At 70.5% G+C, this 110,183-nt stretch carries 104 protein-coding genes, 2 tRNA genes and 1 pseudogene (2 of these 107 running past the window's edge); 52 read left to right on the forward strand and 55 right to left on the reverse strand.

All coding sequences use genetic code 11. The annotated features are described in order from the left end of the window. From lpdA to M6I34_RS02605, 4 genes and pseudogenes are all read right to left on the reverse strand, one after another. Positions 1–843, reverse strand: the 5' portion of a protein-coding gene (lpdA, locus tag M6I34_RS02590) for a dihydrolipoyl dehydrogenase (protein WP_272484154.1). Its footprint begins 1,002 nt before the window's first position; the window shows 843 of its 1,845 coding nt (coding positions 1–843); the start codon lies at positions 841–843; its stop codon lies off the left edge, out of view. A gap of 24 nt (positions 844–867) precedes the next feature. After that, positions 868–2,268: pseudogene (gene aceF / locus M6I34_RS02595) on the reverse strand (dihydrolipoyllysine-residue acetyltransferase); the annotation flags it as partial. A gap of 24 nt (positions 2,269–2,292) precedes the next feature. Then, positions 2,293–5,004, reverse strand: coding sequence for a pyruvate dehydrogenase (acetyl-transferring), homodimeric type (gene aceE / locus M6I34_RS02600; protein ID WP_272484155.1), 2,712 nt, complete (start codon positions 5,002–5,004; stop codon positions 2,293–2,295). 110 nt (positions 5,005–5,114) lie between these two features. Continuing rightward, entirely contained in the window at positions 5,115–6,218 is a 1,104-nt protein-coding gene (locus M6I34_RS02605) for a helix-turn-helix transcriptional regulator (RefSeq protein ID WP_272484156.1), read from the reverse strand. A gap of 69 nt (positions 6,219–6,287) precedes the next feature. Between M6I34_RS02605 and M6I34_RS02610 the strand changes: the two genes are divergently transcribed. From M6I34_RS02610 to M6I34_RS02630, 5 genes are all read left to right on the forward strand, one after another. After that, entirely contained in the window at positions 6,288–6,989 is a 702-nt protein-coding gene (locus tag M6I34_RS02610; protein WP_272484157.1) for an ABC transporter permease, read from the forward strand. 5 nt (positions 6,990–6,994) lie between these two features. Further along, on the forward strand, positions 6,995–7,741 hold the full coding sequence (locus tag M6I34_RS02615; RefSeq protein WP_272484158.1) for an ABC transporter ATP-binding protein: 747 nt from the start codon (positions 6,995–6,997) through the stop codon (positions 7,739–7,741). Then, positions 7,711–8,595 (forward strand): ABC transporter substrate-binding protein, encoded by an 885-nt coding sequence (locus M6I34_RS02620; protein WP_272484159.1) that lies wholly within the window; start codon positions 7,711–7,713, stop codon positions 8,593–8,595. Before M6I34_RS02615 ends, M6I34_RS02620 begins: the two co-directional genes overlap by 31 nt. A 101-nt stretch (positions 8,596–8,696) precedes the next feature. Continuing rightward, positions 8,697–8,773 (forward strand) — tRNA-Arg (locus M6I34_RS02625). Between the two features lie 486 nt (positions 8,774–9,259). Further along, complete coding sequence (locus tag M6I34_RS02630) at positions 9,260–9,751, forward strand: hypothetical protein (RefSeq protein WP_272484160.1); 492 nt, start codon at positions 9,260–9,262, stop codon at positions 9,749–9,751. A 61-nt stretch (positions 9,752–9,812) separates the two neighbouring features. Here M6I34_RS02630 and M6I34_RS02635 read toward each other — a convergent pair whose 3' ends face one another. Beyond that, on the reverse strand, positions 9,813–11,156 hold the full coding sequence (locus M6I34_RS02635) for a GIY-YIG nuclease family protein (RefSeq protein WP_272484161.1): 1,344 nt from the start codon (positions 11,154–11,156) through the stop codon (positions 9,813–9,815). Between the two features lie 472 nt (positions 11,157–11,628). Next, positions 11,629–11,979 carry an HNH endonuclease gene (locus M6I34_RS18245; protein ID WP_418953427.1) on the reverse strand — a complete coding sequence of 117 codons (351 nt, stop codon included), beginning with the start codon at positions 11,977–11,979 and terminating at the stop codon, positions 11,629–11,631. A gap of 608 nt (positions 11,980–12,587) precedes the next feature. On the opposite strand from M6I34_RS18245, the gene M6I34_RS02640 reads away from it, so the two are divergent. The 4 genes from M6I34_RS02640 (at position 12,588) to M6I34_RS02655 (ending at position 16,147) form a co-directional block, all read left to right on the forward strand. Further along, a complete protein-coding gene (locus M6I34_RS02640) occupies positions 12,588–13,025 on the forward strand; it encodes a hypothetical protein (RefSeq protein ID WP_272484162.1) in 438 nt (145 codons plus the stop codon). A gap of 198 nt (positions 13,026–13,223) precedes the next feature. Beyond that, complete coding sequence (locus tag M6I34_RS02645; protein ID WP_272484163.1) at positions 13,224–14,930, forward strand: flavin-containing monooxygenase; 1,707 nt, start codon at positions 13,224–13,226, stop codon at positions 14,928–14,930. Beyond that, positions 14,927–15,238, forward strand: coding sequence for a putative quinol monooxygenase (locus M6I34_RS02650; RefSeq protein ID WP_272484164.1), 312 nt, complete (start codon positions 14,927–14,929; stop codon positions 15,236–15,238). Before M6I34_RS02645 ends, M6I34_RS02650 begins: the two co-directional genes overlap by 4 nt. Before the next feature lie 3 nt (positions 15,239–15,241). Then, positions 15,242–16,147, forward strand: coding sequence for a nitroreductase family protein (locus tag M6I34_RS02655; RefSeq protein WP_272484165.1), 906 nt, complete (start codon positions 15,242–15,244; stop codon positions 16,145–16,147). 9 nt (positions 16,148–16,156) lie between these two features. Here the strand turns inward: M6I34_RS02655 and M6I34_RS02660 are convergent, their stop codons facing one another. Genes M6I34_RS02660 through M6I34_RS02670 form a run of 3 tightly spaced genes read right to left on the reverse strand, consistent with a single transcriptional unit; the run spans position 16,157 to position 19,410 of the window. Then, the gene (locus M6I34_RS02660) at positions 16,157–17,029 is read right to left on the reverse strand and encodes a UbiA family prenyltransferase (RefSeq protein WP_272484166.1); all 873 of its coding nucleotides are present in this window, start codon (positions 17,027–17,029) and stop codon (positions 16,157–16,159) included. Between the two features lie 3 nt (positions 17,030–17,032). Further along, complete coding sequence (gene eboE / locus M6I34_RS02665) at positions 17,033–18,214, reverse strand: metabolite traffic protein EboE (protein WP_272484167.1); 1,182 nt, start codon at positions 18,212–18,214, stop codon at positions 17,033–17,035. Beyond that, positions 18,214–19,410 carry a 3-dehydroquinate synthase gene (locus M6I34_RS02670; protein ID WP_272484168.1) on the reverse strand — a complete coding sequence of 399 codons (1,197 nt, stop codon included), beginning with the start codon at positions 19,408–19,410 and terminating at the stop codon, positions 18,214–18,216. Before M6I34_RS02670 ends, eboE begins: the two co-directional genes overlap by 1 nt. A gap of 128 nt (positions 19,411–19,538) precedes the next feature. Between M6I34_RS02670 and M6I34_RS02675 the strand changes: the two genes are divergently transcribed. Next, positions 19,539–19,901 (forward strand): transmembrane 220 family protein, encoded by a 363-nt coding sequence (locus M6I34_RS02675; protein WP_272484169.1) that lies wholly within the window; start codon positions 19,539–19,541, stop codon positions 19,899–19,901. A gap of 37 nt (positions 19,902–19,938) precedes the next feature. On the opposite strand, the gene M6I34_RS02680 is transcribed toward M6I34_RS02675, so the two are convergent. The 4 genes from M6I34_RS02680 to M6I34_RS02695 form a co-directional block, all read right to left on the reverse strand. Continuing rightward, complete coding sequence (locus M6I34_RS02680) at positions 19,939–20,301, reverse strand: c-type cytochrome (protein ID WP_272484170.1); 363 nt, start codon at positions 20,299–20,301, stop codon at positions 19,939–19,941. A gap of 152 nt (positions 20,302–20,453) precedes the next feature. Further along, positions 20,454–21,755 (reverse strand): PQQ-dependent sugar dehydrogenase, encoded by a 1,302-nt coding sequence (locus M6I34_RS02685; protein WP_272484171.1) that lies wholly within the window; start codon positions 21,753–21,755, stop codon positions 20,454–20,456. Positions 21,756–22,035: 280 nt separating this feature from the next. Continuing rightward, the gene (locus M6I34_RS02690; protein WP_272484172.1) at positions 22,036–22,962 is read right to left on the reverse strand and encodes a TatD family hydrolase; all 927 of its coding nucleotides are present in this window, start codon (positions 22,960–22,962) and stop codon (positions 22,036–22,038) included. Between the two features lie 60 nt (positions 22,963–23,022). Further along, positions 23,023–23,883, reverse strand: a complete 861-nt coding sequence (locus tag M6I34_RS02695) for an EboA domain-containing protein (RefSeq protein WP_272484173.1) — start codon at positions 23,881–23,883, stop codon at positions 23,023–23,025. Positions 23,884–24,051: 168 nt separating this feature from the next. Here M6I34_RS02695 and M6I34_RS02700 point away from each other — a divergent pair, with 168 nt between their 5' ends. Continuing rightward, entirely contained in the window at positions 24,052–25,437 is a 1,386-nt protein-coding gene (locus M6I34_RS02700; protein ID WP_272484174.1) for an alkaline phosphatase family protein, read from the forward strand. Between the two features lie 41 nt (positions 25,438–25,478). Here the strand turns inward: M6I34_RS02700 and M6I34_RS02705 are convergent, their stop codons facing one another. Both M6I34_RS02705 and M6I34_RS02710 read right to left on the reverse strand, forming a co-directional pair. Next, positions 25,479–25,682 carry a 4Fe-4S dicluster domain-containing protein gene (locus tag M6I34_RS02705; RefSeq protein ID WP_272484175.1) on the reverse strand — a complete coding sequence of 68 codons (204 nt, stop codon included), beginning with the start codon at positions 25,680–25,682 and terminating at the stop codon, positions 25,479–25,481. A 98-nt stretch (positions 25,683–25,780) separates the two neighbouring features. Further along, a complete protein-coding gene (locus M6I34_RS02710; RefSeq protein ID WP_272484176.1) occupies positions 25,781–26,725 on the reverse strand; it encodes a DMT family transporter in 945 nt (314 codons plus the stop codon). Between the two features lie 218 nt (positions 26,726–26,943). Between M6I34_RS02710 and M6I34_RS02715 the strand changes: the two genes are divergently transcribed. From M6I34_RS02715 to M6I34_RS02745, 7 genes are all read left to right on the forward strand, one after another. After that, positions 26,944–28,113, forward strand: coding sequence for an efflux RND transporter periplasmic adaptor subunit (locus M6I34_RS02715; protein WP_272484177.1), 1,170 nt, complete (start codon positions 26,944–26,946; stop codon positions 28,111–28,113). A 4-nt stretch (positions 28,114–28,117) separates the two neighbouring features. After that, positions 28,118–31,210 (forward strand): efflux RND transporter permease subunit, encoded by a 3,093-nt coding sequence (locus M6I34_RS02720; protein WP_272484178.1) that lies wholly within the window; start codon positions 28,118–28,120, stop codon positions 31,208–31,210. Further along, the gene (locus M6I34_RS02725; RefSeq protein WP_272484179.1) at positions 31,207–31,524 is read left to right on the forward strand and encodes a DUF3240 family protein; all 318 of its coding nucleotides are present in this window, start codon (positions 31,207–31,209) and stop codon (positions 31,522–31,524) included. The genes M6I34_RS02720 and M6I34_RS02725 overlap by 4 nt, the downstream gene beginning before the upstream one ends. Beyond that, a complete protein-coding gene (locus tag M6I34_RS02730) occupies positions 31,521–32,771 on the forward strand; it encodes a TolC family protein (protein WP_272484180.1) in 1,251 nt (416 codons plus the stop codon). Before M6I34_RS02725 ends, M6I34_RS02730 begins: the two co-directional genes overlap by 4 nt. A 127-nt stretch (positions 32,772–32,898) precedes the next feature. Continuing rightward, on the forward strand, positions 32,899–33,207 hold the full coding sequence (locus M6I34_RS02735; RefSeq protein WP_272484181.1) for a hypothetical protein: 309 nt from the start codon (positions 32,899–32,901) through the stop codon (positions 33,205–33,207). Between the two features lie 14 nt (positions 33,208–33,221). After that, complete coding sequence (locus M6I34_RS02740; RefSeq protein ID WP_272484182.1) at positions 33,222–34,772, forward strand: acetolactate synthase large subunit; 1,551 nt, start codon at positions 33,222–33,224, stop codon at positions 34,770–34,772. Positions 34,773–34,797: 25 nt separating this feature from the next. Beyond that, on the forward strand, positions 34,798–36,105 hold the full coding sequence (locus M6I34_RS02745; RefSeq protein WP_272484183.1) for an MFS transporter: 1,308 nt from the start codon (positions 34,798–34,800) through the stop codon (positions 36,103–36,105). A gap of 15 nt (positions 36,106–36,120) precedes the next feature. Here M6I34_RS02745 and M6I34_RS02750 read toward each other — a convergent pair whose 3' ends face one another. After that, a complete protein-coding gene (locus M6I34_RS02750; RefSeq protein WP_272484184.1) occupies positions 36,121–36,627 on the reverse strand; it encodes a hypothetical protein in 507 nt (168 codons plus the stop codon). 194 nt (positions 36,628–36,821) lie between these two features. On the opposite strand from M6I34_RS02750, the gene M6I34_RS02755 reads away from it, so the two are divergent. The 3 genes from M6I34_RS02755 to M6I34_RS02765 all read left to right on the forward strand — a co-directional run bounded on the left by M6I34_RS02755 (position 36,822) and on the right by M6I34_RS02765 (position 39,067). Continuing rightward, the gene (locus M6I34_RS02755; RefSeq protein WP_272484185.1) at positions 36,822–37,598 is read left to right on the forward strand and encodes an SDR family NAD(P)-dependent oxidoreductase; all 777 of its coding nucleotides are present in this window, start codon (positions 36,822–36,824) and stop codon (positions 37,596–37,598) included. A gap of 71 nt (positions 37,599–37,669) precedes the next feature. After that, on the forward strand, positions 37,670–38,107 hold the full coding sequence (locus M6I34_RS02760) for a hypothetical protein (RefSeq protein WP_272484186.1): 438 nt from the start codon (positions 37,670–37,672) through the stop codon (positions 38,105–38,107). 63 nt (positions 38,108–38,170) lie between these two features. Continuing rightward, positions 38,171–39,067 carry an NAD(P)-dependent oxidoreductase gene (locus M6I34_RS02765; protein ID WP_272484187.1) on the forward strand — a complete coding sequence of 299 codons (897 nt, stop codon included), beginning with the start codon at positions 38,171–38,173 and terminating at the stop codon, positions 39,065–39,067. On the opposite strand, the gene M6I34_RS02770 is transcribed toward M6I34_RS02765, so the two are convergent. Genes M6I34_RS02770 through M6I34_RS02785 form a run of 4 tightly spaced genes read right to left on the reverse strand, consistent with a single transcriptional unit; the run spans position 39,054 to position 42,747 of the window. Beyond that, positions 39,054–39,893 (reverse strand): TauD/TfdA dioxygenase family protein, encoded by an 840-nt coding sequence (locus tag M6I34_RS02770; protein ID WP_272484188.1) that lies wholly within the window; start codon positions 39,891–39,893, stop codon positions 39,054–39,056. The genes M6I34_RS02765 and M6I34_RS02770 overlap by 14 nt on opposite strands. After that, positions 39,890–41,209, reverse strand: coding sequence for a TRAP transporter large permease (locus tag M6I34_RS02775; protein ID WP_272484189.1), 1,320 nt, complete (start codon positions 41,207–41,209; stop codon positions 39,890–39,892). The genes M6I34_RS02770 and M6I34_RS02775 overlap by 4 nt, the downstream gene beginning before the upstream one ends. Further along, positions 41,206–41,730 carry a TRAP transporter small permease gene (locus tag M6I34_RS02780; RefSeq protein ID WP_272484190.1) on the reverse strand — a complete coding sequence of 175 codons (525 nt, stop codon included), beginning with the start codon at positions 41,728–41,730 and terminating at the stop codon, positions 41,206–41,208. The genes M6I34_RS02775 and M6I34_RS02780 overlap by 4 nt, the downstream gene beginning before the upstream one ends. Before the next feature lie 12 nt (positions 41,731–41,742). Next, the gene (locus M6I34_RS02785) at positions 41,743–42,747 is read right to left on the reverse strand and encodes a TRAP transporter substrate-binding protein (RefSeq protein ID WP_272484191.1); all 1,005 of its coding nucleotides are present in this window, start codon (positions 42,745–42,747) and stop codon (positions 41,743–41,745) included. 161 nt (positions 42,748–42,908) lie between these two features. Between M6I34_RS02785 and M6I34_RS02790 the strand changes: the two genes are divergently transcribed. Further along, positions 42,909–43,295, forward strand: coding sequence for a cupin domain-containing protein (locus M6I34_RS02790; protein WP_272484192.1), 387 nt, complete (start codon positions 42,909–42,911; stop codon positions 43,293–43,295). Here M6I34_RS02790 and M6I34_RS02795 read toward each other — a convergent pair. Then, positions 43,258–44,748 carry an SLC13 family permease gene (locus M6I34_RS02795; RefSeq protein WP_272484193.1) on the reverse strand — a complete coding sequence of 497 codons (1,491 nt, stop codon included), beginning with the start codon at positions 44,746–44,748 and terminating at the stop codon, positions 43,258–43,260. The two genes, M6I34_RS02790 and M6I34_RS02795, sit on opposite strands and share 38 nt — an antisense overlap. 19 nt (positions 44,749–44,767) lie before the next feature. Between M6I34_RS02795 and M6I34_RS02800 the strand changes: the two genes are divergently transcribed. After that, complete coding sequence (locus tag M6I34_RS02800) at positions 44,768–47,368, forward strand: cation-translocating P-type ATPase (RefSeq protein WP_272484194.1); 2,601 nt, start codon at positions 44,768–44,770, stop codon at positions 47,366–47,368. On the opposite strand, the gene M6I34_RS02805 is transcribed toward M6I34_RS02800, so the two are convergent. From M6I34_RS02805 to M6I34_RS02815, 3 genes are all read right to left on the reverse strand, one after another. Next, entirely contained in the window at positions 47,334–48,287 is a 954-nt protein-coding gene (locus M6I34_RS02805; protein WP_272484195.1) for an acyltransferase, read from the reverse strand. The genes M6I34_RS02800 and M6I34_RS02805 overlap by 35 nt on opposite strands. A gap of 193 nt (positions 48,288–48,480) precedes the next feature. Beyond that, positions 48,481–50,097, reverse strand: coding sequence for a GMC family oxidoreductase (locus tag M6I34_RS02810; RefSeq protein WP_272484196.1), 1,617 nt, complete (start codon positions 50,095–50,097; stop codon positions 48,481–48,483). Positions 50,098–50,109: 12 nt separating this feature from the next. Then, complete coding sequence (locus tag M6I34_RS02815; protein ID WP_272484197.1) at positions 50,110–51,558, reverse strand: aldehyde dehydrogenase family protein; 1,449 nt, start codon at positions 51,556–51,558, stop codon at positions 50,110–50,112. A 243-nt stretch (positions 51,559–51,801) separates the two neighbouring features. Between M6I34_RS02815 and M6I34_RS02820 the strand changes: the two genes are divergently transcribed. The 15 genes from M6I34_RS02820 (at position 51,802) to M6I34_RS02890 (ending at position 66,047) form a co-directional block, all read left to right on the forward strand. Then, on the forward strand, positions 51,802–52,818 hold the full coding sequence (locus M6I34_RS02820; protein WP_272484198.1) for an aldo/keto reductase: 1,017 nt from the start codon (positions 51,802–51,804) through the stop codon (positions 52,816–52,818). 25 nt (positions 52,819–52,843) lie between these two features. Next, positions 52,844–53,542 (forward strand): DUF6064 family protein, encoded by a 699-nt coding sequence (locus M6I34_RS02825; protein WP_272484199.1) that lies wholly within the window; start codon positions 52,844–52,846, stop codon positions 53,540–53,542. 45 nt (positions 53,543–53,587) lie between these two features. Beyond that, positions 53,588–54,478: an SDR family NAD(P)-dependent oxidoreductase gene (locus M6I34_RS02830; RefSeq protein WP_272484200.1), complete on the forward strand. Its 891-nt coding sequence runs from the start codon at positions 53,588–53,590 to the stop codon at positions 54,476–54,478. After that, positions 54,475–56,049 (forward strand): galactarate dehydratase, encoded by a 1,575-nt coding sequence (gene garD / locus M6I34_RS02835; protein ID WP_272484201.1) that lies wholly within the window; start codon positions 54,475–54,477, stop codon positions 56,047–56,049. Before M6I34_RS02830 ends, garD begins: the two co-directional genes overlap by 4 nt. A 166-nt stretch (positions 56,050–56,215) precedes the next feature. Next, positions 56,216–57,640 carry a F0F1 ATP synthase subunit beta gene (atpD, locus tag M6I34_RS02840; RefSeq protein WP_272484202.1) on the forward strand — a complete coding sequence of 475 codons (1,425 nt, stop codon included), beginning with the start codon at positions 56,216–56,218 and terminating at the stop codon, positions 57,638–57,640. Beyond that, positions 57,637–58,032, forward strand: a complete 396-nt coding sequence (locus tag M6I34_RS02845) for a F0F1 ATP synthase subunit delta/epsilon (protein WP_272484203.1) — start codon at positions 57,637–57,639, stop codon at positions 58,030–58,032. The genes atpD and M6I34_RS02845 overlap by 4 nt, the downstream gene beginning before the upstream one ends. Next, a complete protein-coding gene (locus M6I34_RS02850; protein WP_272484204.1) occupies positions 58,029–58,367 on the forward strand; it encodes an AtpZ/AtpI family protein in 339 nt (112 codons plus the stop codon). The genes M6I34_RS02845 and M6I34_RS02850 overlap by 4 nt, the downstream gene beginning before the upstream one ends. Further along, complete coding sequence (locus tag M6I34_RS02855; RefSeq protein ID WP_272484205.1) at positions 58,367–59,053, forward strand: F0F1 ATP synthase subunit A; 687 nt, start codon at positions 58,367–58,369, stop codon at positions 59,051–59,053. Before M6I34_RS02850 ends, M6I34_RS02855 begins: the two co-directional genes overlap by 1 nt. Beyond that, a complete protein-coding gene (locus M6I34_RS02860; protein ID WP_272484206.1) occupies positions 59,050–59,316 on the forward strand; it encodes an ATP synthase subunit c family protein in 267 nt (88 codons plus the stop codon). The genes M6I34_RS02855 and M6I34_RS02860 overlap by 4 nt, the downstream gene beginning before the upstream one ends. A gap of 12 nt (positions 59,317–59,328) precedes the next feature. Beyond that, positions 59,329–60,072, forward strand: a complete 744-nt coding sequence (locus M6I34_RS02865) for a F0F1 ATP synthase subunit delta (protein WP_272484207.1) — start codon at positions 59,329–59,331, stop codon at positions 60,070–60,072. After that, positions 60,062–61,585 (forward strand): F0F1 ATP synthase subunit alpha, encoded by a 1,524-nt coding sequence (locus tag M6I34_RS02870; protein ID WP_272484208.1) that lies wholly within the window; start codon positions 60,062–60,064, stop codon positions 61,583–61,585. The genes M6I34_RS02865 and M6I34_RS02870 overlap by 11 nt, the downstream gene beginning before the upstream one ends. Further along, complete coding sequence (locus M6I34_RS02875; protein ID WP_272484209.1) at positions 61,569–62,453, forward strand: F0F1 ATP synthase subunit gamma; 885 nt, start codon at positions 61,569–61,571, stop codon at positions 62,451–62,453. The genes M6I34_RS02870 and M6I34_RS02875 overlap by 17 nt, the downstream gene beginning before the upstream one ends. Then, positions 62,450–63,397 carry an LOG family protein gene (locus tag M6I34_RS02880; RefSeq protein ID WP_272484210.1) on the forward strand — a complete coding sequence of 316 codons (948 nt, stop codon included), beginning with the start codon at positions 62,450–62,452 and terminating at the stop codon, positions 63,395–63,397. The genes M6I34_RS02875 and M6I34_RS02880 overlap by 4 nt, the downstream gene beginning before the upstream one ends. 70 nt (positions 63,398–63,467) lie before the next feature. Then, the gene (locus tag M6I34_RS02885) at positions 63,468–64,853 is read left to right on the forward strand and encodes an MBL fold metallo-hydrolase RNA specificity domain-containing protein (RefSeq protein ID WP_272484211.1); all 1,386 of its coding nucleotides are present in this window, start codon (positions 63,468–63,470) and stop codon (positions 64,851–64,853) included. Positions 64,854–64,874: 21 nt separating this feature from the next. Beyond that, the gene (locus M6I34_RS02890; protein ID WP_418953430.1) at positions 64,875–66,047 is read left to right on the forward strand and encodes an alpha/beta fold hydrolase; all 1,173 of its coding nucleotides are present in this window, start codon (positions 64,875–64,877) and stop codon (positions 66,045–66,047) included. Positions 66,048–66,062: 15 nt separating this feature from the next. Here M6I34_RS02890 and M6I34_RS02895 read toward each other — a convergent pair whose 3' ends face one another. The 5 genes from M6I34_RS02895 to M6I34_RS02915 form a co-directional block, all read right to left on the reverse strand. Further along, complete coding sequence (locus tag M6I34_RS02895; protein WP_272484213.1) at positions 66,063–66,542, reverse strand: aminoacyl-tRNA deacylase; 480 nt, start codon at positions 66,540–66,542, stop codon at positions 66,063–66,065. Between the two features lie 242 nt (positions 66,543–66,784). After that, positions 66,785–67,570: a hypothetical protein gene (locus M6I34_RS02900; protein ID WP_272484214.1), complete on the reverse strand. Its 786-nt coding sequence runs from the start codon at positions 67,568–67,570 to the stop codon at positions 66,785–66,787. Then, a complete protein-coding gene (locus M6I34_RS02905) occupies positions 67,567–68,568 on the reverse strand; it encodes an MlaD family protein (RefSeq protein WP_272484215.1) in 1,002 nt (333 codons plus the stop codon). Before M6I34_RS02905 ends, M6I34_RS02900 begins: the two co-directional genes overlap by 4 nt. A gap of 6 nt (positions 68,569–68,574) precedes the next feature. Continuing rightward, on the reverse strand, positions 68,575–69,270 hold the full coding sequence (locus M6I34_RS02910) for an MlaE family ABC transporter permease (protein WP_272484216.1): 696 nt from the start codon (positions 69,268–69,270) through the stop codon (positions 68,575–68,577). 168 nt (positions 69,271–69,438) lie between these two features. Further along, entirely contained in the window at positions 69,439–70,338 is a 900-nt protein-coding gene (locus M6I34_RS02915) for a LysR family transcriptional regulator (RefSeq protein ID WP_272484217.1), read from the reverse strand. A 226-nt stretch (positions 70,339–70,564) separates the two neighbouring features. Here M6I34_RS02915 and M6I34_RS02920 point away from each other — a divergent pair, with 226 nt between their 5' ends. From M6I34_RS02920 to M6I34_RS02935, 4 genes are all read left to right on the forward strand, one after another. After that, positions 70,565–71,164, forward strand: a complete 600-nt coding sequence (locus M6I34_RS02920) for an FMN-dependent NADH-azoreductase (protein WP_272484218.1) — start codon at positions 70,565–70,567, stop codon at positions 71,162–71,164. A gap of 25 nt (positions 71,165–71,189) precedes the next feature. After that, entirely contained in the window at positions 71,190–72,074 is an 885-nt protein-coding gene (locus tag M6I34_RS02925) for a pirin family protein (protein WP_272484219.1), read from the forward strand. Positions 72,075–72,171: 97 nt separating this feature from the next. After that, complete coding sequence (locus M6I34_RS02930) at positions 72,172–73,104, forward strand: haloalkane dehalogenase (RefSeq protein ID WP_272484220.1); 933 nt, start codon at positions 72,172–72,174, stop codon at positions 73,102–73,104. A gap of 88 nt (positions 73,105–73,192) precedes the next feature. Beyond that, a complete protein-coding gene (locus M6I34_RS02935; protein WP_272484221.1) occupies positions 73,193–74,170 on the forward strand; it encodes an NAD(P)H-dependent flavin oxidoreductase in 978 nt (325 codons plus the stop codon). On the opposite strand, the gene M6I34_RS02940 is transcribed toward M6I34_RS02935, so the two are convergent. From M6I34_RS02940 to M6I34_RS02955, 4 genes are all read right to left on the reverse strand, one after another. Beyond that, on the reverse strand, positions 74,112–74,885 hold the full coding sequence (locus M6I34_RS02940; protein ID WP_272484222.1) for a hypothetical protein: 774 nt from the start codon (positions 74,883–74,885) through the stop codon (positions 74,112–74,114). The two genes, M6I34_RS02935 and M6I34_RS02940, sit on opposite strands and share 59 nt — an antisense overlap. Before the next feature lie 191 nt (positions 74,886–75,076). Next, positions 75,077–75,775, reverse strand: a complete 699-nt coding sequence (locus tag M6I34_RS02945) for a hypothetical protein (protein ID WP_272484223.1) — start codon at positions 75,773–75,775, stop codon at positions 75,077–75,079. Between the two features lie 424 nt (positions 75,776–76,199). Continuing rightward, positions 76,200–76,293 (reverse strand) — tRNA-Ser (locus tag M6I34_RS02950). Between the two features lie 93 nt (positions 76,294–76,386). After that, positions 76,387–77,310 carry a LysR family transcriptional regulator gene (locus M6I34_RS02955; protein WP_272484224.1) on the reverse strand — a complete coding sequence of 308 codons (924 nt, stop codon included), beginning with the start codon at positions 77,308–77,310 and terminating at the stop codon, positions 76,387–76,389. A 124-nt stretch (positions 77,311–77,434) separates the two neighbouring features. Here M6I34_RS02955 and M6I34_RS02960 point away from each other — a divergent pair, with 124 nt between their 5' ends. Together M6I34_RS02960 and M6I34_RS02965 are read left to right on the forward strand one after the other, a co-directional pair. Continuing rightward, a complete protein-coding gene (locus M6I34_RS02960) occupies positions 77,435–78,130 on the forward strand; it encodes a glutathione S-transferase family protein (protein ID WP_272484225.1) in 696 nt (231 codons plus the stop codon). Next, on the forward strand, positions 78,127–78,783 hold the full coding sequence (locus M6I34_RS02965) for a glutathione binding-like protein (RefSeq protein WP_272484226.1): 657 nt from the start codon (positions 78,127–78,129) through the stop codon (positions 78,781–78,783). Before M6I34_RS02960 ends, M6I34_RS02965 begins: the two co-directional genes overlap by 4 nt. Positions 78,784–78,835: 52 nt before the next feature. Here M6I34_RS02965 and M6I34_RS02970 read toward each other — a convergent pair whose 3' ends face one another. The 7 genes from M6I34_RS02970 to cysS form a co-directional block, all read right to left on the reverse strand. Then, entirely contained in the window at positions 78,836–80,107 is a 1,272-nt protein-coding gene (locus tag M6I34_RS02970) for an aspartate kinase (protein WP_272484227.1), read from the reverse strand. A gap of 127 nt (positions 80,108–80,234) precedes the next feature. Beyond that, the gene (locus M6I34_RS02975; RefSeq protein WP_272484228.1) at positions 80,235–81,002 is read right to left on the reverse strand and encodes an SIMPL domain-containing protein; all 768 of its coding nucleotides are present in this window, start codon (positions 81,000–81,002) and stop codon (positions 80,235–80,237) included. A gap of 79 nt (positions 81,003–81,081) precedes the next feature. Beyond that, the gene (tilS, locus tag M6I34_RS02980; protein ID WP_272484229.1) at positions 81,082–82,536 is read right to left on the reverse strand and encodes a tRNA lysidine(34) synthetase TilS; all 1,455 of its coding nucleotides are present in this window, start codon (positions 82,534–82,536) and stop codon (positions 81,082–81,084) included. Further along, positions 82,505–83,473 (reverse strand): acetyl-CoA carboxylase carboxyltransferase subunit alpha, encoded by a 969-nt coding sequence (locus M6I34_RS02985; RefSeq protein ID WP_272484230.1) that lies wholly within the window; start codon positions 83,471–83,473, stop codon positions 82,505–82,507. Before M6I34_RS02985 ends, tilS begins: the two co-directional genes overlap by 32 nt. Next, positions 83,473–84,090, reverse strand: coding sequence for a DNA-3-methyladenine glycosylase family protein (locus tag M6I34_RS02990; RefSeq protein ID WP_272484231.1), 618 nt, complete (start codon positions 84,088–84,090; stop codon positions 83,473–83,475). Before M6I34_RS02990 ends, M6I34_RS02985 begins: the two co-directional genes overlap by 1 nt. Positions 84,091–84,123: 33 nt before the next feature. Continuing rightward, positions 84,124–85,146: a DUF6352 family protein gene (locus M6I34_RS02995; protein WP_272484232.1), complete on the reverse strand. Its 1,023-nt coding sequence runs from the start codon at positions 85,144–85,146 to the stop codon at positions 84,124–84,126. 4 nt (positions 85,147–85,150) lie between these two features. Then, the gene (gene cysS, locus M6I34_RS03000) at positions 85,151–86,590 is read right to left on the reverse strand and encodes a cysteine--tRNA ligase (protein WP_272484233.1); all 1,440 of its coding nucleotides are present in this window, start codon (positions 86,588–86,590) and stop codon (positions 85,151–85,153) included. Positions 86,591–86,945: 355 nt separating this feature from the next. Between cysS and M6I34_RS03005 the strand changes: the two genes are divergently transcribed. The 3 genes from M6I34_RS03005 to M6I34_RS03015 all read left to right on the forward strand — a co-directional run bounded on the left by M6I34_RS03005 (position 86,946) and on the right by M6I34_RS03015 (position 89,033). Next, entirely contained in the window at positions 86,946–87,452 is a 507-nt protein-coding gene (locus tag M6I34_RS03005; protein WP_272484234.1) for a tetratricopeptide repeat protein, read from the forward strand. Positions 87,453–87,565: 113 nt separating this feature from the next. Next, positions 87,566–88,156, forward strand: coding sequence for a peptidylprolyl isomerase (locus M6I34_RS03010; RefSeq protein WP_272484235.1), 591 nt, complete (start codon positions 87,566–87,568; stop codon positions 88,154–88,156). Between the two features lie 133 nt (positions 88,157–88,289). Beyond that, the gene (locus tag M6I34_RS03015) at positions 88,290–89,033 is read left to right on the forward strand and encodes a UDP-2,3-diacylglucosamine diphosphatase (protein WP_272486585.1); all 744 of its coding nucleotides are present in this window, start codon (positions 88,290–88,292) and stop codon (positions 89,031–89,033) included. A 28-nt stretch (positions 89,034–89,061) separates the two neighbouring features. Here M6I34_RS03015 and cysE read toward each other — a convergent pair whose 3' ends face one another. The 3 genes from cysE to M6I34_RS03030 are packed head-to-tail and all read right to left on the reverse strand — an operon-like array spanning position 89,062 to position 92,013. Beyond that, complete coding sequence (gene cysE, locus M6I34_RS03020) at positions 89,062–89,805, reverse strand: serine O-acetyltransferase (protein ID WP_272484236.1); 744 nt, start codon at positions 89,803–89,805, stop codon at positions 89,062–89,064. 35 nt (positions 89,806–89,840) lie between these two features. Continuing rightward, positions 89,841–91,031 (reverse strand): 2-methylaconitate cis-trans isomerase PrpF family protein, encoded by a 1,191-nt coding sequence (locus M6I34_RS03025; protein ID WP_272484237.1) that lies wholly within the window; start codon positions 91,029–91,031, stop codon positions 89,841–89,843. A 10-nt stretch (positions 91,032–91,041) separates the two neighbouring features. Then, positions 91,042–92,013 carry an RNA methyltransferase gene (locus M6I34_RS03030; RefSeq protein ID WP_272484238.1) on the reverse strand — a complete coding sequence of 324 codons (972 nt, stop codon included), beginning with the start codon at positions 92,011–92,013 and terminating at the stop codon, positions 91,042–91,044. Here M6I34_RS03030 and M6I34_RS03035 point away from each other — a divergent pair. After that, complete coding sequence (locus M6I34_RS03035; protein ID WP_272484239.1) at positions 92,012–92,848, forward strand: inositol monophosphatase family protein; 837 nt, start codon at positions 92,012–92,014, stop codon at positions 92,846–92,848. The genes M6I34_RS03030 and M6I34_RS03035 overlap by 2 nt on opposite strands. Positions 92,849–92,917: 69 nt before the next feature. Here the strand turns inward: M6I34_RS03035 and M6I34_RS03040 are convergent, their stop codons facing one another. From M6I34_RS03040 to M6I34_RS03065, 6 genes are all read right to left on the reverse strand, one after another. Next, positions 92,918–93,904: an MBL fold metallo-hydrolase gene (locus tag M6I34_RS03040; protein WP_272484240.1), complete on the reverse strand. Its 987-nt coding sequence runs from the start codon at positions 93,902–93,904 to the stop codon at positions 92,918–92,920. Further along, positions 93,898–94,791 (reverse strand): NUDIX hydrolase, encoded by an 894-nt coding sequence (locus tag M6I34_RS03045; protein ID WP_272484241.1) that lies wholly within the window; start codon positions 94,789–94,791, stop codon positions 93,898–93,900. The genes M6I34_RS03040 and M6I34_RS03045 overlap by 7 nt, the downstream gene beginning before the upstream one ends. Positions 94,792–94,831: 40 nt before the next feature. Beyond that, positions 94,832–95,350, reverse strand: coding sequence for a hypothetical protein (locus M6I34_RS03050; protein ID WP_272484242.1), 519 nt, complete (start codon positions 95,348–95,350; stop codon positions 94,832–94,834). 8 nt (positions 95,351–95,358) lie between these two features. Continuing rightward, complete coding sequence (locus M6I34_RS03055; protein ID WP_272484243.1) at positions 95,359–96,819, reverse strand: putative nucleotidyltransferase substrate binding domain-containing protein; 1,461 nt, start codon at positions 96,817–96,819, stop codon at positions 95,359–95,361. 123 nt (positions 96,820–96,942) lie between these two features. After that, positions 96,943–98,718 carry a sodium:solute symporter family protein gene (locus M6I34_RS03060; RefSeq protein WP_272484244.1) on the reverse strand — a complete coding sequence of 592 codons (1,776 nt, stop codon included), beginning with the start codon at positions 98,716–98,718 and terminating at the stop codon, positions 96,943–96,945. Positions 98,719–98,728: 10 nt separating this feature from the next. Beyond that, the gene (locus M6I34_RS03065) at positions 98,729–98,992 is read right to left on the reverse strand and encodes a DUF4212 domain-containing protein (protein WP_272484245.1); all 264 of its coding nucleotides are present in this window, start codon (positions 98,990–98,992) and stop codon (positions 98,729–98,731) included. A gap of 259 nt (positions 98,993–99,251) precedes the next feature. On the opposite strand from M6I34_RS03065, the gene M6I34_RS03070 reads away from it, so the two are divergent. Then, positions 99,252–100,787, forward strand: a complete 1,536-nt coding sequence (locus tag M6I34_RS03070) for a 3'-5' exonuclease (protein ID WP_272484246.1) — start codon at positions 99,252–99,254, stop codon at positions 100,785–100,787. A 49-nt stretch (positions 100,788–100,836) separates the two neighbouring features. On the opposite strand, the gene M6I34_RS03075 is transcribed toward M6I34_RS03070, so the two are convergent. Together M6I34_RS03075 and yghU are read right to left on the reverse strand one after the other, a co-directional pair. After that, positions 100,837–101,469: a glutathione S-transferase family protein gene (locus M6I34_RS03075; protein WP_272484247.1), complete on the reverse strand. Its 633-nt coding sequence runs from the start codon at positions 101,467–101,469 to the stop codon at positions 100,837–100,839. Then, positions 101,466–102,344, reverse strand: a complete 879-nt coding sequence (yghU, locus tag M6I34_RS03080) for a glutathione-dependent disulfide-bond oxidoreductase (protein WP_272484248.1) — start codon at positions 102,342–102,344, stop codon at positions 101,466–101,468. The genes M6I34_RS03075 and yghU overlap by 4 nt, the downstream gene beginning before the upstream one ends. A gap of 241 nt (positions 102,345–102,585) precedes the next feature. Between yghU and M6I34_RS03085 the strand changes: the two genes are divergently transcribed. From M6I34_RS03085 to M6I34_RS03095, 3 genes are all read left to right on the forward strand, one after another. Beyond that, entirely contained in the window at positions 102,586–102,981 is a 396-nt protein-coding gene (locus M6I34_RS03085; RefSeq protein ID WP_272484249.1) for a Flp family type IVb pilin, read from the forward strand. 130 nt (positions 102,982–103,111) lie between these two features. Further along, a complete protein-coding gene (gene mutS / locus M6I34_RS03090) occupies positions 103,112–105,826 on the forward strand; it encodes a DNA mismatch repair protein MutS (RefSeq protein WP_418953431.1) in 2,715 nt (904 codons plus the stop codon). After that, entirely contained in the window at positions 105,823–106,866 is a 1,044-nt protein-coding gene (locus M6I34_RS03095) for a hypothetical protein (protein WP_272484250.1), read from the forward strand. The genes mutS and M6I34_RS03095 overlap by 4 nt, the downstream gene beginning before the upstream one ends. On the opposite strand, the gene M6I34_RS03100 is transcribed toward M6I34_RS03095, so the two are convergent. The 4 genes in view from M6I34_RS03100 to M6I34_RS03115 are tightly spaced (each overlapping or abutting the next) and all read right to left on the reverse strand, a layout consistent with a single transcriptional unit that may run on beyond the window. After that, positions 106,820–107,761, reverse strand: coding sequence for a COX15/CtaA family protein (locus M6I34_RS03100; RefSeq protein ID WP_272484251.1), 942 nt, complete (start codon positions 107,759–107,761; stop codon positions 106,820–106,822). The genes M6I34_RS03095 and M6I34_RS03100 overlap by 47 nt on opposite strands. After that, complete coding sequence (locus M6I34_RS03105; RefSeq protein WP_272484252.1) at positions 107,758–109,161, reverse strand: cbb3-type cytochrome c oxidase subunit I; 1,404 nt, start codon at positions 109,159–109,161, stop codon at positions 107,758–107,760. The genes M6I34_RS03100 and M6I34_RS03105 overlap by 4 nt, the downstream gene beginning before the upstream one ends. Further along, positions 109,158–109,685 (reverse strand): hypothetical protein, encoded by a 528-nt coding sequence (locus tag M6I34_RS03110; RefSeq protein ID WP_272484253.1) that lies wholly within the window; start codon positions 109,683–109,685, stop codon positions 109,158–109,160. Before M6I34_RS03110 ends, M6I34_RS03105 begins: the two co-directional genes overlap by 4 nt. Continuing rightward, positions 109,678–110,183: the 3' portion of a hydrogenase iron-sulfur subunit gene (locus M6I34_RS03115; RefSeq protein ID WP_272484254.1), read on the reverse strand. It continues 1,042 nt past the right edge of the window; 506 of the gene's 1,548 nt are visible here — the last part of the coding sequence; the start codon falls outside the window, past its right edge; the stop codon is at positions 109,678–109,680. The genes M6I34_RS03110 and M6I34_RS03115 overlap by 8 nt, the downstream gene beginning before the upstream one ends.

The following is a 110,183-nucleotide window of genomic DNA, read 5'->3' on the forward strand; positions in this document are numbered from 1 at the left end:
CGCCTGCTCGAAGCGCAGCACTTCGGTCTTGCCGGTCTTGTCCTGCCCGCTGCCTTCGGTGAGCTCGATTTCCAGATGGTTCGGGTCGACGAAGTGGCCGTAGCCGCGGATCACCCGGACCTTGCGGCCCTTGGCCATGCCGGCCAGGCCGCCGGTCAGCTTGCCGACCACCTTCTCCTTGTGACCGCGCAGCGCGTCGAGGTCGATCTTCGGCTCGCCGAAGGTCACGCCGTAGCGCTCGAAGTGCCGGGCCTCGTCGATCACGGCCGCCACGTGCAGCAGCGCCTTGGACGGGATGCAGCCCACGTTCAGGCAGACGCCGCCCAGATTCGGGTAGCGCTCGACGAGCACGACGTCCATGCCGAGGTCGGCCGCCCGGAAGGCCGCCGAGTAGCCGCCCGGGCCGCCGCCGAGCACCACCAGCTGGCACTGATGGTCGGCAGGCGGCAGGTTTGCCGCCCTAGCAGCGGCGGGAGCCGGCGCGGCAGCTTGCGCGGCGGCGGCCGGCGCCGCCTGCGCAGCGGGGGCCTGGGCCGGCGCCGCCGCAGGGGCGGCTGCCGACGCGCCGGCCGGTGCCGTCGCCTGCGCGGCCGGCTGCCCTGCCCCGGCCGGCTCGAGCTCGAGCAGCACCGAGCCCTCGGACACCTTGTCGCCGACCTTGACCCGCATCGCCTTCACGACGCCTGCGACCGACGACGGAATCTCCATCGAGGCCTTGTCGGATTCCACCGTGATCAGCGACTGCTCGACCGCGATCGTGTCGCCGGGGCCGACCAGCACCTCGATGACCTCGACGTCCTTGAAATCGCCGATGTCCGGAACCTTCACTTCGATCGTGCTCATCGTTCTATCGCCTCGTTCGGGACATCAGAGCATCACGCGGCGAAAGTCCGCGAGCAGCTGGGCCAGGTAGACGTTGAAGCGCGCCGCGGCGGCGCCGTCGACGACCCGGTGGTCCCAGGACAGCGACAGCGGCAGGATCAGCCGCGGCTGGAAGGCCTTGCCGTCCCAGACCGGCTTGGTGAACGAGCGGCACACGCCGAGGATCGCGACCTCGGGCGCATTGATGATCGGTGTGAAGTAGGTGCCGCCGATGCCGCCCAGGCTGGAGATCGAGAAGGTGCCGCCCTGCATGTCGGCCGGCGACAGCTTGCCCTCGCGCGCCTTCGCGGCGAGCTCGGCCGTTTCCTTCGCGATCTGGAAGATCCCCTTCTTGTCGGCGTCGCGGATCACCGGGACCATCAGCCCGTTGGGCGTGTCCGCGGCGAAGCCGATGTGCCAGTAGTTCTTCAGGACGATGTTCTCGCCGTCCAGCGACGAATTGAATTCGGGGAACTTCTGCAGCGCCGACACGCAGGCCTTGATCAGGAAGGCGAGCATCGTGACCTTGACGCCGGCCTTGCCCTGCTCCTGGTTCAGCTGGACGCGGAAGGCCTCCAGGTCGGTGATGTCCGCCTCGTCGTGGTTGGTGACGTGCGGGATCATCACCCAGTTGCGGTGCAGGTTCGCCGCCGAGATCCTGCGGATGCGGGCGACGGGTTTCGTCTCGACCGGCCCGAACTTCGCGAAATCGACCTTGGGCCACGGAATCAGCCCGAGCGCCGCGCCCGCCTCGCCGGCCGGGGCGCCGGCCGCCGGGGCGGCGCCCTCGGCGCGGGCGATCGCGCCCTTGACCCAGGCGCGAACGTCGTCGTGGGTGATGCGCTGCTTGGGGCCGCTTCCCGTGACCCGGGACAGGTCGACGCCGAGCTCGCGCGCGAAGCGGCGCACCGACGGCGACGCGTGCGGCTTCACCACGTGCGCGCCCTCCCCTTCGGCGAGGGCCGCGGTAGGCGACGGCGCGCGGCTGGGCGCCGGGACCGCGGTCTCGACGACGGCGGCCGCCGGTCGCGGCGCCGCGGGCGCGGCCTGCGCTGGGGCGGACGCCGTTGCCTCCTGGGGCGCCGGCGCGGGCGCCTCCGCCTCGGGCCGTGCCGGAGCCGGCGCGGGCGTCTCGGCCTCGGGGCGTGCCGGGGCCGCGGCCTCGCCGGCAGCCTCGAGCAGCGCGAGCAGGCTGCCTTCGGACACCTTGTCGCCGACCTTGACCTTCAGCTGCTTCAGCAGGCCGGCCGCGGTGGACGGAATCTCCATCGAGGCCTTGTCGGACTCCACGGTGATCAGCGACTGCTCGACCGCGATCGTGTCGCCCTCCGCCACCAGGACCTCGATGACTTCGACCTCCTTGAAGTCGCCGATGTCCGGAACCTTCACTTCGATCATGCTCATCTTCTTCTCTCTCGGTGAACGGTCCGGTCAGGCGTGGTGCGGGTTGCTCTTCTCGGGATCGACGCCGTACTTGCGGATCGCGTCGGCGACCTTCTTCGCCGGGATCGCGCCCTCGTCGGCCAGCGACTTCAGCGCGGCGATCGTCACGAAACGACGGTCCACCTCGAAGTGCTCGCGCAGCCGGTAGCGGAAATCGGAGCGGCCGAAGCCGTCGGTGCCCAGCACCTTGTAGCTGCGCCCCTTCGGGATGAAGGGCCGGACCTGGTCGGCGAACAGCTTCATGTAGTCGGTCGAGGCCACGACCGGGCCGCTGGTCTTGTCGAGCAGCGCGGTCAGGTACGGAACCTTCGCCTTGCTGGTCGGGTGCAGCAGGTTCCAGCGCTCGCAGTCCATGCCGTCGCGGCGCAGCTCGGTGAAGCTGGTGATGCTCCAGACGTCGCCGGCGATGCCCCAGTCCTTCTCGAGCATCTCGGCGGCGGCCATCACCTCGCGCAGGATCGTGCCCGAGCCCAGCAGCTGCACCCGGTGCTCGGCCTTCTTCGGACCCGCCTTCAGCAGGTAGCCGCCGCGAACGATCCCGTCCTCGTCACCGGGCTTCAGCCCCGGGTGCGGATAGTTCTCGTTCATCAGCGTGAGGTAGTAGAAGACGTTTTCCTGGTCCTCGACCATGCGCTTCAGGCCGTGCTGGATGATCACCGCGACCTCGTGCGCGAAGGTCGGGTCGTAGGACACGCAGTTCGGGATCGTCGACGACATGATGTGGCTGTGGCCGTCCTCGTGCTGCAGGCCCTCGCCGTTTAGCGTGGTCCGGCCGGCGGTGCCGCCGAGCAGGAAGCCGCGCGCCTGCATGTCGCCGGCCGCCCAGGCCAGGTCGCCCACGCGCTGGAAGCCGAACATCGAGTAGTAGATGTAGAACGGCACCATGATGCGGTCGTTCGTCGAGTACGACGTCGCGGCCGCGATCCACGAGCTGAAGGCGCCCGCCTCGTTGATCCCCTCCTCGAGGATCTGGCCGGCGGCGTCCTCGCGGTAGTACATGACCTGGTCCTTGTCGACCGGCGTGTACTTCTGTCCTTCGGGCGAGTAGATGCCGAGCTGGCGGAACATCCCCTCCATGCCGAAGGTGCGGGCCTCGTCGGGCACGATCGGCACCACGCGCGGGCCGAGGGTCTTGTCGCGCACCAGCGCGGTCAGCACCCGCACGAAGGCCTGGGTCGTGGAGATCTCGCGGCCCTCGGCGGTCGGCTCCAGCACCGCCTTGAAGGCGTCGAGCCCCGGCACCGGCAGCTTCTCGCTGGACTTCGGGCGCCGTTGCGGCAGCGAGCCTCCCAGCGCGGCCCGGCGCTCGAGCATGTACTTCATCTCGGGCGATTCGGGGTCCGGCTTGTAGAACGGGACTTCCGCGAGCTTGTCGTCGGGAATCGGGATGTTGAAGCGGTCGCGGAACTCGCGGATCGAGTCGGCGTCGAGCTTCTTGAGTTGGTGGGTCGGGTTCTTCGCCTCGCCGGCGCGCCCCATGCCGTAGCCCTTGACCGTCTTTACGAGCAGCACGGTCGGCTGGCCCTTGTGATGCGTGGCCGCGTGGAAGGCGGCGTACACCTTGTGCGGGTCGTGGCCGCCGCGGTTCAGGCGCCAGATGTCGTCGTCGGTCATCCGCGAGACCATCTCGAGCAGCTTCGGGTGCTTTCCGAAGAAGTGCTTGCGAACGAAGGCGCCGTCGTTGGCCTTGTAGGCCTGGTACTCCCCGTCGACGGTTTCTTCCATCACCCGCTGCAGGATGCCTTCCTTGTCGCGGGCGAGCAGCGGGTCCCAGTACGAGCCCCAGATCAGCTTGATCACGTTCCAGCCCGAGCCGCGGAAGTCGCCCTCGAGCTCCTGCATGATCTTGCCGTTGCCGCGCACCGGGCCGTCGAGCCGCTGCAGGTTGCAGTTGATCACGAAGACCAGGTTGTCGAGCTTCTCGCGCGCCGCGAGGCTGATCGCGCCGAGCGACTCGGGCTCGTCCATCTCGCCGTCGCCGCAGAACACCCAGACCTTGCGCTTGCTGGTGTCGGCGATGCCGCGGGCGTGCAGGTACTTCAGGAAGCGCGCCTGGTAGATCGCCATCAGCGGGCCCAGGCCCATCGACACGGTCGGGAACTGCCAGAACTCCGGCATCAGCTTCGGATGCGGATACGAGGACAGGCCCTTGCCCTGCACCTCCTGGCGGAAATGGTCGAGCTGCTCCTCGGTGAGACGGCCCTCGAGGAAGGCGCGACCGTAGATGCCCGGCGCCGAGTGGCCCTGGAAGTAGACCAGGTCGCCGCCGTGCCCTTCGTGCGGCGCGTTCCAGAAGTGGTTCATGCCGGTGCCGATCATCGTGGCCAGCGACGCGAAGGACGCGATGTGGCCGCCGAGGTCGCCGCCGTCGGGCGGGTTGTGCTTGTTGGCGCGCACCACCATCGCCATCGCGTTCCAGCGAATGAACGAGCGGATCCGCTCCTCGTACTCCGCGTTGCCGGGCGAGCGCGCCTCGAGCTGCGGCGGAATCGTGTTGACGTAGGCGGTGTTGGCGGAGAAAGGAATGTAGGCGCCGGAACGACGAGCCTTTTCGATCATCCGCTCGAGCAGGAAGTGCGCCCGCTCGGGCCCCTCGCGGTCGATGACCGCTTCGAGCGCATCCAGCCATTCGCTGGTCTCGAGGGCGTCGATGTCGACGGGGTCGTTCGCTGCGGGCAGCTGGCTGGGAACCGCTGACATGGCTTCTCCTCTTTCTTCCGATCGGCTGGATGTTCCGGCCGATTCTAGAAAGCGGCCCCGCAAAAGACAAGAAAAATTTTCAGAATCCGAATTCTCATTTCATATTATGGTTATTCGGTCCTGACTCTTGCTCTTGCCGCCGAAGATGCGGGTCGCGCGGCAGCGGCCTCGGCGTTCGCGCCGGCCACCTCGTATCCCTCGCTGGCCCCCGCGAGGCTGCGCATCGCGGCGATCAGTTCGCGCACCCGCGCATCCCGCCTCAGCCCGGAGTCCCCGGCCAGCCAGTAGGTCTCCACGCCGATCGGCACGAACCCCAGGCCGAAGCGCAGCGCGGCCGCCTTCAGCCCGAAACCGGCGTCCGCGTCGCCCGCAGCGACCGTGGCGGCCACTGCAAGATGCGACGCCTCCTCGATCTCGTAACCCGCGATGCTGCCGGGGTCTACGCCCTGCTCCTGCAGCAGCCGGTCGAGCCAGCTGCGGGTCGCGGCGCCGCGCTGCCGGTTAACGAAGCGCAGGCCCGGGCGCGCAAGGTCGGTCACGTCGCGGATCCGCTTCGGATTGCCGGCGGCCACGATCAGCCCCTGCTCCCGTCGCGCCAGGGCCGCCAGGAAGCTCCTGACCCCGCTGGCCAGCACCGGCGCCGCCGGGCGCTGGCCGGCCGGCACGTGGAACCCGGCGAGCTCGGCTTCGCCGCGTCCGAGCGCCTCGAGCGCGTCGGCCGAGCCTACGAAGCGAACCGCCACGCCGGTGGCGAGCCGCTCCGCCAGGCAGCGCTGCAGCAGCAGGTCATGGCTCGCCGCAAGCCGCAGCGCTTGGGGCGCCGCGTTCGCCGAGATCGCCGCCAGCCCGGCAGACAGCTTGCCCATCGGGCCGCGCAGGCTGCGCTCGGCCTCCTTCTCGAAGGCGCCGACCGCGGCAACCAGCGCCCGGCCGGCGTCGGTGACGCGGCTGCCGTGCCCCTTCACCCGCTCGACCAGGCGCAGCCCGGTCCGGCGCTCGGCCGCCACGATCCTGCCCCAGGCGGTCCGGTAGGAGACGTCCAGCTCGCTGGCGGCCGCTGCCATCCTGGGCGAGACGTCAAGAGCCGCGAGCAGCCGTGACAGCGCGACCAGGTCGGGCGACTCCGCGCCCTCTCCCGCCGGCAGCGCAAGCTCGATCCTGGGAGACAGCGCCGCGCCCTCCGCGCCGCCGATGCTTCGCTTGCGTCGAACCATGGTCTTTCCCGAATATGCAAATCTTTGCCGAATGGTAGGCTAATTTCAGCCGTTTCATATACTCGCGCGATGATTCCCGATGCACTGCGCGAGGCGCTGGCCCTGCTGCGCCACTTCGAAGGCGACGTGGCCGCCATCGCGCTGCTCTCGCTCAAGGTGAGCCTGAGCGCCGTCACGCTGGGCGCCCTGATCGGGCTCCCGCTCGGGGCCCTGGTCGCGATCGCCCGCTTCCCCGGCAAGCCTGCGGTCGCCGTCGCGATGAACACCTTCATGGGCCTGCCCTCGGTCATCGTGGGCGTCATCGTCTACCTGCTGCTGTCGCGAAGCGGCCCGCTCGGGCCGCTCGGGCTGCTGTTCACCCCGTCGGCGATGGTGATCGCGCAGACCTGCCTGACGCTGCCCCTGATCGCGGCCCTGACCCGGCAGATGATCGACGATGCCTGGCGGGAGCACGGCGAGGCGCTGCGCTCGCTGCGCCTGCCGCTTCGCAACCGGATCGGCGTGCTGCTGTGGCACACCCGGTTTTCGCTGGTCGCGATCCTGCTGGCCGGCCTGGGCAGGGCGATCTCCGAGGTCGGCGCGGTGATGATCGTCGGCGGCAACATCGATCGCATCACCCGAACGATGACCACCGCGATCGCGCTGGAGACCAGCAAGGGCGATCTCGCGCTGGCGCTGGCGCTCGGCATGCTGCTTATGTCGATCGTGCTCGGCCTGAACCTCGTCGCGAGCGCGACCCGCGGCTTCGCGATGCGCCGCTTCGGGTCCTGAGCGCGATGGCTTCGCCGCTCCTCGAGCTCGACGGCATCTGCTTCCGGCCCGGCGGCCGGACCGTGCTCGACGGCATCGGCCTCGCATGGAGCGACGCCTCGATCTGCGCGCTGATCGGCCCCAACGGCGCAGGAAAGACGGTCACGCTGCGAATCGCCCACGGCCTGTTGCGCCCGGATGCCGGGCGGGTTCGCTTCGAGGGCCGCGAGCCGCCGGCCGACGACACCGCCTTCGAGGGCCAGGCACTGGTCTTCCAGCATCCGTCACTCTTCCGGGGCAGCGTGCTGGACAACCTGCTGCTCGCCCGCCACGCGTGCGGCTTGCCGAAGAGTCTGCTGCGCGAGCGTGCCCTGGCCATGCTCGAGCGGGTCGGCCTGTCGGCGCTTGCCGATGCGCCGGCGCTCAAGCTGTCCGGCGGCGAAAGGCAGCGCGTGGCGATCGCCCGCGCCTGGCTCACCGGTCCCAGGCTGCTGCTGCTCGACGAGCCGACCGCCGCACTGGACCCGGCCGCCCGGGAGTCGATCGAAGCGCTGATCCGCGAGATCGCCGCGAGCGGCTGCCGGGTTCTGATGACCTCGCACAACCTGGGCCAGGTGGCGAGGCTCGCCGACGAGGTGCTGTTCCTGAGCGCCGGTCGCCTGCTGGAGCGCGGCCGCGCCCAGGACTTCTTCCGAGCCCCGCGAACCCGCGAGGCGCAACGATTCCTTCAAGGAGAACTGCCATGGCAACCCGCGGCGATTCCCGCAAGCTGAGCCTGTCCGACGCGCGCCGGAGGCTCACCGCCCTCTCCGTGGGCGCCGCAGCGGCCCTCGTCGCCCTGCTTCCGCTCGGCGCCGCCAGCGCCCAGGCGGCAGAGTCGATCACCGTCTCGTCGACCACCTCGACCGAGCAGTCGGGCCTGTTCAGGCACATCCTGCCGATCTTCGAGAAGAAGACGGGCATCTCAGTCAAGGTCGTGGCCGTGGGCACCGGCCAGGCGCTGGACATCGGCCGGCGCGGCGACGCCGACGTCGTATTCGTGCACGACCGAGTGGCCGAGGAGAAGTTCGTGGCCGAAGGCTTCGGAGTGAGGCGCCAGCCCGTCATGTACAACGACTTCGTGCTGGTCGGACCGAAGTCGGACCCGGCCAGGGTCGGCGGCAGCAAGGACGTGGTCGGCGCGCTGAAGAAGATCGCCGGGGCCAGGGCGCCCTTCGTGTCGCGCGGCGACCGCAGCGGCACGCATGCCGCAGAGCTTCGGTTCTGGAAGATGGCCGAGGTGGATCCCAAGACCGGGTCGGGGAGCTGGTACCGCGAGACCGGTTCCGGCATGGGGCCGGCGCTGAACAGCGCCGCCGGCATGAACGCCTATATCCTGGCCGACCGCGGCACCTGGCTGTCGTTCAAGAACCGCGCCGAGCTGGTGATCTCGGTCGAAGGGGACAAGCGCCTGTTCAACCAGTACGGCGTGATGCTGGTCAACCCGGCCAGGCATCCGCACGTCAAGCAGAAGGCGGGCCAGGCCTTCATCGACTGGCTGCTTTCCCCCGAAGGACAGGCAGCCATCGGTTCGTACAAGATCGACGGCGAGCAGCTCTTCTTCCCGAATGCCGGCAGCGACGCCTGAGGAGGCAGGGGGCGGACAGCTCGCGTGGCGTGGCCCCCCGGCTGGGGTTCCCGCCACGGGGCGAGACAAGCCGAAAAAACCTGCTATACTTTCAAGTCTGCGCGGCTGTAGCTCAGTTGGATAGAGTACTTGGCTACGAACCAAGGGGTCGTGGGTTCGAATCCTGCCAGCCGCGCCACTCTTTTCAAGGGCTTAGAGAAATCTAGGCCCTTTTTCTTTTCTGGCCGGGATAGCGCGGGGATAGCAGTCGGGACTGCCCGCTATCCGGGATAGTCCGGGATCGCGGCTCAGCCAGTCGGCCTAGACTGTTGCGCCGATACCGCCGCCGCCGATCCTGCATCCTGCCGGCATGAGTACCCGCACTTTCTCCGGCACCGCTAGACCGTGCCGCTATTGCACGCACCTGCTCGAGCTAGGCGGCCACGACGGCTAGATCAGGCGCCACGCCTCGCCGGCAACAGGTTGCGCCTTTTGGCAGCGCGAGCCCGGTGCGGATGACGATCTCGAGCATGATCATCTGAATGACGAATGCGCCGCGTCTCTTCTCCACTACCTGGGACACCAAAGTGAGTGTCTCGGCAATCCTGGCAGTTGACAATTCAAGGAAACAATGGCCTAACCATCGCAGGCAATTTCGCATTGAATAGGCTCAGGAGCCCGTCAGATGGCACTGATTCCCCCGGGGATGGACTTTGTTTCGGAATTGCAGAATCTCCGCCGCGTATACGTTACGGCGACGCCGAGGCAACGGCTACGCATCATCCGTCAACGTCTCGAAGATCACCACTTCGGCCCGAACCGACTCGTCACGTCTGTGTCGGCAGTCGAGGCGCTTGCGCGCACCTTAACGCTGCGCCGAGGGCGGCCGAGCAAGGCGGACATTGAGGCTCGCTATAAACAGGTTCGGAGGACTAATCCTGATGTCTTGGTTGAGCAGTACCTCGCTGCGCATGGCATCGCAGATCCCGCGCGATTTTTCGACGAGGACAATTGGCAGCTTTTCTTGTGGGCAGTGAAGTACCGCAACCTCGTTGTGCACGAGTGCACTTATCTGGGTTTGGACAAGTTTCCAGCCCTCATCGAAGCATGCGAAGCGGTTCTCGAAAGACTTGTGGAGTTTGCCAAAGTACCGGACAGAAACGATGGTTACTGGTAGGGCATCTACCGTCGCCAATTTCAACATTCCGCTGATATGGCGTTAGATACAGAATCCGCAGTCAAAAACGTTTGTGGCGTTGACTCAGCAGATGGTTGATCGACTCTTCAATGCACCTTCCCATGTTCACCACTCTGTTTCGCAGTGACTCGGGCTTGACTCCGAACTCCCGGGCGCAGGCAGCAAATGACGCGAAGTCTTTGCCGAATGCCCGGACCTTCACACCCTGGTAGCGCGAGGTGCCGGGTGCGGGGGCAATGCCTAGCGCCTGCTCGACGCTCCAGCCGTTAGCAACCACTCGGCTATGCACAAGCCCATAGTCCAGACCGTAGTTCGCGGCGGCTGCTTTGAGAGATGGAAACCCCCTCCCGGCAACCTGAACTCGCCTTCGAGCGTGCCTTTCTCTCGGTTCGATCTCGGCAGCCTGCTCCGGCGTCCAACCGAGCCGTCGCAAGCGCAAGCCAAAGACGTTCGTATCAATTCCAAAATACGCGGCGGCGGCGGCCAGAGAACTGAAATGCCGTCCGCCAACGGAGATCGACTTCGATGTGCCGATTGAGCCGCCGGGGCTAGTGTTGTAGCCGTTTCTAAGGGTGTCTCGGCAGGCGATCTCGGCGATCTCTTGGCGCTGCAACTCGCCAAAGTCGCGCGCGTCATTACGAATCAACTCGATGCTGAACGCATCCGCGCCATATCGACGCATTGCGTTGTAGAGCTTTCCCTTTACGCCCATGCTCGCGTTCTTGCGATGGCCCCGCAGGCGAAGCGCGAGTGGCGTCACGGTGATGCCAACGTACTCGCGACCGTTGACTGAGTTCCTGATGACGTAGAGCTTGTACTCCCCCGCCTCGCCGCCGGGCATCTCCTTTCCATCGACGACATCCACCTTCTTCCAGTGACGAGTGCGAGCGCCCCCAACCTGGTTACGAAACCTCGGGGGAGGTTCTTGTCGCTCTACTGCCTGCTCTGGCGTCCAACCTGAGCGAATCCGCTTATAGACGAGCGCACGTCGAAGGCCGTATCGCTCCGCAAGTGACTTGATGTTAGGGAAGCGTTCCCCGGCGCAGCTGACGGCGCCCGTATTCTTTGGAGAGCGAGGACGCTTCGCGATCCCCACCGCTTCATCTGGCGACCAGCCCTTCCGTAAGCGAGCGTGAATCGTTCCGGCCTTCAGCCCGAAACGCGCAGCCGCTTCGGAAACGCTTCGAAAGACTCCTTCGGATGTGCGGACTTCAATTCCGTCATGGTGCGAGGCGGGGGCCAGTTCGAGCCCGAACGCTTGTTCAGCGCTCCAACCGTCGCGCAATCGTCTGGCGGCGGTTTGCGGCGATACGCCAAAGCGCTCGCACGCAGCGGATATCGACGAATAGGTTTCACCGGCAACTGTGATCGCGATGGGTCTCATGGGAGCCAAAAGCTTCGTCCAGCCCACACGCCGAGATTACCTTTCACAAGTCTTGGATGAAAGTGCAGGCCGCGCGTGCTGGAAGCGACGCAACGTCAAACACGCCGCCGGCTGTGCAGGTTGCTTTCCGAAACCGGGTGACTCGGCACTTAGACCCGGCCCGACGGCCGAATCCGCCGGGGATCAACCCGCCGAAGCGGATTAGAACGAACCGCTAATGATGCCGGCCGGGCGGGTGACGCACAGGGCGCCGCGCCGCTCGGCCAGGATGGCGGCCATGTTCTTCACAGAGTAGTCCGATACAACTCGTCAAGGCAAAGGAGCGGGGGGTTTTGACTGTAGACGCGACCGGGGTATGGAGTCGGGCATCATCGGATTCCAACTCTGGCAACTCGTGATGGCAAAAGCCGCACATAGTCTGATCCCTGCCACGGCCAGCGTTTCAGAGTACGCACTCTGGACCCAAGTGGTACTACTCTAGAGTTCGGAAAACGAACAGTCCTGTCAGCCAGCGGCCTCTCTGCATACGCTTACGGACATATTTCTTATAGCTCTCAGGGCAACGCGGATTTTTCGCCTTGTGCCGGGTGCGGTTGCAGAAAAGGCATGCGGCCACGATGTTCGTCCTGTTCGCCGGCCCACCCTCCGACTTGGGCCTCAGGTGTTCAGCCGTGCAGCGCAGAAGATTGGCTTGCGCTTTGGACAGGCCGAAACTTGCTGACAATGTGGTCGCATCGCGCTCCCACATCGGGCACTCGCAGTAGTAGCAGCGGAGCGATTGGCGGCGAGCAGCTTGCTGCCGAAGAGACTGAAGATTCGTCATGACAGAAGACTCCAAGTATTGAAACTGAAGTCCCGCGTGTCATTGCGATCAGCGTCGGGCACTGAGAGATTGCCATCCCAGCGACCAGGCGAAAGTCCGCGCTGGCTCTGCTCTTCCCGAGCAGTAGCGAGAAGTCTAGTCAGACACTAAAGCCGATGTAAAGCCTGAAATGAACGCCAGAGAGGAGTTCTGTGGAATAAGCCTCACCGCCGGACACTTGGCCAAAGTCATGCCGCGGAGGCGGCCGCGTCCGAGTGCGCCTCCGGCCAGATAGGATGTGACAGGAATGTGCCCTGAACTGGCCGATCTGGAATTCGGCAGGCACCGCAAGTTACTGATTTAAAAACCTAAATACTGCGTGCCGCGCCTACGAACCAAGGGGTCGTGGGTTCGAATCCTGCCAGCCGCGCCACTACATCGAAGGGCCTGGAGAGCGATTTCCAGGCCCTTTTTTCTTACCTGCGGTCGTGCAGCTTGTCGCATAGTGCTTCGCCCCGCTCTTGCAGCGTGGCGAGCACCCGAACCTATACTTCTCCTTCTCGGGCGCATCTTGCAGCGCCTTCGCCGGCGCATGCGGCGGCGATCACGACTCCGGGAGGATCGGACCGATGCCCAAGTTCAGGATGCTGGCGCTCTCGCTCTATCTCGTAGGCTGCGCGGCACCGCAGTCCCAGCCTCAGCCGGCGTCCGTTGCGCAGCCGGCCGCGACGCAGAAGCAGGATTCCAGGTCGCTCGTGGCGGCGAGCCCGGTGTGCGGCTCGCCGACCCAGTGCAAGATCATGTGGATCCGGGCGCACGAGGCGCTGGAGCAACTCACGGGAATGCCGGTCAGGACCGTCACCGATGTCGCGCTGAAGACGGAGCCGCCGGCCGGCCCGGGCCTGCTGCAGGGCACGGTCACCAAGAACCCGCTGCCGAACGGTCGGTTCGAACTCCGGGCGAGCTTCGAGTGTTACCGGGGCGACCCCCGGTGCGGTGCGTTGCGCGAACAGGCGACGAACGCCTTCAACAGCATGGTTTCGTCGGCCGCGGCCGACGTCCGGTGAGCCGCCCTGGGCCCCCGGCGAGAGCATCGACGAGCTCGCCGCCCCGCGCCCGCGCGTGGCAACCAGGGATCGGGTCGCGGTGTTCCGGTTACGGCCGCCGCGCGCGGTCGGTCCCGAGCGCAGAGCGCCGAACGGGTCGCGCTGCGGCGCCCGGCCGACTATGATCGATCGGTCTGCAATCGATTCCCCGGGCCCGAGATGAGCGACCGCACCGATACCCAGTCGACAGTCCCCGCCCCCGCGCCGCGACACCTTGACGCGGTGATCGTCGGCGCGGGCTTCTCCGGCATGTACCAGTTGCTGCGCCTGCGCGACCACCTGAAGATGGACGCAGTCGTGCTCGAGGCAGGCGACGGCGTCGGCGGCACCTGGTACTGGAACCGCTATCCGGGCGCGCGCTGCGACTCGGAGAGCCACTCCTACTCCTACTACTTCGACGACGACCTGGTGCGCGACTGGGAGTGGTCGGAGCGCTATCCGGGTCAGGCCGAGATCCTGCGTTACCTGAACCACGTGGCGGACCGCTACCGCCTGCGCCCCGACATCCGCCTGAACACCCGGGTCACGGCCGCCCACTACGACCAGGCGGCCAACCTCTGGCTGGTCGAGACCGACACCGGCGAGCGCTACAGCGCCCGTTTCCTGATCGCGGCGGTCGGCTGCCTGTCCGCGGCGAACATCCCCGACATTCCCGGTCTGTCCAGCTTTGCCGGCCGCTGGTACCACACCGGCGAATGGCCGCACGAGGGGGTGGACTTCACCGGCAAGCGCGTGGGCCAGATCGGCACCGGTTCCACCGGCATCCAGTGCGCGCCGGTCATCGCGGCCTCGGCCGCGCACCTGACCGTCTTCCAGCGCACTGCGAACTACAGCATCCCGGCGCGCAACGAGCCGCTCACCGAGGAATTCAAGCAGTACGTGCGCGAGCACGTCGACGAGATCAGGCAGGTGATGCAGGCCACGACGAACGGCCATCCGTTCATGGTCGCAGACCGCGCGGCGCGCGAGACCTCGCCCGAGGAGCGCCAGGCGATCTACGAGGCGGCCTGGGAGAAAGGCGGACTGCGCTTTCGCGCGACCTTCAAGGACCTGCTCGTGGACCAGGCGGCCAACGACACCGCTGCCGAGTTCATCAAGGCGAAGATCCGCCAGGTGGTCAAGGACCCGGTCAAGGCCGCGATCCTGTCGGACATCGACCATCCGTTCGCCGCCAAGCGCCCGCCTATCGACACCGACTACTTCGAGACCTTCAATCGCGACAACGTGTCGCTGGTCGATCTGCGGGCCACGCCGATCGTCGAGATCGTCCCGGAAGGCATCCGGACCACCGACGCAACCTACCCGCTGGACATCATCGTGTTCGCGACCGGCTTCGACGCGATGACCGGCGCGCTGCTGAAGATCGCGATCGAAGGCCGCGACGGTCTCACGCTGCAGCAGGCCTGGAAGGCCGGGCCGCGCAACTACCTGGGCCTGCAGGTGCCGGGCTTCCCGAACTTCTTCACCGTGACCGGCCCCGGCAGCCCGTCGGTGCTGTGCAACCTGCCGGTAGCGATCGAGCAGCACGTCGACTGGATCACCGACTGCATCGCCCGGATGCGCGAGCGGGGCCTCTCCCGGGTCGAGGCGACCGACGAGGCGGCCGAGCAATGGCAGCGGAAGGTGCAGGCGGCGGCCGACGCCACGCTGCTCGCCAACGTCAGCCATTCCTGGTACCTCGGCGCCAACGTGCCGGGCAAGCCCCGGATCTTCATGCCCTACGCCGGCGGCATGGCTCGCTACCGCGGTATCTGCGACGAGGTGGCTGCGCAGGACTACCCGGGCTTCGTGTTCGACGGCCGGCCGTTCCGGGCGGCGCCTGCGCGCGAGAGAAGCCCTTCACTTCCCGACTGGAGCACATCTTGATCCACGTTCTCGCCATCATCACCGCCAAGCCCGGCCAGCGCGACGCGGTGCTCGAAGCCTTCCGCGCCAATCGCCCGAACGTGCTCGCCGAAGACGGCTGCATCGAGTACGACGCTGCCGTCGACGCCACGCCGCCGCTCGGCTTCCAGGCCAGCTTCGGGCCCGACAGCTTCGTGGTCATCGAGAAGTGGCGCGACCTCGACGCGCTGGGCGCCCACGCGCGCGCCCCGCACATGGCGGCCTATGCGGCGAAGACGAAGGACATGGTCGCGAGCCGCGCGATCCACGTGCTCACGCCGGCGGCCTGACCGATGGACCGCGCAGAGAACTCCGCCGCGCTGCGGGCCGCGACGGTCGGCCAGCGCCGCGCCGCCGATGCGCCGCGGACCGCGGATGCTCCGAACACTTTTGCTGACGCGCTGTCGGCGCGCTACGGCCATCCGGTCGAGCCGGGCAGCCTGCCGATCGGTCCGGTCGTCGAGGCGATGCTGCAGCATCGATCGGTGCGCGCCTACCTCGACCGCCCGCTTCCGGCTGGCACCCTCGAGCTGCTGGTGGCGGCGGCGCAGTCCGCGGCAAGCTCGTCGAACCTGCAGGCCTGGAGCGTGGTCGCGGTCGAGGACCCGGATCGCAAGGCGCGGCTGTCGCGGCTCGCGAACGACCAGGCGCACATCCGCGATTGCCCGCTGTTCCTGGTCTGGATCGCCGACCTCTCGCGCCTCGATCGCAACGCGCAGGCGCTCGGCGAAACCGCCGCTGCCAACCGCTATCTCGAGATGTTCCTGGTCGCGGCGATCGACGCCGCGCTGGCCGCGCAGAACGCGGCGCTGGCTGCCGAGTCGATGGGCCTGGGCACCGTCTACATCGGCGCGATGCGCAACCGCCCCGAGGAGGTCGCGGCCGAGCTCGGCCTGCCGCCCGACGCGGTGGCGGTGTTCGGCTTGTGCGTCGGCTACGCCGACCCGGCGAAGCTCTCGGGCGTAAAGCCGCGGCTGCCGCAGTCGGTGGTGCTGCACCGCGAGCGCTACCGCACCGAGGGCGAGCGCGAGGCGGTCGCCGGCTACGATGCCGCGATGCGCGCGTTCCAGGCCGCCCAGAAAATGAGCGATCTGGACTGGTCCCGGAGGTCGGCCGCGCGGGTCGCGGGGCCGCAGAGCCTGTCCGGTCGCGACCGGCTTCGCGAGGCGCTGTCGGCGCTCGGCTTCGGCCTGGCCTGAACCCTTCGCTCAGGTTCCCGAGATGTAGCGCTGCAGGAACAGCGTGACGCCGAAGCCCGCCAGCGCCAGGACCGCCAGCGCCGGCGCGCCCGCGGCGGCGATCAGCATCGCATCGAGCAGCGAGATGCCCGCGATCAGGCTGATCACCGCGCGCGGAATGTCGCCCGGCCGGCGGCGGCGCAGGAACCAGAGCGCGACCAGCATCCACGCCACCAGCGCGAGCAGGAAAGGCGCGACCGCCGGAGACTGCGCCGAGACCCAGGCGCCGTAGGCGACCGGGGCAGCGAGGAAGAGCAGCGGCCACAGGTTGCGCACCTCGCCGAGGTTCTCCTGCTTGGCCACGTAGGTGAGGCCGATCAGGTAGCAGAGCAGCAGCGCGGCGCCCAGCCAGAGCGCGCCGGGCAGAGACAGCGCGACGCAGAAGCCCGCGCCCACGTAGACCAGCACCCGGCACAGCCCCATCAGCAGCGGGCTGAGCGGGTTGCCCTTGTGCCAGGCGTCGTACAGGGTGATCGCCGCCGCGAGACCGAGGCCGGCGAGCACCGGGGCCGCGCCGGTCGCAGGCTCGAAACCGTTGCCCGCCCAGGCAAGCAGCAGCAAGCCGACGAGCATCTGGCCGTAACCCGCCACGAACACCGCAGCGCGCGAAACTTCGCCCGAGGGGATCGGCCGCTCGGGCCTGTGGCGCGCGTCGTACTCGGCGTCGAAGGCGTCGTTCAGGAACATTCCGCCCACGTAGAACAGGGAGAACGCGAGCAGCATCACGAGCATGCGCGGGCCGAAGCTCGCGGCACCCGCCAGCACCGCGCCGGCCAGTGTGTTGGTCCAGACGGTGGGCAGGTTCGACACCCTGCCCAGGGCGAGCACTGTCTTCAGTTTCATCGTTCAGCCGATCCGCTCTTTCACCCAGTCGAGCTCGCGCGCGATCGCGGTCGCCAGCGGCACGTTCCGGTAGGCCTCGGGCAGGACGTCCCAGGTGTAGGTCTCGACCTCGAGGTGCTGGCTGACCTGCTCTCGCGCGTGAAGCGCGAGCAGCTCGGCAAGGAAGGCCTGTGTCGTGCCGAAGCCGACCATCTCGGGCAGGAACACCGGCACGTGGAAGTGCACCCGCCACTCGGCGCCGTAGCCGGACTCCCGCACGGCAAGCGCCTCGGGCAGGTCCGCGAAGCGCCGAAGCGCGCCGTCGCGGCGCTCGACGACCTGGTGGAGGTAGGTCGGCTCGTCGAACTCCGCGAGCCGCGCGGCGCTCGCCTCGTCGAGGCAGGCAACGCGCAAGGCAGAGCTCAGCTGCGCCTTGGCGATCCGGATGCCGCTCGCGCGCAGCGCGGCGATGCTGGCCGCCGCGTCCTCGAACTCGACCGCGGCATGGCAGACGTCGTAGCACACGCCGACGTGACGGCGCATCGCCTCCGCCGCCCGCGCCGGCGTCAGGCCGGCGATCGCGGCCAGCCGCGCGATTGCCTGGGGGGCGTACAGCCGTTTCTCGAAGAACTCGACGGTCTCGGCGATCGTCTCGAGGAAGCAGAAAGGCTCGGGCTCCAGCGCAAGGCAGATCGACTTGCCGGTTTCGCGCTCGAGCGCCACCAGGTGGGCGACGTGCGCGATCAGGTTGTCCACGATCCGATCCAGCCGGCCCGCCGCCCAGGGCTTGAAGGTGCACGGAACCGTGCTCAGGCTGCCCGTCATGCCTTCGGGCAGCAGCTGCGCAAGCAGCGAGGCAAGCCGGTTCGTGTATTCGAGCCGGAGCGGATCGCTCCAGTCGGGGCGATAGGCGCCCTCCTTCACGGTCGCGCCATGGAAGGTGCCGTACGGGAAGCCGTTGACCGTGAACACGTAGAAGCCGCCGTCGTCGAGCAGGCCCTTCAGGGCCTCGAGACGGGCAGGATCCGCGAGCGCCTCGGTGGCCTGCGCGCCGAGGCGCAGGCCGACCCCCATCGGCGCGTCGCCCGCCACCTGCCTGCGCACCTCGGGCAAATGGGTCGCCAGGCCGGCCATCACCTGGTCGATCGACTCTCCGGCGTGGATGTTCGTGCAGTAGGTCAGGTGCGCATCGCCGGCGATCCGCATCAGGCCTCCAGGCGCTTCTGCAGCCAGTGGAGCGCTTCCTTCATGCGCTCGGTGTCGATCTCGTGGACCTCGACGCCGGTGCCGATGTCGCCGAGCAGCGTGATCGTCAGCTCGCCGCCGAGGTGCTCCTGGAACTCTCGCAGCCCCGCCAGGATGGTCAGCTCGCCGTCGGGCTCGGTGCGCAGCATGCCGGGGTGCCAGAGGTCGAAGCCGAGGAACTCCAGCAGCGCGCAGATGCGGTCCTCCTGGCCCGGCTCGAGCAGGCCGCTCAGCACCGAGTAGCGGGCGTCGAGCGCCATGCCGATCGCGACCGCCTCGCCGTGGCGGACGTGGTGCCGGGTGATGCTCTCGAGCTTGTGCGCCGACCAGTGGCCGTAGTCGAGCGGCCGGGCGCTGCCGGTCTCGAAGGGGTCGCCGCCGTGGGCGATCTGCCGCATGTGCAACTCGGCGCAGCGCCGGATCATCGTGGCCATCGCGCCGCGCTCGAAGGTGGCGAGGTTCTCGGAGTTCTGCTCGAGCCACCTGAAGAAGCTCGCGTCACGGATCAGCGCGACCTTCACCGCCTCGGCCATGCCGGCGATCTTGTCGCGGTCCGGCAGGCTCAGCGCGAAATCGATGTCGTTGAGCACGGCGAAGGGCGGCGCGAAGCTGCCGACGAAGTTCTTAACGCCGTGGAGGTTCACGCCGTTCTTGACGCCCACCCCCGAATCGTTCTGCGCCAGCACCGTGGTGGGGATGCGGATGTGCCTCACGCCCCGGTGCGTGGTGGCGGCCACCAGGCCGACCGCGTCGAGCACCGCGCCGCCACCGATCGCCACCACGTAGGAGTGGCGGTCGATGTGAAAGTCGAACAGCGACTGCTGGATCGACTCGATGAAGTGCAGGTCGGCCTTGATCTTCTCGCCGCCGGGCACCAGCACCGGTTTGCAGACGAGTTCGAGGTTCGCCGCGTGATGGTCCGCGTAGGCTTGGACCTGGTCGACGAGCTCGGGGCGCGAGGCCGCCAGGCCGTCGTCGACGAACACGATCAGGCGGTGCCGCCGCGCCGGCTCGAGCCTCGCCACCGCGTCGCGCAGGGCCGGGTTTTCCGGGGCGAAAAGGTTCTCGGTGAACACCACCGGGAACTCGAACGGCACGGCGAACCGCTGCCACACGGTCTGTTGCCCGACCTCGGAACTCGTAAGCGGGATGGTCATCTCGGCCGCCCTTTCATTCCGGCCGCGAAGCGACCGGTCTCTGTCGACATTGTGTACCAACGGTCATGGATAGAAAATGTCTGGACGGCCGGCTCGATCGGCCGATTCAACCGGAGACATCTTTCGCCATGCGCTACCTGAATATCCTGCTGGGACTCCTGATGCTCGCCTTCGTCGCGGTCCAGTACAACGACCCCGACGGGCCCTTGTGGATGGCGATCTACGCGGTGCCGATGATCTGGGCCTTCCTCGCCGCCTTCCGGCTGCCGCTGTTGCGCACGCCCCTCGGCAGCCGCCTGCTGCAACTAAGCCTGCTGGCCGGCATCGCCGCGACCCTGTACTACTGGCCGCAGATGCCGGGCTTCTGGCACAAGGAAGTCTGGTGGAACGAGGAAACCGCGCGCGAGGGCATGGGCGTGATGCTCTTGCTGCTCACCTTGCTGGTCGCCTGGCTCACCTCGCGTCGCCGCTCGTCCGCGCCGGCAGCCTGATCGCCAGGTGGCGCGGCGCAAGCCGCGCCTGGCGAGGTCAGGGCGAGAACTCGTGGCTCTTGATGTAGGCTGCGACGGCCATCCGCTGCTGCTGCGAGAAGACGTCCTTCCAGGCCGGCATCTTCCGGAAACCGTAGGTCGTGCGGTCGTAGATGAAGTCGGCATCCATCCGGCCGGGGACCAGCTTGGGCGCCTTGCCGGGATAGGCACTGGCGCCATGGCAGTGACGGCACTGCTGCTGCCACACCTGCTTGCCCATCTCTATGTTGGCCGGATCCTCCAGGAAGGCCTTGGTGAATTCCGGCGGCTTCTCCTCGCCCGGCTTGTCGCTGGCATGGATGCCGGTCGACAGGCAGAGCATGGCTGCCGCGATTGCCGCGCTGACCTTGCCTTTCGTCATCGTTCGCTCTTTCATGAACCTCGTGAACCCCTTCTGAGTCGGCGCCCCGGCCCCCCGGGGGCTGCGCCGACCAGATCGAATGCTCCAGAAACCAGAAAGGGCGCCACGGGCGACTGCCCGTGGCGCCCTTGCCCTTGCCGCTCAGGCGACGATCACTGCGCCGGAACGATCTTGTAGATCGTGTCCAGCGAGCCGTTCGGACCCGTGGTGACCGAGGTCAGCGCGTAGACCTCGCCATTGGCGTCCTGCGCGAAGGCCAGGATGTAGGGCAGCTTGCCCGACATGCCCACGACTTCGGCGACTTCCATCGTCCACTTGCCGTCCGCGCCCTTCGAGCCGATGAAGATCTGGCCGTCCATCTCGGCGAAGGACTTGCTCCAGTCGCCGAAGATGTACTTGCCCTTCCAGGCAGCGTGCGATCCCTGGTAGACGTAGCCGCCGGTGACCGAGATGCCCATGCAGCCGTCGGGCTTGGCGGTGCAGTTCTTGTACTCCAGGATCGGCAGGGTCAGGCCGTTCTTGTCGCAGCTGGCCGGATGGTTGTCGGGCTTCGTGTAGTCGAAGCAGTGCGTGGCCTCCATGCGGCGCCAGCCCATGTTCTGCCCCTTGCCCACGATGCTGACTTCCTCGTAGCTGTTCTGCTGCACGTCGCCGCAGAAGAGCGCACCGCTACCGGTGTCGAAGGAGCAGCGCCACGGGTTGCGCAGGCCGTAGGCCCAGATCTCCGGCAGCGAGTTGCGGTCCTTGACGAACGGGTTGTCGTCGGGAATGCCGTAGGGCTTGTCGCCGGTGCGCTTGTCCACGTCGATCCGCAGGATCTTGCCCAGCATCGTGGTCCGGTCCTGGCCGTTGCCGTCGGTCACGTTGTGGCCGATGCCCCAGTCGTTCGCGTAGCCGCCGTCACCGGTGGAGATGTAGAGCATCCCGTCGGGACCGAAGCCGATCCAGTGGCCGTTGTGGTTGAACTGCGGCCAGGGGATCGAGGTGATCCGGCGCGCGGTGCTCGGATCGGCCATGTTCGGGTCGCTCTTGGAAACCGTGTACTCCTCGACCACGTTGCTGTGGTCGTACCAGAGCATCTGGCCGAGATCCTGCTGGAAGTCCAGGTGCGCGCTGTACGCCACGTAGAACTTGCCGTTCTCCTTGAACTTCGGGTGGAAGGCGATGCCGAGCAGGCCCCGCTCGTCGAAGTCGTGGTGCTGCTTGACGATCTTGCTGCGCACGTCCAGGAACGGCACCGGAAGCATCTTGCCGTTCTCGACCACCCGCACCCGGCCGAACTGCTCGATGACGAACATCCGGTTGTCACCCGGGGGCTGGACCATGGCCAGCGGCGTGTTGACTTTCGTGACGACCGGCTCGAGCTTGATCTTCGGGCCTGCCATCGCGGCGCCGCTGCCGAACGCGATGCCCAGCGCAGCGACCAGCGCGGCTCCCAGTTTGATGGGACTCATTGCTCCTCCTGATTATTGATTCGCCGGAAAGGATCCGGCGTTCGTGTTCCGGCGCAACGACGAGCCCGATCAGAGAAAGGGATCTTCCGCACCGGCCGGGCCTGCGCTGACCACCCCCCCGTCAGGCAGAACCCGTGAATTCAGTATAGATCAGTTGACTTCGCTCAAACAACGCAAATCGGAGGTTTGCAGAACGCGATCGCGCGGCCCGTCGAGCGTGTCAGCGAGCGCGCCTGGACGCCAGGCGTCGCCGCCCCGCGACAAGGCGCGCCCTGCCCGTTCACTTGATGATCAGGTCGTCCATCGAGCGGCGGTTCGCGAGCTTCTCGACACGCGGCTCGCGGCCGCCGCGCAGGATCGAGTTGCCCTCGTAGAGCGCGCGCTGGTCGATGTCGACCGGGTTCAGCCAGTCGGCTTCCTTCATCTGCCCGCTCTGGCCGTAGGCGTCGAGCGCGTTCTGGTAGCAGGCCAGCCGGACCTGTTCTTCCGGGATCCCGCGCTGCAGCGCCAGGCGGGCGGTCTTGGCGACTCCGAGCGGCTCCGAGATCCCCCAGTCGCAGGCCGAGTCGACGATGATCTGCCGGGCGCCGTACTGGCGCAGGATCTCGACCATCCGCTCGTTGCCCATCTTGGTGCTCGGGTAGATCGAGAAGGCGGCCCAGAAGCCGCGATCGAGGCACTCGCGAACGGTTTCCTCGTTGTTGTGGTCGATCACCACCTTGGCCGGGTCGAGGCCGTGCTCGATGCACACGTCCATCGAGCGCGAAGTGCCGCGCTTCTTGTCCCGGTGCGGCGTGTGGATCATGACCGGAAGGTCGAGCTCCTTCGCCAGGTCGAGCTGCAGCCGGAAGTACTTGTCCTCGAGCGCGGTCTGCTCGTCGTAGCCGATCTCGCCGATCGCAACCACCCCTTCCTTCAGCGCGAAGCGCGGGATCAGCTCCATCACGCCCTCGGCCAGCGCCTCGTTGTTGGCCTCCTTGGAATTCAGGCCGATCGTGCAGTAGTGGCGGATGCCGAACTGCCCGGCACGGAAGCGCTCGAAGCCCACCAGCGTGGACAGGTAGTCGAGGTAGGACCCGACGTTGGTGCGCGGCTGGCCCAGCCAGAAGGCCGGCTCGATGACCGCGACGACGCCGGCCGCGGCCATGGCCTCGTAGTCGTCGGTGGTGCGCGACACCATGTGCGCGTGGGGATCGATGAACATCATCTGTCGTCTCCTGGATCTTTCAGTCTCTTGATCTTTCTTTCTCGAAAGGGGCCACGGGCCTCAGGCGCAGCGCGCGGACAGGGCTTCCCAGTTCAGCTCGCCGCGGGCGATCGCGTCGCGCAGCTCGGGAACCCGGTCGAGCACCGCCGCCGCGGCGGGATCCGGGCTGGCAGCCAGCCCGAGCGCCGCGGCCTGCCTGAAGCAGTCGCCGTCGTCGAGCGCCCTGGCCAGGTCGTCGATCATCGACCCCCTGGCAAAGGGGCCTACGCAACGCCAGATCTCCCACGGGACCGGCCGGCCGGCAGCCCGCCGCTCGTGGGAGAAGTCGATCATGATCCGGGCCAGCTCGTCGTTGGCGCGCTCGTCGAGGCCGACGATCGGCGACAGCCTGCTGCCCACGAAGAGCGCCTTCAGCACCATGTGGGTCCAGCGATGCGCATCGAAGTGCTGCCGCGCGTAGGGATTGCCGTGGGCGATCGCCTCGAACACCGCCTGCACGTTGCCCCGCAGCCCCTCGCCCACCTGGCGCTCGAGCGCGTCCGAGTTCGGGTACACGGGCAGGCCGCGATAGAGCGCGATCGACTCGGCCACGTCGGCGGTCTGGCACAGGTCGCGGAAGCGCTCGGCGAAGCCTTCGGCGGGCAGCGAGGCCAGCAGCAGCACGCGCGCCGCGTCGGCGACGCTCCAGCCTGCGAGGGACCAGCCGGGCACCTGCCCGGCCAGCCGGGCGAGCGCCTCGGCGTCGGGCGCGAGGGGGGCCTTGCCGAGACGGCGCGGGGCCATGCCGAGGGCCACGTGCAGCGACTTGTCGGAGGGCGAGGCGGTCATTGCCGCGAGCTGCTCGTCGAGCCAGCGTTTCTGCGCCTCGTCGAGGCGCGCGCGAAGGCAGTCGCGCAGGATGCTCCGGACCGGCTCGTTCATCTGTCTCCCCACTCTCGGATCGGTTCCGGCCGCCCGGAAACCGGTTGCCGAGGGCCGTTTTCGCGGGATATTGCCAACGGTCGGACGCCCTAGCAAATGGTATTACACTCGCCCGGTTCGCAATCCGCCCGCCCGGCTCCCGGGCATGCTCCCGAGCGTCCCGATCCGATGAAACCGTGCCTGGTCATTCTCGCCGTCGGCCTGTCGCCGGCCCTGGTCGGCGAGCACACTCCGAACCTCAAGCGCCTGGCCGCACGCGGCGGACAGCGGCCGCTGGACACGGTGGTGCCCGCGGTCACGTGCACCGTGCAGTCGACGCTGGTCACCGGGCTGATGCCCTCGGGCCATGGAGCGGTGGCGAACGGCTGGTATTTCCGCGACCTCAGCGAGATCTGGCTGTGGCGGCAGTCGAACCGGCTGGTCGCCGGCGAGAAGGTCTGGGAGGCGGGCAAGCGGCGCGACCCGTCCTTCACCTGCGCGAAGATGTTCTGGTGGTACAACATGTACTCCAGCGCCGACTGGAGCGCGACGCCGCGGCCGATGTACCCGGCCGACGGCCGCAAGATCCCGGATCACTACGCGCAACCCTACGAACTGCACGACGAGCTCGACGCGAAGCTCGGCCAGTTCCCGCTGTTCAAGTTCTGGGGGCCGATGACCGACATCTCGTCGACCGCCTGGATCGCCGACGCGACGCTGCACGTGATGCAGACGCGCAGCCCGACGCTGACGCTCACCTACCTGCCGCACCTCGACTACAACCTGCAGCGCCTCGGGCCGGACCTCGCCCATCCGCGCGTGCAGGCCGACCTGCGCGAACTCGATGCGGAGTGCGGCAAGCTGATCGACTTCGCGGACGCCACCGGCCGCGACGTGATCGTGGTGTCGGAATACGGCATCACGCCGGTGTCCGACGCGATCCACATCAACCGGGCGCTGCGCGAGGCGGGCCTGATCCGGGTGCGCCCCGAGGAGTTCGGCCGCGAGATCCTCGATCCGGGCGCCAGCGTTGCCTTCGCGCTGGCCGATCACCAGATCGCGCACGTCTACGTGAACGACCCTTCGCGGATCGACGAGGTGCGCGCGATCGTCGAGCGCCTCGACGGCGTCGAGGCGGTCCTCGACGAGGCCGGCAAGCGCGCCGCCGGGCTCGACCACGAGCGCTCGGGAGAGCTGGTCGCGATCTCGCGGGCGGACCGCTGGTTCAGCTACTACTACTGGCTCGACGACCGGCTGGCGCCCGACTTCGCGCGCACCGTGGACATCCACCGCAAGCCCGGCTACGACCCGGTCGAGCTGTTCGTCGATCCGGAACTGCGCTTTCCGATGGTCGCCACCGCCTGGCGGCTCGCCAAGCGCAAGCTCGGCATGCGCGCGCTGATGGACGTGATTTCGCTGAAGGACGTCGGGCTGGTCAAGGGCTCGCACGGCCGCATCACCGACGATCCGGCGCACGGGCCCGTCGTGATCAGCTCGCGGGGCGAGCTGCTGCCTGCCGGCAACGTGGCGGCCACCGACTTCAAGCGGCTGGTGCTCGAGCACGTGTTCGGCTGAGCCGAGCCTCGGGGCCGAACCGCGGTTCGACGAGCCCCGCCTCAGTCCGCGCGCTGAAGCGAGATCGCCCCCTCGGGGCAGGCCTTCACGCACAAGCCGCAGGCCTGGCAGGCGTCGGGCCTGGCCACCCGGGCCTGCCTGCCGCCGTGAGCCCAGGCCTTCAGGCGCCCCCTCAGCGATAGCGCCGCCCGGTCCTCGGGCGAGATCGGGGCGATGTCGAAGACGTCGCAGGGACACACGCTCACGCAGGCCGCCTTGGCTTCGCAGCGGTTGCGATCGATGCGCGGGACGAACTTCCCGGGTGGGCCCGCACAGGCGGCATTCGACATCGGCTTCTCCGGGTTCAGGCGGTGCCGCCCAGGCGCGGCCTCGCGGGGATTGCCGCCGGGCGGCGCAGCAGGTAAACGCCGGCCAGCAGCAGGACGGCGATCCCCGTCCAGCCGACCGGATCGGGCGCCTCGTTCCAGACGATCCAGCCGAGCGCCAGGGCGATCAGCAGCGCACTGTAGCGGAACGGAGCGACCGCGGACAGGTTTCCGGTTCGCGTGCTGCGGATCATCAGGTAGTAGCCGCCGGCGAGGAACACCGAGGCGCCCGCCAGCAAGCCGAACTCGAACAGACCGAAGGGCTCCCAACCCTGCACCGCTGTCGCGCCGCCGGCCAGCAGGGTCACCGCGGTCGCGGTCGAGAGCGTGACCGTGATCGACGCGACCGACTGCGGAATGCCGCGCGTGACCAGATCGCGCAGCGCGTGCAGCAGGGCCCCGAGCAGGCAAAGCAGCGCGAACTCGTTGAACCCGTCGGTCGCCGGCCTGACCAGCAGCAGCACGCCGGCGAACCCCGCCGCGATCGCCAGCCACTGGCCGAGCCCCACCCGCTCCCGCAGCAGGACGATGGCCAGCAGCGTGATGAACAGCGGCGAGGCCATGTTGATCGCGATCGCGTTGCCGATCGGCATCCGGAACAGCGACAGCAGGTAGGCGAAGGTGGCCAGCGCGTCCAGCGTGGAGCGCAGCGCCACCCGTCCGCGTCCGAGGTCGCCGATGCGTATCGAGGCGCCGCTTGCCCTCGCCACCAGCAGGATCCAGGCGACCGCCATCAGGCCGCGCACGAAGATCAGCTGCGCGGCCGGCATCGTCTGGCTCGCGTACTTCACCAGAGCGTCGTTGAACACGAAACAGGCCATCGCGCCGACCATCAGGCCGATGCCCAGCCGGCTGGCGCGCAACAGTTCGAGCTCGCCGTCGGCAGCCGCGGGGCGGAAGGGGTCGCTGGAAACGATGGACATGGCGGCAGTCTATTGAAGCCGCGCGCCACGCCCGTCCTTTTCGGCGTCTTTTCGAAAGCGTTCGTCCAAAGGCTGTCGTGTCGACCGCGGGCTGCCGGGAACCCCGGCGCAGCCCGCCCGAGCGCGCCGCGAGGCCGGCGGGCCTGCCATTGCCAGATTCTTGAGCCCGGTCAGGACGTGCAGGCGGCCTTCGGCCCATCGTTCAGCTTCGATTCACGATGGCCGCCGCAAGCTTCGGTCCGGTCAAGCCACGCCCCGACACGATGCCCAAACGCCTTGCCCCCTCCCTCCCCGTGCTGCGCGCGACCCTGCTGCTCGCGGCGATTCTTTCGCTGTTCGGCGCGCCGTCGCTGCATGCCGCCGACGCCTCGGCGCCCGCTCCTTCCCTGAAGGTCTCGGAATTCTCCGCGGCCGGCATCGAGACGGTCGCCCTGCGCCCGGCCGAGGGCGCCTGGCTGGCCCATCTGCCCGCTCGCGTGACGATCCCGAATGCCCAGCTGCGCCTGGTGGCCGCCCCGGTCAGCGGCCTGGTCACCGCCGTTCTCGTCGGCGTCGGAGACCCGGTCGAGGTCGGCCAACACCTCGCGATCCTGATGAGCGCCGAGGTGATCGGCCTGCAGCGCGATCTCGCCCAGGCAAGCGCGGAGCGGGAGCGGGCGGCACGGGCCCTGGCGCGCGACGAAGCCCTGCTTGCCGAGGGGCTGATCCCGGCGTCCCGCGCGGAATCGAGCCGCGCGGCCGACCGGCAGGCGGCGGCGCAGCTGGCGGAGCGGCGCGACCTGCTCAGGTTGGCCGGGGCGAAGCCCGGAGCCGGCGGCGAGATCGTGCTGAAGTCGCCGATCGACGGCGTGCTGCTGTCCCAGGACGTGCGCGCAGGCGAGCGCGTCGAGCCGGCGACCGCGCTCTTCCGCATCGGCCGGCTCGCGCCGCTGGCGCTCGAGATCGACCTCCCGGTGCGCTTCGCCGGCATGCTCGCGCCCGGCCAGGCGGTCCGGATTCCCGCGACCGGCGCGCAAGGCAAGGTGGTCGCGATCGGACACTCGGTGGGCGCGGGCCAGACGATCGTCGTGCGCGGGCTGCTGGAATCGCGGCTCGATGGGCTGGACCCCGGCCAGCAGGTCGAGGCCGAGGTCGCGATCGCAGTGCCGCAGGCCGGTCGGCCCCTGTGGCGCGTTCCCGCCTCCGCCGTGACGAGGCCCGGCCGGGCCGATTCGGCGCCGATCGTCTTCGTCCGGCGCGGCGACGCGTACGTGACGGTGCCGATCGAACCGATCTCCGAGTCCGGCGGCGACTTCGTCGTGAGGGGCGAGCTGGCCGAGGGCGAGCCGGTCGTCGCGCGGGGGGCGAGCCAGCTCAAGGCCGCGCTCGGCGCAAGCCGGGCCGAGTGAGCCGATGCTGTCCAGAATCGTCGAGTTCGCGCTCACCCAACGCCTGCTGATGCTGGTGCTGACCGCCCTGCTGGTGGGAGCCGGCATCGTTGCGATGCGCTCGCTGCCGATCGATGCCTTCCCCGACGTGTCGACCACGCAGGTCAAGATCATCGTGAAGGCGCCCGGGATGACGCCCGAGGAAGTCGAGAGCCGGATCACGGTGCCGATCGAGCAGGAGATGCTCGGCATCCCTTCGCAGCGCCTGCTGCGGGCGGTCTCCAAGTACGGGATCACCGACATCACGATCGACTTCGACGACGGCACCGACATCTACTGGGCCCGCCAGCAGGTCGCCGAGCGATTCGCCAGCGCGATGGACCTGTTGCCCGCGCAGGCGAGCGGCGGGCTGGCGCCGATCACCACGCCGCTGGGCGAGATGTACATGTTCACGATCGAGGGACCGCTGTCGCTCGAGGAAAAGCGCACCTTGCTCGAACGGGTGATCCGCCCGCAGCTGCGAACGATCGCCGGCGTGGCGGACGTCAACATCCTGGGCGGCCACTCGCGGGCCTACGAGATCGTTCCGAACCCGCAGCTGCTCGCCGCGCGCGGCATCGGCCTCGATCAGCTGCGCGAAGCGGTCGAGCGCAACAACCGCAACGACGGCGCCGGCCGGCTCGCCGACGGCGAGGAAGCGCTGATCGTGCGGGCAGAGGGCGCGGTTCGCAACGTGGAAGACCTTGCGGCGATCGTCGTCGAACAGCGCAACGGCGCGCCGGTGCGTGTCGGCGACGTCGCCGAGGTGCGCATCGGCAGCCTTACGCGCAACGGCGCGGTCAGCCGAGACGGCCGCGGCGAGGCGGTCCAGGGGCTGGTGCTCGGGCTTCGGGGCGCCAACGCCCAGGCGGTGATCGAAGGCGTGAAGGCACGCCTGGCGGCGATCGCACCCGGCCTGCCCGCCGGGGTCACGATCGAGACCTTCTACGACCGCTCGTCGCTGGTGGAGCGGGCGGTCGGCACCGTGTCGCGGTCGCTGCTCGAAGCGATCGTGCTGGTGATGGCGCTGCTGCTGGCCTTCCTGGGCAACCTGCGGGCGGCGCTCGTCGTCGCGCTGACCCTGCCGCTCGCGGCGCTCGGCACGTTCGTGCTGATGCGCTACACCGGGCTGTCGGCGAACCTGATGAGCCTGGGCGGCCTCGCGATCGCGATCGGCCTGCTCGTCGACGCCTCGGTCGTGGTGGTGGAGAACGTGGAGACCCGGCTGTCCGAGGGCGGCGCGACCGCCCCGACGTCGAAGCTTCACCTGGTCTACCGTGCCGTTCGCGAGGTGGCCGTGCCGGTCACCTCCGGCGTGTGCATCATCGTGATCGTCTTCGTGCCGCTGCTGACCCTGCAGGGCCTCGAGGGCAAGCTCTTCATCCCGGTGGCGCTGTCGATCGTCTACGCGCTGTCGGTGTCGCTGCTGCTCGCGCTGACCGTGATACCGGTGCTCGCCTCGCTGCTGCTGCGACAGGGCGCCGCGCACGAGCCGTGGCTGGTGCGCAAGCTCGACGCAGCCTACCGCCCTGCCCTCGGCTGGGCGATGGCGCACGGCCGCAGCGTCGTGCTCGCCGCGTTCGCGCTCCTGCTCCTGGCGGGCGGCGCCTACGCCATGGTCGGCAAGAGCTTCATGCCGACGATGGACGAGGGCGACATCATCATGCAGCTGGAGAAGCTGCCCTCGATCAGCCTGGAGCAGACGCTCGACGTGGACACGCGGATCCAGCGCGCGATCCTGGAGCGCGTGCCGGAGGTTAGGAGCATCGTCGCTCGCTCGGGCTCCGACGAGCTGGGCCTGGACCCGATGGGGCTGAACCAGACCGACACTTTCCTGGTGCTGGCGCCCATCGAGACCTGGCGTCGCCCGGACAAGGGCTGGCTCGCCGACCAGTTGCGCGCGGTGGCGGCCGACTTCCCCGGCGTCGAGGCGACGTTCACCCAGCCGATCGAGATGCGGGTGTCGGAGATGCTCACCGGCGTCCGCGGCGACGTCGCGATCAAGGTCTTCGGCAACGACCTGGCCAGGCTGGGAGAGCTCGCGAGCCGGATCGAGCGGCTGCTCGCCGGGATCGAGGGCGCCGAGGACGTGTTCACTGCCAAGAACGAGGGCATGCAGTACCTGCAGGTCGTCATCGACAGGCTCGCGGCCGGCAGGCTCGGCCTGTCGGTCGACGAGATCCAGGCCTCGCTGCGCTCGGTGATCGAGGGACAGGTGGCCGGCTCGGTGGTGGAGTCCGGCCGTCGGGTGCCGATCCTGATACGCGCCGACGAGGATTTTCGCGCCAGCCTCGCGCGCTTCTCCGACCTGCGGCTACCGATCCCCGGCGCGGGCGCGGTCCCGCTGTCGGCAGTGGCGCACCTCGAGCGGGTCGACGGCCCGGTGAAGATCGACCGGGAGAACGGCGCGCGCTACGTCACGATCCAGGCGAACGTGCGCGGTCGCGACCTCGTCGGCTTCGTCGAGCAGGCGCAGGCCCGGGTGGCGTCGGAGATCGCCCTTCCCGCGGGCTACGGGCTGGAGTGGAGCGGCCAGTTCGAGAACCAGCAGCGCGCCGCGGCCAGGCTGGCGATCGTGGTGCCGATCGCCCTGCTGCTGATCTTCCTGCTGCTCTTCTCGACGTTCGGCTCGGTGCGACAGGCTGTGCTGGTCCTGGCGAACGTGCCCTTCGCGCTGGTCGGGGGAGTCTTCGGCCTGCTGCTGGCGGGCGAGTACCTGTCGGTGCCGGCCTCGGTCGGCTTCATCGCGCTGCTCGGCATCGCGGTGCTGAACGGCGTGGTTCTGGTCACCTACTTCAACCAGTTGCTCGACAAGGGCATGACGATCACGGAGGCGGTCGTGGAAGGGGCCAGGCGGCGGCTGAGACCGGTCATGATGACCGCCTCGATCGCGGCTTTCGGCCTGGTTCCGCTGTTGTTCGCCAGCGGTCCGGGCTCCGAGATCCAGCGCCCGCTGGCCGTCGTCGTGATCGGCGGCCTGGTCAGCTCGACCCTGCTCACGCTTCTGCTGCTGCCTATCCTGTTTCGCCGCTTCGGCCTGGACCGCCGCCCGGCAGCGACCGAAGGAGCCCGAGCATGACACCCACTCGTCCCGACACGATGCTCACGCTGGTGGCGCCGGCAGCGCTGGAGGAAGCCCTGGTCGACCTGCTCCTGGGCATGCCCGAGCTGGCGGGCGGTTTCACCAGCGTGCCTGCCGACGGCCATGGCGTGCGCGTCCCCCTGGTGGGCGCCGACGAGAACGTGCGAGGCCGAGGGAGACGGATCCGGATCGAGATCGCGCTCTCCGCCGTCGCCCGCGACACGCTGCTCGAGGCGATCCGGCAGGCGATGCCCGGCGCGCCGGTGCACTACTGGTCGGTGCCCCTTCTCGACTCCGGGAGCCTGCAATGAAGCTCCGACGTCTCGTCGCCGCGCTCGCGCTGCTCTCGCCCCTGCTCGCGCAAGGAGCCGACGCGCCGGTGTATCCGGCCGAGCTGCCCCCGGCCGAACGCGTTCGTCAGGCCCTGACCGAGGCGCCAGACGTGCGGGCGGCGGCTTCGCTGCTGGACGCGGGCCTGGCGACGCGCCGCCAGCTGATCGCCGGGCCGCAGGAATGGTCGGCGCGGGTCGACCATGCGAGGCGGCGCGCGTCCGAGGGCGGCGAGACCGAACGCACGACCGACTGGGAGCTGGGGCTCGAACGGCCGCTGCGGTCGCGAGCCAAGGCGGGGCTCGATCGGCAGGTGGGCGAGACCGTCGTCACGGAGGCGGAACTGGCGCTGGCCGACGCCCGCCACGAGCTGGGCCGGGAACTGCTGGGGCTGTGGTACGACTGGATCCGCGCGTCGGCGGTCGCAGGCCTGCTCCGGGAGCAGGCCGCGATCGCGACGCGAGAGGCCTCGGTCGTCGAGCGGCGCGTCGGACTGGGCGACGCCTCGGCCCTCGACCTGAGCCGGGCCCGTGCGTCGGCGGGCGAGGCCGAGGCGGCGGCACGCGCAGCCGCATCGCGAGCCGACGGTGCCCGCATCGTGCTGGCAAGACGCTTCCCCGGTCTGGCCGACCTCGAGGCTCCCCGGGCGCCGACGCCAGCCGAGCTGCCGGCCGATCTCGAGCGGCTCGGGCGGCTTGCGGTCGACGAGGACCATGGCCTGCTGCTGGCCCGCGCGGCCGCCGCGCGCGGCGCGGCCGAGAGCCGGCGCGTGGCGGCGGAGCGGCGCCCCGATCCGACCGTGGGCGTGCGTGTGGCCCGCGAGCGAAGCGGCGCCGACACCGTGGTCGGACTTTACCTGTCGATTCCGCTCGCCGGCGAGTCGCGCCGGGCCGCGGCCGATGCGAGCCTCGCGACCGCCGCCGGGCTGGAGCGCCGGAGCGAGGCCGTGCAGCGGCGTCTCCAGGCCGAGGTCGGCGCGCTGGTCCGCTCGATCCAGGCAAGCCGGGAACGGTGGCTCGCGAGCGAAGGGGTCGCCGAAATGCAGGCCGGCGTGGCGGCGCGGCTGGAGCGCGCGCACGCGCTCGGCGAGGCGGGTCTCGGCGAGGTGCTGCTCGCCCGGCGGCAGGCGAGCCAGGCGGCGGTCGCAAGCCTCGAGGCGAGGGTCGACGCGCTCGAGCGCCTCGCCCGCCTGCTGCTCGATGCCCACCTGATCTGGGACTACGACTGACGCGCGCCGGCGCTCGCCGCGCCGGGGGCTGCGCATTCCGGCACGCCCTGCCCTCGCCCGTCCGTCAACCCCGGTCTAGAATCGGGCGCAGATCCATCCGACACCCGGTTCGCGCCGGGTCATCGCCGTGAACGAAACGAATCGCCCCGATACCGACCCGAAGAACATCGACCTCGACGAGGTCGGCCGACTGGTCGACGCCCTCGAGCAAGACCTGGCCAAGGCGCGCAAGGACTCCAGCCGCGTCGAGGCGCTGCGCGCCGAGGTCGAGCAGCTGCGCGCGGCGCTCGGCGCGCCGTCGACCGAGGGCGAGGAGCTTCACCGCGGCCTGCACGGCCTGCGCGACACCATGCACAAGCTCGGCGACGAGCTGGTCGCCGACGCGTTCGAGGGCAGCCGCTACATCGCCCAGATCGGCCGAATCCTGGGCATGTGAGCGGAGAGTCCCGAATGAACGGCGCCGAATCGCTGGTCCGCACCCTGCTCGCCTCGCAGGTCGAGGTCTGCTTCACCAACCCCGGCACCTCGGAGATGCACTTCGTGGCCGCGCTCGACACGGTGCCCGGCATGCGCTGCGTGCTGGGCCTGTTCGAGGGCGTGGTCACCGGCGCCGCCGACGGCTATGCCCGGATGGCCGACAAGCCGGCGGCCACCTTGCTGCACCTCGGCCCGGGCCTGGCCAACGGCCTGGCCAACCTGCACAACGCCCGCAAGGCGCGCAGCCCGGTGGTCAACATCGTCGGCGAGCACGCGATCCATCATCGCGGCTACGAGACGCCGCTGGCCAGCGACCTGGAAGGCTTTGCCCGGCCCGTGTCGCACTGGTTCCGCATGTCCCCCGATTCGCGATCTGTGGCCGGCGACGCCGCCGAGGCGGTCCACCAGGCGCGCACCGGCGCCGGCAAGATCGCGACGCTGGCGCTGCCCGCCGACACAGCCTGGAACGAGGCCGACGGCCCGGCCGCCCCGCTGGCCCCCCCGCCGCTGGGCAAGGCCGATCCGGCCGCGATCGCCCAGGCGGTCGCCGCGATCCGTTCGGGCAAGCGGGTCACGCTGATGATGTCCGGCCGGGCGCTGCGCGAGCCCTGCCTCGGCATCGCCGCCCGGATCGCCGCCGCCACCGGCGTGCGCCTGCTGTCCCAGCAGTCGAACGCCCGGGTGGAGCGGGGGCGGGGCCGGGTCGTGGTGCCGCGCGTGCCCTATCCGGTGGACCAGGCGCTCGCCGCGCTGGCCGACATCGACGTGCTGCTGCTGCTCGGCGCCAATCCGCCGGCATCCTTCTTCGCCTACCCGGGCAAGCCGTCGATGATGACGCCGGCAGGCTGCGAGACGATCCGGGTGGCCGGCGCCGACGACGACCTCGAGCACGCGTTGCGCTGGCTGCTAGACGAGCTTGGCGCGGGCGCCACCGCGCCGCTCGCCAACGACGCGATCTGCATGACGCCGGCCGCCGCGGGCAGGCTCACCGCCGAGGCGGTCATGCAGTCGGTGGCCGCGATGCTGCCCGAGCAGGCCATCCTGTGCGACGAATCGGTGTCCTCGGGGCGCGCCCTGTTCCGCTACACCGACGGCTCGGCGCCGCACGACTACCTGCAGCTGACCGGCGGCGCGATCGGCGAGGGGCTTCCGATGGCCACCGGCGCCGCCATTGCCTGCCCCGATCGCAAGGTGATCAGCCTGGAAGGCGACGGCAGCGGCATGTACACGCTGCAGGCGCTCTGGACTCAGGCGCGCGAGCGGCTCGACGTGGTCACCGTCGTGCTGGCCAACCGCGGCTACCGGATCCTGCAAGGCGAGCTCAAGGGTGTCGGCGTCGAGAATCCCGGCGAGCGCGCCAAGCGGATGCTCGCGATCGAGGATCCCGAGCTCGACTGGGTGGCGCTGGCCAGGGGCATGGGCGTCGAGGCGGCAGCCGCGGACACGGCCGAAGGCTTCAACGATCTGCTCACGGCGGCGCTGAAACGCCGCGGCCCCTTCCTGATCGAAGCGCGGCTGCCCTGAGCGACGGCCGCGGCGGTCCCCGGCGATGACACGCGACACGCCGCTGTTCCGCGGCTGGTACGTGGTCTGGGCGGCCTTCGCCGCGATGACGGTGATCTTCGGGGTCGCCTACTCGTTCGCCGCCTTCTTCCAGCCCTGGTCGCAGGAGTTCGACGCGCAACGGGCCGACGTCTCCTGGGTGTTCGGGCTGTCGTCGCTGCTCTACTTCTCGCTGGGCGCGGTCGGCGGCGCGCTGGCCGACCGCTTCGGGCCGCGCGCCACCGGCCTGGCCGGAATGAGCTGCCTGGCCGGGGGGCTGCTGCTGTCGAGCATCGCGACCGACCTGCGCAGCATCTACCTGGCCTACGGGCTCGGCATCGGGATCGGCGTCGCGCTGGTCTACACGCCGTCGATGGGCGCGGTGCAACCCTGGTTCGCCCGCCGGCGCGGCCTGGCATCGGGGATCGCCAGTTCCGGGATCGGCGCAGGCACGCTGGTCGTGCCGGTCATCGCCAGCTGGCTGATCGCCAGCCTCGACTGGCGCGAGGCGATGCGCTGGCTCGCGCTGGGGGTGGTCGTCGCCGGCTTCGGGGCCGCCTGGTTCCTCGACCGCGATCCGGGCCGGCACGGCCTGGGGGCCGATGGCGACAGGCCGCCGGCGCCCCCGGAGTCCGGCAGCACCGGATCGCCGCCTCCCTCGGCAGGCGCCGTGTCACCGGCGCTCGCCGGGGCGGCCATCGCGCGGGCGTCGGTCGCGGCGCGTCGCACCGCGCCTGCCGGCCTGTCGCTTCGCGAGGCGGTGCGCACCCGGGGCTTCCGCTGGCTCTACGCCAGCACGCTGGCCGCCGGCATCCCGATGTTCGTGCCGTTCGCCCACCTGTCCGCGTCGGCCCGCGACGCCGGCATTCCCGACACCGAAGCGGTGGCGCTGGTCGGCCTGATCGGCATCGGCAGCCTGATCGGACGCTTCGGGATCGGCGCGCTCGCGGACCGGCTCGGCCGCCTGCGCACCCGGATCATCGCCGAGGCCACGCTGGGCGCGTCCTTCCTGCTGTGGGCCGCGGCGGACGGCTACGGCGGTTTCGCGCTGTTCGCGCTGCTGTTCGGGCTGTCGTACGGGGGGATCGTTTCGCTGCTGCCGCCGATCTGCAGCGACCTTTTCGGGCTGCGCGCCGTGTCCGGCATCATCGGCTTGCTCTACACCGGCGCCGCCTTCGGCGCGCTTCTCGGGCCGGTCGCTGCCGGCGCGCTGTTCGACTCGAGCGGACACTACGGCTGGGCGATGGCGCTGTGCGCCGGCGGCTCGGCGCTGGCGACCTTCTCGGCCTGGCGCGTGCTGCGGCTGTCGAGCTAGGCTCCCGGATCGGCCTCAGACCAGGGTCGCGGCCCAGCGGGGAAACTCTCCCTCGGCCTGGCGGCCCGCGAAGGGTTCGCCGCTCGCATCGAGCAGCCGTCCGCATCGGAACTCGAGCGCGAGGTCGGAGAGCAACAGGCCCGCCGCGGGATTGCCAGGGCACTGCGCCGGATCCGGTCGCCGAACCGACGCCAGCGCCGAACGCAGGGGGCCGGTGCGGCTGCCGCGCAGCGTGCCGGTGTACCAGCTCGCCACGACCGAGTCGTCGGCGAACGGGAACAGGTGCCCCAGCGCGAGGGGATTCGTGTCGGGCCAGCTGCCGGTCAGGCCGACCAGCCGCAACATGCCGTCCTCGCCGACCTCCCAGGTCGCCGAATAGTCGGGCGCGTCGGCAGGCAGGTGGCTCGGCCTGCGCAGCGCCGGCCGCGCGCCCACCAGGCGGAACCAGTGCTCGAGCGGGCGCGAACCGAGACGGAAGACGCGGTTGCGGTACAGCAGCGTATCGCCGTAACAGGCGGACATCCTCGAACCTCCACGACAGATCACCGGATTGGCGACACTTTGACCCGGCGACCTCGAACCCGCCCGTGCCTCCCGACGAAGCGCCCGCCCGGGGCGACATCCGGTCGTGGAACGCCGCGGTGCGCGGCCCCGAGCAGGCCGGAGGGTTTGCTGTCATCCTTCGGGCTGACGAGCAACGACAACGGAGGACACGGATGTCTCTATTCGACCTGACAGGAAAGGTCGCGGTGATCACCGGCGCGAGCCGCGGCATCGGCAGGGCGATCGCCGAACGGATGGCCGAGCAAGGCGCGAAGGTCGTGATCTCGAGCCGCAAGATCGACGCCTGCGAGGCGGTGGCCGAGGGAATCCGCTCGCGCGGCGGCGAAGCGATCGCGGTGGCCTGCAACATCGGGCGCAAGGAGGAGCTGCAGGCGCTGGTCGACGCCACGAACGCGAAGTGGGGCGCGATCGACGTGCTGGTCTGCAACGCGGCGGTCAACCCGTACTTCGGTCCCTCGGTCGACATGCCCGACGAGGCCTACGACCGGATCATGAACAGCAACGTGCGCAGCAACTTCTGGCTGTGCAACATGGTCGCGCCGCAGATGGCCGAGCGCGGCGACGGTTCGATCATCATCGTGTCGTCGATCGGCGGCTTCCAGGGCTCGGACGTGATTGGCGTCTACTGCATCTCGAAGGCGGCCGACATGCAGCTCGCGCGCAACCTCGCGGTCGAGTGGGGACGTCGCAACGTGCGCGCGAACTGCATCGCGCCGGGACTGATCAAGACCGATTTCGCGCGCGCGCTGTGGGAGGACCCGAAGATCCTCGAGCAGAGCGTCGCGAACACCGCGCTTCGCCGCATCGGCGAGCCCGACGAGATCGCCGGCGCTGCGGTCTTCCTGGCGTCGCCTGCCGGGCGCTACACGACCGGCCAGACCTTCGTGATCGACGGCGGGCGGCTCGCCGGCTTGTCGCGCGCGGACTGATCGCAGGGCGATGGGCACGCGATGCAGCGACCGTCGCAGCGCCGGCCGTGCCTGACGCGGGCAGGCGGGCAATGAAGCGCGCGGCCGCGGCGGCAGCGTTCTCGCTCGCGCTCGCCGGCTGCGGCTACGCCGAGCTGTCGCTGGTCATCGGGATCGGCGACGGCGAGGACGCATGGCTCGAGATCGAGAGCCCGACCACGGCCGGCTACTGGGAAACCGGCGACAGCGCGATCGCGCTGGCCGGATCGGCCTTCGTTCCGCCCGGCTCCACCTGCAGCGGAACGCTGGGCACGCTCGCCCCGGGCTACCGGGTCAGCTGGTCGAACACCGCCACCGGCCAGTCGGGCCTCGCAGAGGCATGGCTCGATTGCTCGGGCCTGGCCGAAGTCCGCTGGCGGACCGCCCCGATCGCGCTGGCCATCGGCACGAACCCGATCGCGGTCGGCGCGCTCGACGCCGACGGCCGCTCCGGCAGCGACGCGATCACCGTCTACCGCTACACCCGCTGAGCGAAAATCGGCCCTTTCCAGATACGCGCTTTCCCTTCCCCCCTCACTTCCCAGGAGACATCAATGCAGGAGATCGGTTTCGTCGGCGCCTCGGGCCTGATGGGCCACGGCATGGCGAAGAGCCTGCTCGCCAAGGGCTTCCCGCTGAGCCTCACCGTGCACCGCAACCGCGAGCGCGTCGCGGACCTGCTCGCGGCCGGCGCCGTGCAGGTCGGCTCGGCGGCCGAACTCGGCCGCAGCTGCGACGTCGTCGTCATCTGCGTGACCGGCTCGCCGCAGGTCGAGCAGGTCCTCACCGGCGCCGACGGCATCCTGACCGATCCGAAGAAGGGCCTGGTCGTGATCGAGACATCGACCAGCGAGCCCGACTCGACCGCGAAGCTTCGCGAAGCCTGCGCCGCCAGGGGCGTGACGCTGGTCGACGCGCCGCTGGCCCGCACCCCGGTCGAAGCCGAGCAGGGCCGGCTCAACACGATGGTGGGCGCCGACGACGCGACCTTCGCCGCGATCAGGCCGGTGCTCGAGGGCTACTGCGAGAACATCTTCCACGTCGGCGGCCCCGGCGCCGGCCACGTGATCAAGCTGCTGAACAACTTCGTGGCCCAGGCGATCTGCACGGCCACCGCCGAGGCCTTCGCGGTCGGCGTTCGCGCCGGCATCGATCCGCGCAGGCTGGTCGACGTGATCTCGGCCGGCGCGGTGAATTCGGGCATCTTCCAGGCGATGGCCAAGACGCTGTCGGGCGACCTGGAGGGACTGAAGTTCGAGCTCGACAACGCCCGCAAGGACGTCCGCTACTACACCCACCTCGCCGAAGGCCTGACCGTGCCGTCGATCGTCGGGGAGGCGGTGCACCAGAGCCTGGCCATGGCCAGCGCGCTCGGCCAGGGCAAGAAGTTCGTGCCGGCGCTGGTGCTCGCGCAGGAGCAGGTCACCGGCGCGAAGATCACGCCGGCTTGAGCGTGATCCGCCACAGGCTGCGCGGATACTTCGGGTCGGTCAGCGTGGCGGAGTGCAGCAGGGCGGCGTTGTCCCATACGACGACGTCGCCCGCGCCGTAGGAGAGCCGGTACTGGTAGCGCGGCTGGGTCGAGTGGGCCTTCAGCTCGTCCAGCAGCGCCCTGCCCTCGGCCTCGCCCATGCCTTCGATCGCGAAGGAACTGCCCGAGACCGCGTACAGCGCCTTGCGGCCGGTGTACCAGTGGGTGACCACCAGCGGGTGGCGCACCCACTGCATGCGCGCCTTCTGGTCCTCGTTCAGCACCGAGGCGACGGTGCGCGAGGACTCGTCCAGGTCGTCGCGATTGCCGTAGTGGTGCAGCACGACCAGCCCTTCGAGCCGCTTCTTCGTGTCGGCCGGCAGGTCCTCCCAGGCCGCGGTCTGGTCGGCGAAAAGCGTGTCGCCCCCTTCCTGCGGCACCTCGATCGAGTACAGGGTGGTCGCCCGCGCCGGCTCGGCAAGGTACGAGTAGTCGGTGTGGAAGTAGGTGCCGGCGTCGGCCAGTCCCTGCGGCACGCCGTCCTTCACCACGTTCGACAGCCGCAGGATGTCCGGGATCTCGGGGTGGTGGAACTGGTCGATCACGTGCGGCTCCGGCCGGCCGAAGCGCGACGCCCAGCGGTGGAAGGCGCGCGCCTCGAGCCGCTGGCCGCGGACCACCAGCAGGTGCGCATCGTAGAAGGCCCGCTCGACCTCGGCGAACAGGGCATCGGACATCGGCTCGGACAGGTCGATGCCATGCAGTTCGGCGCCGAAGCTGCCGAGCGGGCGCAGGTCGAGGCTCATCGCAGGAATTCCGGGGAGATCAGGCTGGGAATGAACAGGGTGACCTGCGGCCACAGGATGACCAGCATCAGCACCGCGAACATCGGCATCAGCATGATCATGACGTCCTTCAGCGCCTCGCCGAGCCTGATGCCGGCGATCGAGCAGGAGATCATCAGGCACAGCCCGTAGGGTGGCGTGACCAGGCCGAAGGCCAGCGAGACGATGCCGATCATCGCGAAGTGCACCGGGTCGAGGCCGGCCGACTTCGCGAGCGGCTGCAGGATCGTGCCGACGATGATGATCGCCGGGATCGCGTCGAGGAAGCAGCCGACGACAAGGAAGACCGCGGCGATGAAGAAGCCGGTGGCGATCGGCCCCATCTCCCAGGCCGACACGCCGCCGAGGATCGCCTGCGGGATCTGGTAGTAGGCCATCAGCCAGCCGAAGGCGCTGGCGGTGCCCACGCAGAAGAGCGCGGCACCCGCGAGCCGGCCGGTGTCGAGCAGCGCCCGGTACAGACCCGGCAGCTTCATTTCGCGGTAGACCAGCAGCGACAGCGTGCCCGCGTAGAGCACCGCGATGCAGGCCGACTCGGTGGCGGTGAACCAGCCGAAGATCTTGCCGCCGATGATGATGACCGGCGTCATCAGCGCCGGAATCGCCACGAAGATCGCGCCGAAGAACTCGCGCATCGTCGACGCGGCGTAGGTCGGGTAGCCGCGCCGGGTCGCGTAGACGTGCACGGTCGCCATCTGGACCACTGCGATCAACAGACCCGGCACGATGCCGGCCAGGAACAGCGCGCCGATCGAGGTGGTCAGCACGCCGCCCCAGACGATCATCAGGATCGACGGCGGGATGATCACCGCCATCACCGAGGACACCGCGGTGATCGCGACCGAGAAGCTGGTGTGGTAGCCCTCCTTGATCTGCGCCTCGATGAACAGCTTGCCCTGGCTGGCCGCATCGGCGGTCGAGGAGCCCGAGATGCCGGCGAAGAACACCGACAGCACCACGTTCACCTGCGCGAGGCTGCCGGGCATCCAGCCGACCAGCGCCCGAGCCAGCCGCACCAGCCGGTCGGTGATGCCGCCGATGTTCATCAGGTTGGCGGTCAGCAGGAAGAACGGCACCGCCAGCAGGATGAAGGAGTTGTAGGCGTTGAAGGTCTCCTGCGCCAGCACCATCATCGACAGGTGCGGCTCGATCACCAGCATCGGCAGGCAGGCGAGCCCCAGCGCGACCGCGACCGGCACGCGCAGGAACAGCATCAGGAAAAAGATGCCGAACAGGACCATCGAGGCCTGCCCGGGGGAGAAGATGAGACTGGTCATCGGTAGAGGGTTTCCTGCCTGCCGGTGAGCACGCGCCACGCGTCGACCATGCGCTCGCCGTGGAAGGCGAGCCAGCTGACGCCGAGCAGCGGCCAGGCCACGTGGATCATCCACAGCGGCAGCTCGGCGAGTTCCGAGATGCGGTTGAACGCGAACTCGGTGAACTCCCAGCCGGCGTAGACGAACACGAGCGCGAACAGCAGCACCGCCGCCCCCGACACCATGCTCAGCGCGGCGTCGGCCTTCGGCGACAGCACCGGCCAGACGTCGACGATGAAGTGGGTGCCCTCGCGCATCGCGACCATCGCGCCGATCATGATCAGCCAGACGAACAGGAATCGCGCCATCTCCTCGGTCCAGATGTAGGACGGGATCAGCGGGGTGTAGCGCGAGAAGATCTGCAGGCTGACCGGGACGATCAGGATCGCCACCGAGAACGCGAGCAGCACGGAGAGCACGCGGTGCCAGGCGGCGGTGAAGCGCCGCCAGGCACCGCGCGGGGCGCGGGCCTGTTCGCTCATCGCGGCAACCCGTCAGGCCGCGTTGATCTTCGCGAAGATCTCTTCCGCGCCGATCTCCTTGGCGTAGGCGGCCATGATCGGGTCGACCAGCTTCTTCATCGCGGCGCGGTCCTGGAAGGGCACGCGCTTGAGCTTGCCGGCCGATTCGAGCGCGTCGAGCCGCTTGCCGTCGCCGCCGGACTCGACCTCGCGGCCGTAGGTGCCGGCCTCCTTGCCGGCCCGGATCACCGCGTCCTGCAGGTCCTTGGGCAGGCGGGCGAAGGTCTTGGACGAGAAGCACAGCGGCCGGACCGTGATCGCGTGCTGGGTCAGGCTGAGCTGCGGCGCGACCTCGAAGAACTTCATCTGCTCGACGCCGGCCGCCTCGTTCTCGCCGGCCTCGATCACCCTGTTCTGGATCGCGTTGTAGACCTCGCTGTAGGCGATCACGGTGGGCGCCATGCCGGCGGCCGCGAAGGTGCGGCTCCAGATCGGCGCGCCCTGCACCCGGATCTTCAGGCCCTTGATGTCGGCCAGCGTGGCGAGCGGGCGGGTCGCGAAGATGTTGCGCACGCCGCCTCCGCCGTAGCCGATCAGCATCACGCCGGCCTTGGCGGCGATGTCGTCGGCGATCGGCTTGAACAGGTCCTGGTCGAGCACCTTGTTCCAGTGCGCGAGGTCGCGGAAGATGAAGGGCGCGTCGATGAAGGGCGCCGACCTGGAGAAGGTCGACATGTGCGCAGGCGACGCGACCGCGAAGTCCACCGCCCTGCCCTGGGCCATGTACTCGACGTACTGCTTCTCGAGGCCCAGCGCACTGTTCTTGTGGATCACGAACTCGATCGGCTTGCCGTAGTACTTCTTGACGAGGTCGGCGAAGCGCTGCATGGCCATCGTGAACGGATGGCTGTCGTCGAACTGCGACGCGCCGTTCAGGGTGATGGTCTGGGCCTGGGCCCTGCCGATGATCCCGAAGGTGCCGAAGGCGGAAGCCGCGGCGGTGGCCGAAGCGGCGCCGATGAACGATCTGCGTTGCATGATGTCTCCTCTCTGTTTGTCCGGCCCTGTTCCCGGGATCCGGCTCGACCTTGATCGCGGCTGCAGTGTAGCCTCTGGAAGCGCCAACGGGAACGTCCCGCCAGCCGTGCCAACGCGCCGGGCGGGCGCCGGAGGGAAAAAACGACATGGGAGACCGACCGATGAAGTTCAGCGTCCAGCATGCCCGCGACGGCCAGTTCGTGGCCGACGGCCTTCGCCAGTACTTCGAGTACCGGGACCTGGGGGTGCGCGAGGCCACCGACGGCAAGGCGGTGATGCACGTGATCCGGGCCCGCGAGGGCACCCACGCCACCGGCGAATGGCACCGGCACGAGGTCGAGCTGCAGCTGGTCTACGTGCTGAAGGGCTGGGTGCGATTCGAGTACGAGGGCGTCGGCGAGGTGCTGCTCGAGCCCGGCTCGTGCGTGCACCAGGCGCCGGGAATCCGGCACCGGGAGATCGCCCACTCGCCGGACCTGGAGCTGATCGAGATCGTGCTGCCTGCCGATTTCAGGACCGAGTCAGTGGCAGCACCAGCCACGCGGTGAGCGTGACCAGCGCGGCGCCGATCAGGTTCATCGCCAGGCCGGCCCGCATCATGGCCGCCGCCGTCACGTGAGGCGTGGCGAACACCAGCGCATTGGGCGGCGTGGCCATCGGCAGCATGAAGCCGCAGCTGGCCGCGAGCGTGACCGCGATCGACACGGTCACCACGTCCATGCCGGCGCCGGCGGCGATCGTGGCGACCACCGGCAGCAGCGCCGCCACCGCCGCGGTGTTGCTCGCCACCTCGCTCAGCAGGATCACGGCCGCGACCAGCAGCGCGAGGAAGGCCAACGTCGGCAGCCCGCCCAGGTCGCCCAGCGCCCCGCCCAGCCAGCCGGCCAGCCCGCTGCCGTCCATCGCAGCGGCCAGCGACAGGCCGCCGCCGAACAGCAGCAGCACGTGCCAGGGGATCTGCTGCGCCTCGCGCCAGTCGAGCAGGAAGCGGCGTTCGTTCGCGGTCCCGGCCGGGACCAGGAACAGGGCGCAGGCGCATGCGAGCGCGATGCCCGCGTCGCTGAGTCCTTCCAGTCCGGGCAGCCGGTTGAGCGCCGGGCGCAGCGCCCAGGACGCCGCCGCCACCAGGAACACCAGCGCGGCGCGGCGCTCCGCGGGCGAGGACGGGCCGATGTCGCCGAGGCTGCGCAGCACGGCGGCCCGGTCGGCCTCCGACCCGGCGCCCGACGGCAAGCGGAACACGATCCGCGTGAGCGCGAGCCAGCCGAGCAACAGGAACGACAGCGCGAGCGGCATCGCGAAGACGGACCAGGCCGCGAAGGACAGGTCGATGCCGTGCCGCTCCAGCAGATAGCCCGCCAGCAGCGCATTCGGCGGCGTGCCGATCAGGGTGCCCATTCCGCCCACGCTCGCGCCGTAGGCCATGCCCAGCAACAGGGCCTGCGCGAAGCGCCGGACCTCGGGCTCCGGCTTCCACGCCTCCTCGATCGCCGCGACCACCGAAAGCGCGACCGGCAGCATGAGCAGCGCCGATGAGGTGTTGCTGATCCACATCGAAAGGAAGCCGGTGGCCACCATGAATCCGAGCACCAGGCGCCGCGGGTCGGTGCCGATGGCCCGCACCGCGGCGTGCGCCATCCGCCGGTGCAGCCCCCACCGGCGGATGGCCGCCGACAGCATGAAGCCGCCCAGGAACAGGAAGATCAGGGGATTGGCGTAGGCTGCGGCCGCGCGCTGGATGTCGACGATGCCGAGCAGCGGCATCACGATCGGCGGCAGCAAGGCGGTGACCCCCATGGGCACCGGCTCGGTCGACCACCAGATCGCCATCAGCAGCGCGAGGCCCAGCACGCGCCAGCCCGCCTCGGGCAGGCCTGCCGGCGCCGGCACCACGATGGTCGCGCCCAGCGCCAGCAGCCCGGCGAGCAGCCCGGCCAGCGCGGTCGGCGACAGCAAGCGCCCTGGCCCTGGCACAGCCTGTATCGTTCGGTTCGTCATCATCCGGATCTCGATCGATCGAGTGTCGAAGCTAACAGCATCGCAGGCCGGGGGCGAAGCCGGCCCGTCCACGCAAGCCGGGCCGTCCGCGCGAACCGGCCTGTCCGCGGCCGAGGCCGAGCGCCGCCTGGCCGCCGAGGGGCCCAACGAACTGCAGCGAGCCGGCACGCGCAGCCTTCGCCGGATCGCGCTCGAGGTGATCCGCGAGCCGATGTTCGGGCTGCTTCTCGCCGCCGGCGCGGTCTATCTCGTGCTGGGCGACCTCGCCGAGGCGGCCTTGCTGCTCGCCTTCGCCTCGCTGTCGGTCGGCATCGCGATCGTCCAGGAACACCGCAGCGAACGGGTGCTCGAGGCGCTGCGCGACCTGACCAGCCCCCGCGCGCTGGTCGTGCGCGACGGACAGCGGCGCCGGATCCCGGGACGCGAGGTGGTGCGCGGCGACCTGCTCGTGCTCGCCGAGGGCGACCGGGTTGCTGCCGACGCGCTGGTGCTCGAGTGCGCCGACCTGCTCGTCGACGAGTCGCTGCTGACCGGAGAGTCGGTCGCGGTCCGCAAGCGCCCTCACGCCTCGTCCGATCCCGGTCGCGACCCTGCCGCCTTCCCGCCGGGCGGCGACGACCTGCCCGCGGTCTTCGCCGGCACCCTGGTCGTGCGGGGCCAGGGCCTTGCCGAGGTCGCGCAGACCGGCGCAGCGAGCAGGATCGGCCGGATCGGCCAGGCGCTCGGGTCGATCGAGACCGCGACCCCCCGCCTCACCCGGCAGACCCGGGCGATCGTTCGCACCGTGGCGCTGGTCGGGGTGGCCTGTTGCGTGGCGGCAGTGCTGCTGTTCGGGCTGCTGCGCGGCTCGTGGCTGGACGGGGTGCTCGCCGGGATCGCCCTCGGCATGTCGATGCTGCCCGAAGAGTTCCCGCTCGTGCTCACCGTGTTCATGGTGATGGGCGCCTGGCGGCTGTCCCGCGCGAGGGTGCTGACCCGGCGCGCCGCCGCGATCGAGACGCTCGGGGCGGCCACCGTGCTCTGCACCGACAAGACCGGCACGCTGACCGAGAACCGGATGACGATCGCCGAACTGTGGCCGGCCAACGGCGAGCGCGGGCGGATCGATGCCGGCGCGCCGGACCCGGCCTCCGACGCGCTGCTCGAGCTGGGGGTGCTGGCCAGCGCCCAGGATCCCTTCGACCCGATGGAGAAGGCCTTCCTCGTCCTTCGCGCCGAATGGCACGGCGGCGAGCAGGTTCCGGGAACGATGGTACGCGCCTGGCCCCTGAGCCCGGAACTGCTGGCGGTGGGCCAGGCATGGCGGAGCGTCGAGGAAGGCGCGCTGGTCGTGGCCGCGAAGGGAGCGCCCGAGGCGATCGCGAAGCTGTGCGCGATGGACGGCCAGCAGGCCGAAGCCTTGCAGGAGCGGGTCGACCGGATGGCGAGGGCCGGCCTGCGGGTGCTCGGCGTCGCCGAGGCGCGGATCCTGGACGCCGAGGCCGCCACCCTGCCCGATTCGCTGGCCGGGTTGCCCTTCCGCTTCGCCGGGCTCGTCGGACTGGAGGATCCGGTCCGCCAGAGCGTGCCGGCCGCCGTGGCCGAGTGCCGTGCCGCCGGCGTGCGGGTGTTGATGATCACCGGCGACTATCCGCAGACCGCCCGGGCGATCGCCGAACGCGCGGGCATCGACTCCGGCGCGGTGCTGACCGGCGCCGAGATGGCCGATCTCGACGACGACGCGCTGGCCGCGGCGGTCGCGCGAGCCTCGGTGTTCGCCCGGATCATGCCGGAGCAGAAGCTGAGGCTGGTCCAGGCGCTGCGCCGCGCCGGCGAGGTGGTGGCGATGACCGGCGACGGCGTGAACGACGCCCCGGCGCTGAAGGCGGCGGACATCGGCGTGGCGATGGGCGGACGCGGCACCGACGTGGCCCGCGAGGCCTCGTCCATCGTGTTGCTGGACGACGACTTCGGCTCGATCGTGCGCACGGTCAGGCTGGGGCGGCGGATCTACGACAACCTGCGCAAGGCGATGACCTACATCCTGGCGATCCACGTGCCGATCGCCGGCATGGCCCTGCTGCCACTGCTGACCGGCCTGCCGATCGTGTTCTGGCCGATCCACATCGCCTTCCTGGAGATGGTGATCGACCCGGTCTGCTCGATCGTGTTCGAGGCGGAGACCGAGGAGTCCGACGTGATGAAGCGGCCGCCGCGCGACCCTGAGAGCCGGATCCTGAGCGGCGACGTGCTCGGCTGGGCGCTGGCGCAGGGGGTGCTGGCCTTCGGCGTCGTCGCGCTGGTCTACCTGGGCGCCGCACGCGCCGGGTTGCCGGAAGCCGACGTCCGGGCGGTCACCTTCGTGACGCTGGTGCTGGTCAATCTCGCGCTGATCCTGGTCAACCGCTCCTATCGCGTCGACCCGCTCGGCCTGTTGCTGCGGCCGAACCGCGCGCTGGCCTGGGTCGCCGTGCTGGCCGGCGGCCTGATCGTGCTGGCGGTCGCATGGCCTCCGGCGCAGGAACTGTTCCGCTTCGGCGGCTTCCACTGGCACGACCTGGCGATCGGCGCCGGCGCCGCGATCGCCCTGGCGATCGCGCTGGACCTGCTCAAGTTCCTGTGGGGGCGCCGGCTGTCGGGCTGACCGCTGCGGGGGGGCCGATCTTCCTCTCGGCCACCAGCAGCGCCTCGATCTGCTCGTCCTTTTCGCGCCAGCGTTCCTGCTGCCAGCGCTGGATCGCCTTGCGGAAGCGCGGGTCGGTCGCGTAGTCGCCCTGCAGCATGTCGGCGGGCACCTCGAGCAGGCGCACCCGGACGACGACCTTGTCCATCCGTCCGCACAGGAAATCCCAGAAGGTCGGCGGCCCCTCGGGATAGACGATCGTCACGTCGACGAAGGAGTGGAACTTGGCGCCCAGCACGCTCAGGGCGAGCGCCATCGCGCCGGCCTTGGGCTTGAGCAGGTGGCGATACGGGGAGCGCTGGGCGGCGTGCTTCTCGGCGGTGAAGCGGGTGCCCTCGGGAAAGTTCATCACGCTGGTAGGCACCAGCGCGAACTTCTCGCAGGCCCGCCGCGAGGTCTCCAGGTCCTCGAAGCGCTTTTCCGGATGCTTCTTCAGGTAGGCGTCGGAGTGGCGGCGCATGAACGGGAAGTCGAGCGCCCACCAGGCCAGCCCCATGACCGGCACCCAGATCAGCTGCTGCTTCAGGAAGAACTTGAGCAGCGGGATGCGCCGGTTCAGCACGTGCTGCAGCACGAAGATGTCGACCCAGGTCTGGTGGTTGGCGTTGACCATGTACCAGCCGCGATAGTCGAGCCCCTCGGCGCCCGCGACGTCCCAGCGCGACTTCTGCGTGAGCCGCATCCAGGCGCTGTTGCCCGAGATCCAGTTCGCGGCGATCGCGTTGAGCAACGGGTCGATGCGCTTGCGAACCGCGGTGAAGGGCAGCACCAGCTTGACCAGCGCCAGCAGGAACAGCAGGCCGCACCAGAGCAGCGTGTTCAGGACCAGCAGCACGAAGGCGACGATGCCGCGCAGGACCGGGGGGAGGAACGAAAGCATCTGGCGTTCGGGGGCTCGTGTTTCGGGGGCTTGGTGTTCGGGCTGTCGGTGCCCGAGGGCCGGGGCACGGCGAGCGCGCGCGGCCGGGCAGCCCGGGCGCACATGATAGCCCCGCTGCCCGGCAGAGCCTTCCGGGAGTCTTCCGAGGGCCGGCCGACTCCGCCGCCGGACCGCGACGGCGCGCCGCGCGAGCTCAGCCGCCCGCGTCCTCGAGGATCATCGCCGCGGCCCGTTCGCCGATCATGATGGCCGGCGCATTGGTGTTGCCGCCCACCACGGACGGCATGATCGACGCGTCGGCCACCCGCAGGCCCCTGAGGCCGCGCACCCGCAGGCGTTCGTCGACCACCGCGCCATCATCGGCGCCCATCCGGCAGCTGCCGACCGGGTGGTACACCGTGTCGGCCCGCCGCCTGATCGCGGCGCGCAGCGCGTCGTCGGAGCCGTCCCCGGGTTCGTGCAGCTCCCCGCCTCGCCAGCCGGACAGGGCCTCGGCCTGCATGATCTCGCGCACCGCCTTCGCGCCGCGCAGCAGCACCTCGAGGTCCTCGTCCTCGCCGAGGAAGTTCGGGTCGATCAGCGGCGCGGCCAGCGGGTCGGCGCTGCGCAGCCCGACCCGGCCCCGGCTCCTCGGGCGCAGCACGCAGACGTGGCAGCTGAAGCCGTGCCCGAAGTGGAACTTTCGGCTGTGGTCGTCGACGATGCCCACCGTGAAGTGCAACTGCACGTCGGGCACCGCCAGCGACGGGTCGGTCCTCAGGAAGCCGCCAGCCTCGGCGAAGTTGGTCGTCATCATGCCGGTGCGCCGGCTCCGGTACTCGAGCATCGCTCGCAAGGCCCGCACCGCGCCCGCCGGCGAGTAGCCGAACAGCTCCTTGCGCGGCGAGCGGTAGCAGCTCACGTAGTCGACGTGATCGTGCAGGTCGCGGCCCACGCCGGGCAGCTCGTACAGCACCGGCACGCCGTGGCGCTCGAGCTCGGCGCGCGGCCCGACCCCGGAGAGCATCAGCAGTTGCGGCGACTGCAGCGCGCCTGCCGCGAGCACGACCTCGCGCGTCGCGCGGACGATCTTCGTCGCCCCGCCCTGCCGGAACTCGACGCCGACCGCCCGGTCCTTCTCGAACAGGATTCGGGTCGCGTGCGCCCGCGTGATCACCGTCAGGTTGGCGCGGGACCGGACCGGCGCCAGGAAAGCGCGCGCCGCGCTGCATCGCTCGCCGTTCGCCTGGGTCACCTGGTAGAGGCCCAGGCCTTCCTGGGTCGCCCCGTTGAAGTCGGCGTTGCGAACGAAGCCCGCCTGCTCGCCGGCCCTCAGGAAGTCCTCGCAGATCGGGTTGGGCGAGCGCAGGTCGCTGACCCGCAGCGGCCCGCCGACGCCGTGCCAGGCATCCTCGCCGCGCTCGTTGTCCTCGGACAGCGTGAACCAGGGCAGCACCTCATGCCAGGCCCAGCCGGGGTTGCCGGCCGCTGCCCAGCCGTCGTAGTCGGACGGGTGGCCGCGCGTATAGATCATCGCGTTGATCGCGCTGCTGCCGCCGAGCGTGCGGCCGCGCGGCTGGTAGCCGCGCCGGCCGCCCAGCCCCGGCTGCGGCTCGGTCTCGAAGGCCCAGTTGTTGTGCCGGGTCGGCAGCATGCCGGCGATGCCGGCCGGCACCCGGACCAGCAGGCTGGTGTCCGGGCCGCCCGCCTCGAGCAGGCAGACGCGGACCGCCGGGTTCGCAGAAAGCCGGTTCGCCAGCACGCAGCCGGCCGAACCCGCGCCCACGATCAGGTAGTCGAAGAACGGCGAAGAAGGCTCGTCGAACGCCATCGGGGATCCCGGTCAGGTGAAGAAGCGCAAGGTCGCCGCGACCAGCGCCCTGACCTTTCCTGTGTACGGTGGGAAAAGCAGGTGCGACAAGCCGAAGCGGTCGACCAGCACCGCGCGCTCGTGCGAGAAGGTCCGGAAGCCCCACTCGCCGTGCGCGTTGCCCATGCCGCTCGCGCCCAGGCCTCCGAAAGGCAGGTTGCCGTGCGCGAAATGGATCACGCTGCTGTTCACGCAGGCACCGCCCGAGGGGGCTCCGTCGAGCACCCGTTCGATCCGCTCGCGGTCCTCGCCGAACACGTAGAGCGCGAGGGGCGTGGGTCGGAACCCGATCTCGCGGATCACCGCGTCGAGGTCCGAGAATTCGATCACCGGCAGCAGCGGACCGAAGATCTCCTCCTCGAGGATCCGGCTGCCGGCGGACAGGTCGACCAGCACGGTCGGCGCAACGAACCGGCTTTGCGGGTCGAGGTCGCCGCCCGCCACGATCCGCGCTCCCCGGGCCAGCGCGTCGTCGAGCAGACCCTGCAGGCGCTCGAAGTGCCGCTGGTCGACGACCCGCGCATAGTCGCGGCTGGCGCGCTGCGCGGCGGGATCGCCACCGTAGACGCGCTCGATCCGAGCCTTCAGCTTGCGCAGGAACTCGTCGCGCACCCGCTCGTGCACGTAGACCAGGTCGGGCGCCACGCAGGTCTGGCCGATGTTCACGAACTTCGTCCCGACCAGGTTTCGCACGGTCCGGTCCAGGTCCGCGCTCTCGTCGACGATGAACGGGGACTTGCCGCCGAGCTCCAGCGTGACCGGGCTCGGGTGGTCCGCCGCCGCCTTCATCACTTGCCGGCCCACCGCGGTGCTGCCGGTGAAGAACACATGGTCGAACGGCAACGCCAGCAGCCGCCGGGCCGCATCCGCCCCGCCCTCGACCACTGCCACCTCTTCGGGAGGGAAGGTCTCGGCGACGATCCCGGCGATCAGCCTGGAGCAGTTCGGCGTCAGTTCGGAGGGCTTGAGCACCGCCGTGTTGCCCGCCGCGATCGCCGACACCAGCGGCCCGAAGCTCAGGTTGAACGGGTAGTTCCACGGCGACACGATCAGGCAGACGCCCTTCGGGATGCGGCGCACCTCGGCGCGGGTGCCCAGCATCGCGCGGGTCGGCGGCACCCGCTTCGGCCTCATCCACTTCGCGAGGTGCCGCCGCGCCTGCGCGATCTCGTGCAGCACCGGGAAGATCTCGCTCAGGTCGACCTCTTCGGGCGGCTTGCCGGAATCCTCGACGCCGGCGCGATGGATGTCGGCCCGGCGCGCCCTCAGCGCCTTGCCGAGCTTCTCCAGCCGGGCGATGCGATCGCGCGCGGTCGAGGCGCGAAGCGTGGGGGCGAAGGACTGCTGGCGCAGGAACAAATCGCGCACGCGGCCGCTCGGCTCAGGGTTTCCGGGCGCCTCGGCAATTTCTTCGATCGTCATCGGGATCCATCTACCTCCGTGTCGTCCGCGGGAGCGGGCCGCGCGGCGCCAGCCTGCATCGCTCGGGCGCAACCATACACCGTGCTCACGCCAAGGGCGGAGCAAGGTGGCCCTCCCGGGCCAGCGCGACGCGGGGGCCGGGGCGACGCGGGGGCTGGCGCAAGTCACGGGCGGCACCGGCAAGCCCCGGCGGGGCGGCGCGGTACTCGGCAGCCGGCGCCGCGATGCGGTTAGATTCGAACGATGCACGCACGACCCGATCTTCACGCCGCCAGTGCTTGCGAGTCCTTGGCTTCGGGCGCCACGCTTCCGGCGCGCAGGCGAATCCTGCGGGCGGTGCCGGCGCTCGCGGCGACTGCCGTGCCGGCGCTGGCCTGGACGGCGCCCCCGAAGCCCGGCGGAGCGCCCCCGGCGCCCGGGGCGCCGCGCCCCCTCGCGCGCGCGATCCCCTCCACGGGCGAGCTGCTGCCGGTGATCGGTCTCGGCAGCTGGATCACCTTCAACGTCGGTCCCGACCCGATCGCGCTCGATCGCTGCACCGAAGTGGTCCGCGCATTCCTCGACAGCGGCTGCAGGATGATCGACTCGTCGCCGATGTACGGATCGGCACAGGACACGATCGGCCATGCGCTCGCCCGGCTCGGGGGAGACGCGAGGCGTCGGGCCTTCGCCGCCGACAAGGTCTGGACCGGATCGGGCGATCGCGGCCCGGCGCAGATCGAAGAATCGCGGCGGCGCTGGGGAGTCGAGCGCTTCGACCTGCTGCAGGTCCACAACCTGCTGGCCTGGGAGGCGCACCTGGACACGCTGTTCGCGATGAAGACCGAGGGCCGCGTCCGCTACGTGGGCATCACCACGTCGGAGGGGCGCCGGCATGCCGAGATCGAGCGGGTCATGCGCGAGCGCCCGATCGATTTCGTGCAGCTCAGCTACAACGTCGTCGACCGCGAGGCCGAGCGGCGCCTGCTGCCGCTGGCCCGCGAGCGCGGCATCGCGGTGATCGCGAACCGGCCGTTCCGCCAGGGCGACCTGGTCCGGGCGGTGAAGCGGCATCCGCTGCCGAGCTGGGCGGCCGAGATCGGCTGCTCGAACTGGGCCCAGGTGCTGCTGAAGTTCATCGTGTCGCACCCCGACGTGCACTGCGCGATCCCGGCGACCGGCCGGGTCGAGCACGTCCGCGAGAACGCCGGGGCCGCCTTCGGGCCGATGCCCGACGCAGCGATGCGCAGGCGGATGGCCGAGCACGTGGCGCGGCTCTGAGCGCTCACCGGCGAGACCCGCGACGATGTCCGAGTGGTGGACCTACCGCCTGTCCGACTTCCTGATGTTCTCGCCGCAGGCCTGGGGTCGGCTGCTGGAGCTCTACAACGCGGCGATCTGGCCGGTGCAGGTCCTGGGGCTCGGCCTTGGCGTGGCGTCGATCGCGCTGGCCGCGCGCGCGGAACGGCCCGACCGATGGCTGGTCGCGCTCCTGGCGGCCTGCTGGGCCTGGGTCGCCTGGGCCTTCCACCTGCGGCACCACGCGACGATCAACCTGGCCGCCGGCGCCTATGCGGCCGGGTTCGCGGCGCAGGCCTTGCTGCTGGCCTTCGGCGCGCTGCGCGGCAGCGCAGCGGCGGTCGGCACCGACGGCCGGCCGGTGGCGCGCTGGCGGCGCACCACCGGCCTGGCGCTGCTGGCGATCGCGTTGGCCGGCTGGCCCATGCTGGGCGCGCTCGCCGGCAGGCCGCTGGCGCAGGCCGAGGTGTTCGGCGTCGCGCCCGACCCGACCGCGGTCGGCACGCTGGGCGTGCTGCTCCTGGTGCGACGGCCGGCTGCTTCCTTCGGATCGTGGCCCATCCCTCTCGCATGGTGCGCGGTCTCGGGGGCGACCCAGTGGACGCTGGGCATGCCGCTGGCCTGGGTCCTGCCGGCCATCGGCCTGCTCGCGCTCGTGGCCGCAATCGCCGACGCGCGGACGCCGCGCGCATCGAGCATGCGATGATCCGCGCGATCGACGAATTCGCCCCCGAACTCCCGGAGAACTCAGATGACCGACTTCAGCATCGCGACCGCGGTGATCACGGGCGCCGGCAGCGGCATCGGCGCCGCCCTCGCCGCGGAAGCCGCGGATCGCGGCGCCACGACCCTGTTCCTGCTCGACGCCGACGAGGCGAGCGTCCGCCAGGTGGCGGACGGCCTGGCGCGCAACGACCTGCGGGTCGAGGCGATCCGCTGCGACGTGACCGACCACGCCGAGCTCGATCGGATCGCCGAGCACGTCTTCCGGACCAGCGAGGGCCCCTTCCTCGTCTGCGCGAACGCCGGCGTGACCGTGCCGCGAGCGCCGCTGTTCGAGGCGGACCCCGGCAACCTGCGCTGGGTCTTCGAGGTCAACCTGTTCGGTTGCTGGGCCACGCTGAAGGCCTTCGGCGGCAGGATGGCCGCGGGCGGGCACGCCGGCTGGCTGCTGGTCACCGCCTCCGAGCACTCGGTCGGCGTACCGTTCGCCGGCGGCAGCGGCTACACGGCATCGAAGCACGCGGTGCTGGGCCTCGCCGACGTGCTGCGCCGCGAGTTACCGCCGCAGATCGGCATCAGCGCCCTGCTCCCGGGTCTGGTCGCCACCGGTCTGTGGCAGTCGATCGCCAGGCGCCCGGAGCGCTTCGGCGGCGCCGGCGAGCCGGCTCCGGGCGCCGGCCGACTGATGGCCGAGGGCATTCCGCCCGCGCTGGTCGCCCGCCTGGCCTTCGAAGGCATGGCCGACGGCCGCTTCCTGATCGCCACGCAGACGCACGTGAAGCGCTACGCCGAGACGCGCTGGAGCGACGTCGAGCAGGCCTTCGCCGCGCTCGACGCATCGGACGCGCCGAAGGAGTCGTACGACATCGGCGAGATCCAGGCCCGGCTGGCCGCGCAGGCGGAGGCCGGCAAGCGATGAGCGCCCAGCCGCCCCTGTACATCCGGATGCACGAGCGCGACAACGTCGCGATCGTGGCCAACGACGGCGGACTGGATGCCGGCGCGGTGTTCCCCTGCGGCCTCGCGCTGCGCGAGCGGGTGCCGCAGGGCCACAAGGTCGCGCTGGTCGACCTGCCGGCCGGCGCGCCGGTGCGCCGCTACGACGTGACGATCGGCGTTGCCGAGCGCGACATTCCCGCCGGCAGCTGGGTACACGAGCGGCTGCTGCGGATGCCCGAGGCCCGGGCGCTCGACGATCTGCCGATCGCCACGACGAAGGCCCGGGCGCTGCCGCCGCTGGAGGGCTTCACCTTCGACGGCTACCGCAATCCCGACGGCACGGTCGGCACGCGCAACCTGCTGGCGATCTCGTCCACGGTCCAGTGCGTGTCGGGCGTCGTCGACTACGCGGTGCGGCGCATCCGGGAGGAGCTGCTGCCCCGCTACCCGAACGTCGACGACGTGGTCAGCCTCGAGCACGTCTACGGCTGCGGCGTGGCGATCGATGCACCCGACGCGCCGATCCCGATCCGCACGATCCGCAACCTCGCGCTGAACCCGAACTTCGGCGGCGAGGTGATGGTGGTGAGCCTGGGCTGCGAGAAGCTGCAGCCCGAGCGGCTGATGCCGCCCGGAACGATCCCGATCGCCGACCTGCGCGGCGAGGACGAGTCGCTGGACGTCGTCTGCCTTCAGGACGAAGAGCACGTCGGCTTCGAGTCGATGATCGACTCGATCCTGCGCAGCGCCGAGCGCCACCTGGAGCGGCTCGACGCGCGGCGCCGCGAGTCCTGCCCGGCCTCCGAGCTGGTCGTCGGCGTGCAGTGCGGCGGCAGCGACGCGTTCTCCGGGCTCACCGCCAATCCCGCGGTCGGCTTCGCGACCGACCTGCTGGTGCGCGCCGGCGCCACCGTGATGTTCTCCGAGGTCACCGAGGTGCGCGACGCGATCGACCAGCTGACCGCGCGCGCGGCCACCCCCGAGATCGCCGAGCAGCTGGTGAAACAGATGGCCTGGTACGACGCCTACCTGGCGCGCGGCGGCGTCGACCGCAGCGCGAACACCACGCCGGGCAACAAGAAGGGAGGCCTGTCGAACATCGTCGAGAAAGCGATGGGCTCGATCGTGAAGTCCGGCAGCGCGCCGGTGTCCGGCGTGCTCGCGCCGGGACAGCGGCTGGGCGAGGCCGGCGCGCCGCGCAAGGGGCTGGTCTTCGCCGCCACGCCGGCCAGCGACTTCGTCTGCGGCACGCTGCAGATGGCGGCCGGCATGAACCTGCACGTGTTCACCACCGGACGCGGCACGCCCTACGGCCTGGCCGCGGTGCCGGTGATCAAGATGGCCACCCGCCGCGACCTGGCGCGCCGCTGGCACGACCTGATGGACGTCGACGCCGGCCGCATCGCCACCGGCGAGGCCACGATCGAGGACGTCGGCTGGGAGCTGTTCCGGCTGATGCTCGACGTGGCGAGCGGCCGCAAGCGCACCTGGGCCGAGCGCTGGAAGCTGCACAACTCGCTGGCGCTGTTCAACCCGGCGCCGATCACCTGATCGAGGCGCGGCCGGACTGCGCCCGGCCGTCGTCCGGGCGCGCTGCCGACCCTCTGACGCCTGGCGCAGTCCGGCCGTGCCGCGCTGGTTGACCCTGATCAAGCGGTCACCCTCCGGATCGGGCGAACCTTGAGCGGTTCGACAGGAATCCCGCCCGGAAGAATCGATGACGACGACCTCCGCCCCGCTGCCCGACATGCCGGGGGCCGACGACTGCGCCCCTGACGTCCAGGTGGGGACGATCGAGGCGGTGCAGGGGCCGGTGATCGACATCGTCTGCGAGCGGCTTCCGCCGCTGAACTGGGGGCTCTACGTCACGAACGGCGGCGAGCGCTACACCCTGGAGGTTCACGCCGAGCTCGACGAGCACCGGGTTCGCGCGATCGCCCTGCATCGCACGTCGGAGCTGCGCCGCGGCATGCAGGTGTTCGACCTCGGCGGCCCCCTGTCGGTGCCGGTCGGCGAGGAATGCCTCGGGCGCCTGCTCGACGTGTTCGGCGCGCCGCTCGACGGCGGCCCTGCCCTGGCCGCGACACAGCGACGGCCGATCCTGGCGCCGCCGGCGCCGCTCGCCGAGGCCGCGTCCGCGGCCGGCGTGCTGGCGACCGGCATCAAGGTGATCGACCTCCTGTGCCCGTTCGCCAGGGGCGGAAAGACCGGACTGTTCGGCGGCGCGGGGGTCGGCAAGACCGTGCTGATCACCGAGTTCATGCACGCGATCGTCAAGCTGCACCAGGGCGTGTCGGTGTTCGCCGGGGTCGGAGAGCGGATCCGGGAAGGTCACGAGCTCTGGCACGACATGCGCGAGGCGGGCGTGATGCCGCGCGCGGTCATGGTGTTCGGACAGATGGACGAATCTCCGGGTGTGCGCTTTCGCGTGGGGCTCACCGCCCTCACCTACGCCGAGCACCTGCGCGATAGCCTGGCCAGGGACGTGCTGCTGCTGATCGACAACGTCTACCGGTTCGTGCAGGCCGGAAGCGAGATCTCCGGCTTGCTCGGGCGAATGCCCGCCACGGTGGGCTACCAGCCGACCCTGCTCACCGAGGTGGCCGAGCTGGAGGAACGGATCTCCTCCACTCGCTCGGGGAGCATCACCTCGGTGCAGGCAGTGTACGTGCCGGCCGACGACCTGACCGACCCCGGCGTGAGCGCGATCTTCGCGCACCTGGACACGATGGTGGTGCTGTCGCGCGGCCAGGCCGCGAAGGGCTTCTATCCGGCGGTCGATCCGCTGAAATCGAGCAGCAAGCTGATGTCGCGGCGGCTCCTCGGCGACCGGCACTACGAGGTCGCCGAGCAGGTGCGCGAGCACCTCGCGCGTTACCGCGAGCTCGAGGACATCATCGCGATGCTGGGCCTGGAGGCCTTGTCGGAGCAGGACCGCCTGATCGTGCATCGTGCGCGCCGCTTGCAGCGCTACCTCACCCAGCCCTTCCACGTGGTGAGCCAGCACACCGGCATCCCCGGCGTGTCGGTGCCGCTCGAGCAGACGCTCGCCGATTGCGAGGCCTTTCTTCGCGGCGACCACGACGAAGCCGAGGAGGACGCCTGCTACATGCGCGGGGCGATGTCGGAGGCCGCGGCGTGAAGGGCTTCGAGCTCGAGGTCTGCGATGCCACCCGCTGCGAGCGGGTCGCCGGCGTGGCGAGCTTCGTGGGCGAGGACGCGAGCGGACAGTTCGGCATCATGCCCGGCAGGGAGGCCCTGGCCACGGTGCTGGTCTACGGCCTCGCCCGATTTCGTGTCGTCGACGGACCCTGGGAGTACCTTGCCCTTCCCGAGGCGACGCTTCACTTCGCGAACGATCGGCTGAGGATCGGCACGCGGCGCTATCTGCGGGGGCAGGACTACCGGGAGATCAGGGCCGCCCTCGACCGGGACCTGAAGCGCGAGGAGGCGCAGATCGCGCAGGTGAAAGGCAACCTCGCCCGGCTCGAGGAGGCGATCTACCGGCGCCTGATGGAGGCCGGGCGCGGATGAGCGGGAAGCCCGACACGAGCGACGAGCGCCCGGACGGGGCGGCGGAGGGGCCGGCGCGGGCCGACTCCGACCGGCAGCTGGAGCGGGAACTCGACGCCCGGGTCCGCAGGATGCAGCGCGCCGAGCGCGAGCGCGGCGACCTGCTCGCGCAATCGGTGTTCCTTGGCACGATTGCCGGGCTCTTCGTGGTGCCGATCGTCGCCGGCGCCTACCTCGGCCGATGGATCGACGAACAGATCGCCGGCTACTCGGTCAGGTGGACCGTGGGGCTGATCTGCACCGGGGTGGCAGTGGGCGCGATCAACGTCTACTTCTTCGTCAAGGACAGGCTCTGATGGAGACGATACCGGTCCTGTTCTCGATCGGACCGCTGGCGGTGACGCGCACCGTCGTCACGACCTGGGTGCTCATCGCGCTGTTCGGGATTGCCGCCGCGCTGTCCACCCGGCGCCTTTCGGTCGACCCCGGCCCGCTGCAGACGGCGGTCGAAGGCATCGTCGTGACGATCGACGAGGCGATCGGCGTGCTGCTGCCCGACCGCCCCGAGACGCTGCTTCCATTCGTGGGCACGCTTTGGCTCTTCATCGGCGTGGCCAACCTGTCGGGCCTCGTGCCGGGGGTGGCGGCGCCCACCGGCGACCTGTCGACCACCGCCGCGCTGGCCGTCCTGGTGTTCCTTTCGGTGCACTGGTTCGGCATACGTTCGTCGGGCCTTCGCGAATATCTCTCGCACTACCTGAGACCGAATCCGGTGATGCTGCCCTTTCACATCGTGAGCGAGATCTCGCGGACGGTGGCGCTCGCGGTGCGCCTCTTCGGCAACGTCATGAGCCTGGAGACCGCGGCCCTGCTGGTCCTGCTGGTCGCCGGACTCGTGGCGCCGGTGCCGGTGCTGATGCTGCACGTGGTGGAGGCGGTCGTGCAGGCCTACATCTTCGGAATGCTCGCCCTGGTCTACATCACCGGCGGCATCCATTCGCAACGAGAGCTCAGACAGAAACGTTCAGGGGAAACCACATGAAGGACATCACCTGGTTCGCAGGCCTCTCCACGCTGGGCGCGCTTTTCGCGATCGCGATCGGCGTGATCCTTCCGGCGCTCGCCATGGGCCGGTCGATCAGCCAGGCGCTCGACGCGCTCGCGCGCCAGCCCGAGGCCGAGAAGCCGGTATCCAGGCTGCTGTTCATCGGGCTCGCGATGATCGAGTCGCTCGCCATCTACGTGCTGGTGGTCGTGCTGATCGTGCTGTTCCGCAATCCGCTGCTCGAGTACGTGCTCAAGTAAGGAGGCGCGGCCGTGCAGATCGACTGGTCGACCTTCCTGCTCCAGACGGTCAATTTCCTGATCCTGGTCTGGATACTCCGGCACTTCCTCTATCGCCCGGTCCTCGCGGTGATCGCCCGACGGCGCGCCGAGATCGAGCGCACGCTCGCGGAAGCCCACGAAGCGAGCGACAAGGCAGCCACACTTCGCCAGGAGTACGAGGGTCGGCTGTCGAAATGGGAAGCCGAGCGCGAGACAGCGCGCGCATCGCTGAAGGACGAGATCGCCGCCGAGCGCAAGCGCCTGCTCGCGCAGGCGCGCGAGGCGGCAGCGGCGGAGCAGCAGCGGGCGCAGGCGCTCGAGGAAGCCCGGCAGCGCGAGGCGCGCCGCCGCGCGGAGTCCGACGCGCTCGCACTCGCCTCGGACTTCGTGTCGCGACTGGCCGGACGCCTCGCTGGCCAGGGACTCGACGAACGACTGCTCGACATGCTGCTCGAGGATCTTGCCTCGCTGCCTTCCGAGCAGCGCGACGCGATCCGAGAGGCGGCTGGAGACCAGCCCGTCGAGGTCGCCAGCGCGCGCGAGCTCCCCGCCTCGCAGCTCGACCGGCTCAGGCAGGGGCTCGGCGAGCTGACCCGCACCGAGCCGACCCTCGACACGAAGGTCGATCCGTCCCTGCTCTCCGGCCTGCGGGTCAGCGTCGGCCCCTGGGTGCTGGGCGCGAACCTCGCCGACGAGTTGCGCTTCTTCCGCAACGGGGTGTCGCGTGCCGGCTGAGCCTTCCACGGCCGCGGCCCCTGCGGCCGCTGGCGGCGAGCGAGATTCGCCGCTCGCCGCGCAACGGGCCCGGGTCGCGAGCTACCGCCCCGGCCTGCGGATCCTCGAGCGCGGCCGCGTGAGCTCGGTCGGCGACGGCGTCATCTGGATCGAGGGCCTTCCGTCGGCCCGGCTCGACGAACTGATCGCCTTCGCCGACGGCAGCGTCGCGTTCGTCGCGACGCTGGCCCGCGACCGCATCGGCGGCGTGCTGCTGCGTGAAACCCGGAACCTCAAGGCCGGCATCGACGCGTGGTTGCCGGGGCGCGGGCTCACGGTCCCGGTCGGCGACGCGCTGCTCGGCCGCGTCGTCGATCCGACCGGCGAGCCGCTCGACGCAATGCCGGCGCCCCGGCACGACGCGCTGGCCTCGATCGACGTCGGTTCGCCGCCGCTGACCGAGCGGGAGTTCGTCGAGCGGCCGCTGTACACCGGCCACAAGATCGTCGACACGATGATCCCGATCGGGCGCGGCCAGCGGCAGCTGCTGATCGGCGACAACGGCACCGGCAAGAGCGCGGTGGCGATCGACACGGTCCTTAGGCAGCGCGGCCAGGGCGTCCGCTGCGTCTACGTGCTGATCGGCCAGAAGCGCTCGACGGTCGCGCAGACGATCGACACGCTGCGAAGCGAAGGCGCACTCGACTTCACCACCGTGGTGGTGGCCGAAGCCACCGCCTCGCCCGGCCTGCTCTATGCCGCCCCGTATGCGGGCTGCGCGATCGCCGAGCACTGGATGCGCGGCGGTCACGACACGCTGATCGTCTACGACGACCTGAGCACGCACGCGAGGGCCTATCGCGAACTCTCCCTGCTGCTGCGCCGCCCCCCTGGCCGGGAAGCCTATCCGGGCGACATCTTCTACCTGCACGCCCGCCTGCTCGAGCGCTCGACCCAGCTCGCGCCGAACTGCGGCGGCGGCAGCATGACCGCGCTGCCGATCGTCGAGACGGAGCAGGGAGAGATCGCGGCCTACATCCCGACCAACCTGATCTCGATCACCGACGGACAGGTCTACTTCGATGCACAGCTCTTCGCCCGCGGCTTCCTGCCGGCGATCGACATCGCGCGCTCGGTCTCCCGGATCGGCGGCAAGGCGCAGGACGAAGCGATCAAGCGCGAAGCCGGCCGGATGAAGCTCGACTACCTTCAGTTCCAGGAGCTCGAGGTGTTCACCCGCTTCGGCGCCAAGCTCGAGGCATCGATCGAGGCGAGGATCCGCCGGGGAAGGCTGCTGCGCGAGCTGCTAAAGCAAGAGCAGCTCGATCCGCAGTCGGCCGCTTCTCACCTCGCCTGGCTAGTGGCCTACAACGAAAGGCTGCTCGACGACATGCCTCTGCCCGAGTTGCGCAAGGCGGTGAAGCTGCTGCGCGAGCATGCCGACTCGGGTGAGCTGCCACTGGAGGCCAGTCGCGAGCGCTGGGTCGAAGCGGTTCGCCGCTGGCTGGGGAAGGACGATGGCCAAGCGTCGTGAGCTCGAGCGGCAGATCGCCACCTTTCGGGACATCTCGGAGATCGTCGAGGCGATGAAGAACCTCGCGCTGGTCGAGGTGCGACGCATCAACGCCTTCATCGACGCACAGCGGCGCTCGGTCGACATCGTCGAGGACGCTCTCGCCGACTTCTTCGACGCCTGTCCTGCCCATCGCGCGCAGCCGGAGACCTCGGGCGACGTGTGGTGCGTGATCGGATCCGAACGCGGCTTCTGCGGCGACTTCAACCTGGCACTCGCCGGCGAGGCGCGCAGCCTGATCGACCGGGGCGAGCGGCCCGCGGCGATCGTGCTGGTCGGCGCGAATCTCGCCTCGGCCTGGGACGGCCCGGCCGACGCCGTCTGCACCGGCGCGAGCGTGGCCGACGAAGTCCCCGGCGTGATGGCCGGCCTCGCCGAGCGCATCGGCGCCGCGATGCGGCCACGCCCGGGCCTGGCGCCGCGCGGGCTGGTGCTGCTGATGCACGACGACGGCAGGCCACGGCTGCGCCGGCTGCTGCCCTTGCCGGCGACCGGCCGCGAGGCGCCGGCGCGCGACGCACGGATCGACCTCAACCTCGCACCGGCCGCCTTTCTCGAGGCGGCATTGCGTCAGTTCCTGTTCGCCGCCCCACTGGCCCTGCTCTACGAGTCGCTGCTCTCGGAGAACCAGCGCAGGCTGGACCACATGGACCGCGCACTGCGCAAGCTGGACGACCGGCTCGCCGAGTTCGACCGCAAGCGCAACAGGCTTCGCCAGGAAGAGATCACCGAGGAGATCGAACTGATCCTGCTCAATGCCGAGCGACCGGACGGGCGCCGCGCGCCTGCGCCGAAGAAGCCGGCCAACTCCCTGCAGGAGATGCGATGAAGCGCCACCGCAGCCCCACGCCATCGCCCGCGCACCCGCTCAGGCGACGCGAGCCCCTGCCCTGGCATCGTCCGAAGGCGATCCTCGACGAGCCCGACGCCGAGCGCCGGGTCCGCGCGATCCTCGAGAGCCCGAGCTATCGCCAGGCCGACCAGGACGTCGATTTCCTGAACCGGGAGGAAACCCGCGGCGTGCGCCTGCAGCTCGACTACGAGAAGGCAGAGTCGGTGATGCGGGAGCGCGGCATCGAGCACACGATCGTGGTGTTCGGCAGCACCCGCATCCCGGAGCCGGCCGCCGCCGAGCGCCGGTTGCAGGAGGCCCGTCAAGCGCTTTCGGCCGAACCCGGCGACCCCGAGCTGTCGCGGCGCGTTTCGGTGGCGGAGCGGGTCCTCGAAAAGAGCGCCTACTACGAAGTGGCCAGGGCCCTGGGCCGGCGGATCGGGGAACTGCATCGCGGCTCGGGCGGCATGCGGCTGGTCCTGATGACCGGTGGCGGGCCGGGCATGATGGAAGCCGCGCATCGGGGCGCCTTCGACGCCGGAGCGCCCTCGGTGGGACTGAACATCACGCTGCCTCACGAGCAGTTCCCGAACCCGTACATCACGCCGGCGCTCTGCCTGCGCTTTCACTACTTCGCGCTGCGCAAGCTGCACTTCCTGAAGCGGGCGCGCGCGCTCGTCGCGCTCCCGGGAGGCTTTGGAACGCTCGACGAGCTGTTCTGCATGCTCACGCTGATCCAGACGAGAAAGGTCGCCCCGGTGCCCGTGGTGCTCGTCGGAGAGCGATTCTGGCGGCGCGCGTTCGATCCCGACTTCCTGGTCGAGGAAGGGGTGATCGACGCGGAAGACCGAGAGTTGTTCTGGTACGCAGAAACCGCCGACGAAATCTTCGAGGGAATCCGGAAATGGCACGACATGAACGGCACCCCGCTCGCGGGATGAACGGGGCAGCGACCCCGCTGCGCGCCTCGCTCGCAGCGGTGGCGGCGGCCGCTACCGGCGGAGAACGGCGATGAGACTCTCCTTTCACGGCGCCGCTCGCGGCGTGACCGGCTCCTGTCACCTGGTGGAATGCGCGGGCACGCGCATCCTGATCGACTGCGGCATGTACCAGGGAGGGCGCGAGCTCGACGAGGAGAACGCCGAGCCCTTCGGCTTCGAGCCTTCGTCGATCGACGTCGTGCTGCTCACCCATGCCCACCTCGATCACTGCGGACGGCTCCCGCTGCTTGTCAAGCGGGGCTTCCGGGGCGAGATCGTCACGACGGCCGCCTCACGCGAGCTGGCGCGCGTAGTGATGCTCGACTCGGGCCACCTGCAGGAGGAGGAAGCGCATCACCACGCGCGGCGTTCGGCCAGGCACGGCAGCCGAAGCCAGGCACAGCCGCTCTACACGGCGATGGACGCGCTGCATGCGATGGAGCACTTCGGCCGCACCGCGCGCTACGGAGAACGGCTGGACCTGGCGCCCGGCCTGGCCGCCACCTTCTACGATGCCGGGCACATCCTCGGATCGGCGAGCGTGCGGCTGGAACTCGCGGAGGGCGACCACAGCCGCAGCCTGGTGTTCTCCGGAGACCTCGGGAACGCGGGCAGGCCCCTGCTTCGGGATCCCGTTCCTCCACCGCACGCCGACCTGATGGTGCTCGAAACGACCTACGGCGACCGGCTGCACAAGCCGATCGGGCCGTCGGTGGCGGAGCTGCACGAAGTGGTCGAAACGACGATCGCGCGCGGCGGAAACGTGGTGATCCCGACCTTCGCTCTCGAGCGCGCGCAGGAGCTGCTCTACTACCTGCGCGAAGGCGTCGAGTCCGGGCGCTTGCCCAGGCGGCTGCCGGTGTACCTGGACTCCCCGATGGCGGTCTCGGCGACCGAGATATTCGAACGGCACGCGGAAGCTCTGGCGCCGGCGATCGGCGCCAGGCTGCGTGCCGGCCACGACCCGTTCCACCTGCCCGGCCTGCGGTTCGTGCGCGAGACTGCCGACTCGATCGCGCTGAACCGCCTCGAAGGCGGCGCGGTGATCATGGCCGGTTCCGGCATGTGCACCGGCGGCCGGGTCCGTCATCACCTGCGGCACAACCTGTGGCGCGAGGAGTCGAGCGTCGTGCTCGTCGGCTACGCGTCGCATGGCACGCTGGCCCGCAAGCTGGTCGACGGCGCGAAGACCGTCAGGATCTTCGGCGAAGACATCCGGGTGCGCGCAGCGATCCACACGATCAATGGCTTCTCCGCTCATGCCGATCGCGACGAGCTCCTCGCCTGGCACGCGGCCGTCGCACCCGACCGGACCTTCCTGGTGCACGGCGAGGAAGACGTCATGACGGCCTTTGCAAAGGTCCTGCCCGGCCACCCGCCGCGGATGCCGACGCTGGGCGAATGCTTCGAACTCTGACCCACCCGCCCCTGACCCCTCATGCCCGACGCCACTCCGAAACCCGCCCATCGACCGCGACAGGAGCACAGCGTTCCCTGGTTCTGGCCGCTCTCCGCAGCGATCGAGATGGAGGAGCAAGGGCTGCGGCTGTTCGAAACGAACCTGAAATTCGTGGCGGAGGCCCTCACGATCGCCGCTCCGCCTCCGGCTCGATGGGTCACTCGCAACCGGATCCTGCTCGATCTGGACACGATGCGGCTGCGCGACTTCTCGTCGAACGAGGCAGGCGCGCGGCGCGCTGCATCGGCGCGCCGCGGCACCGGCGCGGCGCCGGTCCTGATCGACGCGCCCTACGCCGGCCACGACTCGACGATCGCGGATCACTCCCCGGAGCACAGCCTGGTCCGCACCCTTCAGAGCAGCGGTCTGGACCGGCTGCTGGTCACCGACTGGAAGTCCGCGACCGCTGAAATGGCGGGCTTCGACATCGACAAGTACCTCGCCGAGCTCAACGTCGTCGTCGACGAGCTTGGCGGCGCCGTGCATCTCGTCGGCCTCTGCCAGGGCGGCTGGATGAGCGCGATGTACGCCGCCCGCTTCCCGGGAAAGGTCCGCTCGCTGGTCCTGGCCGGCGCGCCGATCGACACGCATGCGGGCGACGGCGAGATCCGGCGGATGGCCGACCGACTGCCGATGAGCTTCTACGAGAAGATCGTCGAGGCAGGCGGCGGCAGGATGCTCGGCCAGGCGATGCTGGCCGGCTGGAAGCGCATGCACCCGGCCGAGCAGTATCTCGGGAAGTACCTCGACCTCTACGCGCACATCGAAGACGAGTCCTTCGTGGAGCGCACCGAAGAATTCGAACGGTGGTACGAGAACCCGGTCGACCTGCCGGGCCGCTACTACCTTCAGGCGATCCGTCTGCTCTTCAAGGAGAATCTGCTCGCGCGCGGAAAGTTTTCCGCGCTGGGCCGTAGGCTGAGCCTGCGGGACATCCGGATTCCGGTGTACCTGCTGGCCGGCAGCGAGGACGACATCACGCCTGCCCCCCAGGTGTTCGGCGCTGCAGCGCTCCTGGGCACCCCGGCTGCGGACCTGGTCAGCAGACTGGTACCTGGTGGCCACATCGGCCTGTTCATGGGCGCGAAGACGCTCGAAACCGAGTGGCCGGCCATAGGCGAATGGATCGCCGCGCGCGACCGCATGTCCTGAAGAGCGGCCGCAGCCTCAGTGCCGGGTCGGCCGGCTGAACCGACCGTGCCGGGCCTCGCTCATCAAGTCGCGGAACTCTCGCCGCGACATGCTGAGCAGGCACTCGTGATCGCCGCCCTCCATGTAGACGAGGTCGACGCGATCCAGTTCGTCGTCGACGACGGTCTCGAGCCCCCAGGCCATGCCGACCGGCGGCACCGCGCCGGGCTCGCAGCCCTCGAAGAGCATCGCGATGCGGCTCTCGTCGGCCAGTCGAAGCCGGTCGCGGCCCAGCAGCTCGGAGAGGCGACCGATCATCAGCCGGCTGTCGGCCGGCACGACCGCCACGACCCAGCCGCGCTCGTCCTCGAGGACGACCGACTTGGCGAGAAGGTGGGGCGCGATCCGGGCGGTGCGCGCCGTTTCGGCGCTGCTGCTCGAACGATCGTGGGTGGACACCTGGTAGCGGGCGCCGCGCTGGTCCAGATAGCGCGACAGACGTGCGGAAATGGTCATGGCGGGCCTCCTGCTGGCTTGCCAGGACGGCGCCGGGGCACTGTTGCGGACGCGAACGCCCCGAAGCCCTGGAAAGCGAAGTTTGCGCCGCGAGCGGCCCGATGGCCAGTAACCATGACGGCGCAAGCTGTTTGCGGCGCCAGCGCGCGCGACCGCCTGACGACGGCAACCGTGGCCATGGGCGCCCACCGCGGCGCCGCGGCCATCGACGGCCACCGCGCAGCAAGAGCCGTCGACAGCCTCTATTTCGGCGATTCCAGCACCAGTTCGATGCGCCGCCGGACCGCTGCGGCGGCCTCGGCGTCGCCGGCCGCCTGCGCGCGTCTTTCCTGCACGCCAAGCCAGGCGAGCAAGGGCCGCCGCCAGCCCTGCGCCGACGCAGCCTCGACCGCGGCAGCGATGTCGCCGGGGGCCAGCCTGCCGGCGCGCAGCAGCGCGCCAGCGGCGACCAGCCGGGCGGCCGCATCCTCGACCGCAGCCAGGACTCCGGGGCTGGCCGGCGCTTCACCGTCCGACTTGCGGGCGTCACCCACCGAGGCCGCGAACACGGCCCGGTGCGGCGCCGGCAGCAGCGCCGGGTCGACTTCGGTCCAGCGGCCGGCGATGTAGGCCGCGTACGCCCGGGACCCCGCGTCGGCATCCCGGGCGAGCGGCGCGAATCCGGGGCAGTCGTCGAAGTCCAGGCTCGCCACCTGCAGCGCGCAACGGGTCAGCTCGGCGCGCGCCACGAGCTCGGCGCGACCGGTGCTGGCCAGCTCGCCGCGTGCCCGCTCGAAGGCCTGCGCCGCGATGCGCGTTTCTCCCCGCAGCCAGGCTTCCCGGTACTGATCCAGTGCGGCGCTGGCATCGAGACGCCACTGCGGCGGCGGTGGCCCGCCCTGGCAGGCGGCCAGCAGCGCGAGAGCCCAGGCGCCGGCGCAAGCGGCGCCGAACGCCCGGCGAGCCGCGCCGAGCAGCGCTGCCGGCGCAATGGCGGCCCGCTGCCGGCGCGCGACGACTACATACCCGCTGACATCTCTCCCGCTCATGGCAGGCTCAGCTCCGCGTCGCGCCTGAACGGCCACTTGCGGTTGATCTCGTCGATCAGCTGCGACGCCTTGCGCAGGCTCGTCTCGACCTCGGCCCGCAGCGCCTGCAGGTCGGCGGTCGCGGCGCGCGTGTCGGCGGCGATGCCCTGCGCGTCGACCAGTACCGCATCGACCTTCTTCAGGCTCTCCCGCGCGTCGGCCAGCATCGCGCTCAGCTCGTGCACGAGCGTCTGCACCTCGTCTGTGACGCCGCCCTTGCCGAGCAGGCGCTGGTCCGCCCTGGTCAGCGTCTCTTCGGCCTTGCCGGAGAGGCCGTCGATCCGGCGCGCGGCGCTCTCGAGCGACGCGAGCACCCTGTCCAGCCGGTCGATCGCGCCGACGACCTTCTGCGCGTCGTCCTCGCTGCCGAGCAGCGCGGTGAGCAGGCCGTAGCGTCCGCCCGCCCGGTCGGCCAGCGTGCGCAGCCCCTCGAGGCTGCGGTTGATGTCCGAATCGTAGGCGGTCATCCGCTCGAGGTTCTCGACCAGGCGCTTGACGCCGGCCACCAGCGCGGGCAGCTCGTCGGTCGTGTCGCCGCGCAGCACCTCGCGGACCGCGCCGTCGGGCAACGGCGGGGCGCTCATGTCGGTGGTGAAGGCGCGCAGGCGGGCGCCGCCCACCAGGCCGCGTTCCAGCGTGAACATGCTGCTCGAGCGCAGCCACTGCGCCTGCGAGCGCGGCACGTCGATCTCGATCCGGGCCTGTCCGGTGCGGGCCAGCTCGATCCGCTGCACCCGGCCGACCGGGAAGCCCGAGAAGCTCAGGTCCGAACCGACCGAGACGCCCTCGGCGTTGTCGGTCATCAGCACCAGCCGCTGCGTTTCCTCGAAGGTACCGCGCGCGTAGAGGACGTAGACCAGGAAGCCGACCAGCAGCGCGAGGGTCAGCACGAGAAGCAGGGTCGCCTTCAGCGCGATCCTGTCCGACGGCTCGGCGATGCGGGGCGGTTCTTCGGTCATCGTGGCTCAGGCGTACATGGCGGCAACGAACACGACCTCGATCACGGCCAGCGTGACCCCCAGCCGGACCATCCCGCGTCGAACCGCGCCGGGCACCGCCTCGGGATCGCGCTGCACGCCGAGCGCCGCGCCGATCGGTACCGCTCCCACCACCACGCCGAACAGCGTCGTCTTCAACAGGAAAGCCGCGACCGCAACCGGATCGAAGACGTGGCCGGTGATCCGCACGAAGCCGGCGACCGCCCAAGGGGAGAAGCCGTAGAGCTCGACGTAGGCGAGCAGCAGCGCGACCACACCGCTCAGGTAGGTCAGCAAGGCGACCGCTACCAGGCTGCCGATCACCCGCGGCACCAGTTCGGCGCCCACCGGGTCGCGCCCCGAGCGCGCGACGCGCTCGAGATCGCCGCCGATCCGCATCAGGGCCACCCTGGTGCAGATGGCCGCTCCCGATCGAAGCGCCACGTAGAGCGCAGCGAGCACCGGGATCAACTCGAGCACCAGCACGCGCACCGCGAGCTCCAGCGCGTACTGGGGCAGGCCGAACTCCTGCGCGGTGCCGACCACGATCCGGATCAGCACGAAGCTGAGCAAGGCGCTCGCGAGCACGAAGCCGGGCAGCGCCTGCCAGGCGGAAAAATGGATCTGGCGGGCAGCCAGCCCGCGCGCCTCGCGGTCGTAGGCCGACGGCGAGAAGGCGGTCACCACCGCGGCCGCCGAGAAATGGGCCGCGCGGAGCCACCCCCTGAAGGCACGCGACCACCCGAAGGCACGCAGCCATCCACCCGCGCGGCGGGGCGCGCCGGCATCGCGGAGCGAGGTATCGCGCGGCTGCAGCATGTCGGGATGATAGCCCGGGCCTGTCGCGTCGCTTCAGGCCTCGAGGGCCTCGCGAAGCATCTCGACGAAGGCGGTCACGCGGGTCGGCTGCAGGCGCCGGCCCGGGGTGACCGCCCAGACCGTCATCGTCGGCAGGCACCACTCGGGCAACACCCTTTCCAGCAGCCCCTTCTGCACGAAGGCGGACGCGTGGCGCTCCGACAGCCCGACAAGGCCCAGCCCGTGGGCGGCGAGCTCCCGCTGCAGGCCGACCGAGTTGACCGCGATCGGGCCGCTCGGCGTGCCGGCCCAGCGCTCGTCGCCGCGCGACAGCTGCCAGGGCTGGGTCTCGCCGCTGCTGGTGATCAGCTTGAGCCCGGTGTGCGAGGCCAGGTCGGCCGGCGCAAGCGGTCGTCCGAAGCGCGCAAGGTAGGCGGGGCTGGCGTACAGGCCGTGCCGCATCTCGAGCAGCCGGCGCGCGACCAGCGTGGCATCGTCGGGCAGCCGCGCCGCGACCCGGATCGCGAGGTCGAAACGCTCGGCGACCAGGTCCACGCGCCGCGGCGACAGGTCCATCTCGACCTTCACCTCCGGATAGCGGGTGGCGAAGGCCAGCAGGAATGGCAACAGTTCGAGCTCCTGGAGGAAGTCGGGCGGCAGCGAGACCCGCAGGGTCCCCTGCGGCGTGGCCTGCCTGTGCTGGGCCAGCGCGCCGGCGGCCTCGGCCTCGTCGAGCAGGCGCCGGGCATGCTCGAGCATCTGCTCGCCGAATTCGGTGATCGCGAAGTGACGGGTGGTGCGGGTGAGCAGGCGTTCGCCCAGCGCGCGCTCGAGCGCGCCGATCCGACGGGAGACGGTGGACTTCGGCAGGCCGCAGCGCTCGGCCGCCTGCGAAAAGCTGCCCGCGTCGACCACGCGGGCGAACAGGATCAGGTCGTCTGCAACGATCTCCATGGCGCACCTCCCGGCCGGCTCGCGGCGTGGCCGATCGTTCCCCGGCCGCTGGCGGCGCGGCCGATTGTTCCCCGGCCGCTGGCGGCGCGGCCGATTGTTCCCCGGCCGCTGGCTGTGCGGCCGATTGTTCCATATATGCACCAATCATATCCACCAATCGGTCTTCCGACTCGTTTTTCTGTCCAATAAAGTGAGCCCATCCCAACGAACCCGCAGGAAGCCGCACATGAAGATCCTCCAGGTCAACGCCAGCGCCCGCTCCGAAGGCGCGAACTCGACCCGCATCGCCGACGCGATCACCGCCCGCCTGAAGAGGCTGCATCCGGATGCCGTCGTGGAACTCCGGGACCTGGCGCGCGACCCGCACCCGGTGCTCGACGAGCCGGCGCTCAAGGCGCTGTTCACCCCGGCGGAGCAGCGCACGCCCGAGCAGGCCGCGCGCGTGGCGCTCGACGACGCGCTGATCGCCCAGGTGCAGTCGGCCGACGCGATCGTGATCGGCGTGCCGATGTACAACTTCGGCACGCCGATCCAGCTCAAGGCCTGGATCGACGCGATCGCCCGCGCCGGGGTCACGTTCCGCTACACCGAGAACGGCCCCGAGGGCCTGATCAAGGGCAAGAAGGTGTACCTTGCGCTGGCCCGCGGCGGCCTGTATCGCGACACGCCGGCCGACACGCAGGCGGTGTGGCTGAAGACCGTGCTTGGCTTCCTGGGCATGACCGACCTGGAATTCGTGTATGCCGAAGGCCTGGCCATGGGGCCGGAGGCCGCCAGCAAGGGCCTGGCCGAGGCCGAGGCGCAGATCGAGGCGATCGGCGCCTGACGCCAGAACCAAGGAGATCAGCGCCATGACCACGTCCGCTTCCGTCATCACGCCACGCTCGCGCGCCGTCGAGCGTCTGGTGCGCGGCGTCGCCACGTCCGACGGGGCGGGCGTGCGACTGACCCGAGTGCTCACGCAGAACCTGCAGCGCCGGCTCGACCCCTTCCTGATGCTCGACGCTTTCCGCAACGAGAACCCCGAGGACTACATCGGCGGTTTTCCCGACCATCCGCACCGAGGCTTCGAGACGGTCACCTACATGATCGCGGGCCGCATGCGGCACCGGGACAGCGCCGGCAACGAAGGACTGCTCGGCCCGGGCGGCGCGCAGTGGATGACCGCGGGCAGCGGCCTGATCCACTCCGAGCTGCCCGAGCAGGAAGACGGCCTGATGGAGGGTTTCCAGCTCTGGCTCAACCTGCCGGCGCGCAGCAAGATGGTCGCGCCGAGCTATCGCGACATCCCGCCCGAGGCGATTCCGGAGTTCACCACCGCGGAAGGAGTGCGGGTGCGCGTGCTGGCCGGCGAGAGCCATGGCGTGGCGGGCGCGGTCCGGCGGCCCGACACCGAACCCCTGTACCTCGACGTGCACCTGCCGGCCGGCACGCGCTTCGTGCAGCCGGTGCCGGCCGGGCACAACGCGTTCACCTACACCTACCGGGGGAGCATCCTCGTCGGCGGTAGCTCGGCGCCGGACCGGCACATGGCCCTCCTGGCCAACGACGGCGCGGAGAGCGTCGTGCTCGAGGCGACCGTCGACTCCCGGGCATTGCTGATCGCGGGCAAGCCGCTCAACGAGCCGATCGCGCAGTACGGCCCGTTCGTGATGAACACCGGCGACGAGATCCGGCAGACGCTGCTCGACTACCAGAAGGGGATGTTCGAGGCGGCGCAGGTCCGATCGCTCTGAGCGGGCCCGCGCCTCCCTCCCGAGGCGGCGCTCCATTCGTCGTAGGATGCGGCGTCGGGCATATCCGACCCGCATCGATCGACGAGGAGGCCGCACGATGAACGACGCCGAGACCCCGCCGCTGCCGGACGTGTTGCGAACCCCCGAGGCGCGCTTCGCGGACCTGCCGGGTTTTCCGTGGGCGCCGCGCTACCTGTCGACTGTCCCGGGCTTCGAGGGGCTTCGCATCCACTATCTGGACGAAGGTCCGGCCGACGCCGAGATCACCGTGCTCTGCCTGCACGGCCAGCCCACCTGGAGCTACCTGTACCGGAAGATGCTCCCGGTCTTCGTCGCGGCGGGCCAGCGGGTCGTGGCGCCCGACTTCATCGGCTTCGGACGCTCGGACAAGCCCGAGGACGAGGCCTTCTACACCTTCACGCGGCACCGCGAGATGCTGCTCGCCTTCGTTCGCGGGCTCGGGCTGTCGAACGTGACGCTGGTCGTGCAGGACTGGGGCGGCCTGCTCGGCCTGACGCTGCCGATGGCCCTGCCGGGCGTGATCCGGCGCCTGGTCGTGATGAACACGATGCTGGGCACCGGCGACCTGCCGCTCGGCCAGGGCTTCCTGGACTGGCGCGCGTTCTCGAACAGCCGGCCCGACATGGATGTCGCCGCGCTGATGGCCCGGTCGACGCCGGTGCTCTCGGCCGCCGAGGCGCAAGCCTACGCGGCGCCCTTCCCCGACGCGCGCTACAAGGCCGGCGTGCGCCGCTTCCCGAACCTGGTGCCGGACAACCCGGACGCCGACGGGGCGGCGGTGTCGCGCCAGGCGCGCGAATGGTTGTCCACGCAGTGGGACGGCCAGAGCTTCATGGCGGTGGGCATGCGCGACCCGGTGCTGGGTCCGCCGGCGATGACGCTGCTGCGCTCCTGGATCCGTGGCTGCCCTGCCCCGATGGAGGTCGCCGAGGGCGGCCATTTCGTGCAGGAGCACGGCGAAGCGATCGCGCGCGCGGCGCTGGCGGCATTCGCCCGCGCAGGCGCCTGACCGGGCCAGCTGCGCGTGCAGGCACGGCCCGCGCGCTTCGTGCAGAATCCGGAGCGTCGCGAAGTCAGGAAAAATCGAGGGAGAGAGCATGAAGACACGCATCACCGAGCTGCTGGGCATCCGCCACCCGATCATCCAGGGCGGCATGCACTACGTCGGTTTCGCCGAGCTGGCCGCGGCCGTCTCGAACGCGGGCGGGCTGGGCATCATCACCGGGCTGACCCAGGGCACGCCCGAGAAGCTCGCGAAGGAGATCGCCCGCTGCAGGGAGATGACCGACCAGCCCTTCGGCGTGAACCTGACCTTCCTGCCCGGCTTCGCCAACCCGCCCTACCCCGAGTACATCGACGCGATCGTGCAGGGCGGCGTGAAGATCGTCGAGACCGCGGGCCGCAGCCCCGAGGCCTACATGCCGGCGCTGAAGGCCGGCGGCATCAAGGTGATCCACAAGTGCACGTCGGTGCGCCACTCGCTGAAGGCCCAGAAGATCGGCTGCGACGCGGTCAGCGTCGACGGCTTCGAGTGCGGCGGCCACCCCGGCGAGGACGACGTGCCGAACTTCATCCTGCTGCCGCGCGCCGCCGAGGAGCTTTCGATCCCGTTCGTGGCCTCGGGCGGCATGGCCGACGGCCGCTCGCTGGTCGCCGCACTCGCGCTGGGCGCCGACGGCATCAACATGGGCACCCGCTTCATCGCGACGCGCGAGGCGCCGGTGCACGAGAACGTCAAGCAGGCGATCGTGCGCGCGACCGAACTCGACACCCGGCTGATCATGCGGCCGCTGCGCAATACCGAGCGGGTGCTCGCCAATCCCGCGGTCGACAGGATCGTCGAGATCGAGCGCGAAAAAGGCGCGGCCACCTCGATCGACGACATCCGCGAGCTGGTCGCCGGCGTCTACCCGAGGGTGATGCAGCAGGGCGACATGGACGCCGGGGCCTGGAGCTGCGGCATGGTGGCCGGGCTGATCCACGACGTGCCGACGGTGAAGGAGCTGGTCGACCGGATCATGAGCGAGGCCGAGGGGCTGATCCGCAAGCGGCTCGAGGGGATGCTCGGCGGTTGAGGGCGGTGACTTGGAGGCGTGACCGATCCAGGACGAGACTGGCCGGTTCCTCGCGCAAGAGCATGAGGGCGCCGCAAAGCACCACGCTGGCGCCGAACATCTCGAGGAACTCCTCCAGCGCCACCTCGATCGCGTACAGCATCGTCGGCGCATCGCTGCGAAGGAACTGATATCCGACGATCTCGAGCCCGACCGAGCCGAGCACGACGATTGCCAGCCCGAGCACCAGCAGGCGAGAGGCACCGGGATGGTGGGTCAGCAGCGCGCGCAGCGGCCGCAGGCTGCACGCCACGAGCATGAATCCGCCGAGCGCGTAGACGCCAATCCAGATTCCGTGACCGCCCTTGAACCTCGGCAGCCACTCGAACTGACGCAGGGTGTAGGTGAGCCTCTCGTGTATCGAGGCCGCCTCGTCCGCGGACAGGAAGAAGAAGCCCATGGCGAGCACGAACCAGAACAAGGGCGGCACTGCGTGCCCGGGTCGGGCCAGCGAATGTCTCAGAAGGAAGACGCAGCCGATCGCGAACAGCTGAACCGACGAGAACCAGGCCGGGATGTTGCCCTCCCCGTCCATATCGAACAGGTCATGCACCGTGGTGATCGGCCGGCCCAGCCACTCGCTCGACAGGTAGACCAGCGCCAGGGCCGATTCGGCGGCGACCAGAATGGCGAGCACTCGCCCTGGATCCGCGATGCGGACGGTCGTGAAGCCCATCGATGCCCTTTCTTCTTGTCTTGCCCGTCCCGCCGGAAAGCGAAAAGCTTGGCCCCGGAATCGCCGCGACACAACCGAATTCGTCACACCCGCTTCGCTCGCGCGACACCGCCCGGGCTTGGAGGCTCCGACCGTTCGAATCCCTCCCCGCACAGGCCGCGGGGCCGGTGCGCGCCCCCACCGACCGCCGGCTACTTCGCCGCGAAGCAGTAGAAAAGCCCCGCCCCTCCGGTGATGGCCACCTTCGCCGGGCTGCAGCCGACGGTCTCGTGCCCCGAGTTCCAGGAGGTGGCCCACGGGTGGTCGATCGGCCCGGCACGATCGTGGTGACCGGTCATCGCCGCACCATCGTCCCCGCTCTTCGTCCAGTTGCCGCAGGTGCGGTCGGCGAAGCGCGCGACCGGCGGGAACGCGGTGCCGTCCGGACGGGAGCCGGTCAGGATGTCGTGATGGTTGGGCTTCTCGGTGCGGCCGTTGACCATGCGCCCCCGCTCGTCGAGCGCGGTCTCCTTGTTGACGTTGTTGCGCTCGGAATGCAGCTCCGCCACGTTCCTGGCGATCAGCACACCCTTGGCGTTGTACCAGGGCCCGGTGCCGATACGGTCGCGCGCGTGCACGACATTCGGGTCGTTCAGGCCCTTCGTGCCTTGCGTGCTGAGGTAGGCGCGCCAGGTCCGGTCGCCCGCGCCTGCCGTGGTCGCCAGCGCCTGGCAGTGCCGGTCCGCCCCCTCCAGACCACCGAGGTCGCCACCCTTGCCCGAACCGACGCTGGTCACGAAGAAGGACATCTCGCCGCCCCCGCCAGCCCAGGGCGACGGGCCGGACGCACAGCCGGCCAGGACCAGCGAGGCGGCCGCCCCCGGGAGAGTCCACCGTACCGTCTTGCGCATGAGAGCCTCCTGTTGGATGCAAGGATCGATCAGCGCGCTCGCTGCGCGACCACATCAGTATCCTCAGGAAGCCGGCGGTGGGCAATCGATCTCACGGCCCGCGCGATGCCGGGGTGTCCGCCCCCCGACCGGGCCGCGTCGGTCCTGGTGATCGCCGCGCGGCTTGCCGGGCACGTGGCCGTCGGCAGGGTTCACTGATTCATCGGGGCTCGCGTGCCGCGTCTGGCGAATGGCGAGAGCCGGCGGGATTCGGTCGGACTTGCCTTGCTCGCGGGCCGGCTCCGGGATTCGGTCACACTCGCTTCGCTCGCGCGACCCCGGCCGGGCTTGCAGGCCCGGCCTTTCGAATCCCTCCCGCGACGCGCGCAGGCGCGTCGCTCGTCCCCGCCAAACAACAACGCCCGCATATGCGGGCGCAGTTGTTTGGCGGAGACGGAGGGATTCGAACCCTCGATGCACGTTTTAGCGCGCATGCTCCCTTAGCAGGGGAGTGCCTTCGACCTCTCGGCCACGTCTCCGGGCTTCGATGACTTTCGTTCTCGATGCCGGCTCGGCGCGAATTGTACCGCAAGCCGGGCACCGTGCCCCCGCGCGCCTCGCGCGAGCGCCAGTCATTCTCCCCGGCCGGGCTCCTTTGGCCACTCGGTCGGCATGGCAAGGCGCCTCGCCAGGAAGTCGGTGAACACGCGCACGCGCCGGGGCATGTACCGTGCCGACGAGTAGACCGCGTACACCACGCTGTGCGCCGGCTCCCACTGCGGCAGCACGCGCTTCAGGCTGCCCCGCTCGAGATCCCCGCCGACGCACCACAAGGGCAGCGAGGCCAGCCCCAGGCCGGCCCGCGCGGCCTCGAGCATGACCTCGGCGTTGTTGACCTTGAGGCTGCCCCTGACCCGGATCCTGCGGCGCTCGTCGCCCCGGCGAAGCGACAGGATCTCAGGGTCGGCGAAGTCCGGGAACAGCGCGAACGGGTGCGCTGCGAGTTGTTCGGGCTCGCGAGGCGTGCCGTTGCGGCGCAGATATGCCGGCGACGCGACGATGCTGCGGTGGACCTCCCCGAGCTTGCGGGCGTGCAGCAGCGAGTCGGCGCTGGGCCTGACGATCCGGATCGACAGGTCCACGCCCTCTTCGACCAGGTCCACGTAACGATCGTTCATAACGAGGTCGATCGTGGCCTGCGGATGTTCGGCCATGAAGGCGATGACCACCGGCGCCACGTAGAGCCGCCCGAAGGCCATCGGGCAGGCGACTCGGATCCGGCCCGAGACCGCGTCGGCATCGGCCGACACGCTCGACTCCAGCGCGTCGACCTCCTCGAGCAGGCGCCGGCAGCGCTCATAGTACTCCCGCCCCGCTTCGGTGGTGCGAAGCCGACGCGTGCTCCGCTCCAGCAACCTCACCCCGAGCCTGCGTTCGAGCGCCGCGATCTGCTTGCTGACGGTGGGCTGGCCCATCGCGAACTCGTCGGCGGCCCGGCTGAAACTGCCGGTCTCGACGACGCGGGTGTACAGGTTCATCGCGGTGAAACGATCCATGCGAGGCGTCTCCGGCCCGGACAATTAATTCCTTGAAGGAATGAATGATATGCCGAGGCACGGGTTCCCTACAGCGGATGCCCAACCTAGAGTCGGGGCTGTACCCCAACACTATCGTCGGAAGATGAGCATCGTCCTGTACGACCTTTGCGGCGCCGGCGGCAAGCGCTTCAGCCCGAACTGCTGGCGCAGCGCGATGTCGCTGGCCCACAAGGGCCTCGCCTGGGAATCGCGCGCCACCCTCTTCACCCAGATCCCCGGCATCGGCGGCGGAAACCGCACCGTTCCGGTGATCGACGACCAGGGTGAACTGATCGGCGACAGCTGGACGATCGCCGAGCACCTCGAGAGTCGCTACCCCGACCGGCCCTCGCTGTTCGGCGGCGAGACCGGCAAGGCGCTGGCGCGCTTCGTCCAGAACTGGACGATCGCCCAGTTGCACGCGCCGATCTTCCGGATGATCGCGGCAGACATCCACGACGCGCTGGATCCGGCGGACCAGCCCTACTTTCGCGAGAGCCGCGAGAAACGGCTCGGCAAGTCGCTGGAGGAAGTCCAGGCCGGCCGCGAGGCCGAGCTGCCGGCCTTCCGGGCCGGGCTCGCGCCGCTTCGCCTCACCGTGCAGGCGCAGCCCTTCCTCGGCGGCGAGCGCCCGAGCTACGCCGATTACCTGCCCTTCGGCGCCCTGCAATGGGCGCGCACCACCAGCCCCTTCCCACTGCTCGCCGCCGACGACCCGGTGCTCGCCTGGTTCGAACGCTGCCTGGACCTGCACGATGGCCTCGGTCGTCGCGAACCGGGCCTCTGGCAAACGGGATGATCGAGCTGCGCTTCTGGCCCTCGCCCGACGGCTACAAGCCGCTTCTCTTCCTCGAGGAGTGCGGGCTCGAGTACCGGCTGCTGCCGGGCGATGCCGGCGACGCCGAGCCGATCGAGATCGACTACTCGGACGACGCGCTGGCGGACCGTGTGCCGGCGATGATCGACCATTCGCCCGCCGACGGCGGCGAGCCCCTGCCGGTGTTCGAGCCCGGGGAGGCGCTTGTCTACCTTGCGGAGAAGACGGGTCGGTTCCTGCCCGCCGACCTGCGCGGGCGGCACGAGACGCTGCAGTGGCTGTTCTGGCAGACGGGCGGGCTCGGCCCGGTCACCGGCCATGGCGCGCATTTCGCGCAGCAGGCGTTCGAGAACCGCAGATATGCGATCGAACGCTATCTGGACGAAACGCAGCGCCTCTACGGCGTGCTGGACCGGCGCCTCGCCGACCGGCGCTTCGTGGCCGGCGACGACTACACGATCGCCGACATGGCCAGCCATCCCTGGGTCCGGCACTCCCAGCGCCAGGGGCAGCACCTGGCCGACTTCCGCAACCTGGCGCGCTGGTTCGGCGCCATCGAAAGGCGGCCCGCCGCGCGCCGGGCCTACGAGCGAGGCCGGGCGATGCTGGCCGAGAGCGCGACGGCGCGAGGCTGAACCCGCCCGGGCAGCGGCGGGCGACTGCCCCGGACCGCCCTCGGGTCGTGGTTCAGGCGACCGCGGGCACGTCGCCCGAATGGTCCAGGCCGAATGCCTTGTGCAGGGCGCGCACGGCCAGCTCCATGTACTTGTCGTCGATCACCACCGAGATCTTGATCTCGCTGGTCGAGATCATCTGGATGTTGATCCCCTCTTCCGACAGCGTGCGGAACATCAGGCTCGCCAGACCCACGTGCGAGCGCATGCCGATGCCGACGACCGAGACCTTGGCGATCTTCGGGTCGCCGATCACCTCGCCCGCCTGGATCGCCGGCTTGACCTTGCCGTTCAGCACCTCGAGCGCGCGCTGGTACTCGTTGCGGTGGACCGTGAACGAGAAGTCGGTCATCCCGTCGACGCTCTGGTTCTGGATGATCATGTCGACGTCGATGTTCGCCTCGGCCACCGGCCCCAGGATCTGGAAGGCGATGCCCGGGCGGTCCGGCACGTTGGTGACGGTGATCTTGGCCTCGTCGCGATTGAAGGCGATGCCCGAAATGACGGCCTGTTCCATGTTCTCGTCTTCCTCGAAAGTGATCAGCGTGCCGGAATTGGCCTCGATCTCGATCGGGAGATCGGGCGGCGTGAGGCTCGACAGCACGCGCGTCTTGACCTTGTACTTGCCGGCGAATTCCACCGAGCGGATCTGCAGCACCTTCGAGCCGAGGCTCGCCATCTCGAGCATCTCCTCGAAGGTGACCTTCTCGAGGCGGCGCGCCTCGGGCACGACGCGCGGGTCGGTGGTGTAGACGCCGTCGACGTCGGTGAAGATCAGGCACTCGTCGGCGCCCAGCGCCGCCGCCACGGCCACCGCCGAAGTGTCCGAGCCGCCGCGGCCCAGCGTGGTGATGTTGCCGAGGTCGTCGATGCCCTGGAAACCGGTGATGACCACGACGCGGCCGGCGTCCAGGTCGGCGCGCACCTTCGCATCGTCGATCGACAGGATGCGGGCCTTGGTGTAGGCGCGATCGGTCTTCACCGGCACCTGCCAGCCGGTGTAGCTGACCGCGTCGGTCCCGATGGTCTTCAGCGCGATCGCCAGCAGCCCCACCGACACCTGCTCGCCGGTGGAGGCGATCATGTCGAGCTCGCGCGGATCGGCCTGGGCGTTGATCTCGCGGGCCAGGCCCAGCAGACGGTTGGTTTCGCCGGACATCGCGGACGGCACCACGACGACCTGGTGGCCGGCGGCATGCCATTTGGCGACGCGGCGCGCGACGTTCTGGATGCGCTCGATCGAGCCCATCGAGGTGCCGCCGTACTTGTGAACGATCAGTGCCATGGTCGGCTCTTTGCGGCCCGGGCGAAACCGGGCGCCTCGCGTGGAAAAACCTGCGATTGTATCGCGGCCGCCCATCGATGCCCGGCGTCCGCGCGTTCAGCGGCGCACGGGCCGGCCTGGCGAGGCGTCAGTCGGCCAGGTAGTACTCGACCGTGGACACGACCCGGATCTTCTTGATGTGCGGCGTGCTGGCATCGCGATCGCCGATCGAGAACTGGCCTTGCGAGGCGCGCCGGATCTTGCCCAGGTGGCTGCCCGAATCCTCGGCGAACTTGGTCGCGGCCTCGCGGGCATTCCGGGTGGCCTCCTCGATCATCTCGGGCTTGATCGCGTTCAGCCCGGTGAACAGGAACTGCGTCTGGGCGCCGTGCTCGCCACCGATCGCAAAGCCTTCGCGCCCCAGCTCGCCGAGCCGGTTCATCGTGGCGCGCACCCGCGCGACGTCGGCGGTGTAGACGGTCACGGTCGAACGACCGGTGAAGCGGAACTGCGCGCGTTCGTCGCCGCCGTACTCGCGGGCCTGCTTGTCGACGACCGTCGGCGCCGACGCCCCGATCTCCTCCGCCTTGAAGCCCGCCTGCTTCAGGAATTCGACGAGGCGCGCGGTCTTTCGCTCGATGGTCCGGTAGAGGTTGCCGACATCGTTGTCGGCCTCGACGAAGCCGATCGGCCAGATCGCCAGGTCGGCCGGCACCTCGCGCTCCGACAGGCCCTTCACCTCGACGCTGCGGTCGAGGCGCTTGAAGGTGAGCAGCGACTGCCCGCCGAGCCAGGCCGCGCCGGCGAGCCCGGCTGCCAGCAGCAGCCCGAGGACGGCCGCGGCCAGGGGGATCCCGCCCGCGCTACGGGGACGCTCGCTCGCGCTTCGGGAATGATCGGCAATCACGCTTTCCATGGTCGATTCGCTTTTGGATCAGTGGGTTGCGAGCATTTCTTCACGTATATTACAAATCACTTCCCGAGTCAGACGCAAGTCATTGTTTTTCTTGCTCAATGACGAGCTCGTCCGGCCGCCAGGCCAGTTCGTAGCGCTCGCCGTCGGCTGCCAGGCAGTCGGCATCGGCGCCCAGCCTCGCGACCCATACTAGCCGGGCGTCCGACCACAGCACCGGCAGCATCGGACGCAGCCAGGTCGGCACGCCCTGCTCCTGGAACAGGTTCTTGAGGCTCCTGTGCGGGCCGCCAGGGCGGGTTCGCAGGCGCTCGCCGCCGCGCCGCAACCGCAGCTCGAGATCGCCGGCGCGCAGCAGCTCGGCGCGCAGCCCTGGCTTGCCGGCTTGCTCCACCGGCTCGACCAGCAGCGTGCCGCCGAGCGCCGGGCACTCGATGCGCCGTTCGCCGGCCCATCGCAGGGCCATTGCCGCCGAGCCCGCAGCCGAGCCCGCGGCGGCATCCGCAACCGAACCCACGGCCGCGGTCGCAGCGGGCGTCGCCGGTCCGGCCAGGATCACCAGGTCGCGGTGCCGCCTGAGGGTCCGGCCGTCGTGGCTCACCGCGACGTGGGTGTCCTCGCGGGGCGACTCGAGCTGCCGCACGATCTCGGCGAGCCGGGCCCGCGACGGCATCCTTGCGCCGAGCCCGGCGAGCCAGCGCCGCAGCACGCCAGGCCGTCGCGCCGGCGGCAACGCGCGCCACGCGGAGAGCGACAGGCAGCGACCGAACTCCCGCGACTCGACCTCGACCCCTGCCAGGTCCCTGCGCTCCAGCTCCTGCAGCCGGTCGCGGGCCTCGCGAAGCGCGTCGATCGTGTCCGGCAGGCGCTCGCGCAACGACGGCAGGATCCGGTCGATCGCCGGAACCAGCTGCCGGCGGATCGCGTTGCGCGGCAGGCGCTCGTCGGCATTGGACGGATCCTCGACCCAGCAGAGCCCCTGTTCGCGCGCCCACGCCTCGATCCGGCTGCGGGACAGCCCCAGCAACGGACGGAGCAGCTTCAGGCCGTCGCGCGAGCTCTCCGCCTCGATCCCGACCAGCCCGTCCAGCCCGGCGCCGCGGGCCAGGCGAAGCAGGAAGGTCTCGAGGCGATCGTCGGCATGGTGCGCGGTCAGCAGGACGTCGGCGCCGGCGTCGCGGGCCATCGCCACCAGCGCCCCGTACCGCGCCTCGCGCGCCCAGGCCTCGACGCTCTGGCCCGGCAGCGGGGCAGTCTCGAGGCGGCGGCTCAGGCAGCTCACACCCAACGCGCCGGCCTGGCTCGCGCAATGCCTCGCCCAGCCCGCCGACCCGGCCTGCAGGCCGTGGTCGACGTGCAAGGCGAGCAGCCGGTCGGGCGGCAGCACCCTGGTCGCCGCGTGGAGCAGCACGGTGGAATCGAGGCCGCCGCTGAACGCGACGGCGATCCGGACCGAAGGGCCGAGCGGGGCGGTGGCCGCGCGGACCGCGTCGACCGGGCCGGCCTCAGCCCTGCCCGGTCTCCTTGAACTTGCCATAGCCCATGATCCGCTCGTGGCGCTGCTTCAGCAGGTCCTTGACCGGGACGCCCTGCAGTTGCCGCAGCGAATCGGACAACGCGCGCTTGAGCAGCAGCGCCATTTGCTGCGGATCGCGGTGCGCGCCGCCGACCGGCTCGTTGACGACGCGGTCGACCAGGCCCAGCGTTTTCAGGCGCTGCGCGGTGATGCCCAGGGTCTCGGCCGCGTCGGGCGCCTTCTCGGCGCTCTTCCACAGGATGGCGGCGCAGCCCTCGGGCGAGATCACCGAGTAGACCGCGTACTGCAGCATCAGCGTGACGTCGCCGACCGCGATCGCCAGCGCGCCGCCGGAACCGCCCTCGCCGATGATCGTGGTCACGATCGGCACGCGCAGCGCTGCCATCTCGTACAGGTTGCGGCCGATCGCCTCGGACTGGTTTCGCTCCTCGGCGCCGATGCCCGGGAAGGCGCCCGGCGTGTCGACGAAGGTGAGCACCGGAATGTCGAACTTCTCGGCGAGCTTCATCAGCCGGAGCGCCTTGCGGTAGCCCTCGGGCCGGGGCATGCCGAAGTTCCGGTAGCCGCGCTCCTTCGTGTCCCGCCCCTTCTGGTGGCCGATCACCATGACCGACTGGCCGTTGAAGCGCGCCAGCCCCCCCACGATGGCCGGGTCGTCCGCGAAGGCGCGGTCGCCGTGCAGCTCGTGGAAGTCGGTGAAGATCGCGTCGACGTAGTCGAGCGTGTACGGCCGTTGCGGGTGTCGGGCGACCAGCGCGGTCTGCCACGGCGTCAGCTTGGCGTAGGTCTCCTTGACCAGGGTCAGGCTCTTCTTCTGCAGCCGCTCGACCTCGTCGGCGATGTCGACCGCCGAGTCCTCCTGCGCGAAGCGCAGCGCCTCGATCTTCTGCTCGAGATCGGCGATCGGCTGCTCGAATTCCAGGAAAGTCGTCTTCATCAGTACTCCACAGGCACCGGCTCGAGGCTGCGCCACAGGTACCAGGTGGCCACGGTCCTCCAGGGCCGCCAGGATTCGCCCAGCTGCCGCGCCTCGCGCCGCGAAACGCTTTCGCCGTTCCGGTAGTTCTTCTCGATCCCGCGCAGCAAGCCTAGATCATCCACCGGAAGAACATCGGGCCGCAACAGGTTGAAAATCAAAAACATTTCTGCCGTCCACCGCCCGACCCCCCGGACCGCGACCAGTTCCGCGATGATCGCCTCGTCGTCGCGCGACGGCCAGTGGGTCGGATCGACCTCGCCGCTGTGGAATCGCCGTGCAAGGTCCTTCAGGTACTCGGCCTTGCGCTCGGACAGCCCGCAGTTGCGCAGCGTGCTCGTGCGCATACGCGACACGCGCAGCGGAGCGATCTCGCCGGCCGCATCGGCGAAGCGGTTCCAGACCGACTGCGCCGCCTTCACCGAGATCTGCTGCCCGACGATGGACCGCGCCAGGGTCTGGAACGGGTCGCCGCGCGAGACCAGGTGAAGGTGGCCGCGCTCGGCGATGATTCCTCCCATGACCGGGTCGCGCCGCGACAGGTCCCGGCAGGCCTCGTCCCAGAAATCGGGCTTCATCGGATCGGTTCGGTGCTCGAGACGCGCGAAGGCTCAGTGCCCGCGCAGCGGCAGGTTGAACAGCAGGTTCTGCGGCTTCATCCGCAGCACGCCCTCGTCGTCCATCGCCAGCGCCAGGTAGACCGGCTTGCCGGCCACCTCGGGATCCTGGTCCTCGAGGCGCTCGAAGTCCAGCCGCATCAGCAGCAGCAGGCGGCGATGCTGGTCGGGGGTCAGGCCGCCCTCGTGCCAGAGCGTGTCGAGCAGCGTCGTGGCCTCGGCGTCCAGCCCCACGTGCCAGCGCCAGCGCGAGTCCTCGATCTGCGCCAGCGTGCGCACCCTGACCGGCACACCGAGAAGATGCCCGATCCAGCGGCGCAACAGGTCGCACAGCATGGCCGACGCGGTGCGGCCGTGGGTGATCTCGACCGCGAAGTCGTGGCGCTCGTCGCGGCCGAAGTAGGCGTCGGCGTTCTCCCGGTCGATCACCTCGAGATCGACGCCGCGGGCGGCGATCTTCGCCTGCGCGAGCAGCCGGCCGAGGTCGCCCAGCCCCTGGTCCTCGCGGCGCGCGTCGATCGTCTCGAGGTCGGCGAGCAGCACCCGGTTGTCGTCGATCGAGACGCGCTGCTCGCGGAACCACAGCTCGGCGACCCGCAGCATCAGGCCGTCCTCGCAGTCGGCGAGCAGGTGGTGGACGATGATCTGCGCGAGCTGGTCGACGAAGAGCGGCGGCACGTCGATCCGCCCTGCCCGCTGGGCGTCGGCGAAGATCGCCACGTAGGCTGCCTGCAGGTTCGGCGCGTCGAGCAGCCGGTCGCGAAAGCGCAGGAAGAGCCGCCAGTTCTCGGCGGCGTCCGGGTCGGCGAGCGCCTTCAGCTCGGCGTCGGCGACCGCGCGCCGCGGCTCGGCGGCCAGCGCCGCGTGCAGCGCGCGCTCCGCCGCGCAGGATTCCTCGACCGGTGCGAGCTCGGGCCGGCGAAGGTAGGCGGCGAGGAAGTCGTCGGTCACGACCAGGCCGCCGTGGGAGTCGACGTCGAGCAGCGCCAGCCCGGAATGGACCCAGAACGGCTTCATCGGCTCAGGCGCGCCGCCAGGTCGTGCCGCCGGCACCGTCCTCGAGGACGATCCCCTGCGCGGTCAGCGCGTCGCGGATGCGGTCGGCCTCGGCCCAGTTCTTTGCCTTCTTGGCGGCGGCGCGCTCGGCGATCGCGGCCTCGATCGCCGCATCGTCGAGACCCTGCCCGCCCGCTTCGGCCTCGCTGCCGTGCAGGCCGGTGCGTCGCGCCTCGGCCGGGTCGCGGCCGAGCAGGCCGAGCAGGCCGGCCAGCTGCCGCAGCTCGAGCACCGCCTGCGCGGCGCCACTGCGGTGGACCTCGGCGGCCAGGTCGAACAGCACGGACAGCGCGATCGGCGTGTTGAAGTCGTCGTCCATCGCGTCGCGAAAGCGCGCGGCGGCCGGCGAGGCCCAGTCGACCGACTCGGCCCCCGCAGGCGCGGCCAGCGCCGCCCGCGCGGCCTCGTCGCCGGCCGCGGCCGCATCGAGCGCGCCGTACAGGCGCAACAGGGCCTGCCTGGCGTCCTCGAGGTGGGCGTCGGAATAGTTGAGCGGCGAGCGGTAGTGCGCGCGCAGGATGAACAGCCGCACCACCTCGGCGTCGAACTTCTTCAGCACCTCGCGGATCGTGAAGAAGTTGCCGAGCGACTTCGACATCTTCTCGTCGTCGACCCGCACGAAGCCGTTGTGCATCCAGTAGCGGACGAACTGGCAGCCGAGCGCGCCCTCGCTCTGAGCGATCTCGTTCTCGTGGTGAGGGAACTGCAGGTCGGCGCCGCCGCCGTGGATGTCGATCGTCTTGCCGAGCAGGCTGGTGGCCATCGCCGAGCACTCGATGTGCCAGCCGGGACGGCCAGCGCCGAAGTGCGAGGCCCACTTCGCCTCGTCGGGCTCGTCGGGCTTGGCCGCCTTCCAGAGCACGAAGTCGAGCGGGTCCTGCTTGGCGTCGTCGACAGACACCCGCTCGCCGGCGCGCAGGTCGTCGAGCGACTTGCCGGAGAGCCGGCCGTAGCCGTCGAAGCGCCGGACCGAGTAGTTGACGTCGCCGTCGGCGGCCCGATAGGCGAGACCGTTCTTCTCGAGCAGGTCGATCAGGCCGAGCATCTGCGGCACGAACTGGGTGGCCCGCGGCTCGTGGTCGGGGCGCTGCACGCCCAGCGCGTCGGCGTCCTCGTGCATGAAGCCGATGAAGCGCTCGGTCAGCTCGCGCATGGTCTCGCCGTTCTCGACCGCCCGACGGATGATCTTGTCGTCGATGTCGGTGATGTTGCGGACGTAGGTGACCTGGTAGCCCGAGGCGCGCAGCCAGCGCTGGACGACGTCGAACACGACGAGCACCCGCGCGTGGCCGATGTGGCACCAGTCGTAGACGGTCATGCCGCAGACGTACATCCGCACGTGGCCGGGTTCCAGCGGGACGAATGCTTCCTTGCTGCGGGTGAGCGTGTTGTAGAGACGGAGCATGGATCGGACCGAACCGGAGAAGGCGCCTGGCGCGGACCGGGCCTCGAGTCGGTTCGGATCGGCCGAAGCCCCGTGCCTGGCGCGCACGACGCGAAGGCGGGCAGCCGCGCGTTGCTAGAATGGCAGGATGCGATCGAGTATAGCATCGGGGCAGGCCCCGACCCCGGCCTGCGCGCGCCCCCGAAAGGCCGGAGCCAGGCCCCGCCGGGCGCGACCCTCGCCCGGGGCCGGCGTCCTGTTCGCGGGCCTGCTCGTCCTGCTTCCAGTCCTGTTTCCCGGCACGCCGGCGCTCGCGCAGGCCGTGCCTCCGCTCGCCCTGCCGGCGTTGCCGGCCGCCAGCGTGCCGGCGCCCGCGATGTCCGACCCGCGCGCCGCCGACACCGCCTACCGGCAGGCGCAGAGGCTGGTCGACGAGGGCCGCCCCGACGACGCGCTCGCCGCGATCGAGACGGCACTGAAGGCCTCCCCGTCGGACGCCAGGCTGCGCTTCCTGAAGGGCGTGATCCTCGGCGGCCAGGGCAAGGACGCCGAGGCGATCGAGGTCTTCCAGGGGCTCGCCCGCCAGTTCCCGGAGCTGCCCGAACCGCACAACAACCTGGCCGCGCTGCACGCGGCGCGCGGCGAGCTGGACCAGGCGCGCGCCGCCCTCGACGACGCGATCCGCGCGCTGCCGTCCTACGCGCTGGCCCACGAGAACCTCGGCGACCTGCACCTGCGCCTGGCGATCCGCGCCTGGCAGCGCGCCGCCGAGCTCGAGCCCGGCAACGCCGCGCCGGCCTCCAAGCTGAAGCTCGCTCGAGAGCTCGCCCGGCGCATCGCCGGCGAGGCCCAGGGCGCCGCGGCGCTGCCCGGGGCGCGCTGAAGGCGGTCGGCGCGGCTTCGTCCGGCAATCGCGACTTCACGCCCCCCGCTCTTCGAGCCCCCTCCTACAGAACCCCTCTCAACAAGCCGTTCACCACCTCCAGGAGTCCCAGGATGTTCCGCAAGCTTCCCCTGATCGGCGCCCTGCTGTTCGCGATGGCCGCGCCCGACGACGCCGCCGCCGCGAACCCGCAGGTGCTCGTCAAGACCACCGCCGGCGAGTTCGTCATCGAGCTCTATCCCGACAAGGCGCCGGGCACGGTCGACAACTTCCTCAAGTACGTGAACGACGGGTTCTACGCCGGCACGATCTTCCACCGGGTCATCGGCAACTTCATGATCCAGGGCGGCGGCTTCACCAAGGACCTCTACCAGGGGCAGCTGCGCCCGAAGGCCACCCGCGCGCCGATCCCGATCGAGTCGCGCAACGGCCTGCGCAACGACACCGGCTGGGTCGCGATGGCCCGCACCGGGGACCCGAACTCGGCGACCTCGCAGTTCTTCATCAACGTGGTCGACAACGCCAGCCTGAACTACCCGCAGCCCGACGGCCACGGCTACGCGGTGTTCGGCAAGGTGATCAGCGGCATGGACGTGGTGAACAAGATCCGCGCGGTGCCCACCGGCTCGGTCGGGCCCTATCGCGATGTGCCGACCGCGGCGGTCGTGATCGACTCGATGACGGTCGTCGGCGCGGGCCGCTGAGCCGGCTCGAGCCTGGTGTCCCGCCCGTGAGCCGCATCCCGGAGGGAGAGCGCTGAGCGCCGCCGCTCCCGACGCGCCGCCGCCTGGCGCGGCCTTCGGCGCCGGCCCGGTACTGGCCGGCCGGGACGCCGGGCTGTTCGCCTCGGACATGCACCTCGGCGATCACGATCCGGCCACCGCGGCGCTCTTCCTGGACAGGCTCGAGGCCGCCTGGCCCCGCGCCAGCCACGTGTTCCTGCTCGGCGACCTGTTCGAGGCCTGGGTCGGCGACGACCAGCCGGACGAGGTGGCCGCGCAGGCCCTCGCCGCGTTCGCCCGGATCGCGGCCAGCGGCCGGCGCCTGTTCGTGATGCGCGGCAACCGCGACTTCCTGCTCGACGCGGGGCCGGGCTCCCGGTTCGCCGAGCGCTGCGGGGCGACGATGCTGGCCGATCCCTGCCTGGCGACGCTGTTCGGCGAGCCGGTCGTGCTGGCGCACGGCGATGCGCTCTGCACCGACGACGTCGATTACCAGCGCATCCGTGCCGAGGTCCGCACCGATGGCTGGCAGGCCGCCTTCCTGGCCCGTCCGCTCCCCGAGAGGCTGGCGATCGCCCTGTCGCTGCGCGCCGAGAGCGAACGGGTCAAGGCCTCGAGGTACCCATCGGACGTGAACCGCGACGCGGTCGAGGCGCTCCTTCGCGCGGCCGGGGCCGCCGCGATCGTGCACGGCCACACCCACCGGCCCGCGCGCCACGCATGGCGGACCGGCGGGCCCGACGGGCGACCTGCGGTGCGATGGGTGCTCCCGGACTGGGATGCCGCCGACGGCCGCGGCGGTTTCCTGTGGGCGCGCGAGAGCGGCTTCGAGCCCGAGGGCTGGACGACGGCGGGCTGAGTCCGGAGGCCGTTTTCGCCCTCGAGTCTCAGTCCACCATCCGGTTCAGCGCCCCGGCGTCGAGCGGCTCGCAGCAGGCCTCGACGTCGGCGCCCATCCGCTTCAGGCACTGCTGCAGCGCCTCGATCTGGCGATCCTGCTCGGCCACGTGGTCGATCAGCCGGTGCAGCGCCACCGCGAGCGGATCGTCGGCCCCGCGCGTGACCGCATAGGCCGAAAAGCCCATCTTCGCCGCCTGCTCCTCCCGGCGCCGGTCCTGTTCCTCGACGATCACCCGCGCCGGGCTGCCGACCGCGGTCGCGCCGGCGGGCACCGCCTTCACGACGACCGAGTTCGAACCGATCCGGGCGCCCGCGCCCACGGCGAACGGGCCGAGCACCTGGGCGCCCGCGCCGACCACGACGCCGGGCTCCAGCGTGGGGTGGCGCTTGCCCCGGTCGAGCGAAGTGCCCCCCAGCGTGACGCCCTGGTAGATCGTGCAGTCGTCGCCGACCTCGGCGGTCTCGCCGATCACCACCCCCATGCCGTGGTCGATGAACACGCGCCGGCCGATCGTGGCGCCCGGGTGGATCTCGATGCCGGTCAGGAAACGCGCCAGGTGCGACACCCAGCGGGCCGGCGTGCGCAGGCCCGCCTGCCAGAGGTACTTCGCGCCCCGGTGCATCAGCACCGCGTGGACGCCGGGATAGCAGAGCAGCACCTCGAGCGTCGAACGGGCGGCCGGGTCCTTCTCCAGCACGTTCGCGATGTCTTCCCGCAGGCGTTCGAACATGATTCCGGTTCTCCAGTTTGTCGGCGGCCGCAAGTTTAGGCCCAGAGCTGGCCCTGTGCCTGCCGGGGCGCCAGCGCGGGCGGGCGGGAAGGCAGGTGCACCCAGCCGCTCATCAGGCGACGGGCGCTGCGCGACAGCACCGCCTTGTCGAAACGCCAGTGCCCGTCGACGCAGGTCAGCTCGGCGCCGACCGTGAGCGTTCCGGACGGATGACCGATCCGGGTCGGCACGCCGGGCAGCGTGCGCGCCACTTCGCCGACCACCGAGCCCGGCAGCGCGGCCGCCGCGGCGAGCGCGATCGAGCCGGTCCCGGTGAACGCCGGGTTCAGCCGGCCCGCCGTGAGAATGCGGGCGAGCACGTCGATCCGCTCGCCGGCGATCTCGGCGCCGGCGCTGCTGCGGTAGGCCGCGGGCCGGGCCACCCACGCGATCTCGGGCTCGCTGGGTCGCAGCCGGGTCGCTTCCTCGGCGGTCTCGGCCAGCCCCATCCGGACCGCCGCGGCGGCCCGGAGCGCTTCGAGCATCGCGTGGATCTTGCGCTTGCCCTGCAGGTCGGCGAGCGACTCTCGACCGGTGAGCCCCAGCGCGTCGGCGCGAACGAAGACCGCGGGACCGCCGGCGACGAGCAACGTGGCGCGGACCTCGCCGAGGCCCGGGACCGTGAGCGTGTCCCGGACCGACCCGGTCGGCAGCAGGACACGCGCCTGCGCGGTGTCCGGCTCGACGAACTCCATCCGGATCTCGGCGCCGGCGAAAGGCACGCCCTCCTCGACGAAGGCGCCCTCCTCGACGACCTCGCCGTGGCGCACCGGCACCCAGGCGTCGATCCGCTGGCTGGTGCTCTGCTGCCAGATCCGGACCTGGGTGATCCCGTCGACCGCGGGCACCAGCCCCTGGACGATCGCGAAGGGCCCGACCGCGGCCGACAGCTCGTCGCAGTTGCCGGACCAGTCGATCACGGGCTCGCCGATCGAGACCGCGCCGAACAGGTAGTCGACGTCGCAGTCGTCGCGCCGCGACGGCGAGACCACCGCGACCTTGCTGGTGCCCGAGGTGGCGCCGCCCATGCCGTCGGCCTGCCGGCCGAACGGGTCGGGGCTGCCGATCACGCGCAGCAGCAGCGCGTCGCGCTCGGCGTGGACCCGCGGCAGGTCCTTGCCTTCGAAGAACACGCCCTTGCTGGTGCCGCCGCGCATGTAGACGGCTGGAATGCGCAACGTGGTCATCGCAGCGATCTCATGGCCGGGGCCCGGGTCTCGCTTCGCGGGGCCTCGCCTCGTCGGGTCTCGCTTCGCTGGGCTTCGCTTCACCGGGCGCCGCATCGCGCGGCCGGCGCGAGCGGCTCGGGCCGTGGATGTCGCCGTCGGCGAGCTTGAGCATCTGGGTGCAGATGCCGCGCAGGATCGCGACTTCCTCGTTCTCGAGGCGGGTGCGCCCGAACAGGCGCCGCAGCCTCGGCATCAGGCGCTTGGGATGTGCCGGGTCGAGAAAGCCGATCCGCGTCAGCGCGAGCTCGAGATGATCGAAGAAGCCCTCGATCGCGGCGATCGACGCGGGCTGCGCCACGGGCCCCGAGCCGCCGACCTGCTCGCCGGCAGCCGCCGGCAGCGGCGCGAGCCGGTCGATCGCGCGCAGGCAGTACGCCACGATCTGCGCGGCCTGCGCGAGGTTCAGGGAGTTGTAGTCGGGGTCGCCGGGGATGCTGCACATCAGCTGGCAGCGCGCCGCGTCTTCGATCGACAGGCCGGTTCGCTCCGGACCGAAGACGAAGGCCACCCGCGCCTCGGGCGAGGCAAGCAGCTCCGCGCGCACCGCCGCGGCCGTGTCTTCCGGCGGCCTGGGCTGCGGCCCGAGTTCGCGCGCCTCGGCGCTGACCGCGACCGCCGCGGTGAACGGGGCCAGCGCCTCGTCGAGCGTGGCGGCCACGCTCGCCGCCGCCAGCAACTCGTGCGCGCCGCTGGCGCGGGCGATCGCCTCCGGATGCTCGAGCACCGCGGGCTCGCGCGGCGCCACGACGACCAGCCGGCGAAGGCCCATCGTGCGCATCGCGCGGGCGGCGGCCCCCACGTTGCCGGGATGACTGGGCCGCACGAGCACGAATGCCAGGCGCTCGAACCACGGCGGCGCGGAACGGTGCAAGGCGGACAGGTCGAATCCCTTACAATGCCGGATTGCACCCAGCCAGACCGGAAAGGTCTTACCGTACATGCATCCGATGCTGAACGTGGCGGTCCGTGCGGCGCGGCGCGCCGGGCGGATCATCAATCGCGCGAGCCTCGACCTCGACACCGTGAAGGTCGCGCGCAAGCAGCGCAACGACTTCGTGACCGAGGTCGACCACGCGTCGGAAGAGGCGATCATCGACACGCTGCTGACCGCCTATCCGGGCCATTCGATCTTAGCAGAGGAGTCGGGCCACTCCGAGGGCGGCCAGAAGGGCGGCGGCCGGATGGAGCAGGTGCTCCAGGCCGAGAACATCTGGATCATCGACCCGCTCGACGGCACCACCAACTTCATCCACGGCCTGCCCCAGTACGGCATCTCGATCGCGCTGATGCAGCGCGGCGTGGTCACGCAGGCGGTCGTCTACGACCCGTCTCGCGACGAGCTCTTCACCGCCTCCAAGGGCCGCGGCGCCTTCCTGAACGACCGGCGCATCCGGGTGTCCCGGCGCACCAAGCTCGACGAGTCGCTGGTCGGCACCGGATTTCCGTTCCGCAAGATCGACAACCTCGACCAGTACCTGGCGATGCTGCGCGCGGTCACCGAGAAGGCCGCCGGCGTGCGCCGGCCGGGCGCCGCGGCGCTCGACCTGGCCTACGTGGCCTGCGGCCGCTTCGACGCCTTCTTCGAACTCGGCCTGTCGCCCTGGGACGTCGCGGCGGGCAGCCTGCTGATCACCGAGGCCGGCGGCCTGGTCGGCAACTTCTCGGCCGAGGGCGACTACCTGTTCGCCGAAGAGGTCGTGGCCGGCGCGCCGAAGGTGTTCTCGGCGATGATCGCGCTGCTGCGCGGCACGCGGGGCTCCGCTGCGGCCGCGTGAGGCAGGCGACGAGCTGAGGTCGGTGGCCGCCTGAGTCGGCGGCCGCGTCATGCGGGCGCTCGCCCCGTTTCAGCGACCGCCCGACACCAACCACGCCGCCAGGCCGTCGGCGTTCAAACCGATGTCCAGCGTGAAGATCCGCTGAAGCTCGCTCTCGTCGGCGTCCCAGCCCTGGCGGAGGGCCTCGGCGAAGACCAGCTCGCGCATCCCTTCCCGGAGGCAGTCGCGCAGCGCGGCAGCAGGCCCCTCGGCCGAGGCCGTCGCAGCAGCCGACGCGCCGGTGCACCGGGACGCGCAGTCGCGCGCCATCGCCACCATCGCGTCGATCTGCCGGTGCAGGTCGGCCGCGAGCCGCGGCACGTCGCCGACCGGGCCGAAGTGGGTCACGGCCACCGCCCGGGGCCTCAGCGCGGCAATCCGGTCGATCGACGCGTGCAGGGCCAGCGGGTCGAACTGCACCGGCGTCGTCGACGGCACGACGAACTGCCGGTCTCCCTGGTCCAGTTCGCGATAGGAAAGGCCGAAGGTGTCGCCGGCGAACACGACGCCGGCCTTCGCATCGACCAGGCACAGGTGGTGCTTCGCATGGCCCGGGGTGTCGATCGCCTCGAGCCGGCGGCCCGCCAGCTCGATCGCGAAGCCGTCCGGCGCCTCGACTACGCGCTCGGCCGGCACCGGGACGATCTCGCCGTACATCTTGCGCGCCGCGTCCTCGCCGTAGACGGCCACCGTGCCGGCCACCAGCTTCGACGGGTCGATCATGTGCCGGGCGCCGCGCGGGTGCACGAGCAGCCTGGCGGACGGCAGCCGGCTCATCAGCAGCCCTGCGCCGCCGGCGTGGTCGAGGTGGACGTGGGTCAGCACCACCCAGTCGACGCTGTCGGGCGCCAGTCCCAGCGCAGCCAGCGCCTCGAAAACCCTCGGCACCGAGTCGTTGACCCCGGTGTCGACGACCGCCACCCTGCCCCGCTCGACGATCAGATGGATCGCGTCGAGCCGCGGGCGGAAGAAGCCCGAATCGAGGACATGGATGCCGTCGTCGAACTCGCTCAGCACCCGACGCACTCCAGCAGCGCGTCGATGCCCTCCAGCGGCTCGAAGCGGTTGCCCCGCTGGATCAGCCGCGTGGGCCCGACCATGACACGGTCGCGCAGCGGATGCCGCTCGTCGCCGGGATAGGCGACCACCCTGCACCCTTCGAGCTCGAAGGGCTCGGGCTCGATCAGCACCGGCCCCCGGCCGCGCGCCGCCTCGAGCACCTCGGCGGTCGAACCGTACTGGGCGAGTTGCACCAGGCTCATGATCTGCGGCGGGCCGATCACGATCCGGTCGTCGCGATAGCGGCGAAGCGCCTCGCGCGGATCCAGCCACTCGCCGGCCACCGCCTCGTGGTCGTCGAAGCCGGCCTCCTGCCCCTCGGGCAGCGCGGCGACGAAGAACCGGGTGTCGAAGCGCTTGTTGCGCGCCATCGTCGAAGGGATGCGCGGCGTGATCCAGCGCGACCACGGCACCAGCGCGTCGCTGGCCAGCTCGAGGTCGTGGGCGGCGAGCACCTCGGCGAAGCCGACGCCCTCGCGCAGCATCGCCCAGGCGCGCTCGCCGAGCCCGGCGTCGGCGCCGCGCGCGAGCAGCACGCGGGCCTCCTCGAAGGTCTCCCGGCAGGCGGCGTAGAACAGGCCGGCGGCCGTGGCGGCGTCGAGCTCGGCCTCGCGAAGCGCCTGGTGGAGCGAAACGGGATCCGCGCCGATCCGGCACAGGCACTCGACCTCGCAGTCGGCCCGGTCGAGCTTGCCCCCCGGGAACACGTAGGCGCCGCCGAACGCGTTGGAATCGTCGTGGCGTCGCAGCATGTAGACCTCGGGCCCGGCGGCGCCGTCGCGCAGCAGCAGGACGGTCGAGGCAGGACGCGGAACGATGGCGGGGCTGTCGGCGGACTGGGGCATTGCGGTCGGGCTCCTGTTTCGACCCGGATGATGCCTCAGTTCAGCGACAGGCGGCCTCGAGAAGAGGATCGCCCGGGTCGAGGCGCTCCCACGCCGGGTTCTTCGGCATGCCGTCCGGCTCGAACGCCTGATCCGCGGACAGGAAGGCCCGTCGCTGGCCCGGGCAGTCGACGACCATCGGCGCCGACCGGGTCGGCTGGTTGCGCTGCATCATCAGCAGCTCGGTCATCAGCATCCCCGGCAACTGCGGGTTGCGCTGGATCGACCGGCGATCGATCGCTGTCATCCGCTCGGCGCGCGGGAACGCGTAGGTCCACGGCGACAGCAGGCTGGTCTCCCGGTACTCCCGCAAGACCGTCACCTGGCTCGGCAGGCTCGCGGTCATGCGCCCGGCCCAGGAGTACTCGTCGTAGACCGAGTAGGCGAGCATCGCGCCGCCGGCAACCAGCACCAGCACCGAGCGCGGCGCGCTGCGGCCGAACAGCCGGGCGCCGGCGAAGGTGAGCAGCGCCGCCACGGCGCCGATCGTGAATACTGCAATCAGGTGCAAGGTCATCATGTCGGGAGTCAGCGGGCGCCGATCTGGTGTCTGCTCGAAAGCGATGCCTGGATCGTCTTGACGACCCGGAAGGCGTCCCGCAGGTGCCGCCGCTCCAGGCCCGAGAGCTCCGAGGGCGCGAGATGGTTGTCGGGCTTCTCGCCGCGGCGCGCCTGTTCGGCCTGGTGCCGCAGTCGCGTGTCGGCAATGAACCCGAAGGCGTCGAGCAGGTCGCGGGAGCCCGACTCGCTGAGCAGGCCCGCCCCGCGCGCCGCCCTCAGCCTCGCCCAGGTGTTGAGCGCCGGTGAAGCCGCCGACAGCGCGAACACGCGGGCGATGTCGGTGATCGGCACCACGCCGCCCAGCTTCAGGTCGACGGTGCCCGCATGCTCGCCGCGCCGGGCGATCGACAGGCCGCCGAACAGCCCCAGCGGCGGCCGGTGCGTCAGGGAATTGCTGACCATGTGCGCGACGAAGATGCCGTTGCCGCGGGCGCGCTCCAGCGATTGTCGCTGCAGGTCGCCGTGCAGGGCCGGATTGCCGTCGATCACGCGCAGGTCGAACATCACGCTCGCGAGCATCTGCGCCATCGGCTCGGGCTGCTCGATCCAGGACCTGAAGTAGTGTCGCCAGGTGGCGAGCGGCTGCCGCCAGCGCGGGTTGCTCGCCATCATCTCGCCGGGGCAGTACGCGTAGCCGGACGCGTTCAGCCCGTCGTTGACGAAGCGCGCGAGCGCCTCGTAGTAGGCGCCGTGCGCCTGCGCATCGAAATCGTCGGAAAGGATCAGGCAGTTGTCCTGGTCGGACACCCCGCTCTGCTCCTCGCGTCCCTGCGAGCCGCAGGCGAGCCAGGCCCAGTCGATCGGCGGCGCGCCGAGTCGGCTCCGGGCCAGCGCGAGCAGGCGGCGCGTGGCCGCATCCGAGATCGCGCTCACCAGGTGGCCGATCTGCTCGGCGTGCGCGCCGGAATCGACGAGGTGCAACAGCAGTTCGGGCACCCGCGCGACCACTGCGGCGATCCCGTCGACGCTGTCGCACTTGCCGATGTCGCTCGCCATGTAGACCGCCGACGCGGTCTGCTTGCGCAGGAAGTCGGTGTTCGTGACGATGCCGACGAGCCTGCCGTCGTCGTGGACCGGAAGGTGGGCGACCCCCTTGCGGCTCATCAGCAGCAGCGCGTCGAATCCGGTGCCGTCGACCGGCACCGAGACCACGTCGCGGCTCATGACCGCCTCGACCGGCGTGTCCCCCGACAGATCGTCGGCGACCACCTTGTCCCGCAGGTCACGCAGCGTGACGATGCCGACCAGGGCCCGCTCGCGGCAGACCGGCAGGCAGGAAATGTTCCGTTCGCGCATCCGGCGCGCGGCTTCCCGCACCGACTCTCCCGGTGCGATCGTGCTCGGATCGCTGCTCATCAGGGCGCGGATCGGCGCCGACATCAGGCCGGTGCCGTTGCCCCGCGAGACCGGCGTCGACTGGCGCTTCATTCGCGTCCGCCGGGAACCGGGCAGCGGAAAGGTACCGCTGCCCGGGAACCGCAGGCGGCGCCCGCCGAGGCCCCGAGCCGGCGCATTTCGCGCCGGCCCGCGACCCCGCGGGCGCCCGCCCGCTCAGTGGCCGGTCGCAGCTCCGGCACCCTTGGGCACCCGGATGCTCTCGACCAGTTCCTGGATGTGCGCCGGCGGCGGCGCGCTCACCCGGGAAACCACCCAGGCCATGCCGAAGTTCACCATCGCGCCGACCGCCCCGAAGGCCTCGGGCGAGATGCCGAGGAACCAGTTGGCCGGGACGTTGGCGGCCATCTCGGTGCCGGGGATGAAGAACCAGCCCTTGAACCAGAAGATGTACACCAGGGTGACGCCGAGACCGGCCAGCATGCCCGCCACCGCCGGCGCCGCCCCGACCCGCTTGCTGAAGATGCCCATCATCAGCGCCGGGAAGATCGACGATGCCGCGAGGCCGAATGCCAGCGCCACCACCTGGGCCGCGAAGCCTGGTGGATTGAGCCCCAGGTAGCCGGCGACGACGATCGCGACCGCCATCGAGATCCGCGCCGCCATCAGCTCCCCTGCCTCCGAGATGTTCTTGTTGAACATGCCCTTGAGCAGGTCGTGGGAGACCGCCGACGAGATCGCGAGCAGCAGGCCTGCCGCCGTCGACAGGGCCGCCGCGAGGCCGCCCGCCGCGACCAGCGCGATCACCCAGTTGGGCAGCCGCGCGATCTCGGGGTTGGCCAGCACCATGATGTCGTTGTCGACCTTGGTCAGCTCGTTGCCCTTCCAGCCGAAGCCCTCGGCCTTGGCCGCGAACTCCTTGTTCTTGTCGTTGTAGTACTGGATGCGGCCGTCGCCGTTCTTGTCCTCGAACTTGAGCAGGCCGGTCTTCTCCCAGTTCTTGAACCACTGCGGACGCTGCTCGTAGGACAGGTTGCCCTCGGGCGAGCCGACCGCGCCGGTCTGCACCGTGTTGGTCAGGTTCAGGCGGGCCATCGCGCCGACCGCGGGAGCGGTCGTGTACAGGATCGCGATGAAGAACAGCGCCCAGCCGGCCGACGAACGCGCGTCACGCACCTTCGGCACGGTGAAGAAGCGCACGATCACGTGAGGCAGGCCCGCCGTGCCGATCATCAGCGACAGCGTGTACAGCGTCATGTCGAGCGTACTTCGCCGCTGCTCGGTGAACTTCGGGAAGCCGAGGTCGCCGATCACCTGGTTCAGCTTGGTCAGCAGCGGCACCCCCTCGGCCGTGCTGCTGAACAGGCCGAGCCCGGGAATCGGGTTGCCGGTCAGGTTCATCGAAATGAAGATCGCCGGGATCGTGTAGGCGAGGATCAGCACCACGTACTGGGCGACCTGCGTGTAGGTGATGCCCTTCATGCCGCCGAGCACCGCGTACACGAACACGACCGCCATGCCCACGTACAGGCCGGTATCGACGCTGACCTCGAGGAAGCGCGAGAAGGCCACGCCGACGCCGCGCATCTGGCCGATCACGTAGGTGATCGAGGCGACGATCAGGCAGATCACCGCCACCACGCGCGCCGCCTGCGAGTAGAAGCGGTCGCCGACGAACTCGGGCACCGTGTACTTGCCGAACTTGCGCAGGTAGGGCGCGAGCAGCATCGCCAGCAGCACGTATCCGCCGGTCCAGCCCATCAGGAACAGCGAGCCGTCGTAGCCCATGAAGGCGATCAGGCCGGCCATCGAGATGAAGGAGGCGGCGGACATCCAGTCGGCCGCGGTGGCCATGCCGTTGACCACCGGGCTGACGCCGCGACCGGCCGCGTAGAACTCGCCGGTGGTACCGGCGCGGGCCCAGAACGCGATCCCGATGTACAGCGCGAAGGTTGCGCCCACCACCAGGTAGGTGAGTGTCTTCAGATCCATCGTCGCCCCCTCAGTCTTCGTGAACGCCGAACTCGCGGTCGAGCTTGTTCATGCGTTTCGAGTAGAAAACGATCAGCAGCAGGAACACGACGATCGACCCCTGTGTTGCGAACCAGAAGCCGAGATCGGTACCTCCGACCGGGATTCCCGCGAGCAGCGGGCGAAGGATGATTCCGAAGCCGTAAGAGACCACAGCCCAGATCACCATGCAGATGACGACGAGTCTCAGGTTGGCCTTCCAGTAGGCCGCCCCCGAGCGACTTTGATCCGACATTGTCTACCCCCTCCAATCGTTTGTAGATTCGCCGCGATGCCGCTTGGGCGGCCCCCGGCGAACGACCGGCGACCGCATGGCGGACTCCGGCCTTCTGGGAATCTAGGCAAGGAACCTTACCGTTCGCTTACGCGCGCGGACGTCCGGGTCGCGCCGAACTCACGCCGGGTTCGCGCCGGGTTCGCGCCGGGTTTGCCGGCGCGGCCGGCCGACGCTACGCTGCCGATTCGGAAAAGCGGGAACGCGGAGACGGTCGAACATGCTCGGGAACGGTGCGCGCAAGGGCCTGCGGGCCAGGGTCCTGCTCCCATTCCTCGTATTGATGCTCGCGCCGCCGGCGCTGATCGGCGGCGCCCTCTATCTCGCCGCCGGGCGCCTGGAGCCCGGCGCAGCGCCGCACCTCGTGCTGTTCGGGGGCGCCGCCGCCTTCGGCCTCGCACTGCTCGCGGCACTGGTCTGGCAGCTGTTCGACACTCGGTTCGCCCGCCCGGCGCTCGCGCTCGCGCGCGACATGGAAACGATCGCTCACGCCAACGCCGGACACTCGGTCGACGCCGCTGCGGCGCAGCATCTCGGCCCGCTCGGGGAATCGGCCAGGCAGCTCGCCGACGCGCTCCAGCGCGCGCGGCAGGACGTGGCCGCCGAGATCGACGCGGCCACCCGGGCGGCGATGCACCGCCAGCAGCAGCTCGAGGCGGTGCTGCGCGACCTGCACGTGGGCGTGCTGATCATGAACGCGGGCCATTCGATCCTGCTCTACAACCAGCAGGCGCTCAGGCTGCTCAGGGCCCCTGCCGGCATCGGCCTCGGCCGCTCGCTGTTCGGCCTGGTGCAGGAGCAGCCGATCCGCCAGGCGCTGGACCTGCTCGACGCGGCGATCGCGACCCCGGACCGGCGACACGACCGCCGGGATGCGGTGGTCGACGTCTGGTTCCGCACCGCCGAGGGCGAGCACGCGATGTTCGGCCGAATCAGCCGGATCGCCAGTCTCGGGGCCGACGCCGGCGGCTACGTTCTGAGCTTCGACGAGGCAGTTCAGGGGGAGGAAGCCTCCCCCCGGATCGAGGCGGACGCCGGACCGGCGATCCGCGCGCGGGCGCCACGACTCGAGGAGGGCTCGCTGCCGGAAAGGCCCGAGTTCTACGACTTCGAACTGTTGTCGCGCCCGGTGCCCCGGGCCCAGCGCTCGGCCAGGCTTCGCGACCTCTGCTACGTGGTGTTCGATTCGGAGACGACCGGCCTGGAACCCTCCAACGGTGACGAGATCGTGCAGATCGCGGGGGTCCGCATCGTCAACGCCAGGGTGCTCACCGGCGAATCCTTCGACTCGCTGGTCAATCCGGGGCGGAGGATCCCCCCGGGGTCGATACGGTTTCACGGCATCACCGACGACATGGTCCGGGACGCCCCGCCGATCGAGCAGGTGCTGCCGCGCTTTCACCGATTCGTGGACGACGCGGTGCTGGTCGCGCACAACGCCGCCTTCGACCTTCGCTTCCTGCAGCTCAAGCAGGAGCGCTGCGGCCTGCGCTTCGACAACCCGGTGCTCGACACCGTGCTGCTGTCGGCCTTCGTGCACGACCACACGCACCGCCACACGCTCGACGACCTGCTCGAGCGCTTCGGCGTCTCGATCCAGGGGCGTCACACCGCGCTCGGCGACTCGCTGGCGACCGCGGCGGTGTTCGTCCGGATGATCGACCTGCTCGAGGCGCGGGGGGTGGTCACGCTGCAGGACGCGATCGAGGCCTCGAACCGGATGGTCGAGATCCGCCGACAGCAGGCGCGCTACTGATCCGCCGGGGCGCGCGGACCGCGCAGCAGCCAGGGCCCGTTGACGCCCGCTAGAGCGACATCGACGGCCGCTCGGCCATCGCCGCCCGCCAGCGCAGCAGATGCGGGTGCTGCTCGCCCGGCTTGAGCTTGACGATGCGCGCGAAGTCGACGGCGACCACCGCGGTGATGTCCGCGATGCTGAAACGGTCCGTCGCTACGAAGTCCCGGCCGTCCAGGCGGTCGTTCAGCATCGCGAAGAAGTTCGCCACCCTGGCCAGCCCCCGCGCGGCGAGCTCGGGGATCTGCGGATAGTCCACCGCGCCAGGGAGCGCCCGGTTCGCCATTGCGGGCGAGCTGTTGCGCAGCGCCTCGGCGATCGCAAGCAGCCCCTCGAACTCCATGCGCCAGTTCCAGCTCGCGATCTCGGCCTTCTCCTCCGGCGTGACCCCCATCAAGGGCGGCTCCGGGAAGCGGGCTTCCACCCAGGCCGCGATCGCGGCGTTGTCGGCCAGCACCACGCCCTCGTCGGTGCGCAGGGCGGGCACCGTGCACTGCGGATTGACCCGGCGATAGGCGTCGCCGAACTGTTCGCCGTTGCGCAGGTCCACCTGCACCGTCTCGTGGGCGACGCCCTTCTCGGCGAGCAGGATGCGGGCGCGGCGCGGGCTCGGCGCGGTCGCGCAGTCGTACAGGGTGATCATCCGGCGGCTCCGGTCAGCTTGTCCTGGGTCTTCGTTTCGAAGTCGCTCGCGTCGTGGCGCTCGTGCAACTGGCTGGACGGCTGTCCCCAGGTGCGGTTGACCATGCGGCCGCGGCGAGCGGCCGGACGCTCGGCGATCAGGTCGGCCCAGCGGATCACGTGACCGTATTCCTGTACCTGGAGGAACTCGCCGGCCTCGTAGAGCTGGCCCTTGACCAGCGCTCCGTACCAGGGCCAGACCGCCATGTCGGCGATCGTGTAGTCGTCGCCGGCCAGGTACCGGTTCTCGGCCAGGCGCCGGTCGAGCACGTCGAGTTGCCGCTTGACCTCCATCGCGTAGCGGTCGATCGCGTACTCGATCTTGACCGGCGCGTACGCATAGAAGTGGCCGAAGCCGCCCCCGAGAAACGGCGCGCTGCCCATCTGCCAGAAGAGCCAGGACAGGCACTCGGCGCGCTGGGCGGGGTCGGTCGGCAGGAAGGCGCCGAACTTCTCGGCCAGGTACACCAGGATCGCGCCCGACTCGAAGACCCGCACCGGCTTCGGGCCGCTGCGGTCGAGCAAGGCCGGGATCTTCGAGTTCGGGTTGACCGCCACGAAGCCGCTGCCGAACTGCGCGCCCTCGCTGATCGGGATGAGCCAGGCGTCGTACTCGGCGCCGGCATGGCCCAGCGCCAGCAGCTCCTCCAGCATCACCGTGACCTTTACGCCGTTCGGCGTGCCCAGCGAGTAAAGCTGCAGGGGGTGGCGCCCGACGGGCAATTCCTTCTCGTGGGTGGCCCCGGCGACCGGGCGGTTGATGTTCGCGAAACGGCCCCCGTTGCCCTGTCTCCAGGTCCAGACGGCGGGCGGCGTGTAGCCGGCGGAATCGGTCATGCGGCGGTCTCCCGGTTCGATGCGAGGCTCGACGATACCAGCGCAGCAGGCACGATGCCGATCTGCCCTGCTCCATGAACCCGCTCGATGCGCCCTGCTCCATGAAGCGGCTCGATGCGAATCAGCTCACGGCGGCCGCCTTCGGTCGGCGGGCATCGCCGCGCGTCGGGGTCGCGGCACGCGGACGCTCGCCTGCGGCTAGGCTGCTGCGATGTCGTACGAGCGCCGAGCGAGCCGTTACATGGCACCGATCGATACCGATTCCGCGGGACGCCACCGCCCCGGGGCCCGCGCGCCCGAACCGGCGCGCCGGCAGCGCGGGCTCGCGGCCATCGAATACGCGCTGATCGCCTCGCTGCTCGCGATGGCCGTCGTCGTCGGCGTTTCCGAGTTGCGCAATGCCACCGGCGGCGTCTACGGGAAGGTGGCCGACGCGGTCGGCAGCGCGGTCGGTGCCGGCACCGGCGACTTCCCCGGGGCGGCATCCGCGCCGGCCAGCGAAGGATCCAAGGCCGGCAGCGGAGCCTCCTCGGGAAGCGGCCATCCCGGCCGGGGTGGCGGCGCGGGGAGAGGCGGCGGCGCGGGCGTCGGCGGCGGCAAGCCGCCCGGGACGCCGGGCATCGGGCCGTCGCGCTGAGCCCGGCGGCCGCCGGATCCGTTCGGCGCGACGCACGCCTCCGCAACGAGCCCGGCTGCCGCCACTGACCCGCCCGGCGAGGGTTACGGCACGACCGGCTGGCATACTTTCGGCTACGACCGACGGCCCGATGCCCCGCGAAGTGCCCGCCCCCGACACCCTCCCCGAAGACAGCAAGCTCGAACACGCGCTGGCCGGCCACACGCCGATGATGCAGCAGTACCTGCGCATCAAGGCCGACCACCCGGAGCGCCTGCTGTTCTACCGGATGGGCGACTTCTACGAGCTTTTCTACGGCGACGCCGAGCGCGCGGCGCGGCTGCTCGGCATCACGCTCACCCGGCGCGGCGCCTCGGCCGGCGAGCCGATCCCGATGGCCGGCGTGCCGGTGCACGCGGTCGAGCAATACCTGGCGCGGCTGATCCGGCTCGGCGAGTCGGTCGCGGTCTGCGAGCAGATCGGCGATCCGGCCACGTCGAAGGGCCCGGTCGAGCGCAAGGTGGTGCGGATCGTCACCCCGGGCACGCTGACCGACGCGCAGCTGCTGCCCGATCGCGACGACCGGATCCTGCTGGCGGTGCTGCCCGGCTCGACGAGCGCGCCCGGCGGGCGGCTCGGGCTCGCCTGGATGGTCGTCGCCAGCGGCGAGTGCTGGCTGGCCGAGCTGGCTCCCGACGCCTTCGCGAGAGAGCTCGACCGGCTGAGGCCCGCCGAGGTCGTGCTGCCCGACGACGCGAAGCTGCCCGACACGCTCGCCGACACGCTCGCCGGCGCGGCCTTCGCCCGCGCCCCGCGCTGGCAGTTCGACGAGACCCGCGCCCGCCGCAGGCTGACCGAGCTGCTCGGCACCCGCGACCTGAGCGGCTTCGGCGCCGAGGAGCTCGGCGCCGCCGCCGCCGCTGCCGGCGCCCTGCTCGACTACGTCGAGCGCACCCAGGGGCAGGCGCCGTCGCACCTGCAGGGCCTGCGCGTGTTCGCCGGCGACGAGTTCGTGATCCTGGACGCCGCCGCGCGGCGCAACCTGGAGATCGTCGAAACCATGCGCGGCGACGACGGGCCGTCGCTGCTGAAGCTGCTCGACCGCTGCGCGACCAGCGCCGGCGGCCGGCTGATGCGCCGCTGGCTGCTCGAGCCGCTGCGCGCGCAGCGCGATGCGGCGCGCCGCCACGATTGCGTCGCCGCCTTGCTGGTCGACGACGGCGGCATGCGCTACGAGGCGGTGCTGGCCGACCTGCGCGAGCTGCCCGACCTGGAGCGGATCGCCGCCCGCATCGCGCTCCGCTCCGCGCGCCCGCGCGAGCTGGCGGCGCTGCGCGACGCCGAGCCCGCGATCCGCAGGCTGTGCGCGCGGCTCGCCGCCCTCGACCCGGCCCTGTTCGGCTGGCTGCTCGAGGCCCTGTCCGTGCCCGATTCGGCCTTCGCACCGATCGCGGCGGCGCTGGTCGACGAGCCGCCGGCGCAGGCGCGCGACGGCGGCGTGATCCGCGACGGACACGACGCCGCGCTCGACGAGCTGCGCGCGATCGATCGCGACTGCGACAGCGTGCTGGCCGCGATGGAGGCCCGCGAGCGGGAGCGCACCGGGATCGCGAACCTGCGCGTGGGCTACAACAACGTCCACGGCTTCTTCATCGAGGTCACCCGCGGGCAGTCCGACAAGGTGCCCGACGACTACCGTCGCCGGCAGACGCTGAAGAACGCCGAGCGCTACATCACGCCCGAGCTGAAGGCCTTCGAGGACAAGGCCCTGTCGGCCCGCGAACGCGCGCTGGCGCTCGAGCGCCAGCTCTACGACGCGCTGCTGGAGGCGCTGGCGCCGGCGGTCGCGCTGTGGCAGCGCGCCGGCCACGCCGCCGCGCAACTCGACGTGCTGGCGGCCTTCGCGCAGCGCGCGCACACGCTGCGATGGGTGCGGCCGCGCTTCTCGCCGGCGCCCGGCATCGAGATCCGCGCGGGCCGCCATCCGGTGGTCGAGGCCGGCGTCGAGCACTACGTACCGAACGACTGCGTGATGCGCGAGAACCGGCGCATGCTGCTTCTCACCGGCCCCAACATGGGCGGCAAGTCGACCTACATGCGATCGGTGGCGCTGATCGCTCTGCTGGCCTGCTGCGGCAGCTTCGTGCCGGCCGACGACTGCGAGATCGGGCCGCTCGACCGGATCTTCACCCGGGTGGGCGCCTCCGACGACCTGGCCGGCGGACGCTCGACCTTCATGGTCGAGATGACCGAGGCCGCTTCGATCCTGCATGCGGCCACCGAGCGTTCCCTGGTGCTGATGGACGAGATCGGTCGCGGCACCTCGACCTTCGACGGCCTGGCGCTGGCCCACGCGATCGCGGCAAGGCTGCTCGCGCACAACCGGTCGCTGACCCTGTTCGCGACCCATTACTTCGAGCTGACCCGGCTCGCGGCCACGCATCCCCAGGCGGTCAACCTGCACCTGGCCGCCGCCGAGCATCGCGGCGGGATCGTGTTCCTGCACGAGGTGCGCGACGGTCCGGCCAGCCGCAGCTACGGCATCCAGGTCGCGCGGCTGGCGGGCATGCCAGGCGCGGTGATCCGCTCGGCCGACCGGATGCTCGGCGAGCTCGAGGCGCGCGCCCGCGCCGAGGACGACCAGCTCGACCTGTTCGCGATGGCCCCCGGCGCGACCGGGGACGCCGGGCACGATGCCGGCCCGGATTCGACCGGCACGGGCAACGAGACCGACGCGACGCGCCGGCAGGCCGAGGCCGAGATCCTCGAGCGACTGCAGGCCGTCGACCCCGACTCGCTGAGCGCCCGCGAGGCGCTCGACCTGTTGTACGCGCTGCGCGACAAGCTCGGCCCGGCCCGGCAATGAGCGGCCGGCCGGCGCGCCGCCGGGCAGCCCGCGCGATCGCGATCGCACAGGTACTCGCGCTCGCGCTCGGGCTGCTCGCCGCCCGAGCGCTGCCGGCCGCCGGTGCGGCGGGATCGGCGACCAGCGAAGCCGGCGCCGCAGCCGGATCGCCGGCGCGCCCTGCCGAGGGCGCCTTTGCCTTCGCGCTGATCGGCGATGTCCCCTCGTTCCGCCTCGAGGAAACGATGGTCGACCGGATCCTCGGCGCCTTCGACGAGGACCTCGCGTTCGCGATCCACGTCGGCGACCTGAAGGGCGGCTCGGAGCGCTGCGACGATGCGCTGATCGCCGCCCGCAGGGCCCAGCTCGATCGCAGCCCGGTGCCGCTGGTCTATACCCCCGGCGACAACGACTGGACCGACTGTCATCGCGAGCGGGCGGGCGGTTTCGACCCGCTGGAGCGCCTCGAGGCGCTGCGCAGCCTGTTCTTCGCCGGCCCGCGGGCCCTGGGAGGACGCGGGCAGGCAGGCGGCGCGCCGGCGGCGCCTGCCCTGCGGAGTCAGGCCGACCTGAGCGCCGGCGGCCCGCCGGAGAACCTGCGCTGGCGCTTCGGCCGCGTGCTGTTCGTCACCGTGAACCTGCCCGGCAGCGGCGACGCGCGGCAGGTGGAGTTGCTTCACCCGGGCAGCAGCGAGCGTCGCCAGCGCTGGAACGACGCGTGGTTGCGCGACGGCTACGCGATCGCCGGGCGCGACGGGCTTGCCGCCGTCGTCGTGATCGGGCACGCGAACCCGGGCTTCGGCAGCGGCGAAAGGCGCTCGCACGCGGCGTTCCGGCGCACGCTCGTCGAGCTGTCGTCGCGCTTCGCCGGGCACACGCTGTTCCTGCACGGCGACACGCACCGTCACTCGGTCGAGCGCCTGGGCGAGCGCCTGCTCAGGGTCGAGAGCCACGGCTCGCCGTTCTCCGACCGGTGGGTCAGGATCGACGTCGATCCGGCCGCGCCGCAACCCTTCAGGGTGAGCTCGCGGCGAATCGATCCCGATCCGCCGATGCCCTGAGCCGGCGCGTCGGCGCCAGCACGGGCGTTGCGGCAGCGAGCGCGGCCAGCGCGGCGGCGATCGACATCGCGACGGCGTTGTGCAGGGTCGCGGTGACCAGCGGCAGCGAGCCGAGCGCGGTTCCGAGCCCCAGCGCCACCTGCGCCGCGAGCAGCCCCGCCAGCAGGCCGGTCGCCACTCGGCCGCTTCGTTCGCGCGCGCGCAGGCCCCGCCCCGCCGCCGCCAGCGCCGCGAGCAGGAAGCCCAGCGCCAGCGCCCGGTGCGCGAGGTGCAGGCCGAGCTGTTCCGCCTTCGGCAGCTCGCCGGGCAGCCGCGGGTCGAGCGCGGCGAGCGTGACCCGGGCGCCGTCCACGCACAGCCAGTCGGGGCAGGCCTCGACGGCCCCGCGCGAGCCGGTCATCGTGCCGGTGAGCAGCAACGCCATGAGCAGCACGAAGGCCGACACGGCCGGAAGCGACCGGCCCGTGCCCGGCCGGGCCGCCGCGATCCAGGCAAGCGCCGCCGCGAGCAGCATGCCTCCCGTCACGTTGCCCACCGTGACCAGCGGCAGGTCGTGCGGCGTGTAGCGCCCCAGCCAGGCCAGGAAGACCGTGTCGGCGAGCGCGACCGCCGCGGCCAGCCGCTGGCTGCCGTCGAAGGACTTCCAGCCGAACAGCGCGAGCAGCGCGACGAGCAGGCCGACCGCGGACGCGCTGGCGCGGTGCGCGAGCCGCGCCACGCGGATCGCCGGAGGCGGATCGGCCGGCGCTGCACCCGTCGCCGCGGGCGCGCCCAGCACCCGACCGCAGGCAGGCCAGGCTTCGCAGCCCAGTCCGCCCTGCCAGTGCCGGATCAGCGCGCTCGCCGCGGTGATGCACACGGTCAGCAGGCAGGCCAGCAGCGCGAGCTTCCTCATCGGCGGACCATCGCGCGAAGCACCACCCAGACGAACAGCACGCCGCCCGCGATCGCGACAAGCCCGCCCAGACCCATCAGGCCCATGCCGAGCACCTCCTGAGGCGTGCGCAGCACCTGCTCTGCGCCGGCGACCTTGCGCTGGACGCCGTAGCCGCCCGACCAGAGCAGGCCAAGGATGTGCATCAGCTGGCCGCCGGCGTACAGCCAGGGCTGCCACACCGCCAGCCTGCCCTGCGGCGCGCGGTACCCGAAGCGCGGCAGCAGCGCGTAGGCCAGCCCCATCAGCGCCAGCGTCACGCCGACGATCGAGCCGTGGTAGTGCGCCGGCACGCGGACGTCCGAGCCGCGGATCAGGAAACCGATGACGCCGCCGACCGCGAACAGCGCGAGCGAGCACACCAGCGCGGAACGCAAGGGCCTCTGCAGCGGCGACGGCGTGCCGCCTCGCGCAAGGGCCACGGCGAGCGCGAGCACCATCGGCAGGATCGCGAGCCCGCCACCGAAGCGCATCAGCCAGGTCATCATCCGCTGGTGCTCGATCGACAGCACGGTCCAGTTCAGGTAGATCAGCGGCGCCAGGAAGACGGAAAGCAGCGCGATCAGGTAGATCAGCGCAACGACGCGCGGGCGCAGCGGCAGCGGCGATCCGGCCAGCTGCGCGAGCCATGCCCAGCCGACCAGCATCAGCAGCGTCCAGGCAAACTGGATCACGTGCCCCGGCCCCCAGAAGAGCAGCTCGTAGTAGGTCGGCGCGTCGAGCTCGCGCGGCACCTCGGCGAAGGACCAGGTCAGCGCCAGCAGCGACACCGCGGCGGCGACCGCCGAGCCCTTGAGCCCGAAGCTCAACGCGTCGGCGCCGTCCATCCGCAGGCTCATGGGCGCCGGCGCCAGGAAGGCCCTCAGCACCAGCAGCGTGAAGCCGATGCCGATCACCCCGAGGCCGTACAGAAAGACGTGGTTGTCCAGCACCGGCACGTAGTTCGACATGATCGGCGTGGCCGGGCCGGTGAACGGGGCCGCCGCGATCAGGACCGCGCCCGCCGCACTGGTGAACAGGGCCACCCAGCCGAGCGATACCCGCCTGGACGAGCTGTCGACGGTCCAGAGCATGCCGGCCATCGCGATGAACCAGACCAGCACCGACAGGTCGACGTGCACGATCAGCGCGACCCGGAAGAAGTTCCCGGCCGGCACCCACTGCGCGAACCAGGGCGTGCGCGCCAGCACCAGCAGGATCGAGAAGATCCCGGCGCCGACCAGCGCGGCCACGCCCAGCCCCAGCCAGCCCGCCGCGATCGCGCGCTGCTCCCCTGCAGCGACCGGGAGGTCGAAGCGCTCGTCGCCTGCCGCCGACGCGAGCCGGCCCAGCGCGACCGCGGCCACGGAACCCGTCTTCATCGGATGATCACCCCGCCCTTGTCCGCCACGAAATCCACGAGCACGACCTGGCCGGGCGACAGCGTCACGCTGCGCTCGCCCTGGTGGTTGAAGCCCTCTACCCTGCGGTCGTCGTTGACCAGCACCTTCAGCCGATGCTCGCCGGCGGCGATCGGGATGCGGCGATAGGTGCTCGAGGCGCCATCCCTGCGCAGGCCCGCCGGCGGCACCACCTCGTCGTGCAGCAGCTCGCCGTCGATCTCGACCCGGATCCTGACCGGCGAGCGCTCGCGGCCGCAGTCCTGCTCGGCGCGCAGGTGCGGCAGCAGCTTCGCGAGTTCCTCGGCGCTGCGCGTGCGGCAGTCGGCCACGGTCTTGCCCGGATGCCGGAACGAGATCCGCAGCAGCGCCTGGCCCTCGTCGAGGTGGCGATAGGCCGGCGCGCTCGAGAACCAGCCGATGAAGGCCGCGAAGAGCGCGTACAGCACGCCCTGCGCGCCATAGCGGACCAGGCGTCCGGGCACGGGGTTCACGGTCTCAGCCACGTTCCCGCTCCCGGGTCGGGGAATGCGCGGCGGCCAGGGTGCCTGCGAAGGCCTGCAGGCCTTCCGCCAGGCCGGCATCCTCGCCGGCGGCCACCTCCAGCAGGCCGATCCGGGTCGAATCCGCTGCGGCGCGCAATCGGGGCTCGCGCTCGCCGCGCAGCCGCTCCGCGATCCAGCGCTCGCCGAACCGGTACTCGCAGTCCAGCGACGGGCAGCTCGCGACCACGACGCCGTCGGCCCCGTTGCGCAGCGCGTACTCGACGAAGGAAGGCGGGACCATGCCAGCGCAAGGCAAGGCGATCACCGCGGTGCGCGGACCGCCCGGCGGTTGCGCGGAGAGCGTCGCGCCCCGCTCGCACTCGAAGACGACGACGAGCGGCCCGGCCGCCTGCCGGCCGGCTGCCCCGGCCAGCCCGGCGTCCAGCCGCTCGCGCAGGTCGTCGACCGTCAGCCACGGAAGGTCGATGCCGCTGGCCAGCCGCTCGGCGCGCCGGAACG

This window comes from Zeimonas sediminis (assembly GCF_023721795.1).
GTDB classification, from domain to species: domain Bacteria; phylum Pseudomonadota; class Gammaproteobacteria; order Burkholderiales; family Burkholderiaceae_E; genus Zeimonas; species Zeimonas sediminis.

Bases quoted from the DNA above. Each gene is read 5' to 3' on its own strand.
- M6I34_RS03065 (WP_272484245.1), bottom strand. From the start codon at position 98,992: ATGTCGGATCAAAGTCGCTCGGGGGCGGCCTACTGGAAGGCCAACCTG.
- M6I34_RS02655 (WP_272484165.1), top strand. From the start codon at position 15,242: ATGGACCGCGCAGAGAACTCCGCCGCGCTGCGGGCCGCGACGGTCGGC.
- M6I34_RS02620 (WP_272484159.1), top strand. From the start codon at position 7,711: ATGGCAACCCGCGGCGATTCCCGCAAGCTGAGCCTGTCCGACGCGCGC.
- M6I34_RS02940 (WP_272484222.1), bottom strand. From the start codon at position 74,885: ATGGGCTTCACGACCGTCCGCATCGCGGATCCAGGGCGAGTGCTCGCC.
- M6I34_RS02660 (WP_272484166.1), bottom strand. From the start codon at position 17,029: ATGAAACTGAAGACAGTGCTCGCCCTGGGCAGGGTGTCGAACCTGCCC.
- M6I34_RS02875 (WP_272484209.1), top strand. From the start codon at position 61,569: ATGGCCAAGCGTCGTGAGCTCGAGCGGCAGATCGCCACCTTTCGGGAC.
- tilS (WP_272484229.1), bottom strand. From the start codon at position 82,536: ATGGCAAGTTCAAGGAGACCGGGCAGGGCTGAGGCCGGCCCGGTCGAC.
- M6I34_RS02975 (WP_272484228.1), bottom strand. From the start codon at position 81,002: ATGGAAAGCGTGATTGCCGATCATTCCCGAAGCGCGAGCGAGCGTCCC.
- M6I34_RS03105 (WP_272484252.1), bottom strand. From the start codon at position 109,161: ATGAAGACGGGTTCCGTGGCCGCGGTCGCGCTGGGCCGGCTCGCGTCG.
- M6I34_RS03100 (WP_272484251.1), bottom strand. From the start codon at position 107,761: ATGAGGAAGCTCGCGCTGCTGGCCTGCCTGCTGACCGTGTGCATCACC.
- M6I34_RS02720 (WP_272484178.1), top strand. From the start codon at position 28,118: ATGCTGTCCAGAATCGTCGAGTTCGCGCTCACCCAACGCCTGCTGATG.
- M6I34_RS02755 (WP_272484185.1), top strand. From the start codon at position 36,822: ATGTCTCTATTCGACCTGACAGGAAAGGTCGCGGTGATCACCGGCGCG.
- M6I34_RS02740 (WP_272484182.1), top strand. From the start codon at position 33,222: ATGAACGGCGCCGAATCGCTGGTCCGCACCCTGCTCGCCTCGCAGGTC.
- M6I34_RS02785 (WP_272484191.1), bottom strand. From the start codon at position 42,747: ATGCAACGCAGATCGTTCATCGGCGCCGCTTCGGCCACCGCCGCGGCT.
- M6I34_RS03035 (WP_272484239.1), top strand. From the start codon at position 92,012: ATGCATCCGATGCTGAACGTGGCGGTCCGTGCGGCGCGGCGCGCCGGG.
- M6I34_RS02765 (WP_272484187.1), top strand. From the start codon at position 38,171: ATGCAGGAGATCGGTTTCGTCGGCGCCTCGGGCCTGATGGGCCACGGC.
- M6I34_RS02640 (WP_272484162.1), top strand. From the start codon at position 12,588: ATGCCCAAGTTCAGGATGCTGGCGCTCTCGCTCTATCTCGTAGGCTGC.
- M6I34_RS02725 (WP_272484179.1), top strand. From the start codon at position 31,207: ATGACACCCACTCGTCCCGACACGATGCTCACGCTGGTGGCGCCGGCA.
- M6I34_RS02675 (WP_272484169.1), top strand. From the start codon at position 19,539: ATGCGCTACCTGAATATCCTGCTGGGACTCCTGATGCTCGCCTTCGTC.
- M6I34_RS02915 (WP_272484217.1), bottom strand. From the start codon at position 70,338: ATGGAGATCGTTGCAGACGACCTGATCCTGTTCGCCCGCGTGGTCGAC.
- M6I34_RS03030 (WP_272484238.1), bottom strand. From the start codon at position 92,013: ATGTACGGTAAGACCTTTCCGGTCTGGCTGGGTGCAATCCGGCATTGT.
- M6I34_RS02995 (WP_272484232.1), bottom strand. From the start codon at position 85,146: ATGAAGCCGTTCTGGGTCCATTCCGGGCTGGCGCTGCTCGACGTCGAC.
- M6I34_RS02810 (WP_272484196.1), bottom strand. From the start codon at position 50,097: ATGGCGTTCGACGAGCCTTCTTCGCCGTTCTTCGACTACCTGATCGTG.
- M6I34_RS18245 (WP_418953427.1), bottom strand. From the start codon at position 11,979: ATGACGAATCTTCAGTCTCTTCGGCAGCAAGCTGCTCGCCGCCAATCG.
- M6I34_RS02895 (WP_272484213.1), bottom strand. From the start codon at position 66,542: ATGACCATTTCCGCACGTCTGTCGCGCTATCTGGACCAGCGCGGCGCC.
- M6I34_RS03050 (WP_272484242.1), bottom strand. From the start codon at position 95,350: ATGATGACCTTGCACCTGATTGCAGTATTCACGATCGGCGCCGTGGCG.
- M6I34_RS02780 (WP_272484190.1), bottom strand. From the start codon at position 41,730: ATGAGCGAACAGGCCCGCGCCCCGCGCGGTGCCTGGCGGCGCTTCACC.
- atpD (WP_272484202.1), top strand. From the start codon at position 56,216: ATGACGACGACCTCCGCCCCGCTGCCCGACATGCCGGGGGCCGACGAC.
- M6I34_RS02935 (WP_272484221.1), top strand. From the start codon at position 73,193: ATGAAGACACGCATCACCGAGCTGCTGGGCATCCGCCACCCGATCATC.
- M6I34_RS02670 (WP_272484168.1), bottom strand. From the start codon at position 19,410: ATGACCATCCCGCTTACGAGTTCCGAGGTCGGGCAACAGACCGTGTGG.
- M6I34_RS02955 (WP_272484224.1), bottom strand. From the start codon at position 77,310: ATGGATCGTTTCACCGCGATGAACCTGTACACCCGCGTCGTCGAGACC.
- M6I34_RS02960 (WP_272484225.1), top strand. From the start codon at position 77,435: ATGAGCATCGTCCTGTACGACCTTTGCGGCGCCGGCGGCAAGCGCTTC.
- M6I34_RS02905 (WP_272484215.1), bottom strand. From the start codon at position 68,568: ATGACCGAAGAACCGCCCCGCATCGCCGAGCCGTCGGACAGGATCGCG.
- garD (WP_272484201.1), top strand. From the start codon at position 54,475: ATGAGCGCCCAGCCGCCCCTGTACATCCGGATGCACGAGCGCGACAAC.
- M6I34_RS02695 (WP_272484173.1), bottom strand. From the start codon at position 23,883: ATGAACGAGCCGGTCCGGAGCATCCTGCGCGACTGCCTTCGCGCGCGC.
- M6I34_RS02860 (WP_272484206.1), top strand. From the start codon at position 59,050: ATGAAGGACATCACCTGGTTCGCAGGCCTCTCCACGCTGGGCGCGCTT.
- M6I34_RS02630 (WP_272484160.1), top strand. From the start codon at position 9,260: ATGGCACTGATTCCCCCGGGGATGGACTTTGTTTCGGAATTGCAGAAT.
- cysE (WP_272484236.1), bottom strand. From the start codon at position 89,805: ATGTTCGAACGCCTGCGGGAAGACATCGCGAACGTGCTGGAGAAGGAC.
- M6I34_RS02615 (WP_272484158.1), top strand. From the start codon at position 6,995: ATGGCTTCGCCGCTCCTCGAGCTCGACGGCATCTGCTTCCGGCCCGGC.
- M6I34_RS02920 (WP_272484218.1), top strand. From the start codon at position 70,565: ATGAAGATCCTCCAGGTCAACGCCAGCGCCCGCTCCGAAGGCGCGAAC.
- M6I34_RS02730 (WP_272484180.1), top strand. From the start codon at position 31,521: ATGAAGCTCCGACGTCTCGTCGCCGCGCTCGCGCTGCTCTCGCCCCTG.
- M6I34_RS02885 (WP_272484211.1), top strand. From the start codon at position 63,468: ATGAGACTCTCCTTTCACGGCGCCGCTCGCGGCGTGACCGGCTCCTGT.
- M6I34_RS02770 (WP_272484188.1), bottom strand. From the start codon at position 39,893: ATGAGCCTCGACCTGCGCCCGCTCGGCAGCTTCGGCGCCGAACTGCAT.
- mutS (WP_418953431.1), top strand. From the start codon at position 103,112: ATGCCCCGCGAAGTGCCCGCCCCCGACACCCTCCCCGAAGACAGCAAG.
- M6I34_RS02710 (WP_272484176.1), bottom strand. From the start codon at position 26,725: ATGTCCATCGTTTCCAGCGACCCCTTCCGCCCCGCGGCTGCCGACGGC.
- M6I34_RS03070 (WP_272484246.1), top strand. From the start codon at position 99,252: ATGCTCGGGAACGGTGCGCGCAAGGGCCTGCGGGCCAGGGTCCTGCTC.
- yghU (WP_272484248.1), bottom strand. From the start codon at position 102,344: ATGACCGATTCCGCCGGCTACACGCCGCCCGCCGTCTGGACCTGGAGA.
- M6I34_RS02930 (WP_272484220.1), top strand. From the start codon at position 72,172: ATGAACGACGCCGAGACCCCGCCGCTGCCGGACGTGTTGCGAACCCCC.
- M6I34_RS02890 (WP_418953430.1), top strand. From the start codon at position 64,875: ATGCCCGACGCCACTCCGAAACCCGCCCATCGACCGCGACAGGAGCAC.
- M6I34_RS02850 (WP_272484204.1), top strand. From the start codon at position 58,029: ATGAGCGGGAAGCCCGACACGAGCGACGAGCGCCCGGACGGGGCGGCG.
- M6I34_RS02925 (WP_272484219.1), top strand. From the start codon at position 71,190: ATGACCACGTCCGCTTCCGTCATCACGCCACGCTCGCGCGCCGTCGAG.
- M6I34_RS03010 (WP_272484235.1), top strand. From the start codon at position 87,566: ATGTTCCGCAAGCTTCCCCTGATCGGCGCCCTGCTGTTCGCGATGGCC.
- M6I34_RS03055 (WP_272484243.1), bottom strand. From the start codon at position 96,819: ATGAAGCGCCAGTCGACGCCGGTCTCGCGGGGCAACGGCACCGGCCTG.
- M6I34_RS02715 (WP_272484177.1), top strand. From the start codon at position 26,944: ATGGCCGCCGCAAGCTTCGGTCCGGTCAAGCCACGCCCCGACACGATG.
- M6I34_RS02880 (WP_272484210.1), top strand. From the start codon at position 62,450: ATGAAGCGCCACCGCAGCCCCACGCCATCGCCCGCGCACCCGCTCAGG.
- M6I34_RS03060 (WP_272484244.1), bottom strand. From the start codon at position 98,718: ATGGATCTGAAGACACTCACCTACCTGGTGGTGGGCGCAACCTTCGCG.
- M6I34_RS02815 (WP_272484197.1), bottom strand. From the start codon at position 51,558: ATGACGATCGAAGAAATTGCCGAGGCGCCCGGAAACCCTGAGCCGAGC.
- M6I34_RS02680 (WP_272484170.1), bottom strand. From the start codon at position 20,301: ATGACGAAAGGCAAGGTCAGCGCGGCAATCGCGGCAGCCATGCTCTGC.
- M6I34_RS02795 (WP_272484193.1), bottom strand. From the start codon at position 44,748: ATGATGACGAACCGAACGATACAGGCTGTGCCAGGGCCAGGGCGCTTG.
- M6I34_RS02685 (WP_272484171.1), bottom strand. From the start codon at position 21,755: ATGAGTCCCATCAAACTGGGAGCCGCGCTGGTCGCTGCGCTGGGCATC.
- M6I34_RS02970 (WP_272484227.1), bottom strand. From the start codon at position 80,107: ATGGCACTGATCGTTCACAAGTACGGCGGCACCTCGATGGGCTCGATC.
- M6I34_RS02985 (WP_272484230.1), bottom strand. From the start codon at position 83,473: ATGAAGACGACTTTCCTGGAATTCGAGCAGCCGATCGCCGATCTCGAG.
- M6I34_RS02855 (WP_272484205.1), top strand. From the start codon at position 58,367: ATGGAGACGATACCGGTCCTGTTCTCGATCGGACCGCTGGCGGTGACG.
- M6I34_RS02645 (WP_272484163.1), top strand. From the start codon at position 13,224: ATGAGCGACCGCACCGATACCCAGTCGACAGTCCCCGCCCCCGCGCCG.
- M6I34_RS02760 (WP_272484186.1), top strand. From the start codon at position 37,670: ATGAAGCGCGCGGCCGCGGCGGCAGCGTTCTCGCTCGCGCTCGCCGGC.
- M6I34_RS02965 (WP_272484226.1), top strand. From the start codon at position 78,127: ATGATCGAGCTGCGCTTCTGGCCCTCGCCCGACGGCTACAAGCCGCTT.
- aceE (WP_272484155.1), bottom strand. From the start codon at position 5,004: ATGTCAGCGGTTCCCAGCCAGCTGCCCGCAGCGAACGACCCCGTCGAC.
- M6I34_RS02745 (WP_272484183.1), top strand. From the start codon at position 34,798: ATGACACGCGACACGCCGCTGTTCCGCGGCTGGTACGTGGTCTGGGCG.
- M6I34_RS02790 (WP_272484192.1), top strand. From the start codon at position 42,909: ATGAAGTTCAGCGTCCAGCATGCCCGCGACGGCCAGTTCGTGGCCGAC.
- M6I34_RS03025 (WP_272484237.1), bottom strand. From the start codon at position 91,031: ATGACCACGTTGCGCATTCCAGCCGTCTACATGCGCGGCGGCACCAGC.
- M6I34_RS02830 (WP_272484200.1), top strand. From the start codon at position 53,588: ATGACCGACTTCAGCATCGCGACCGCGGTGATCACGGGCGCCGGCAGC.
- M6I34_RS02775 (WP_272484189.1), bottom strand. From the start codon at position 41,209: ATGACCAGTCTCATCTTCTCCCCCGGGCAGGCCTCGATGGTCCTGTTC.
- M6I34_RS02635 (WP_272484161.1), bottom strand. From the start codon at position 11,156: ATGAGACCCATCGCGATCACAGTTGCCGGTGAAACCTATTCGTCGATA.
- cysS (WP_272484233.1), bottom strand. From the start codon at position 86,590: ATGCTCCGTCTCTACAACACGCTCACCCGCAGCAAGGAAGCATTCGTC.
- M6I34_RS02805 (WP_272484195.1), bottom strand. From the start codon at position 48,287: ATGCTTTCGTTCCTCCCCCCGGTCCTGCGCGGCATCGTCGCCTTCGTG.
- M6I34_RS02825 (WP_272484199.1), top strand. From the start codon at position 52,844: ATGTCCGAGTGGTGGACCTACCGCCTGTCCGACTTCCTGATGTTCTCG.
- M6I34_RS02605 (WP_272484156.1), bottom strand. From the start codon at position 6,218: ATGGTTCGACGCAAGCGAAGCATCGGCGGCGCGGAGGGCGCGGCGCTG.
- M6I34_RS03095 (WP_272484250.1), top strand. From the start codon at position 105,823: ATGAGCGGCCGGCCGGCGCGCCGCCGGGCAGCCCGCGCGATCGCGATC.
- M6I34_RS02750 (WP_272484184.1), bottom strand. From the start codon at position 36,627: ATGTCCGCCTGTTACGGCGATACGCTGCTGTACCGCAACCGCGTCTTC.
- M6I34_RS03005 (WP_272484234.1), top strand. From the start codon at position 86,946: ATGTCCGACCCGCGCGCCGCCGACACCGCCTACCGGCAGGCGCAGAGG.
- M6I34_RS03045 (WP_272484241.1), bottom strand. From the start codon at position 94,791: ATGCCCCAGTCCGCCGACAGCCCCGCCATCGTTCCGCGTCCTGCCTCG.
- M6I34_RS02820 (WP_272484198.1), top strand. From the start codon at position 51,802: ATGCACGCACGACCCGATCTTCACGCCGCCAGTGCTTGCGAGTCCTTG.
- eboE (WP_272484167.1), bottom strand. From the start codon at position 18,214: ATGCGGATCGCCGGCGATGCGCACCTGACCTACTGCACGAACATCCAC.
- M6I34_RS02690 (WP_272484172.1), bottom strand. From the start codon at position 22,962: ATGATGTTCATCGATCCCCACGCGCACATGGTGTCGCGCACCACCGAC.
- M6I34_RS02700 (WP_272484174.1), top strand. From the start codon at position 24,052: ATGAAACCGTGCCTGGTCATTCTCGCCGTCGGCCTGTCGCCGGCCCTG.
- M6I34_RS02990 (WP_272484231.1), bottom strand. From the start codon at position 84,090: ATGAAGCCCGATTTCTGGGACGAGGCCTGCCGGGACCTGTCGCGGCGC.
- M6I34_RS02610 (WP_272484157.1), top strand. From the start codon at position 6,288: ATGATTCCCGATGCACTGCGCGAGGCGCTGGCCCTGCTGCGCCACTTC.
- M6I34_RS03085 (WP_272484249.1), top strand. From the start codon at position 102,586: ATGGCACCGATCGATACCGATTCCGCGGGACGCCACCGCCCCGGGGCC.
- M6I34_RS02945 (WP_272484223.1), bottom strand. From the start codon at position 75,775: ATGCGCAAGACGGTACGGTGGACTCTCCCGGGGGCGGCCGCCTCGCTG.
- M6I34_RS02900 (WP_272484214.1), bottom strand. From the start codon at position 67,570: ATGAGCGGGAGAGATGTCAGCGGGTATGTAGTCGTCGCGCGCCGGCAG.
- M6I34_RS03075 (WP_272484247.1), bottom strand. From the start codon at position 101,469: ATGATCACCCTGTACGACTGCGCGACCGCGCCGAGCCCGCGCCGCGCC.